Here is a 113,456-nt window from a genome sequence, read left to right on the forward strand (position 1 = left end):
TCTTTCGGATGGCGCCGTTGCAGCACCACTTCGAGCTGAAGGGCTGGGCCGAGATCACGATCGTCGTCCGGTTCTGGATCATCAGCGGCATCTGCGTGATCTCCGGCATTGGCCTCTTCTACTGGGAGTGGGTCGTCGGTGCCTTCTGAGCGTGACGTCACGTCGCTGCACCGCGACTCCTCGTGGGAGGGCGTCCGCGCGGTCGTCGCGGGCTTCGGCGTCAGCGGGTTCGCCGCGGCTGACACCCTGAACCACCTCGGCGCCAGCGTCGTCGTGCTCGACGAGTCCGAGGGCGATGACCACCGTCGCGAGCAGGCCCACCTGCTCGAGGTCCTCGGTGCCGACGTGCGGCTCGGTCCCGGCACGACGGCCTCCCTGCCGGGCGACGTCGACCTCGTGGTCACCTCGCCTGGCTGGCGCCCCAGCGCGCCGTTGCTGACCGAGGCCGCAGGTCGCGGCATCCCCGTCTGGGGCGAGGTCGAGCTGGCCTGGCGCCTGCGCGGCAGCGACCCGGCACCGTGGCTGGCGATCACGGGAACGAACGGCAAGACCACCACCGTCCAGATGCTCGAGGCGATCCTGCAGGCGGCCGATCTGCGCGCGCAGGCCGTGGGCAACGTCGGCACCCCGATCCTCGAGGCCGTCATGGATCCGGAGGGCCGCGACGTGCTCGCGGTCGAGCTCTCCAGCTTCCAGCTGCACTGGACGCAGTCGATGTCGGCCGAGGCGGCCGCCGTGCTGAACCTCGCGCCCGACCACTACGACTGGCACGGCGGGGTGCAGGCCTACGCCGCCGCGAAGGGCAAGGTCTACGAGCAGGTCCAGCGCGCGTGCGTCTACAACGTCGCCGACGAGGCCACGATGCACCTGGTCGAGGAGGCCGACGTCGTCGAGGGCGCCCGCGCCATCGGCTTCACGCTCGGCATCCCCGATCGCGGCATGGTCGGGATCGTCGACGACCTGCTCGTCGACCGCGCGTTCGTCGAGGAGCGCGCCACCAGCGCGGCCGAGCTGGCGTCCCTCTCCGACCTCGACGACGCGTCGCCCCACAACGTGCAGAACGCCCTGGCCGCCGCGGCACTGGCGCGGGCCCACGGCGTGCCCGCCGTCGCGGTCCGCAACGGGCTGCGCGCCTTCCGGCTGGGCCCTCACCGCATCAGCACCGTGGCCGAGGCCGACGGCGTGCGGTGGGTCGACGACTCCAAGGCCACCAACCCGCACGCGGCGCGCGCCTCGCTGCAGGCGTTCGACCAGGTCGTGTGGGTCGCCGGAGGACTGGCGAAGGGCGCTGCCTACGGCGACCTCGTCCGCGACGCCCGCGACCGGATCCGCGGGGCTGTCCTGATCGGCGCCGATCGCGAGCTGATTGCGGCCGCGCTCGCCGAGCACGCGCCCGACGTCCCCGTCGAGCTGGCCGACGGTGCCGACGCCGACGCCCTCATGGACTCCGTCGTCGCCGCCTCGCGCCGGCTCGCGCACCCGGGCGACACGGTGCTGCTCGCGCCCGCCGCCGCCTCGATGGACCAGTTCCGCGACTACGCCCACCGCGGCGACGCGTTCGCCGAGGCCGTGCGCCGGCTCGGCCACAGCTGACGCCAGCTGCTCAGGCTCCCGCCCCGGGCCTCTCGGCGGGCGGCGGGAACGGGGGACGCGGGGGCCGCTCGCGCAGGAACCGTCGTGCCGCGATCGCCGCGAGGACGGTGCCCGCGATCGACGTCGCGACCACGACGTCGCGCCACCAGGGCGGTCCGGGGGAGTCGCTGTTGCCCACGCAGTCGTGCATCGGGTTCGGGGCGTCCACGTTCTGCAGGAAGGTGCGCGCGGCCGAGACGTAGGCCGAGGTCGCCGCCGGGTCCCAGCCACCGGGGTTCCACAGCTTGTACCAAGCACCGTTGCGGCGACTGATGCGGCACGTGACGTTCGTCGCCGACGAGTGGAAGCCGTCCGCGGGGCCGAGGTGGCCGATCACCCGCCGCCCGAAGTAGATCGGGACGCGGTCGTCCGGATCGCTGATGCGTGCCACGGGGAAGTTCCCATCGAGCCCCATCGATCCACCGTACGCCCGCACCGGGTCACCGGCCAGGGTGCGCACGCCACCGGATGGGCCCGGATCGGGTCCCCGGGCGACACGCGCCCCCAGGTCCCGGAGGCACGCCGTCCCACGGGCCACACTGGTGAGCAGTTTCTCTTCTCTTCCCCGAAGGAACGCCATGAGTACCACCGCATCTCGGCGGTCGTCGAGCACGCTCGACACCGTGCGGACCCTGCTCGAGCGTCCGCTCGCCTCCTACCAGCTCGTGCTGGGCACCACCGGCCTGCTGCTCGGTCTCGGCCTGATCATGGTGCTGAGCGCGAGCTCGGTGTTCGCCCTGCGGGTGTACGGCAACTCCTTCGAGATCTTCGGTCGCCAGGCCATCTTCGCCGTCGTCGGCCTCGTCGCCATGGTCATCGCGATGCGCATCCCCCTGGAGCGGGTGCGGCAGCTGGCGCGACCGGCGCTCCTCGCTGTCGTGCTCCTCATCGGCCTGACCTTCACGCCGCTGGGCATGGACATCAACGGCAACCGGAACTGGATCCCGCTGTTCGCCGGCTTCAACCTGCAGCCCTCGGAGTTCGCGAAGCTCGCGATCGTGCTGTGGATCGCCGACCTCTACACCCGCCGGCACCGTCACCTCGGCACGCCGCGCTACGTCATCACCCCGGTCGTCCCCATCGCCGGGGCCGTGGCGGCCCTGGTCGTGTTCCAGAAGGACCTCGGCACCGCCGTGATCCTGTTCGCGATCATCGCGGGCATGCTCTGGGTGGCGGGGCTGCCGCTGAAGCCGATGCTCGGCTTCGGCGCCGGGTTGGTCGTGCTGCTGCTGTTCTTCGTCGCCACGGCCCAGCACCGGGTCGACCGGTTCATGTCGTTCCTCAACCCGATGGCCGATCCCGAGCAGTCCGGCTACCAGGCGATCAAGGCCATGATGGGCTTCGCCCGCGGCGGCTTCTGGGGACTCGGCCTGGGCAGCAGCCGCCAGAAGTGGGGCGCCCTGCCCGAGGCCCACACCGACTTCATCCTGGCCGTGATCGGCGAGGAGCTCGGCCTCGCCGGCAGCCTCGTGATCCTCGTGCTGTTCTGCCTGCTGGCGTACACCGGCTTCCGGATCGCGCACCGCAGCCGTGACCGCTTCGCCGGCTACCTCGCCGCCGGCATCACCATCTGGCTCACCACGCAGGCGATCATCAACATCGGCATGGTGCTGGGCATGCTGCCGGTCATCGGCGTCCCGCTCCCGCTCATCTCGTACGGTGGTTCCAGCATGATCGCCACTCTCGCCGCGCTGGGCCTCCTGGCCAACTGCGCCACCACCGAACCGGGCGCCGCACGGGCGCTGTCCACCTCGCGCCGCGCGAAGGCGCGCAAGAAGCAGCGCACGGTGGGTCGCTGACCGTGCGCGTCCTGCTCGCCGGCGGTGGTACCGCCGGTCACACGTCTCCGCTGCTCGCGACCGCCGCCGTGCTGGCCGACGCCGGGGACGACATCGTCTGCCTCGGCACGCCCCGTGGTCTCGAGGTCACGCTCATCCCGCAGGCGGGTCACGCGCTCGAGCTGGTGCCGCCGGTGCCGCTGCCGCGCCGCCCCAACGCCGACCTGGTGAGGCTGCCGGCCAACCTGCGTCGCTCGGTCTCGGCCACCCTCGAGGTGATCGACCGGTTCCGTCCCGACGTCGTCGTGGGCTTCGGCGGCTACGTCTCGGTGCCGGCCTACCTCGCCGCGCGCCGCCGGAAGCTGCCCCTCGTCGTGCACGAGGGCAATGCACTGCCCGGCATCGCGAACAAGCTGGGCGCGCGCCTGACCCGTCACGTCGCCACCAGCTTCCCCGACACGGAGCTGCGCCACGGCACCTACATCGGCCTGCCGATCCGGCGCCAGATCGCCGACCTCGACCGTCACGCCACGCGCGCCGAGGCGCGCGCGCACTTCGGCCTCGACGCCGACCGGCCGACCATCCTGGTCACCGGCGGCTCCCAGGGCGCCCGCCGCATCAACACCACGATGTCGGCCGCGGCCCGCGACCTCGCCGAGGCGGGTGTGCAGGTGCTGCACGCTGCCGGCCGGCCCGAGGAGGTCGACCTCGACCGGCGTGAGGGCGACCCGCCCTACGTGGTCGAGCAGTACATCGACCGCATCGACCTGGCCTACGCGGCCGCCGACCTCGTCGTGTGCCGCTCCGGGGCCAACACCGTCACCGAGGTCGCCGCCGTCGGTCTGCCCGCCGTGTTCGTGCCGCTGCCCATCGGCAACGGCGAGCAGGCCCTGAACGCCCATCCGGTCGTGGGCGCGGGCGGTGCGCTGCTCATCGAGGACGGCGCCTTCACCCCGGCCTGGGTCGACAGCGCCGTCGTGTCGCTGGTCACCTCGCCCGAGCGCCTCGAGCGCATGTCGCAGTCCGCCTCGGGCATCGTGCGGCGCGACGCCGCCGAGCGCCTCGCCGACCTGGTGCACCGCGCGGGGGAGGAGCGCCGGTGAGGATCGACCTGCCGAGTGAGGTCCTTCCCGCCGACCAGCTCGGTCGCGTGCACCTCATCGGGATCGGCGGCGCCGGCCTCTCGGCGATCGCCCTGCTCCTGCACGAGGCCGGGGTCGACGTGAGCGGCAGCGACGGCAGGGACTCCGCGGTGCTCCAGCGCCTGCGGGCGGCCGGCATCACGTGCCACGTGGGCCACGACCCGGCGTACCTCGCCGACCGCGACACCGTCATCGCGTCCACGGCCGTCCCCGAGGACAACCCCGAGATCGTCGAGGCGCAGCGGCGCGGGCTGCGGCTGTGGCCGCGCTCGGCCGGGCTCATGTCCACGATGCTGGGCGACCGCCGGATCGCGATCGCCGGCACCCACGGCAAGACCACCACCACCGCGATGCTCACCTTCGCGCTGCGCGGCGCCGGGGCCGACCCGTCCTTCGCGATCGGCGCTGAGGTCGCGGGGCTGGGAACCAACGCCCGCCGCGGCGCGGGTCCGGAGTTCGTCGTCGAGTCCGACGAGAGCGACGGCGCCTTCCTGCACTACCGCCCGCACGCCGCCGTGATCACCAACATCGACGCCGACCACCTCGACACGTGGGGCACGGTCGAGGCGTACGAGCAGGCGTTCGCCGAGTTCGCCGGCACGGTCGAGGAGGTCGTGGCGCTCTCCGCCGACGATCCCGGTTGCCGCCGGCTGCGCGAGACCGTCGACAGCCCGCGTCTCGTCACGGCGGGGTTCGCCGACGACGCCGACGTGCGAGGTCAGGACGTGGAGGTCGTGGGCTCCACGACGCGCTTCACGGTCACGGCCGACGACCTGCCGCCCACCGAGGTCGTGCTCGCCGTCCCGGGACGCCACTACGCCGCGGACGCCCTGCTGGCGCTGGCGATCGGCCGCGAGCTCGGTCACGACGTCGCCGGCATGGTCGAAGGCCTGGCCGGCTACACCGGTGCCGCTCGTCGGATGGAGCCGAAGGGCGAGGCCGCGGGGGTGCGCGTCGTCGACTCGTACGCCCACCACCCCACCGAGATCGCCGCCGACATCGCCGCGGCCCGGGCCCTGGCCGGCGACGACCGCCTCGTCGTCGTGTTCCAGCCCCACCTGGTCAGCCGCACGCGGCTGTTCGGCACACGGATGGGCCAGGAGCTGGCCGCGGCCGACCTCGTCGTCGTGGCCGACCTCTACCTCGCCCGCGAGGCCGCCGACCCGGACGTGACGTCGGCGCTCGTGGTCGGCGCTGCCGGTCCGCATGCCCTCGCCGGGGGACCGGTCCAGGACGTGCCGGGGTTCCTGCTGCCGCTGGTCCGGGCGGGCGACCTCGTGCTGACCCTCGGCGCCGGGGACGTCACCACGGTCGGGCCGGCGCTGCTCGAGCTGCTGCGGGAATCCCGCGATGAGTGACCGCTTCGCCGAGAAGCTCCGCCTGAAGCGTCGTCGCTCACGCTGGCGCATCGCCGGCGTGGTCCTGCTCGTGCTCGTCGTCGCGGCAGCCGTGTGGGCCATCTGGTTCTCGAGCCTCTTCGAGTCCCGCGAGGTCACCGTGAGCGGCACCGAGCACGTACCGGTCGACCGGGTCGTGCGCACCGCCGAGGTTCCGCTGGGGACGCCCGTCCTGCGCGTCGACACCGAGGCGATCGCCGAGCGTGTGGCGACCCTCAAGCCCGTCGAGTCCGTGAAGGTCGAGCGCGACCTGCCGCACACGATCCGCATCGTCGTGACCGAGCGCGACGCGGTCGCCTGGGTCGACCGCTCGGGCACGCCCTGGGCCGTCGACCCGTCCGGGGTGGTCTACCGCCCGCTGAACTCGCGTCCGCGGCACCTGCCCGAGCTGGACGTCGACGTCGAGGACCGCCGTGTGGTGGCCGCCACGGCACGGGTGGCGGCCGACATCGCCGCGGGCGACCGCGACCTGCTCGGCGACACCGACACGATCACGGCCGAGACCCGCGACTCGATCGAGCTGGCCCTGTCGAAGGGCCGCACCGTGGTGTGGGGGAGCGCGGAGGAGGCGCAGGCCAAGCTGTCGGTGCTGCGCCCGCTGCTGCAGATCGACGCGCGCAGCTACGACGTCAGCGCTCCCGAGCGCCCGACGACGCTCGAGTGACGCGCGTCCCCAGCCGCCCCACCCGCATCGAGTTCAACAACACACGCCCGACACGGCGTGTCATCGACGATCGTCCGGACGGCCCACCTAGTGTCAAACCATCGACGAGGTTGACATAACTATAAGCCTCCACTTGAAGTTTAAGGTTTGAAGGGGAACGACATGGCGGTCCAGAACTACCTTGCGGTGATCAAGGTCGTCGGCATCGGCGGCGGTGGTGTCAACGCCGTCAACCGCATGATCGAGGCCGGGCTCAAGGGTGTGGAGTTCATCGCGATCAACACCGATGCCCAGGCATTGCTCATGACCGATGCCGACGTGAAGCTCGACGTGGGTCGTGACTCCACGCGCGGTCTCGGCGCCGGCGCCGATCCGGAGATCGGCAAGAAGGCGGCCGAGGACCACGCCGAGGAGATCGAGGCGGCCCTCAAGGGCGCCGACATGGTCTTCGTCACGGCGGGCGAGGGCGGCGGCACGGGCACCGGCGGCGCGCCGGTCGTGGCGCGCATCGCGCGGTCGCTCGGTGCGCTGACCATCGGGGTCGTCACACGGCCCTTCAAGTTCGAGGGACGCAACCGCGCGGCGCAGGCCGACGTCGGCGTCCAGCGTCTGCGCGAGGAGGTCGACACCCTCATCGTGATCCCGAACGACCGACTCCTGTCGATCAGCGACCAGAGCATCAGCCTGCTGGACGCGTTCCGCCAGGCCGACCAGGTGCTCTACCAGGGCGTCTCGGGCATCTCCGAGCTCATCACCACGCCCGGTCTGATCAACGTCGACTTCGCCGACGTGAAGTCGATCATGAGCGATGCCGGCTCGGCCCTCATGGGCATCGGCTCGGCGCGCGGTGAGCACCGCGCCGCCACGGCCGCCGAGCTGGCCGTCTCCAGCCCGCTGCTCGAGGCCTCGATCGAGGGCGCCCGCGGCGTCCTGCTGTCGATCGCCGGCGGCTCCGACCTCGGCCTGTTCGAGATCAACGAGGCCGCCGAGCTGGTGCAGGAGGCCGTCCACGACGACGCCAAGATCATCTTCGGCACGGTCATCGACGACTCGCTCGGCGACGAGGTGCGCATCACCGTGATCGCCGCCGGCTTCGACGGTGGCGAGCCCAAGCAGCGCGACGCCGCCCAGCCGGCGCTGCGCAGCCGTGAGCAGCAGGCCGCCGCCAAGGAGTCGGCGCCCGCGACGCAGAAGCCCGCCGAGCGCCCCGAGGGCTCCGAGCAGCGAGTCGTCACCGAGCCCGTCCCGGTCGGCCAGCCCGCCGGCCAGGAGTTCGGCGACGGTCTCGACATCCCGGACTTCCTGCGCTGACCGTGCCCGACCACGCTCCCGACCACTCCGCGCCGTTCTGGTTCCGGTCCGACCTGGGGGTCGCGTCGTTCGGTTTCACCGACGCGCGCACCGACCTGGGCCGGGGCCCGGCCGACGGATCACCCGCGGAGGGTCCGGGCGTGGTGGCTGCGGCGCTCGGTGGCCGCCCGGCGCTCATGCGCCAGGTGCACGGAGCGACCGTCGCCGTCGCCGACCCCGAGGCCCAGCCCGAGGCCGACGCCCTCGTGCTCGACCGCCCCGGCGTCGTGGCGATCGTCCGCGTCGCCGACTGCGTGCCGGTCGTGCTCGTCGATCCCGACCGGCCCCTCGCCGCCGTGGTCCACGCCGGCCGGGTCGGCATGGCCTCCGGTGTCGCCGGCGTGGCGGTCGAGGCGCTGTGGTCCCGCGGCGCCCAGCGCCTCGAGGCGTGGGTGGGCCCCCGGGCGTGCGGCTCCTGTTACGAGGTGCCGGTCGCCATGGCCGACGAGGTCACGGCGGTCGAGCCGGCCGCCCGCGCCATCACCCGTCTGGGCACCCCGGCACTCGACATCGGCGCCGGCGTCGTCGCCCAGCTGCAGCGCGCCGACGTGGTCGTCCACGACCTCGGCGGCTGCACGATCGAGGACGAGCGGTTCTGGTCCCACCGGCGGCAGGGCGACGCGGCCGGTCGCTTCGGCGCGGCCGTGGTGCTGCGCCGCGAGGGGAGTGGCGATGGAACGCCGTGACGAGCTCGCGCAGAACCTCTTCGCCGTCCGCGAGCGCATCGCCCGTGCCTGCGACGCAGCCGGCCGGTCCGCCGACGAGGTGACCCTCGTCGTCATCACCAAGACCCATCCGGCGTCCGACGTCGCGCTGCTGGCCGAGCTCGGGGTCACCGACGTCGGCGAGAACCGTCACCCGGAGGCGGCCGAGAAGCAGCTCGCCGCCGTCGACGCGGGTGTGGCCCTGCGCTGGCACTTCGTCGGCGGCCTCCAGACCAACAAGGCCGGTGCCGTCGCGCGCTACGCCGACGTCGTCCACAGCGTCGACCGGGCCAAGCTGGCCCGCTCCCTCGACCGTGGCGCTCAGGCCGCCGGGCGCACCCTGCGCTGCCTCGTCCAGGTGGACTTCGACACGACCGACCCCGGGCGTGCGGGAGTGCCACCTGCCGACGTGCCGGCCCTGGCCGACGTCATCGCGGGGGAGTGCCCCCACCTCGAGCTCGGCGGCGTGATGACCGTCGCGCCGCTGGGCCAGGACCCCGCCCCGAGCTTCGCCCACCTGAGCGAGATCAGCGCCGAACTGCGGCGCACCATGCCGTCGGCGACCATGGTCTCAGCGGGGATGAGCGAGGACTTCGAGGTCGCGATCGCGCACGGCGCGACACACGTGCGCGTGGGTCGTTCGGTGCTCGGGCAGCGCCCTGTACTGCAGTAGTCTCAACAACGTCAAGACCGAAGATCGGGAGTGAGCATGGCTGGCGCAATGCGGAGGATGGGCGAGTACCTCGGACTCGTCGAGCAGGCCGAGTACGACGACGCGCTCGAGTACGAGACGGAGGCCCCGGCTCGTACTGCGGCACCCGTGCGCCAGGCCGCCCCCCAGCCGGTCGCGCCGCGCTCCGTCACGGCCCTCGACGACCGTCGTCAGCCCGGCATGTCCGTGGCCGACCTCGCGCGCATCGAGACCGTCACGCCCCGGACGTACAACGACGCCCGCACGATCGGCGAGTCGTTCCGCTCGGGCGTCCCGGTCATCATGAACCTCTCGGACATCGGCGACGACGACGCCAAGCGCCTCGTCGACTTCGCGGCCGGCCTGGTCTTCGCGGTCCACGGCACGATCAACCGCATCACCGCCAAGGTGTTCCTGCTGTCGCCCGAGGGCGTGCAGGTCTCCGACGAGGACCGCGCGCAGCTCGCGGCCGGCGGCTTCTACAACCAGAGCTGAGGCGACGTGTCGACGATCGGCGTCGTCCTCTACAACCTGATCTACCTGGCGATCATCTTCGTGATCGCCCGGTTCGTCGTGGACTGGGTGCAGCTGCTGGCCCGCCAGTGGCAGCCGCGCGGCTTCATCGCGGTGCTGTGCGAGTTCATCTTCACGGTCACCGATCCGCCGCTGCGCGCGCTGCGCAGAGTGATCCCGTCCATCCGTCTCGGCGGGATCATGCTCGACGTCTCGGCGATGGTCCTGTTGCTGCTGTTGTTCATCGCCCAGTCCCTGGTGGTCGTGATCTTTTAGGTGATCGTTGAGACTTGAGCACGAGCCCGTTGTCCGGTGCCTAGGATGAAGCGGTACCGTTGATGAGGCCCCGAATCTTTCCCAAGACAGACCCGACTCACACGCAGAGGTGACCAGATGGCGCTCACGCCCCAGGACATTCGCGACAAGCAGTTCACCGCCGTGCGCTTGCGCGACGGCTACGACATGGGCGAGGTCGAGCAGTTCCTCGACGAGGTCGAGGTCGAATTCGAGCGTCTCGTCAGCGAGAACTCCGAGCTCAAGGCCAAGGTCGCCGAGCTCGAGTCCGCGCTCGAGCAGGCCTCGAAGGCCCAGCCCGCCCCGGTCGCCGCGAAGCCCGAGCCCGTCAAGGAGCCCGAGCCGGTCAAGGAGCCCGAGCCGGCCCCCGCCCCCGTGGCCCCCGCCGCCCCGCAGGAGCTGCGCGTCACCTCGACCTCCGAGGCCTCCACGGCCGCCGCGCGTCTGCTCGAGATCGCGTCGGCCAACGCCGACCAGCTCATGGACGCCGCGAAGGAGGAGGCCGACACGATCATCGGTGAGGCCCGCGTCGAGGCCGAGCAGCTCTCCGCCGAGGCCCGTCGCAACGCCGACACGCTGCAGTACGAGTCGCGCAAGCGCGCCGAGCAGCTCGACGTCGAGACCGAGCAGCGTCGCAAGGAGGTCATCTCCAACCTCGAGCGCGAGCGTCAGGAGCTCCAGGGCGAGATCGACCACCTGCGTGCCTACGAGCGCGAGTACCGCGCCCGCCTGAAGGCCTACTTCCAGGACCAGCTGGCCCAGCTGGAGGGCAGCCAGCCCGTCGCGCCGCAGCAGGGGACTGCGCTCGACGGCAAGGAGTGACGCTGCGACACCGCGCGTACTGAGTCAACGACGGCGCCCTATCCCTCAGGGGATCGGGCGCCGTCGTTCGTCTGTCCGGGTGCTGATCTGGACACGCGACTCGCAGCGAGGCGGTGTGTCGAGACCACGCGCGACGCCGGAGCGTCAGGCGCGGCTGAGGCTGACCGAGAGGCCGAGGTCGTCGTCGCGCACGTCGGCGGCGTCGCCGGGCTCGAACGAGACCGCGAGGACCTCCTCGGCGATGCTCGCGCCGTGCTCGCGCAGCGCCTCGGCCGTCTCGCCGTCGGCGGTCCACGTCAGGGTGATCCGGTCGGTGATCTCCAGTCCGGCGGCCTTGCGGGCCTCCTGGATCACGCGAACGGCCTCACGGGCCAGGCCGGCGCGACGCAGCTCGTCGTCGATCGCCAGGTCGAGCGCGACGGTCTCGCCCTGCTCGTTGACGACCGACCAGCCCTCGCGCGGACGCTCGGTGACGATCACGTCGTCGGCCTCGACCTGCCACGCCTGGCCGTCCTCGCCGGTGACCGTGGCCTCGCCCTTCTCGAGCCGGGCGGCGAGCTCGCCGGCGTCGGCCGCGGCGATCGCCTGCGCGACCACCGGGGTCTGCTTGCCGTAGCGCTTGCCGAGCTGGCGGAAGTTGGCCTTGGCGGAGAACTCCACGAGGTCGGCGCCGGCGTCGGCCAGCGACCCGAGCTGCTCGATGTTGAGCTCCTCGCACACCTGGGCGCGCAGGTCGTCGCCGAGCTGCTCGAAGTGGGCCGAGCCAACCAGGGCGCGGCGCAGCGGCTGGCGCGTGCGGACCTTCGCCTCGGCGCGCGCGGCGCGTCCCAGCTCGGTGACACGGCGGGCCAGCGAGACCCGCTCGGCGAGACCCTCGACGCGCAGCGACTCATCGGCCACCGGCCAGTCCGCGAGGTGCACGGAGGGGGCGGCGTCGGGGTCGACCGGCACGATGAGGTCCTGCCAGACCCGCTCGGTGACGAACGGCACGAGCGGGGCCATCAGTCGGGTGAGGACGTCGAGGACCTCGTGCAGGGTGGCCAGCGCGGCGGCGTCGCCACGCCAGAAGCGCTTGCGCGAGCGGCGGACGTACCAGTTGGACATGTCGTCGACGAAGGTCGAGATCATCAGGCCGGCGCGCTGGGTGTCGAAGTCCTCCAGTGCGGAGGTCACCTCGCGCACGAGGTCCTGGGTCTGCGAGAGCAGCCACCGGTCGAGCACGCCTCGCTCGGTGGGCGGCGGCGCGTCGGCACCGGCCGGGCTCCAGCCCTCGGCGCGGGCGTACAGGACGTGGAAGGCCACGGTGTTCCAGTAGGTCAGCAGGACCTTGCGCACGATGTCGGTGAGGGCGTTGTGGCCGATGCGGCGCGCCGACCACGGCGAGCCGGAGCAGGCCATGAACCAGCGCAGGGCATCGGCGCCGTGCTCGTCCATGAGCGGCATGGGCAGCAGGATGTTGCCCAGGTGCTTGCTCATCTTGCGGCCGTCCTCGGCCAGGATGTGACCCAGGCAGACGACGTTCTCGTAGCTGGACCGGTCGAACACGAGCGTGCCGACCGCCATCAGCGAGTAGAACCAGCCGCGCGTCTGGTCGATCGCCTCGGCGATGTACTGCGCGGGGTAGGCGCGCTCGAACTTCTCCTTCGAGCCCTCGGCATGGGGGTAGCCCCACTGCGCGAACGGCATCGAGCCGGAGTCGAACCAGGCGTCGATGACCTCGGGGACGCGGCGGTAGGTGCCGGGCTCGCCGTCGATCGTGAAGGTCACGTCGTCGATGTAGGGCCGGTGCGGGTCGAGGTCGGACTGGTCGGTGCCGGTCAGCTCCGACAGGTGGGCCAGCGACTCGACGCACACGACCTTGCTCGGGTCGGCGTCGTTGCGCCAGATCGGCAGGGGAGTGCCCCAGAACCGGTTGCGCGACAGCGACCAGTCGATGTTGTTCTCGAGCCAGTCGCCGTAGCGGCCGTGCTTGATGGTGCCGGGGTACCAGTTGGTCTGCTCGTTCTGCGCGAGCAGCTCGTCCTTGCGGGCGGTGGTGCGGATGTACCAGGCGGGAAGGGCGAAGTACATCAGCGGCGTGTGGCAGCGCCAGCAGTGCGGGTAGCTGTGCTCGTAGTCGAGCTTCGTGAACAGCAGGCCGCGGGCGTCGAGGTCGGCGACGAGGGTCGGGTCGGCCTCCTTGAAGAACGCGCCGCCCACGAGGGGGACGTCGGCCTCGAAGTGACCGTCGGGCGCGATCGGGTTGACCACGGGCAGGCCGTACGCCTTGCAGACCGCCATGTCGTCGGCGCCGAACGCGGGGGACTGGTGCACCAGTCCGGTGCCGTCCTCGGTGGTCACGTAGTCGCCGAGCACGACGAAGTGCGCGTCGGGGATCTCGACGAGGTCGAACGGGCGGCGGTAGGTCCAGCGCTCCATGTCGCGGCCCGTGACGGTCTCGACGGCCTCCCAGCCCTCGCCGAGGGCGGCGCCGACGAGCGGCTCCGCCACGACGACCCGGTCGGTGCCGTCCGTCGCGACGACGTAGGTGACGTCGGGGTGCACGGCGACCGCGGTGTTCGACACGAGCGTCCACGGCGTGGTGGTCCAGACCAGCAGGTCGGTGCCATCCCATGGTCCCGACGTCAGCGGGAAGCGCACGTAGACCGACGGGTCGACGACCGTCTCGTAGCCCTGCGCCAGCTCGTGGTCGGACAGCGTGGTGCCGCAGCGGGGGCAGTAGGGGGCGACGCGGTAGTCCTCGACGAGCAGGCCCTTGCCGTGGATCTGCGACAGCGCCCACCAGACGCTCTCGACGTAGGGGGCGTCCATCGTGCGGTAGGGGTCGGACATGTCGGTCCAGTACGCCATCCGCTCGGTCATGGCCTCGAACTGGTCGACGTTGCGCAGGACGGACTCGCGGCACTTCGCGTTGAACTCGGCGATGCCGAAGGCCTCGATGTCGGGCTTGCCGTTGAAGCCCAGCTCCTTCTCGACCGCGATCTCCACCGGCAGGCCGTGGCAGTCCCAGCCGGCCTTGCGCTCGACGTGGTAGCCCTGCATCGTCTTGAAGCGCGGGAAGACGTCCTTGAAGACGCGGGCCTCCACGTGGTGGGTGCCGGGCACGCCGTTGGCGGTGGGCGGACCCTCGTAGAAGGTCCAGCGCTCGGCGTCGGCGCGGGTGCTCAGGCTGGCCGCGAAGGTGCCCTGCTCGGCCCACAGGTCGAGGATCTCTCGCTCCAACGCCGGCAGGTCGACGTGGGCGGGCACGGGGCGGTAGCGCAGCGCATCACCGGCGGCCCCGGAGGGAGCGGAGGTGGGCGGCACTGCGGGGGCGTTCGGGGCGTCCTGACTCACTCGGCCAATCCTACGGTGGGCCGACTTGCACCGGCCCCGTGGTCGGTCTACTGTCCCGGGCATGCCCAAGACCACATTGGCCGTGCGCGCGGACGAAGAGCCGTGGACCCCCGCCGAGGCCAAGGCCGTGCGCGAGGAACTCACCGAGGACCTCGCCAGGCTCAAGACCGAACTCGACCATTCGGCGAAGGATCTGCAGGACATGCTGTCCGGAGGGGTCGACGGTGCGGGCAACGACCAGGCCGATGTCGGATCGAACAGCCTCGAGCGTGACGCCGAGCTCTCGCTCGCCGCGAACCAGCGGGAGCTGCTGCTCCAGACCGAGAAGGCACTGGCCCGTCTCGAGGACGGCACCTACGGCGTCTGCGAGCAGTGCGGCGAGCCCATCGGCAAGCTGCGCCTGATGGCGTTCCCCCGCGCGACGCTGTGCATGGACTGCAAGCGCCGCGAGGAGCGTCGCTGACTCCCGTGACCCCGTCCACGGACCCGGCGGCCGAGCCCCTGGGCCGGCGCCGGGTCGGCCTCTTCGCCGGCGTGGCCCTGGCGGTCGTGCTGGTCGACCAGCTCACGAAGTGGTGGGCGGTCGCGCGCCTCGAGGGGCGCGACGCCATCCCCCTGCTCGGCGATCTGCTGAGCCTGCGCTTCGTGCTCAACCCCGGCGCCGCGCTCGGCACCGGAGCCGGCTACACGATCGTGCTGAGCCTGATCGCGATCGCGGTCACCGTCACGCTCGTCGTCATCGCCCCTCGGCTGCGTGATCCCTGGTGGGCGGTGGGGCTCGGGCTGTTCCTGGGCGGCGCCGTGGGAAACTTGATCGACCGGCTCTTCCGTGAGCCGTCGTTCCTGCGGGGCCACGTCGTCGACTTCATCGACTACGCCGGGTTCTTCGTCGGGAACGTGGCCGACATCGCCCTGACGGTGGCGGCCGTGATCATCATCTGGCGGTCGTGGCGGGGTCACCGCTTCGACGGCACCCTGGAGGACTCGTGACATCGGACGACACCACCGAGGTGCGTAGCGTCTACATCCCGGAAGGCCTGGCCGGCGAGCGCGTCGACGTCGCCCTCGCGCGGCTGTTCGGCGTCTCCCGCACGCGGGCCGGCGACCTGGTCGCCGAGGGACTGGTCCTGCTCGACGGGACCGCGCCCATCAAGTCCGAGCGCGTCGAGCACGGTGCGCTCATGGAGGCCACCATCCCGGCTCCGCGGCGTGCCGTGGTTGTCGCCACCGAGGTCGAGGGCATGTCGATCGTGCACGAGGACGACGACATCGTGGTCGTGGACAAGCCCGTCGGCGTGGCCGCGCACCCCGGCGTGGGCTGGGACGGCCCCACGGTCTCGGGTCACCTGGCCGGCGTGGGCGTGCGGATCTCCACCAGCGGCGCCCCCGAGCGGCAGGGCATCGTGCAGCGGCTCGACGTGGGCACCAGCGGGCTCATGGTGGTGGCGAAGTCCGAGCGCGCCTACACGATCCTCAAGCAGGCTTTCCGCGACCGCACGGTCGACAAGACCTACCACTCGCTCGTGCAGGGTCACCCCGACCCGCACACGGGCACGATCGACGCACCGATCGCCCGCCACCCCAAGCACGACTTCAAGTTCACGGTGCGCGCCGACGGCCGCGCCAGCGTGACGCACTACGACACGCTCGAGGCGCACCGCTACGCGTCGCTGCTCGAGATCAAGCTCGAGACCGGCCGCACCCACCAGATCCGCGTGCACATGGCCGCGATCAAGCACCCGTGCGTCGGCGACCCGCTCTACGGCGCCGATCCGGTGCTCGCCAAGCGCGTGGGCCTCGAGCGGCAGTGGCTCCACGCCGTGCGGCTCGGGTTCACCCACCCCGGCACCGGCGAGTGGGCCGAGTACGAGAGCCCGTACCCCGACGACCTCCAGCGCGCGCTGGACGTCGTCCGCGACCTCGACTGAGTCCGACACCGGGCGCAGGAAGCGCTGGCAGTGACGTTTGCGGGGCCGACACGCCGGTGAGCACCCCCGAAACGTCACGCCCACGGAATCGGGTGTGGACAACACGGGCAGCGGCGGCTGGAGGGCCCCACGCTTGCGGGTCATGGAGCCCATCTTCGCGACCGCGAGAACTCGTGTCGTGCCGGCAACGCCCGACGAGTTGCGAGGCCGGATGTGGGAACAGCGTGCACACGGTCTGTGGCGACCGGCCGGCATGGCGGTGGGAGAGGCTGACGGACGCGTCGCTGACGCGATAGGCCTGATGAGTCACGGATGCGTTCTCGGCGGATGGGCCTCACTGCGCTTCCAAGGCAATGACGCATTCGATGGCGGCGGCGAGGAGCTGCGCCCGGCTCTGGTGCACTGTGGCGCCGGGACGCAGATGCGCCGCCGCGCGGTCGTGGAGCCGTGCCGGACCGCCGTGTGGGACCACGAGGTGACGTCCTTGGAGGGCGTTCCCGTGACGACCATGGCGCGAGCCGTGTACGACGAGATGCGTCTCGCTCCTTCCCTCCGGGCAGCGGTCGTCGCCCTGGACTCGGCCGTCTCGGGAGTGAGGGAAACCGCGCACACCTCGCTGCGTGCGGTCCAGCAGGTGGTGAGCTCCCACCGCAAGACACGGGGCATCGTTCGGGCGAAGCGGGCACTGCTGCTGGGATCGGAGCGCAGCGCGAGTCCGTTGGAGACCCGGACGAGACTGGTCGCGCAGCTGGATGCCGGTCTTGATGCGCTCCTGGTCAATCCACCGGTCTTCGGTCCATCGGGAGCCCTGCTCGGGGTCGCCGATCTCCTCGACGAGGACACCGGGCTGGTCATCGAGACCGATGGCGCTCACCACCGGGACGCGCAGAACCACTCCGACGACAACGTCCGTGAGGAGCGGTTCGAGCGCGCGGGCCTGGTCGTGGTCCGTGCGACGTCGCTCGACCACAGGGACGTTCAGGGCCTCGTGAGTCGCATCCGGCTCGGACACCGCGACGCCCGGCTCTCCCACCGTCGCGACTGGACCCTCGAGCAGCCCTCATGGTTCCGCTCGTGGGGCCCGGGTCAGCGCTGGCGGTGACGTTCACGGCATCGTGACCGGCGTGTCGCGCCCGCAATCGTCACTGCCAGCGCTTCCCGTGGAGGCCGTCCGGCACAATGGGCGCATGAGCCCTGTCGTGCGCCAGTCGGAGAAGTTGAGGGATGTCCTGTACGACATCCGCGGCCCCGTCAGCGCGCGAGCCGCCCAGCTGGAGGCCGAGGGCCACCGGATCCTCAAGCTCAACATCGGCAACCCGCAGCCGTTCGGCTTCGACGCGCCGTCGGAGATCCTCCAGGACGTCATCGCCGGCCTGCCGACGGCGCAGGGGTACTCCGACTCCCGCGGCATCCAGTCGGCCCGCCGCGCGGTGGTGCACCACTACCAGCTGCAGGACGGCTTCCCGGCGATCGACATCGACGACGTCTGGCTCGGCAACGGCGTCAGCGAGCTGATCCAGATCGCCCTCCAGGCGCTGCTCGACAACGGCGACGAGGTGCTGATCCCCACGCCGGACTACCCGCTGTGGACCGCCGTCACCAACCTCGCGGGCGGACGGCCGGTGCACTACCGGTGCGACGAGGACAACGACTGGAACCCCGACCTCGAGGACCTCGAGTCCAAGATCACCGACCGCACCAAGGTCATCGTCGTGATCAACCCGAACAACCCGACGGGTGCGGTCTATAGTCGCGAGACGCTCACGGCGATCGCCGACCTGGCGCGCAAGCACGACCTGATCCTCATGGCTGACGAGATCTACGACAAGATCCTCTACGACGACGCCGTGCACATCCCCATGGCCAGCGTCGCGCCCGACGTGCTGACCCTGACCTTCAACGGCCTCTCCAAGGCGTACCGGGTGTGCGGCTACCGCGCCGGCTGGCTCGTCGTGACCGGTCCGCTCGAGCGCGCCGAGGACTACCTCGAGGGGCTCACGCTGCTGGCCTCGATGCGCCTGTGCCCCAACGTGCCGGCGCAGAACGCGATCCAGGTGGCGCTCGGCGGCTACCAGTCGATTAAGGAGCTCATCCTGCCCGGCGGTCGCCTGCTCGAGCAGCGTGACACCGCCGTCAACGAGCTGCGCAAGATCCCCGGCGTCAGTGTGGTCACCCCGCGCGGGGCGCTCTACGCCTTCCCGCGGCTGGATCCCGAGGTGTACCCCATCAAGGACGACCAGCGCTTCGTGCTGGACCTGCTGATGAGCGAGAAGATCCTCCTCACGCAGGGGACGGGCTTCAACTGGCCCGACCCCGATCACCTGCGGATCGTGACGCTGCCGTGGTCGCGCGACCTCGCCGAGGCGATCCAGCGGATGGGAAACTTCCTCAGCACCTACCGCCAGGACTGAAGCACGCGGGCGAGCCAGCCGCGGCGCTCGGGCTCCGGCTCCGAAGGGGCGGGCGCCACGGTCTGGTCGGCGAAGTCCCGCTTGCGCCACGTGTGCTTGAACCCCGGGTCGGGCGTGCTCCAGCCGGGCCCGTAGATCGTCTCGAGGTACGCCACCGGGTCGGCCGGCAGCGGGCACCGGACGCCGAGCAGCTCGCCCTCGCCGGTGGGGAACATCGTCGAGCGGTCGAGGGCTCCCCGGGTGCCGGGGTACCACGCGATGCGGTCGCTCTCGAACAGCGCCGAGAACACGTCGACGCTCTTCTCTCCGGTGGCGGGGGCGACGTGCCGGTGGCCGAAGAAGTCACCCTTCACGGCGAAGCCGCGGGCGCCCAGGAACTCCTCCACGCGGGCGTGCGCCTCGGGCAACGTGGCCGCCTCGTGGGGCTCGAACGCCACGATGAGGTCGAGGTCGTCGTCATGGGGGATGAGGTCGCCGTCGCGGACGACCGCCAGCGCGGCGCCGTAGCCGAAGCACACGTGCGGGGTGAGCTCGCGCAGCGCCTCGGCGACCGAGACCGTGAAGCGGACGTAGTCGACCTTCTCCCGTTCGGACCAGAACCGGAACGACCGGGTCGGGCCGTGGGCGGTCCACTCCAGCGACCGCCCGAGGAGCACGTCGTCGGAGACCACGCGCGCGAAGGCGCGTCGCGCCTCGTCGGGGACCTTCTTCGCGACCTGCTTCATCGCGGCCCGGGCGTCGCGGTAGTCGCCGGCGATGGTCATCTCGAGCGGACCCACCAGCATCACGAACTCGGACCGGAGCTCTGGCGGCACCTGCGCGGCAGCCTCGGACAGGAGGGTGTGGAGCAGCTCCCGGCGCTCGCGCGCGTCGTGGACGGTCACGAGCTCCGCTCCGGGGGAGCCGACCTGCACCCGGATGTCGCGATCCTCGACCGCCGCACGGGCGTCGATCGCGCGCAGCTGCACGGCGGCGACCTCGACGGGCTCGTCGAACGTGACCTCCGCCCAGGGGCGGTCGTCGTGCTGCGTCTGGATCATCGGGCCGTCCCGGTGATCGGGGTCCAGGAGACGGGACGGCCGGAAGGCCTCCTGCCGGCCCGCGGACCAGCTGCTCACGACGACGGTGCTGCGACTCGCCAGAGCGTCGGGCGGAAGACCGTCCGTCGTGACGATGCCGAGGGACTGCAGGCGCAGGACCCCGGGGGAGAGCAGGTCCACCCGCACCCGGTCGACGAGGGTGGGGCCAAGGTCGACCCGCAGCTGACCGCCCGGGCCCACGAAGTCGAAGTCCGGTAGCCGGGCGCTCACCTCGCCGATGGTTCGGCGGAGCGCCGCTTCGAGGGAGGTCACGTCACCGCCTCAGGAACAGCGCCCGTGCCACGTAGGCGTCGTCCTGCCGGTACTTCGCGAAGCCGAAGCCCTCGACCGCGTACGTGACGTCGAATCCGTGCAGGACCGCCTCGGCGTTGAACGAGGTCGGGTCGACGAATCGGCGGAAGTGGCTGCCGGTGACCTTGGCGCCGCTGGAGTCGCGCAGAGTGCGGTACTCGACGGCCAGCCGGTCGCCGGGGGACGTCAGGGACGCCGCCAGGTCGAGGAACGCGGTCTGCTCCTCGTCGGTGATCGCGTGGACGAAGAAGCGGGCGTAGACCACGGTGGTGCCGGGACTCACGCGCAGCTGCGCCGCGAGGCCGTCCTGGTCGATCGTGGCCGCGAGGAACTCGACGTCGAGGCCCAGGTCGGCGGCCTCCGCGGTGCACGCCTCGACCGCGGCCTTGGAGGCGTCGACGCCCGTGACGTCGTGACCGTGCGCTGCGAAGAACAAGGTGTCGCGCCCGGACCCGCTGCCGAACTCGATGATCCGCGCCGGCTGGTCGAGCTCGCCCGCCACGAAGGCGGCGAACTGCGACGGCAGGGGACGCGCCACGCCTCTGTCGGCGTAGTAGGCGTTCCAGTAGTCGTCGCGCTCCTGCGGGGCGTCGAGCCGGTCGGCGGCGCGGGCCATGCTTCCCCCTGGGTCCGGTGTCACGCACGCGAACCGTACGTGAACGTCCGGTTAACGTACACGGTTCGCAGGTCCGGGGAGAGGACCTTCGCGAAGCCGGCTGTGCGCCCGGCTCAGTCGGCCTGACGGAAGGCGCGGCGGACCTCGCGGGCCCCGCGCTCGTCGAGCTCGCGCAGCTCGCGTGCAATCTCGTCACCGGCCTTGCGGGCGTGGTTGAGGTCCTCGCGCACCTGGTCGAGGTGCTCCTTCCACGTGCGCTGGAACCCGTTCATGCTGCCGATCTGCTCGTCCTCGGGCGTCATGCGACCCTCGCGGATGGCGATCCGGATGTCGGGGATCTGCTCGTCGGCCCGGTTGAGGGCCTGCGCGCACTCCTGCAGCTGCTCGCCGACGGTGGTGAGGTCCTCGGGACGGGACACGCGGGTCAGGTCGGGTGCCGTCTGCTGGTCGGGCGTCTGCGCCACCGCGACGAGGGCCTTCTCGCGGCGGGGGAGCTGCTCCACGAGCTGCTCGTCGACCCGGTGGACCTGGCGGAGCGCCTCGACGATGTCGTCGAAGATCGCCTGCACGCTCTGGCGGTAGCGCTCGGCGATCTGGTCGGCCTTGCCGTCCATCGCCATCGCCACGGCGCCGTGGCGGTCGGTGAACTCCAGACCGGCGAGCCGGCGCAGGGGACCGTCCACCTGGTTGAGCACCTGCTGGTCCATGGCGCGGATCAGCTGGGCCGCCTCGGTGGGCGGCTCGGGATCGCGACGCTCGCGGTCGCCGCCCCCGCCACCTCCGCCGCCATGACCGTCACCCTTGCCGTCCTTGCGGGCCCTCTCCTCACGCTCCTCGCGCTCGATGCGCTCGTTCCGCTCGCGCTCGGCCTGCGCGACCCGCTCGTTGAGGTCGTCGACCTGGTCGCGCAGCTCCTGGCGCGCCTGACGCCAGCGGCGCCGGGCCTCCTCCACCGTGCCCTGGGCGTCGGTCAGGCGGTCGGCCTGGCGGCGGACGGTCTCGGCCAGGTCGGAGAGCTGCTCGGCATCAGCTTCGAGCACCTGTCCGATGGTGCCCGCCACGCGGGACATGGCGCGGACCGTGGGCCCTCTCGACTCCTTCGGCGCGTCGGCCTCGCGGAGCCGCTTGCCCACGTCGGTGAGCCCGGTGATGAAGTCCTCCAGCTTCTGCGCGCCCCCGCGCAGGCGCTCGGGATCTCCCGGGATCTCGAGCGCGTCCGGATCGAATCGCAGGACCTGCTGCAGGTCGGCCACCATGATGAACCCCCGAGTTCGTCGAAATGCTGGCCCATTCCTACCACCGATCGCAGGTCTCGTCCCGTCAGGGCTTATTTCTGTCGGACCCTTCGTCCATGATCGGAGGATGAGTGACATGATCCGCGCGACGGGACTGGTCAAGCGCTATGGCGACGTCGAGGCCTTGGCCGGTCTCGACCTGGCGGTGCCCGAGGGCACCGTCCTGGGACTGCTCGGGCCCAACGGTGCGGGAAAGACCACGGCGGTCCGCATCCTCACCACCTTGCTCACCCCCGACGAGGGCCAGGCCACGGTCGCGGGGGTCGACGTCCTGACCGACCCCGACGGGGTGCGCCGGCGAATCGGCCTCTCGGGCCAGTACGCGGCGGTGGACGAGTACCTCACCGGCTACGAGAACCTCGAGATGGTCGGGCGGCTGTACGGGATGAAGGCCAAGGCGGCCGGGGCCCGGGCGCGCGACCTTCTCGCGCGGTTCGGTCTGTCCGACGCGGCCGACCGGCCGTCGAAGACCTACTCCGGCGGCATGCGGCGCCGGCTCGACCTCGCGGGCGCGCTGGTGGCCGAGCCGCCGGTGATCGTGCTCGACGAGCCCACCACGGGCCTCGACCCGCGCAGCCGTCAGCAGATGTGGGAGGTGATCGCCGACCTCGTCGCGAACGGCGGCACGGTGCTGCTCACCACGCAGTACCTCGAGGAGGCCGACCTGCTGGCCGACAACATCATCGTCATCGACCGCGGCCGCTCCATCGCCGAGGGCACCGCCGACCAGCTCAAGTCCAAGGTGGGCGGCGAGCGGATCGAGGTCGTCGTCGACGACGTGGAGCAGGCGCCCCGTGTCCACGACTTCCTGGCCGAGGTCGCCAAGGGCGACGTGGCGCAGAACGACCGGGCGCTCTCGGCGGCGGTCAGCGGCTCGGGTGCCGACGACCTGATGCAGGTGCTGGGCAACATCCGCGCGGCCGGCATCGACGTCCTTGACATCGGGCTGCGACGGCCCACCCTCGACGACGTGTTCCTGTCCCTGACCGGTCACCAGGCCGAGGACGAGACGACCGAGCAGGAGGCTGGACGATGACCATCATCACCGAGCGCAGCGCGCCCATGCGCGTCCTCAGCGACGGCTGGGTGTGCGCCAAGCGCAACCTCATCAAGATCAAGCGCGTTCCCGAGATCATGGTGTTCGTCCTGATCTCGCCCATCATGTTCGTGCTGCTGTTCGCCTACGTCTTCGGCGGCGCCATCGATGCCGGACCGGGTCTGGACTACAAGGAGTTCCTGATCGGCGGCATCTTCGCCCAGACGGTGGTGTTCGGTGCCACGTTCTCCGGCGCGGCGATGGCCGAGGACATGCAGAAGGGCTTCATCGACCGGTTCCGATCGCTGCCGATGTCGCGCTCGGCGGTGCTGGTCGGGCGCACCGGCGCCGACGTGGTCTACAACGTGCTGTCGCTGATCATCATGGCGCTCACGGGCCTGCTGGTGGGCTGGCGTGCGCACGAGGGCATCCCCAAGATGCTGGCCGCGTTCGTGCTGCTGCTGGTGTTCGCCTACGCGATCAGCTGGATCATGGCCTGGGTCGGGCTGATCGTGCCCAGCGTCGACGTGATCAACAACGCGTCGTTCATCGTGATCATGCCGCTGACGTTCGTCTCGAACGCGTTCGTGCCCACCGAGTCGTTCCCGCCGTTCCTGCAGCCGTTCGTCGAGTGGAACCCCGTCTCGGCGCTCACCCAGGCCGTGCGCGAGCTCTTCGGCAACGTTCCCGTGGGGGTTCCGGTGCCCGACGCGTGGAGCCTGCAGAACCCGGTGCTGTACACGCTGCTGTGGGTCGTGCTGATCGTCGCGGTGTTCGTGCCGCTGTCGGTGCGGGCCTACCAGCGCGCGTCCACCAAGTAGCGCATCGGGGGAGGACTCCCACGCGGGCGTGCCTACCGACTTCGGTCGGGCGCTCACGTAGTCTGGAGTCCTTCCCCGACCCCTCGGCCGCCGGCTCCTCTGGCGGCCCGACACCTGTCCCCGGGCGGGGAACGAACGACGTAGCGGAGGCCGACGGCGACCATGGCGAGTGATTCGAGCTTCGTGCACCTGCACGTCCACACGGAGTACTCGATGCTCGACGGACACTCGTTGCTCGGTGGGCTGTTCGAACGCACCGCCGAGCAGGAGATGCCGGCGATCGCGATGACCGACCACGGCAACGTGCACGGCGCCTACGACTTCTGGAACACCGCGCGCAAGCACGGCGTCAAGCCGATCATCGGCCTCGAGGCCTACCTCACCCCCGGCACGCATCGCAGCGAGAAGAAGCGGGTGCGCTGGGGCCGCGGCAACGCGGCCGAGGAGGGCGGCGACGACGTCGCCGGCGGCGGCGCCTACACCCACATGACGATGTGGGCCTCCACCACCGAGGGCATGCACAACCTGTTCCGGCTGTCGTCGCTGTCCAGCCTCGAGGGCTACTACTACAAGCCGCGCGCCGACCGCGAGCTGCTGGAGACCTACTCGAACGGGCTCATCGCCACCACCGGCTGCCCGTCGGGCGCGGTCCAGACCCGGCTGCGTCTCGGGCAGTACGAGGAGGCGCGGCGCGAGGCCGCCGAGCTGCAGGAGATCTTCGGCAAGGAGAACTTCTTCCTCGAGCTGATGGACCACGACATCTCCGTCGAGCGCCGGGTCCGCGACGACCTGCTGCGCCTGGGCCGCGAGCTCGGGATCCCGCCGGTCGCCACGAACGACTCCCACTACACGCACCCGCAGGACGCCGCGGCCCACGACGCGCTGATCTGCGTCGCCTCCGGCAAGCGCATCAGCGACGAGAAGCGCCTGCGGTTCGACGGCGGCGGCTACTACATCAAGTCCGCCGCCGAGATGCGCTCGCTGTGGGAGGACAAGCACGGCATGAAGGAGGCGTGCGACAACACGCTCCTGATCGCCGAGCGCTGCGACGTCGAGTTCACCGAGTCGACGGGCGGCTACATGGCCCGTGCCGACGTGCCCGCCGGGGAGACCGAGGAGTCCTGGTTCCGCCAGGAGGTCTGGCGCGGGATCGAGTCGCGCTACGGCACCGACTTCTCCGACGACGTGCGCGCCCGCACCGAGATGGAGCTCGACATCATCGCGCAGAAGGGCTACTGCGGGTACTACCTCGTCGTCGCCGACTTCATCAACTGGTCCAAGGACAACGGCATCCGCGTGGGTCCGGGTCGTGGATCGGGCGCCGGCTCGATCGCGGCCTACGCACTGCGGATCACCGACCTGTGCCCGTTGCAGAACGGCCTGATCTTCGAGCGCTTCCTCAACCCCGAGCGCCCGTCGATGCCCGACTTCGACATCGACTTCGACGAGCGTCGTCGCGGCGAGGTCATCCAGTACGTCACCCAGAAGTACGGCACCGACAAGGTGGCCCAGATCGCCACGTTCGGCCGGCTCAAGTCCAAGGCCGCGGTCAAGGACGCCAGCCGCATCCTGGACTACCCCTTCGCCATGGGCGACAAGATCACCAAGGCGATGCCCGCCGACGTGATGGGCAAGGGCGTGAAGCTCGCCGACATCTTCGACGAGTCGCACCCGCGCTACAACGACGGCAAGGACTTCCGTGACCTGCACGCGCAGGACCACGACGTGCGCAAGGTCTACGACATCGCGCTGGGCCTCGAGGGCCAGATCCGCAACTGGGGCGTGCACGCCGCCGGCGTGATCATGAGCAGCGACCCGCTGCTGGACATCGTGCCGATCATGAAGCGCGAGGCCGACGGCTCGGTCATCACGCAGTTCGACTACCCGATGTGCGAGTCGCTCGGCCTGGTCAAGATGGACTTCCTGGGCCTGCGCAACCTCACGGTCCTCAACGACGCCATCGAGAACATCAAGGCGAACCGCGACATCGACCTCGTGCTCGAGGACCTCGCGTTCGACGACCCCGAGGCCTACGCGCTGCTGTGCCGCGGCGACACGCTCGGCGTGTTCCAGCTCGACTCCCCGCCCATCCGTCAGCTGCTCAAGCAGATGCAGCCCGACAACTTCGAGGACATCAGCGCCGTCATCGCGCTCTACCGTCCCGGTCCGATGGGCGCGGACAGCCACACGAACTACGCCAAGCGCAAGAACGGCCGCCAGGAGATCGACTACATCCATCCTGAGCTCACCGAGGCGCTCAAGCCGATCCTGGGCACGACCTACGGGCTGATCGTGTACCAGGAGCAGGTCATGGAGATCGCCCAGGTGCTGGCCGGGTACTCGCTCGGACAGGCCGACAACCTGCGTCGCGCCATGGGCAAGAAGAAGCGCGAGGTCCTCCAGCAGGAGTTCGTCGGCTTCGAGGCCGGCATGGTCGAGCGCGGCTTCTCCACGAACGCCGTCAAGACGCTGTGGGAGATCCTCGTCCCGTTCGCCGACTACGCGTTCAACAAGGCGCACTCGGCCTCGTACGGCGTCATCAGCTACTGGACCGCCTACCTCAAGGCGCGCTACCCGGCCGAGTACATGGCGGCCCTGCTGACCAGCGTCAAGGACGACAAGGACAAATCGGCTCTCTACCTGGCCGAGTGCCGGCGCCTGGGCATCAAGGTGCTGCCGCCCGACGTCAACGACTCGGTGGCGAACTTCGCCTCGGTCGGTCCCGACATCCGCTTCGGCCTCACCGCGGTGCGCAATGTCGGCGCCAACGTCGTGGCCGGGATCATCGAGGCGCGCGAGACCAAGGGCGCCTTCACCGACTTCGCCGACTTCCTCGACAAGGTCCCCACGCAGGTGTGCAACAAGCGCGTCCTCGACTCGCTGATCAAGGCCGGCGCGTTCGACTCCCTCGGGCACGGCCGGCGCGCGCTGGCCTCGATCGCCGAGGAGGCGGTCGACCAGTACATCGACATCAAGCGCAACGCGGCCATCGGCCAGGACTCGCTGTTCGGCGCGTTCGAGGAGGAGTTCGACGGGCTCGGCATCACCGTGCCGGACATCGCCGACTGGGAGAAGACGCAGAAGCTCGCGTTCGAGCGCGACATGCTGGGCCTCTACGTGTCCGACCACCCGCTCGGCGGGCTCGAGCACGTGCTGGCGGCCAACTCGGACTCCTCGATCGGCACGCTGCTCGACGGCGACCGCCCCGACGGCGACGTCCTGAAGCTGTGCGGACTGGTCACCAGCGTCCAGCGCCGGATGAGCAAGAAGGGCGACACGTGGGCGACGATCACCCTCGAGGACCTCGAGGGCTCGGTCGACATCGCGGTGTTCCCCGCGGCCTACAACCTCGCCGCCTCGGTGCTCACCCAGGACTCGCTCGTCGTGGCGAAGGTCCGGGTGCGGCGCAACGACGACGGCATGGACCTGTCAGCGAACGAGGTCACCCGCCCGGCGATCGGGGAGGGGCGCACCGACCAGCCGCTCGTCGTCAGCCTGGCCGCCTCGCGCTGCACGCTGGACACGATCAACGCCTTCAAGCAGGTGCTCGGGGCGCACCCGGGCGTCACCGAGGTGCACCTGAGACTCTCCGGCCAGGGCAAGACCACGACGATGCGCCTCGACCAGGGCCTGCGGGTGTCCACCACGTCGTCGCTGTTCGCCGACCTGAAGGAACTCCTCGGACCGGGGTGCCTCACGTGACCCGCACGTCGCGCGTCCTGCTGGCGGTCGTCGCCGCTGGAATCCCGGCGGCGGTCGCGTGGTGGGCCTTCGGACGGCCCTCCCAGTGGCTGGCCACCGAGCGCGGACTCGTGCTCACCGAGGTCAACGCCACCGGCAGCTTCCAGGTTGTCGCGATGTTCGTCGTCGTCGGGATCGTCTTCGGCGTCCTCGCGGGCGTCGCCACCCACCGGCTCACGCGCCCCGGACGGTGGGAGACCGTCCTCGGGCTCGCCGCGGCGTCCGGCGCCGCCTCGCTCGTGTGCTGGCGGCTCGGGATCTGGCTCGGACCTCCGCCGCCCGAGAGCGTCAAGGGCCTGGAGGTGGGCGACGAGGTGTCGGCCCAGTTCGCGGTCGACGGGATCGTCCCGTTCCTCGTGTGGCCGCTCGTCGCGGTGCTGAGCTACACGCTCGCGCTCTACCTCAGCTCCGACGGGGAAGACGACGACGAGGAGCTCGCGGACGAGGTCAGCGAGCGATCCGAGCCGTGACGGCCCGGGTCTGAGCCACCAGGTCGTCGGGCGAGATCTCCAGGTCGAGCCCTCGCCGGCCGCCCGAGACGAACACCGTCGGGTGGGTCATCGCGCTGGCGTCGACCACCGTGCGGTGCAGGCGGCGCTGCCCGAACGGGCTGATCCCACCGAGGACGTACCCCGTGGCGCGCTGGGCGGCGGCCGCATCGGCCAGCTGCGCGCGCTTGCCGTTCAGCGCCGCCGCGGCGCGCTTGAGGTCGAGACTGCCCGAGACGGGGACGACCGCCACGGCCAGCGTGCCGTCGACGTCGATCATCAGCGTCTTGAAGACCCGCGCCGGCTCCAGCCCGAGGGCGTCGGCGGCCTCGAGCCCGTAGGAGCGGGCTCGCGGGTCGTGCTCGTAGGCGTGGGCGGTGACCGTCACGCCTGCGCGGTGCAGTGCCGCGAGCGCCGGGGTCGCGTCGCCGACTTTCTTGTTGACCACCTGCGTGAGGCTACCGCCGTCCGGGGTGCAGTTTCCCCGGTTAAGCGGGAAAACTGTCAGTCGCGCTCCAGCGTGGCGCGGACCGCGAGCCCCAGCAGCAGGGCCCAGAAGGCGGCGCCGACCGACAGGAGCGAGACGCCGGAGGCGGCGAAGAGGAAGGTCAGCCCGGCGCTCGTGCGGTGACGCTCGTGCGCGAAGGCACCCTGCAGCGAGGCGACGAGCGCCCCGATGAGGGCCAGTCCGGCCACCGCCTCGATGATGCCCGGGGGCGCGACGTCGGCGAGGGCGACGACGAGACCCGCGGCGCCGGCGATCACGAGGTAGCCGACGCCGGCCGAGGTGGCGGCGATCCAGCGCCGTTCCCGGGGGCCGGCCTCCTCGCCCGCGGCGAGCGCGGCCGACAGCGCCGCGAGGTTCATCGCGTGACCACCGAACGGCGCCACGACCGCGGTGCCGAGCCCGGTGGACACGACCGACGACCGCCACGGCACGGAGAAGCCGAAGCTGCGCAGCACGGCTGCGCCCGGCAGGTTCTGCGAGGCCATCGTGACGATCGTGAGCGGCAGCGCGATGCCGACGATCGCGGGCCACGTCCACGTGGGCGTGGTCCACTCGAGGTGGGGGACGAGCGACGCGGTGTCGAGGGACTCACCGGAGCGGGACGCCGCCACGACGATCGCGCCGATCGCGACCAGCAGCGCCACCGGCACGGCCCAGCGCGGGGCGATCCGGCTGGCCACGACCCACGCGACGATGACGGGGGCGACGTAGCCGGGGGCGTCGGCCAGGGCCACGAACGGCGCGATGCACAGCTGCAGCAGGATCCCGGCGAGCATCGCCTGGGCGATCTCGGTGGGGATCCGAGCGACGAGGGCCCCCAGCGCCGGGACCGCGCCGATGAGCGCGATCAGCAGGCCGGTCACGACGAAGGCGCCCACCGCGGCGGGCCAACCGCCCTCGACCGACCCGGTGGACACGAGCAGTGCCGCGCCGGGCGTGGACCACGCGAGCGTCACGGGGACGCGGTGCACGAGGGCCAGCGCGATGATCAGCACGCCGAAGCCCAGGGTCAGCGCCAGCAGGCCACTGGCGGCCTGGGCCGGGGTCGCCCCCACGGCTCGCAGGCCGGCCAGCACCACCGCGAACGACGAGGTGAAGCCCACGAGCGCCGTGACCGCGCCCGCCGTCACCGGCTGCTGCCAGTGCGCGTCGGTGGGGGAGTGGGACACGCTGTGAGGCTAGGCCATCGCGCGACCTAGACTTCAGGGTGTGCTGAGACGACTCGACCTGCGTGACCAGACCGACGGATACCGCGACGCGGTGCCCCGTGCCGAGGTCGACGTCGAGCATGCGCTCGCGGCGGTCGTCCCGATCTGCGACGACGTGCGCGACCGCGGCGCCGCCGCCGTCCTCGACGCGGGCGAGCGCTTCGACGGCGTCCGGCCCGAGCGCCTCCGCGTGTCCGCGGAGGACATCGAGAAGGCGCGCGTCGGCCTGGATCCCGCCGTCCTGGAGGCCATCGACGAGTCGATCTCCCGGCTGCGGGCCACCTGCGAGGCCGAGCTGGAGCGCACCGTCTCCGTCGAGGTGGCGCCCGGAGCGCTCGTCGAGCGCCGGATCGTGCCGATGCAGCGCGTCGGTCTCTACGTGCCCGGCGGCCTCGCGCCGCTGGTCAGCACCGTCATCATGAACGCCGTCCCGGCCCAGGTCGCCGGCGTGCCCGGGATCGCCCTGGCGAGCCCGCCTCAGGTCGAGTTCGGCGGACTGCCGCACCCGACGATCCTCGCCGCGTGCGCGCGCCTGGGCATCGACGAGGTCTACGCCGCCGGTGGCGCGCAGGCGCTCGCCATGCTGGCGTACGGCACCGAGGAGAACGAGCCCGTCAACCTCGTCACGGGTCCGGGCAACATCTACGTCGCCGCCGCGAAGCGCCACCTCCAGGGCGTCGTGGCGATCGACTCCGAGGCCGGCCCCACGGAGATCGCGATCGTCGCGGACTCCACCGCCGACCCCGCGTTCGTCGCCTCCGACCTCATCAGCCAGGCCGAGCACGATCCGATGGCCGCCGCCGTCCTGATCACCGACTCGCTCGAGCTCGCCGACGCGGTGGACGCCGAGCTGGTCCGCCAGGTGCCCCTGGCCCGTCACGAGGAGCGGATCCGCACGGCCCTCGCGGGCTCCCAGTCGGCCACCGTGCTGGTGCGCGACACCGACCAGGGCGTTGACGTCGCCAACGCCTACGCGGCCGAGCACCTCGAGATCCAGACCGCCGACGCGTCCGCGCTCGCGGACCGCATCGTCAACGCCGGTGCCGTGTTCGTCGGCTCGTTCACCCCCGTCTCGCTCGGCGACTACGCCGCCGGGTCCAACCACGTGCTGCCCACCGCCGGGTGCGCCTGCCACTCCTCAGGCCTGTCCGTGCGTGCGTTCGTGAAGAACATGCACGTCGTGTCCTACTCCGAGGCCGCCCTGCGCGACGTCGGGCCGAAAGTCGTCACGCTCGCCGAGGCGGAGGACCTGCCGTCCCACGGCGCGGCCGTCACCGCGCGCCTGGAGCGGACGCGATGACGGTTCCCGCCTGGGTGCCGATCCGCGACGAGCTGAGGAACGAGGAGCCGTACGGCGCTCCCCAGATCGACGTCCCGGTCCGCCTGAACACGAACGAGAACCCCTACGGCCCGAGCGAGAAGGCGGCGGCCGACATCGCCGGTGCGGTCCAGCAGGCCGCGCTGGAGCTCAACCGGTACCCCGACCGCGAGGCGTGGGCGCTGCGCGAGGCCCTGGCGGCCTACCTGGGTCACGGGCTCACGGCCGACCGGGTGTGGGCGGCCAACGGCTCCAACGAGGTCATGCAGCAGATCCTGCAGGCGTTCGGCGGCCCGGGTCGCACCGCGGTGTCGTTCGCGCCGACCTACTCGATGTATCCGGAGTACGCCCGCAACACGCACACGCGCTGGGTCGCGGGCCGGCGTCGCGAGGACTTCGCGATCGACGTGCCCGCCGCGGTCGCGCTGGTCGAGGCCGAGCAGCCCGACGTGGTCTTCCTGACCTCGCCGAACAACCCCACGGGCACCGCGCTGGCGCCCGAGGAGCTGCGCGCCGTGCTCGACGTGGCGCCCGGCATCGTCGTGGTCGACGAGGCCTACGCGGAGTTCCGGCGCGAGGGGACGCCCACCGCGCTCGAGCTGCTCGCCGGCCACCCCCGACTGATCGTCACGCGCACGATGAGCAAGGCGTTCGCCCTCGCCGGGGGACGCCTGGGCTACCTCGCGGCCGACCCCGCGGTCGTCGACGCGCTGCGCATCGTGCGGCTGCCGTACCACCTCTCCTCGGTCACCCAGGCCACGGCGCTCGGCGCCCTGCGGCACACCGACGAGCTGCTCGCCCAGGTCGACGCCCTGCGCACGACCCGCGACGAGACGGCCGCCTGGCTGGCCGAGCGCGGGTACGACGTGGCCGCGTCCGACGCGAACTTCCTCCTGTTCGGGCATTTCCCCGATCGTCGCGCCGTGTGGGAGGGTTTGGTCGACCACGGGGTCCTGATCCGCGAGACGGGTCCCGACGGTTGGCTCCGGGCGTCGATCGGCACCCCGGAGGAGATGCAGGCGTTCCGCGCCGCACTGATGGAGGTGGATCCCCGATGAGCAGGAGCAGGACCGCACGGATCGAGCGGAAGACGTCCGAGTCGCACGTCGTCGTCGAGCTCGACCTCGACGGCACCGGCCGCACGGAGATCAGCACGGGCGTGGGCTTCTACGACCACATGCTCACGGCGCTGGGCCGTCACTCGCTCATCGACCTCACGGTCCGCTCCGAGGGCGACCTGCACATCGACGCCCACCACACCGTGGAGGACACGGCGATCTGCATCGGCGAGGCGCTCCGCGAGGCGCTCGGCGACAAGGCCGGGATCCGCCGCTACGGCAACGCCATGATCCCGCTGGACGAGGCCGTCGCCCAGTGCGTCGTCGACGTGTCGGGGCGCCCCTACTTCGTGCACACCGGCGAGCCCGAGCGCCAGATCACCGCGATCATCGGCGGCTCGTACATCGGCTCGCTGACCTCGCACGTCTTCGAGTCGATCGCGCACCACGCCGGGATCACCCTGCACATGAACCTCATCTCCGGGCGCGACCCGCACCACATCGCCGAGTGCCAGTTCAAGGCCCTCGCGCGGGCCCTGCGTGCCGCCGTCGAGCCCGACCCGCGCGAGACGGGGATCCCGTCGACCAAGGGCGCGCTGTGAGCGGAGCGGTCCGATGACGACGGTCGCGGTCCTCGACTACGGCTCGGGCAACCTGCGGTCGGCCGTGCGCGCCGTCGAGCGCGCGGGCCAGTCGCGCGGCGTCGACGTCGTGCTGACCGCCGACCGCGAGGTCGCCCAGCAGGCCGACGGCCTGCTGGTGCCCGGCGTCGGCGCGTTCGACGCCTGCATGAAGGGCCTGCGTGCGGTCGACGGTGAGCGGATCATCGAGCGACGCCTCATCGCCGGCCGTCCCGTGCTGGGCATCTGCGTGGGCATGCAGATCCTCTTCGCCGAGGGCATCGAGCACGGCGTGCGCAGCACCGGCTGCGGCGAGTGGCCCGGCACGGTGGAGAAGATCCAGGCGCCGATCGTGCCGCACATGGGCTGGGACACGGTCGAGCCGCCCGCCGACACGGTGATGTTCGCCGGGATCGAGTCCGAGCGCTTCTACTTCGTGCACTCCTACGGCGTGCGCGAGTGGCTGGTCGACGCGGAGGGCACGCCCTTCCGCGCGCCGGGCGTCACGTGGACGCAGTACGGCGGCGACCGCTTCGTCTCCGCCGTCGAGCACGGTCCGCTGTGGGCCACGCAGTTCCACCCGGAGAAGTCCGGCGACGCCGGCCGCCGCCTGCTCGAGAACTGGATCGCCACGCTCTAGGGGTCAGGCGCGGTAGCGCTCCGGACGGTGGTTGAACGCCAGCACCACGTTGAGGATCACCGCGCCGAGCGCGGACAGCAGCACGTTGTCCCACGGCACCACCAGCAGGGCGCCCAGGACCACGAGCAGGTCCAGGGCCATCTGCACGTACCCCGCGCGCAGGCCGGCCTGCTCCTGCGCGATGAGGGCCAGCACGCTGAAACCGCCGAGGCTCGAGCCGTGCCGGAACAGGATGAGGATGCCCACGCCCGCCAGCAGGTTGCCGGTGGCGATCCCGTAGACGGGCGCGAGGTCGGGGGAGGGGATCATCTCGGCGTGCACCGCGGTGAAGAGCGAGAGCAGCGCGACGGCGATCACGGACCGCACCGTGAACCGCCAGCCCTTCTTCCACAGCGCGAGCGCGAAGAACGGCAGGTTCGCCAGGAGCAGCACGGCGGGGAGCGGCAGCGCCACGGCGTAGGTGATCAGCAGCGACAGGCCCGCGGTGCCGCCGGTGACCGCGTGCGCCTCGTAGAGCAGGTGCAGGCCTAGCGAGGCCAGCCACGTGCCGGTGAGCACGCCCAGGACGTCCTCGGCGGGGGTGTGGGGGAGCGTGACCGCCGACGGCTCCATGAGGTCGTCGGTGTCGGCCGGGGCGTGGTCGGGGTGGCTGTCGTTCATGGCCCGCCCACTCTACGGAGGACGGTCGATACGATCGCGGGGTGACTCTCGAACTCCTCCCCGCCGTCGACGTCGCCGAGGGCCAGGCCGTGCGCCTGGTCCAGGGCGAGCTCGGCAGCGAGACGTCCTACGGCTCCCCGCTCGACGCCGCCCTGCAGTGGCAGGCCGACGGCGCCGAGTGGATCCACCTGGTCGACCTCGACGCCGCCTTCGGCAAGGGCAGCAATCGCGACCTGCTGGCCGAGGTCGTCGGCCGGCTGGACGTGAAGGTCGAGCTCTCGGGCGGCATCCGCGACGACGAGTCGCTCGACGCCGCCATGGCCACCGGCTGCCGCCGGGTCAACCTGGGCACCGCCGCGATCGAGGATCCCGACTGGTGCCGCTCGGCGATCGCCCGGTACGGCGACCGGGTCGCGGTCGGCCTCGACGTCCGCGGCCGCACGCTGGCCGCCCGGGGCTGGACCAAGGAGGGCGGCGACCTGTTCGAGGTGCTGGCCCGCCTCGACGCCGACGGGTGCGCGCGCTACGTGGTCACCGACGTCACCAAGGACGGCACGCTCACCGGTCCGAACCTCGACCTGCTGCGCCAGGTGTGCGAGCAGACCGACAAGCCGGTCGTCGCCTCGGGCGGCGTCTCGAGCCTCGACGACCTGCGCGCGATCGCCACGCTGACCGGCATCGGCGTCGAGGGCGCGATCGTCGGCAAGGCGCTCTACGCGGGCGCCTTCACGCTGCCCGACGCGCTGGCCGCGGTCGCGGAGTAGTCGTGGCCGGCCTCGTGCGGTGGGAGGGCTTCAGCGCCGATCCGCGACGTGCGGAGGTGGCGGGCATCCGCGCGGGGGACCGGGACCGCGAGACGGCGGTCGAGGCCCTGCGCGAGGCCTACGCCGACGGCCGGCTCGACCGGACCGAGTTCGACCGCAGGTCGCACGCCGCCCTCGCGGCCACGCTGCTCGGCGAGTTCGTGCCCCTGCTCCAGGACCTTGAGCCGCCCACGCCCGCGTCGCTGTCCGTGCACGACGAGGCGCTGCGGCGCTACCGGCGCGAGACGCGTGACGCCCGCAACGGGGTGGTGGCCATCGGGGTGATGACCAGCGGGATCTGGGGCGCCACCAGCATCGCCAGCGGCGAGCCGCTCTTCTTCTGGCCGATCTTCCCGATCCTCGGCGTCGGCGTCGGCTGGCTCATGCACGTGGTCAACCGGGGCCAGCGCATCGAGCACCACGAGCGGAAGATCGAGCGCCGCCTGAGCGGGCGCGAGGACGACGACGAGGGCTGAGGCTCAGCAGCCGTCGCGCATGAGGTCGGGACGCGTGCCCGTGGTGACCTCGAGCATCAGGACCTCGCTGGTGGGCTCGATCGACTCGGTGTCCTCCGTGAACAGGAAGCCCAGCCAGGCGTCGCCCTCGGTGACGAACACGCCCGTCTGCCCGTAGCCGGCCTCGACCATCTCGGCAGTCTCGTAGACGCCCGTCACGTCCTTCAGGGTGCTGCCGACGCCCAGGCCCTCGGCGGTGCGGGGCTGCTCGCCACGGACGCCGAAGGAGACGACGGTGCCGTCCTCCTTCGTCAGCACGTCGAGCGAGGACGCGTAGTCGGCCTTCCACCCGAGCGGCTCGCTGCGGCCGCACTCCTCGCCGGGGACCTCGACGTCGGCGTCGAACAGCCCGGTCGCGAGCGCCGCGTCGCGCGACATCCCGGTGCGCGCCGGACCGATGACTCCCGGAGCGACGGTCAGCTCCTCGATCGCCGGCAGGGCGGCCGGCGGCTCCGAGGTCGGCGGCTCCGTCGTGGGGCTGGAAGCGGCCGAGGTCGCGGAGGTGGCGGGGTCGGGCGTCTCGTCGGGGGACTCCGAGCAGGCCCCGAGAGCCAGCGCGGTGACCGCCGCCAGGAGCCAGAGGCGGCTCGTAGGAACGTCGGACCCACGCACTACGCTCATGGCCGTGAGCCTAGCCGTCCGTGTGATCCCCTGTTTGGACGTCGACGGCGGTCGCGTCGTCAAGGGAGTGAACTTCGTCGACCTGCGCGACGCGGGCGATCCGGTCGAGATGGCGCGCGTCTACGACGCCCAGGGCGCCGACGAGCTCACCTTCCTCGACATCACCGCCTCCAGCGGCGACCGCTCCACCACCTACGACATCGTCGGCCAGACCGCCGAGCAGGTGTTCATCCCGCTCACGGTCGGCGGGGGAGTGCGTGCGGTCGAGGACGTCGACCGGCTGCTGCGCGCCGGTGCAGACAAGGTCGGCATCAACACCGCGGCGATCGCCCGGCCCGAGGTCATCGGCGAGATCGCCCACCGCTTCGGGAATCAGGTGCTCGTCCTGAGCGTTGACGCTCGACGTGCAGACGATCAGCCCAGCGGGTTCGAGGTGACCACCCACGGCGGCCGCCGCTCGGCCGGCATCGACGCGATCGAGTGGGTGCGCCGCGGCAGTGAGCTCGGCGCGGGCGAGATCCTGCTCAACTCGATGGACGCCGACGGCACGCAGGCGGGCTTCGACCTCGAGATGATCCGCGCCGCCCGCGGCGCGACCGACGTCCCCCTCATCGCCAGCGGAGGCGCCGGGCGACTCGAGCACTTCGCCCCCGCGGTCGACGCGGGCGCCGACGCCGTCCTGGCCGCCAGTGTCTTCCACTTCGGAACGCTGACGATCCCCGCGGTGAAGGAGACGCTGCGAGCCGCCGGACACGTGGTCCGGTGAGCGCCCCGGCGCTCGACACCCTCAGCGGCGGTGGCACCGACCGGCTGACCCGGCGTGGCTTCGGGGTCATGGGTCGCGGCATCGCCCGCCAGAAGGTGATGTTCACGTGGGCAGCGCTCGCCTCCCTGCTCTTCGGCGTGATGACCGTGGCCGACGCCTGGGTGCTCGGCTGGGCCACCGATCACGTCATCGCCCCCTCGGTCGCCGCCGGCGCCGTCACGTGGTCCACCCTGTGGGCCGGTGTGGGTCTGTTCGTGCTGGCCGCGGTGCTGCGCACCGTGGGCGTCGTCGGCCGCCGCCTGCTGGGCGGCGTGGTGTTCTTCCGGCTCGTGCGCGACGACCGCCTGCGCGTCACGCGCCGCTACCTCCAGCTGCCGCTTCGCTGGCACCACCGCCACCCCGCGGGCCAGCTGCTCAGCAACGCCAACGCCGACGTCGAGGCCACGTGGTCGGTCTTCATGCCACTGCCGATGGCGCTCGGCACGATCGCCATGCTGGTGGCCGCGATCGCCACCATGGTGCTGGCCGACCCCGTGCTCACCGTCGTCGGGCTCGTGGTCATCCCGCTGCTCTTCGTCGCCAACGCCGTCTACCAGCGGTGGCAGGGGCCGCGGATCGCGCTCGCCCAGAGCCTGCGCGGCGACGTCTCCACCGTCGCCCACGAGTCGTTCGACGGCGCCCTCGTCGTGAAGTCGCTGGGCCGCGAGGCCGACGAGACGGCCCGCTTCCGGGCCGCCAGCGAGCGGCTGCGCGACGCCGCCATCGCGATCGGCCGGATCCGCGCGATCTTCGACCCCGTCATCGAGGCCCTGCCCAACCTCGCCGTCCTGGCCGTGCTGCTGCTGGGCGCGTGGCGCGTGCAGAGTGGCGGCGCCGACGCGGGCGACGTGGTCCAGGTGGCCTACCTGTTCACCGTGATCGGCATGCAGATCCGCTCGTTCGGCTGGGTGCTGGGCGAGTTGCCGCGCGCCGTCATCGGCTGGGACCGGGTCTCGCGCGTCATCGACGAGGACGACGCCATGGACTACGGCGACGCCCGGGTCCCGGGCGCCGGGCCCGTCGACCTCACGGTCACGGACCTCGACTACAGCCACCCCGACGAGCCCGACACGGCCGTGCTGAACGACATCGCGTTCACCGTGCCCGCCGGCACCGTCACGGCGGTCGTGGGTGCCACCGGCAGCGGCAAGAGCACCCTGACCTCGCTCGTCACCCGCCTCGTCGATCCCGACGACGGCGCGGTGCTGATCGGCGGCACCGACGCGCGCCGGCTGTCGCAGCAGGCGCTCACCCGCGCGGTGGCGCTCGTGCCCCAGTCCACGTTCCTGTTCGACGACACGGTCCGCGCCAACGTGGTGCTCGACCTCGACGTGCCCGACGAGCGGGTCTGGGAGGTGCTGCGCATCGTGCAGGCCGACCGGTTCGTCTCGGCGCTGCCGGACGGACTCGACACCGAGCTGGGGGAGCGCGGCACCTCGCTGTCGGGTGGCCAGCGCCAGCGTCTCGCGCTGGCCCGGGCGCTTGTGCGCGACCCGCGCGTGCTGGTGATGGACGACGCCACCAGCGCCCTCGACCCCGAGGTCGAGCAGCGCATCCTGCGAGCCCTCGCCGATCGCGACGGCTCGCCCACCACCGTCGTCGTCGCGTACCGCAAGGCCACGATCGCGCTGGCGGACGAAGTGGTCTTCCTCGCGGGCGGACGTGTCGCCGATCGCGGCACCGACGCGCAGCTGCGCGAGCGCTCGGCCGCCTACCGCAACCTCGTCGACGCGTACGACCAGGCCCGTGAGGAGGTCGACCATGAGTGAGGCCGCACCCCGCGAGGGCGGCATCTCCGTCCTCGTCCGCGGCATGCGCCGCAACCCCGAGATCACCGAGGGCATCTGGCTGACGCTGGTGCTCGCGCTGCTCAGCACTGCCGGGGGCTCGCTCGTGCCCATCGTGGTGCGCGCGGCGCTCGACGACGGCTTTGCCTCCGGTGACGTCGACACGGCCCTGATCGCCCGCTACGTGGGCATCGCCGCCCTGCTCATGATCGTGATCGCCATCTGCGGCTACTGGTCGAAGGTGCGGATCTTCACCGCGAGCGAGCGGGGGTTGGCGAACCTGCGCGTCGCGGCGTTCCGTCACGTCCACGACCTGTCGATGCTGACGCAGAACACGCAGCGCCGGGGGTCGCTCGTCTCCCGGGTCACCTCCGACGTCGACCAGATCAGCCAGTTCCTGCAGTTCACCGGGATCATGATGATCGTCAGCATCGGCCAGATGCTCGTCGCGACGGTGGTCATGGCGTTCCTGTCGTGGCAGCTCACGCTGGTCGTGCTGATCAGCTTCGTGCCGCTCGCGGTGAGCCTGCGCTGGCTGGCCGGCGCGATGTCGCGGGCCTACGACCGCGTGCGCGCCAGCGTCGGCGAGATGCTCGCCGTCATCGCCGAGCCCGTCGTGGGTGCGGCCGTCGTCCGGTCCTACGGCATCGAGGACCGCACCCAGCACCGCGTCGACGTCGCCGTGAGCGCGAACTACCGCAACAACATCCGCGCCCAGACGATCACCGCCGGCGCGTTCTCGGCCGCGATCCTGGTGGGCGGCATCGCCAACGCCGCGGTGCTGGCCGTGGGCGTCTGGCTGGGCGTGCTCGGAGAGCTCTCCGTCGGCACGATCGTCGCCTTCGTGTTCCTGGTCGGGCTCTTCACCGGCCCGGCGCAGATGGCCACCCAGGTGATCTCCGAGGCGCAGAACGCGATCTCGTCGTGGCGCCGCGTCCTCGACCTGCTCGACACCCCGGCCGACGTGGTCGACCCGGGCCCGGGCGGTCAGCGCCTTCCCGAGGGCGACCTCGAGGCGCAGTTCGAGCACGTGTCGTTCGCCTACCCCGAGGGCCCCACGGTTCTGGCCGACGTCGACGTCACGATCGAGGCTCGCCAGCGGGTCGCCGTCGTGGGCGAGACCGGCTCGGGCAAGACCACGTTCGCGAAGCTGCTCACGCGCCTGATGGACCCCGCCGCCGGCCGCGTCGTGCTCGGCGGCGTCGACATCGCACAGGTCCCGTTCGACGACCTGCGCCGCCACGTGCTGATGGTGCCGCAGGAGGGCTTCCTGTTCGACGCGACGCTGGGCGAGAACCTGCGCTACGGATCGCGCACCGCCACGGACGCCGACCTCGTCGACGCCGTCGAGCGGCTCGGCCTCGCCGACTGGTTCGCCGCCCTGCCGCGCGGACTCGACACCCGGGTGGGCCAGCGTGGCGAGTCGCTGTCGGCGGGGGAGCGGCAGCTGGTCGCGCTCGTCCGCTCGGCGCTGGCCGACCCGGCGTTCCTCGTCCTGGACGAGGCCACGAGTGCCGTCGACCCCCAGACCGAGCTGCGCGCGACCCGGGCGCTCGACCGGCTGCTGCAGGGCCGCACCAGCGTGACGATCGCCCACCGGCTGTCCACCGCGGAGAACGCCGACCGCGTGCTCGTCTTCGACCAGGGCCGTCTCGTCGAGGACGGTCACCACCGCGACCTCGTCAAGGCCGAGGGCGTCTACGCGCGCCTGCACGCGTCCTGGGTGGCGCAGGCGACCCTCGCCTGATGCGGAGCGCGGGGCCGCGCCTGAGACACTGGGGCACGTGAGCTCCCTGGATGCGGCGATCGCCGCCCGCTTGAAGCGCGACGACGCCGGCCTGGTCACGGCGGTGGTGCAGGACGCGACGTCGCGCGCCGTGCTGATGGTCGGCTGGATGGACGACGAGGCACTGCACCGCACCCTCACCACGGGCCGCTCCACGTTCTGGAGCCGCAGCCGCGGGGAGTACTGGGTCAAGGGCGAGACGTCGGGCCACACCCAGCACGTGCGCGAGGTCCGGCTCGACTGCGACGGCGACACGCTGCTCGTCGTCGTCGACCAGGTCGGCGCCGCGTGCCACACGGGCAGCACCACGTGCTTCGACCAGGACCTGCTGACGTGAACCGCAACCTCCTCGGACCCGCCGTCCTCGTGCTGCTGGCGCTCGGCGCGGGCACGCTGCTGGCGGTCCGCGCCACTTGGTCCGAGGCCACCGCTCGCGCGGCGGGGATCCCCGAGACCGATCTCACGGTGTCCGGAGCCGATGTCGTGCCGGGTGCGGCCGGGCTCGCCATCCTGGTGATGGCCGCCGCCCTCGGCGTGCTCGCCGGCGGGCCTCGGCTGCGTCGCGTGATCGGCGTCCTCGTCGCGGTGGCGGGCGTGGTCGGCGTCGCGATCTCGAGCCGCACGGGCGACGCGCTGCAGACGGCGCAGCAGCGCGCGATCGACGAGGCGGCCGTCGCCGGTGCCTCGCTGGACTGGAGCTCCACCGCCGCTCCGTCGTTCGCGATCGCCGGCTTCATCCTCATCGTCGTGGCGGGTGCCGCCGTCGCATGGCTCGGTCCGCGCTGGGCCACGATGGGTCGCAAGTACGCGGCGCCGGCCGCCCGCGAGCCCGACGCGAGCGACCTGTGGAAGGCGATGGACGACGGCGTCGATCCCACCGCCTGAGCACCGAGTAGGCTGTCGTCCGAACCACCCCGAGCACCACTAGGAGCACCACCCATGTCGCACGGATCGTCGCCGGCCGCCTGGACCGCCGTCCTCGTCAGCCTCGCCGGCTTCCTGATCGGCGGGATCGCCCTGATCCCCGAGCCGAACTGGGTGCTCTTCACGATCGGCGTCGTGCTGGCGGTGGGTGCTCTCCCGCTCGGCAAGGTCATGTCCGTCGCCGGGTACGGCACCAGCCGGGTGAAGGATCACTGACCGATCAGGTCATCCCGACGACCGCCTCGCGCGGTCGTCTGCTGCGCGCCCCGCTGATCGCCGGCGGCGCCGGCCTCGCGGTGTTCGCCCTGCTGCACTTCCGTGACCCGCACGTCGAGGGCGCCTACGGCTTCTGCCCGTTCCTCTTCCTGACCGGCGAGCCCTGTCCCGGCTGCGGGGGGCTGCGCGCCGTGAACCTGCTGACGCGCGGCGACGTCGCGGCCGCCGTCTCGAGCAACCTCCTGGCTGTCGCCCTGGTCTCCGTGGGCGTGGTGGCGTGGCTGGTGTGGCTCGGCCGACGGGCACGCGGGTTGCCCGCGCGCTACCTCACCTGGTCGGCCCGCACCGTGACGGCGATGGGCGTGCTGGCCGCCGTCTTCGGCATCGCGCGGCTGACGCCGTGGGGCACTTGGCTGGCCCCCTGAGGAGAAGAGACAGCGTGACGGACATGGGAACCCCGGCGGGCGCGGGTGCGTCCATGGCCGGCCCGCAGTCTCCGCGGCGCCCTTCGCGGCGGGTGCACCGTGCGTGGCTCGTCGCGGGCGTGACCTTCCTGGTGCTCCTCGCGTCGGCCGCGTTCCGGTCCAGCCTCGGCGTGATGCTGGTGCCGATCGAGGAGGACCTCGGCTGGAGCCGCACCGAGACGTCGATCGCCGTCTCCCTCAACCTCATCGTCTACGGGGTCGCGGCGCCGTTCGCCGCCGCCCTGCTCGAGCGGATCGGTGTGCGCCGCACCGCCGTCGCCGCCCTCCTGCTGATCGTCCTGGGCTGCCTGGCCTCCACGGCGATGACCGCGCCGTGGCAGCTGTCGGTGCTGTGGGGCCTGGTGATCGGCGTCGCCACCGGCTCGGTCGCGCTCGTGTTCGGCGCGATCGTCGTCAACCGCTGGTTCGTCGCCCGGCGCGGCCTCGTGCTGGGCATCCTGGGCGCGGCCTGGGCCACCGGGCAGCTCGTCTTCCTGCCGCTGCTGGCCGCGATCGTCGACGAGTTCGGCTGGCGCGCCGCCTCGCTGGCGATCGCGGCCTGCTGCGCGGCCTTGGTGCCGGTCGTCGCGGTGGTGCTGCGCGATCGCCCCTCGGACGTGGGTCTCGAGCCGTACGGCGGGATCGACGACGAGGCGGCCGCCGTCGTGCCGCAGACCGCGGCCGCCGCCGTCGTCCACGCGGTCACGGTGCTGCGCGAGGTGCTCCGGACGCGCTCGTTCCTGCTGCTCGCGGGCACGTTCTTCGTCTGCGGCTGGACCACCAACGGGATCATCAGCAGCCACTTCGTGCCCGCCGCCCACGACCACGGGATGGCGGCCACGACCGCTGCCGGGCTGCTGGCCGTGGTGGGCATCTTCGACATCGTCGGCACGATCGGCTCGGGGTGGCTGACCGACCGCTACGACCCGCGCCTGCTGCTGTCGGTCTACTACGCGCTGCGTGGCCTCGCGCTGCTGGCCGTGCCGGCGCTGCTCGGCCCGACGGTCGAGCCGCCGATGCTCCTGGTCGTGGCGCTGTTCGGTCTGGACTGGGTCGCCACGGTCCCGCCGACGGTGGTGCTGTGCCGCACCGCGTTCGGGGCCGAGCGGGGCGGCATCGTCTTCGGCTGGGTGTTCGCGGCCCACATGATCGGTGCCGGCGTCGCGGCGGCGGCCAGTGGCGCCCTGCGCGCCGCCTCGGGGGACTACACGTCGGCGTGGCTGCTGGCGGGGGCGCTCGCCGTGGCGGCGGCGGTGGGCAGCCTGCTGCTGCCGCGCCCGGTCACGCCAGCGCGAATTCCAGCGCCACGCTGACGACGGTCGCGATGAGCGACAGCACGCCGATCACGATCGCGGCCACCCCCAGCCAGTAGGCGGCGGTCGCCATCGAGGTGTCGGCGTACGGGCCGTTCCACTGCTCGGCGCGGGTGCGCTCGTTCCTGGCCAGGATCATGGCCGCGATGCCACCGGCGATCGAGAACACGCCACAGCAGCAGGCCAGGAAGATGCTGACGATGGCGATGACCAGCGACCACACGGCCTGGTTGCCGTCCGGAGCAGCGGGGTAGCCCTGGCCGTAGGGAGGCTGGCCGGGCGGCGCGGGGTAGCTCGTCACCCGCCGAGCATAGGACGGCGCGGCCGGGCTGCTCGCCCGGCCGCGCCGTGTCTCACAGCATCAGGCCGCCACCGGCTGGTTGCGGAACTTCTTGTAGGCGTACGCCGTGGCGATCGTCACCACGGGGTAGGCCACGAGCAGGCCGACGCCGCACAGGCACGCACCGATCAGCACGATCACGAAGCTCAGCAGCGCCAGCAGCAGGGCCTGGCCGAGGTTGGCCGACACCAGCTTCACGCTCGACGTGATGGCATCGACCGGGGACTGGTTCTCATCCACCACGAACAGCAGGGCGAAGTAGGACAGGAACGCGAAGATGACGCCCGGCAGGACGCACAGCACGAGGCCGATCGTGATGCCGATCGACACCAGCAGCGACGTCAGGATGACCGGTCCGATCGGCACCCGCGAGAACGTGTCGGCGAGGGAGAACGGCCGGCCCTCGGTCTCGTCGAGCGCGCCGCGGTAGATGAACGCGGAGATCACGTACGTCGCGAGCGTCGAGAGCAGGTTCACGACGATGCTGGCGAAGCTGAAACCGGCGAACGGGTTGGTCTCGGTCGCGTCGATGTCCGGCTGCACCAGGAAGCTGAAGACGCCGAAGATCACCGAGACGGCGAAGATCGCCAGTCCGGCGATGATCCACTGGCCCGCGTTCGAGGAGAACTTGCGCCAGCCGTAGCCGATCGCGTCGGTCGGGCTGAAGGGCTCGATGAAGCCCGAGCCGCCCGGGGGCGGAGGCGGGTAGCCACCGCCGTAGCCGGACCCCCCGGGCGGAGGCGGGTAGCCGCCGCCGGAGGCGTCACCGGGCGGGGGAGGCGGGTAGGCGGGGCCGCCGTAGGACGGCGGCGGGGGCGGGACAGGACCACCCGGGGTCTCCGGGTCGGGTCCGGTGGGCGGCTCGTTGGTCGACATGAGGCGAGCATAGGGAGGATGCGCCGCTCCGTACACCGTGCGGAACATCGATCCTGCCAGTGATGCTGTCTCGAAACGGAGGGTGCGTGCCGCTTGGTGACGGTGCGGGGATACGCTGGAGGTCAGTTCGGAGCCGAGTCCCGACAGGGGAAGGGAGAGTGCGATGACCGTGCTCGACGACATCCTCGCGGGGGTGGCCGAGGACCTGGCCGAGCGTCAGAGCCGGGTCTCCCTGGACGACCTCAAGCGTCAGGCCGACAAGCAGCCGCCGGCCCTGGATCCCATGCCGGCGTTCCGCGCCGAGGGCGTCTCGGTGATCGCCGAGGTGAAGCGGTCCAGTCCCAGCCTGGGTGCACTCGCCGACATCAAGAACCCGGCCCAGCTCGCCGCCGACTACGCGGCCGGCGGCGCCGCCGCGATCAGCGTGCTGACCGAGCAGCGTCGCTTCAACGGCACCCTCGACGACCTGCGCGCCGTGCGTGGCCAGGTCGACGTGCCGGTGCTCCGCAAGGACTTCATCACCACGTCGTACCAGCTCTGGGAGGCGCGCGCCGCCGGCGCCGACATGGCCCTGCTCATCGTGGCCGCTCTCGACCAGAACGCGCTGGAGTCGCTCATCGACCGTGCCCGGTCGATCGGCCTGACCCCGCTGATCGAGGTCCACGACGAGGCCGAGGTGCGCCGCGCCCTCGCGGCCGACGCCGACCTCATCGGCGTGAACGCCCGCAACCTCAAGACCCTCGAGGTCGACCGCGGCACCTTCGAGCGCCTCGCCCCCCGGATCCCCGACTCGGTGGTGAAGGTCGCCGAGTCCGGCGTCCGAGGACCGCACGACGTGATCGAGTACGCGCGCTTCGGCGCCAACGTCGTGCTCGTCGGTGAGACCCTCGTGCGGGGCGACGACCCTCGCGCCACCGTGGCGGACCTGGTCGCGGCCGGCTCCCACCCGGCCCTGCAGCACCGATGGCAGCCGAGCTGAGACCACCAGCTCCCCGCCGACCCCTCACCCAGGACGACCATGACTGACATCTCCGGCCGATCGCCGTCGCGATCGGCGCTTCCCGACGGTCCGGGCCACTTCGGCCGCTTCGGCGGCCGGTTCATGCCCGAGGCCCTGATCGCCCCGCTCGACGAGATCACCCGCGAGTGGGAGGCCGCCCAGGCCGATCCCGCGTTCCGCGCCGAGCTCGACCGCATGCTGCGCGAGTACGCCAACGTGCCCAGCCCGCTGTACGAGGCGCACCGGTTCTCCCGGGCCGTCGGTGCGCGCATCCTGCTCAAGCGCGAGGACCTCAACCACACCGGCGCCCACAAGATCCGCAACGTGATCGGGCAGGCGCTGCTGGCCAAGCGCATCGGCAAGCCGCGCTGCATCGCCGAGACGGGGGCCGGTCAGCACGGTGTCGCCTCCGCCACGGCGTGCGCCTACCTCGACCTGGACTGCACCGTCTACATGGGCCAGGTCGACACCGAGCGCCAGGCGCTCAACGTCGCCCGCATGCAGATGCTGGGCGCCGAGGTCATCCCGGTCACCACGGGCAGCGCCACCCTCAAGGACGCGATCAACGAGGCGCTGCGCGACTGGGTCACCACGGTCGACACGACGCACTACCTCTTCGGCACCGCCGCGGGCCCGCACCCGTTCCCGACGATGGTGCGTGAGCTGACGCGAGGCATCGGCGACGAGGCCCGCGCCCAGGTCCTCGAGCTCACCGGGAAGCTGCCCGACGCGGCCGTGGCCTGCGTGGGCGGCGGATCGAACGCGATCGGCCTCTTCACGGCGTTCGTGCCCGACGAGAGCGTGCGGCTCATCGGCATCGAGGCGGGCGGCGACGGCTTCGAGACCGGTCGCCACGCCGCCACGATCACCGCCGGCGAGGTCGGCGTGCTCCACGGCGCGCGCTCGTTCCTGCTGCAGGACGAGGACGGCCAGACGATCGAGTCACACTCGATCAGCGCCGGCCTCGACTACCCGGGCGTGGGCCCCGAGCACGCGCACCTGGCCGACATCGGACGGGCCCAGTACCGGCCTGCCACCGATGCTCAGGCGATGTCCGCGTTCGACCTGCTGTGCAAGACCGAGGGGATCATCCCGGCGATCGAGTCGGCGCACGCGCTGGCCGGCGCGGTCGAGCTCGCCAAGGAGATGGGTCCCGACGCCACGATCCTGGTCAACCTCTCGGGCCGCGGCGACAAGGACGTGCACACCGCCGCGAAGTACTTCGGCCTGCTGGACGAGAACGACCGGGCGGAGACGGACCGATGACGGTGATCGACGAACTGTTCGAGCGCACGCGCGCCGAGAACCGCGCGGCCCTCGTGGGCTACCTGCCCGCCGGGTTCCCCACGGTGGACGGCTCCATCGCCGCCATCGGCGCCATGATCGAGGCCGGGGTCGACCTGGTCGAGGTGGGCCTGCCCTACAGCGATCCCGTGATGGACGGGCCCACGATCCAGGCCGCCGCTGAGGCCGCCCTCGTCAACGGCACCCGGGTCGACGACGTCTTCCGCGTCGTGCAGGCCTCGGCCGCCGGCGCGCCCACCGTCGTGATGACCTACTGGAACCCGGTGGAGCGCCGCGGAGTCGACCGGTTCGCCGCCGACCTCGCCGCCGCCGGGGGAGCGGGGCTCATCACGCCCGACCTCATTCCCGACGAGGCCGTCGACTGGGAGCGCGCCTCCCGCGAGCAGGGTCTGGACCGCATCTACCTCGTGTCGCCGTCGTCGTCCGACGAGCGGCTGGCGATGACGGCCGAGGCCGCCAGCGGCTTCATCTACGCCACCGCGGTCATGGGCGTCACCGGACAGCGTGAGCAGACCAGCAGTCTCGCGCCCGAGCTCGTCGGCCGCCTGCGCAAGGTCACCGACAAGCCCGTCGGCGTGGGGCTCGGCGTCAGCAACGGTGCCCAGGCCCACGAGATCGCCGAGTTCTCCGACGCGGTGATCGTGGGATCGGCGCTCGTGCGCTGCCTGCTCGACCAGCCGGACGAGGCCTCCGGGCTCGCCGCCATCCGCGACCTCGTGACCGACCTGCGCACCGGCGTGGAACGGGACTGACATGACCATCGCCACCTTCATCCCCTCGCCGGAACAGGCCGTCTGGCACCTCGGGCCGCTGCCCCTGCGGGCCTACGCGCTGTGCATCATCGCCGGCGTCTTCGCCGCGATCTGGATCGCCGACCGCCGGTTCGTCGCGGCCGGCGGCCGCCCCGGCGCGATCGGCGACGTCGCGATCTGGGCCGTGCCGTTCGGCATCATCGGCGGACGGATCTACCACGTCCTCACCGACCCCCAGCTCTACTTCGGCGACGGTCGGGACCCGATCGACGCGCTGAAGATCTGGGAGGGCGGCCTCGGCATCTGGGGCGCCATCGCGTTCGGCGGCCTGGGCGCGTGGATCGCCTGCCGCCGGTACGACATCGACTTCCTGAAGATGGCCGACGCCCTGGCGCCGGGCCTCCTCGTCGCGCAGGCGATCGGGCGGCTCGGCAACTACTTCAACCAGGAGCTCTTCGGGCGTCCCACCACGCTGCCGTGGGGCTTGGAGATCTCCGAGCAGCACCGTCCCGACGGCTACGAGCAGTTCGCCACGTTCCACCCCACGTTCCTCTACGAGGCGCTGTGGAACCTCGCGGCCGCGGCGCTGCTGGTGTGGCTGGGCAAGCGCTTCGCGCTGACGCACGGACGGGTGTTCGCGCTCTACGTCATGCTCTACACGCTCGGGCGCGGCTGGATCGAGGCGCTGCGGATCGACACGGTGAACCACATCGGCCCGTTCCGGCTGAACATCTGGACCTCGATCGTGGTGTTCTGCCTGGCCCTGGCCTACTTCGTGTGGGCCGGCCGCCGGTATCGCGAGACCCCTGAGCGTGACGTTTCCGGGGCCGACACGCCGTAGAGGACCCCGGGAACGTCACTGCCAGCGCTTCCTCAGGCCTTCGGGTCCTCGTCAATCCTGTCCGCGGCCTCCTTGAGCCTGGCGGCGGCATCGTCGATCTTCTCGGTGAACTTGCCGTCGGTGGCCTTGTCGGCGAGGTCCGCGACCTTGTCGATCGCGGCGTCGATGTCCTCGTCGTGCCGCGCCGCCTCCTCCTTGGCCCGGTCGACCAGCTGCTCGGCGTCCTTGCCCTTGAACCTGTCCAGGAAGCCCATGGGTGCCCCTCTCGTCGATGGAGGACCGCTCGGCGGTCCCGCACGTCACGGTACTTCGGGTCGGCCGCGCGCGCCTGAAAGACTGGCCCCATGAGACCGAGCCGTCCCGTCGTCGCCGTCGTGGGTCCGACCGCCTCGGGCAAGACGCGGCTCTCGGTCGGCCTGGCTCGCGCCGTGGGCGGTGAGATCGTCAACGCCGACTCCGTGCAGCTGTACCGCGGCATGGACGTGGGCAGCGCGAAGGCCACCGAGGCGGAGCGCGCCGGGGTCCCGCACCACCTGCTCGACGTCCTCGACCCCTCCGAGGAGGCGAGCGTCGCGGCGTTCCAGCGGGCGGCGCGCGCCGCCATCGAGCAGATCCGTGATCGTGACGCGGTGCCGATCCTCGTCGGCGGCTCGTCGCTGTACGTGCGCGCCGCGATCGATCCGCTGGACTTCCCGGGCACCGACCCGCGGGTGCGCGCGCGGTGGGCCGAGCGCCTCGACGACGTCGGTCCCGAGGCGCTGCACGCCGAGCTCGCCCGGCGCGACCCGCGGGCCGCCGCGGCCATCCTGCCCACCAACGGGCGCCGGATCGTCCGTGCCCTCGAGGTGGGCGAGCTGACGGGCGAGCCGTTCGCGGCCACGATGCCCGAACCGGTGTCGATCTACCCGGAGGTCGTGATGATCGGGCTCGACGTGCCGCGGGACGTGCTCGACGCGCGCATCGACGCCCGCGTCGACGCGATGTGGGCCGACGGCATCGTCGAGGAGATCAGGGGACTGCCCGGCCTCGCGGCCTCGCCCACGGCCTCGCGGGCGCTCGGTTACCAGCAGGTGCTCGCGATGCTGGCCGGTGAGCTGACCGAGGACGAGGCGCGCGCCGAGACGAAGTCCGGCACCCGGCGGTTCGCGCGGCGTCAGGACCGGATGATGCGCAAGGACCCGCGCATCCACTGGCTGCCGTTCGACGATCCCGACCTGCTCGGGCGCGCGGTGGCACTCGTCGATCACCCGTAGGCTGGGGACATGGAATTCACGTGGTTCAAGGGGCATGGCACCGAGAACGACTTCGTGCTGCTGCCCGACCACGACGGCACCCTCCACGGTGACCTCGACCCGGCGTTCGTGGCCGCCCTGTGCGACCGGCGCCGCGGCATCGGCGCCGACGGTGTCATGCGCGTCGTGCGCTGCACCGCGCTGGGCCACAACTCGCCCGCCGAGTGGTTCATGGACTACCGCAACGCCGACGGCTCGCTGAGCCAGATGTGCGGCAACGGCATCCGCGTGTTCGCGCGCCACCTGCTCGAGCAGGGTCTCGTCGAGGGGCCGGAGTTCCCGATCGACACGCGCGACGGGCTGAAGTTCCTCTCCGTCGTCGGCGACGAGATCGCTGTCGACATGGGGGCCTTCACCACCGGCACGCACTCCAAGGTCTCGGCCGCCGGCCAGACCTGGGAGGCGCTCGAGGTGCACACCGGCAACCCGCACGCCGTCGCGTTCGTCGACCGCGTGCAGGACGCCGGCACCCTGCTGGAGCAGCCCGCGTTCTCCGAGTCGGTCTACCCCGAGGGCGTCAACATCGAGTTCGTCGAGCGACGCGGCACCCACCACGTGGGGATGCGCGTCCACGAGCGCGGGTCGGGCGAGACCCGCTCCTGCGGCACCGGGGCGTGCGCCGCGGCGATCGCCACCGCGCATGCCGACGGAGCACACGATCCCACCGAGTACCGGGTCGACGTGCCCGGCGGAACCCTGCACGTGACCGTCGAGCCGGAGCGCACCGTCCTGCGGGGACCGGCCCGGATCGTGGCCGGCGGAACGATGGAGTGGCGCGGATGAGCGACGAGACCCGTCCCGACCTCCAGCAGGGGGAGATGGACCTGCAGGACCGTTCGTCGCTGCGCCGTGTCGCCGGACTGTCCACCGAGCTCGAGGACATCAGCGAGGTCGAGTACCGCCAGCTGCGGCTCGAGCGCGTGGTGCTCGTCGGCGTGTGGACCGAAGGCACCGTCGAGGACGCCGAGAACTCCCTGACCGAGCTCAAGGCGCTGGCCGAGACGGCCGGCTCCGAGGTGCTCGACGCGCTCATCCAGCGCCGCCAGAAGCCCGACCCCGCCACCTACATCGGCAGCGGCAAGGTCGAGGAGCTGCGCGAGGCCGTGCGCGCGACGGGTGCCGACACCGTGATCTGCGACGGCGAGCTGGCGCCGAGCCAGCTGCGCAACCTGGAGGACCGCGTCAAGGTCAAGGTCGTCGACCGCGTGGCGCTGATCCTGGACATCTTCGCCCAGCACGCCAAGAGCGCCGAGGGCAAGGCCCAGGTCGAGCTGGCGCAGCTGCAGTACCAGACCCAGCGCCTGCGCGGCTGGGGCGGCAACCTGTCCCGGCAGGCCGGCGGCCAGGCCGCGGGCGGCGAGGGCATCGGCGGCCGTGGTCCCGGTGAGACGAAGCTCGAGACCGACCGCCGCCGCATCCAGGCCAAGATGGCGAAGCTGCGCCGCGAGCTCAAGGAGCTGCGCGGCACCCGCGAGACCAAGAAGGCCGAGCGCCGCCGCAACAAGATCCCGTCGGTCGCGATCGCCGGGTACACCAACGCCGGCAAGTCGAGCCTGCTCAACCGGCTGACCGGTGCGGGCGTGCTGGTCGAGGACGCGCTGTTCGCCACCCTCGATCCCACCACGCGTCGCGCCGAGACATCGGACGGACGCGTCTACACGCTCTCGGACACCGTCGGCTTCGTCCGGCACCTGCCGCACCAGCTAGTGGAGGCGTTCCGCTCCACCCTCGAGGAGGTGGCCGACGCCGACCTCGTCCTGCACGTCGTCGACGGGTCGCACCCCGACCCCGAGGGCCAGATCGCCGCGGTCCGTGAGGTGTTCGCGCAGATCGAGGCCGTCCGGGTCCCGGAGGTCATCGTCATCAACAAGGCCGACCAGGCGGACCCGTTGGTGCTCAAGGCGCTGCTGGCCCGCGAGCCGCACGCGGTCGTCGTGAGCGCCCGCACGGGTGAGGGCATCGACGAGCTGCTGAACGCGATCGAGGCCGACCTGCCGGTGCCCGAGGTGCTGGTCGACGCGGTGGTGCCGTACTCGCGCGGCGACCTCGTGAACCAGCTGCACCTGCACGCCGAGATCGAGCAGCTCGAGCACGTCGCCGACGGCACGCACGTCGTCGCGCGCGTCCACCCCGAGCTCGCCGCCGAGCTCGAGCAGTTCGCCCGGGCCCACTGAACCGGTCCCTGTGGATCGGTGAGTCCGCGGCTCCGGCGGACAGGTAGCGTTCTGCCATGCCCTCCCGACCCGGTGTGACCGACGTTCTCGGTGCCGCCGTCGCGGCGGTGGGCGGATCCGAGCGCCCCGGGCAGGTCGCGATGGCCGAGGCGGTCGCAAAGGCGTTGTCCGAGGAGCGTCACCTGCTGGTCCAGGCCGGCACCGGCACCGGCAAGTCGCTGGGCTACCTCGTGCCGGCGCTGCTGCACGACAAGCGCGTCGTGATCGCGACGGCCACGCTCAACCTGCAGCACCAGCTCGTCGAGCGCGACATCCCGGCTCTCAAGGAGGCAGCGCGCGGCACGATGTCCACGGTGCCGCACCACGCCGTGCTCAAGGGCCGCGCCAACTACGCGTGCCTGCACCGGGTCCGCCAGGGCGCACCCGACGACCAGGGCGTCCTGGTCGAGGTCCCCGAGGGCTCGCTGGGCGCCGAGGTCGTGCAGCTGCGCGAGTGGGCCGAGGACCAGGCCCAGGGCGGCCACGCGGGCGACCGCGACGGCGCGCCCACCCACGGTGAGCGCGCCTGGCGCCAGGTCAGCGTCTCCTCGCGCGAGTGCCTCGGCGCCGCGCGCTGCGAGTACGCCGCCGAGTGCTTCGCCGAGCGGGCCCGCGAGGACGCCGCCAACGCCCACGTCGTGGTCACGAACCACGCGATGCTCGCGATCGACGCGATCGAGGGCATCCCGATGCTCCCGGAGTTCGACGCCGTGGTGGTCGACGAGGCGCACGAGCTCGCCGCCCGGGTCACCCAGGCGTCCACCGACGAGCTCGACCCCGGCCTCATCGAGCGAGCCGCCCGCCGGGCCCGGTCGTACCTCGACGACGGGGGCACCGCCGACGACCTCAGTGACGCCGCCGACGCCCTCGCCGATGCACTCACGCACGTCCAGCCCGGCCGCATCGACGCGATCGAGCCCGCCCTGGCCGGCGCGCTCGCCCTCGTCCGCGACAGCGCCCGTGCCTGCTTTTCGAGCTTCACCAAGGAGAAGGGCGAGGAGGCCGATCCCGGCCGCCAGCAGGCGCGCACCTCGATCGACGACGTCCGCAGCGTGGCCGAGCGCATGGCCGCCGGTCGCGAGACCGAGGTGCTGTGGCTGGGGGAGGGCCGCACCGGCCTGCACCTGCGCATCGCGCCGATCGACGTCTCGGGCGCCCTGCGCGAGAAGCTGTTCGGCGAGAAGACCGTCGTGCTCACCAGCGCGACGCTCACCCTCGGTGGCTCGTTCGGTCCCGTCGCGGCGTCCCTCGGGCTCGACATGAAGGGCGAGAACTGGACCGGTCTCGACGTCGGCTCGCCCTTCGACTACCAGCGCCAGGGCATCCTCTACGTCGCGCGCCACCTGCCGGCGCCCGGCCGCGACGGGCTCGAGGCCGAGCAGCTGGGCGAGATCACCGCCCTCGTGAAGGCGGCCGGCGGCCGCACCCTCGGGCTGTTCTCCTCGCGGCGCGCCGCCGAGCGGGCGGCCGAGTACGTGCGCGAGTCCCTGCCCGACCTCGACATCCTCTGCCAGGGCGACGCCCAGCTGCCCGAGCTGGCCCGCCGCTTCGCCGAGGAGCCGAGCGCGTGCCTGTTCGGCACGCTGAGCCTGTGGCAGGGCGTCGACCTGCCGGGGGACACGTGCACCCTGGTGATCATCGACCGCATCCCGTTCCCGCGCCCCGACGACCCGCTCAGCAGCGCCCGCCAGCGCCTCGTCGAGCGTCGCGGCGGCAACGGCTTCATGCAGGTGGCCGCGCAGCACGCCGCGCTGCTGCTGGCCCAGGGCGTCGGTCGCCTCATCCGGCGCTCCACCGACCGCGGCGTGGTGGCGATCCTGGACCCGCGCCTGGTCACCGCGAGGTACGGCGGATTCCTGGCTTCCTCCCTGCCGCCGCTGTGGCGGACCACCGACCGATCGGTCGTCACCGCGGCGCTGCGCCGCCTCGACGAAACGGCGAAGGCGGGGAATCAGGCCTCGGTTTGATACCGTGGCCCGGACTCATCGCTCAACCAGCTCGGGGATCCCATGCCGTTCCGTCTTCCCTCGCTCGCCGCTGCATGCCTGGCGCTCGTCGGATCTCTCTTCGTCGCCGTCGCACCTGCGCAGGCCGCGGGCACACTGTCGACCAAGACCGCCCTCGTGGCCATGACCGACGCCGGGTACGGCGCCGTCTGGGCGCGCTGCACCAAGAAGAAGACGTGCAAGGGCCACATCTGGGTCGACGGCGTCTCCTCCCAGAAGCGCAGCTTCAAGGTCAAGGCCCGGTCGTCGCGTTACGTGACGTTCCGCAACACGACGTGGCGCGCGAAGCCGAAGGCGGTCGTGCGGATGAGCGGCGCGGCGGCGCGCCCCATCACGCAGCAGGCCAAGGTCACCTACGGCACCATCTCCGGCACCGTCGCCCGCACCGGCGGCGCGGCCGCCACCGGCGTCAAGGTCGAGCTGTGGCGCCTGGGCTCGCGCAACCGCAACGTGCTGATCTCCACCGCCAACGACGTCGAGCGCAACGGCGGCCGCTTCTCCTTCCGCGTCCGCATGGGGGCGAACAACTCCCCGTCCGCCAGCTACAAGCTGCACATCATCGGCACCTCCGGCGGCGAGCGCCGCTCGTGGTGGTTCCGTGGCAACGGCGCGGGCGCCTTCGCCGGCGGCGCTCGTGACATGAGTGCGGGCACCACGATCCGCGTCACCCGCGGCGGGAAGTACCGCTACGTCGCCAACGCGCGCTACGCGTCGATCCGCGGCCAGGTCGTCAACGGCTCGAAGCCGGTCGCCGGCTCCGAGGTCACCATCGTGGGCCGTCCTCCCTACTGGTCCCGCTCCTCGCGCGTGCTGCGCGACCTGGACTTCATGTCCTGCGCCAACGTCTACGGACGCACCCGCACCAACTCCAGCGGTCGCTACGAGGTCGGGTTCCTGCCCACCTCCGGCAACCGCATCTACGCCGTCAAGCCCGCCGGTGGCCTGTGGTTCGGCGCCAACGACCGCGGGTGGGGCTCGTGCCACACGATGGTCAACCAGCGTGCCGAGGCCAGCTCCACGGGCCGCATGCTCCAGCTGCCCAACGGTGGTCTCTCCGGCCGCGTGCAGAACATCGGCCGGCACCGCACCAAGGTCTCGGTCATCGCCGGTGGCTACCAGGGCCGCTCCAGCTCGGCCAAGGTCGACCGCTACCTGACGATCCGCGAGTACGCGACGGGCCGCGCGATCCTCGCGTCCGACGTCGTCCGTGCCGGCAACGGCCGCCAGGTCAGCCTCGGCGAGGGCTACTACTGGTTCGAGATGGGCCGCCGCACCGGCTGCCACGCCTGGTACAAGAGCCGCTACAAGAACAACGACGGCTACTTCAACGGACTCGATCGCGGGTTCGAGAAGTGGAAGGCCAAGAACTACAAGATGTACCGCCAGCACTGCCGGGCCTGGACGTCCGGCACGTACAAGCGCGTGTACGTCAAGGGCTCGTCGATGCGCGTCGGCCTGAAGAACTACAAGGGCGGCTCGGTCAGCGGTCGTGTCACGGCGAACAAGGTCAAGCCGCGCACCGAGCTGATGATCCGCCTGACCTCCACCGACGGCAAGAAGGTCTACCGCACCGCGATGACCGACGGCGGCGGCCGCTTCAAGGTCACCGGCTTGGCGTCGGGGCGCTACCGCATCGTCGTCAACGCCGACTCGTGGCGCGGCATCTCGCGCGGGTTCTCCGGTCCGAAGACCGTCAAGGTCACGCGGGGCAAGAACAAGTCCGTGGGCACCCTGAAGTTCCGGCAGTAGCCCGGCGTCCTAGGCTGCCAGCATGGCGATCCTGGTCACCGGCGGAGCCGGCTACATCGGTGCTCACGTCGTCCGGGCCCTCGAGCGCGCCGGCCTGGAGTCGGTCGTCGTCGACGACCTCTCCAGCGGCCACCGCGAGTTCGTGCGACCCGAGGTCCCGTTCATCGACCTCAACGTCCTGCACGCGAAGCAGCTGGTCGACCAGCTCGCCGAGCACCACATCGAGGCCGTCATCCACCTGGCCGCGTTCAAGTACGCCGGGGTCTCGGTCGAGCGGCCGGCCCACACGTGGCGCCAGAACGCCGGCGGCACGCTGAGCCTGCTGCGCGCCATGGAGCGGCTCGACATCGGCGCGATCGTGTTCTCCAGCACCGCGGCCGTCTACGGGACCCCCGACGTGGAGACGGTCACCGAGGACACCGCCACCCGACCGGAGTCGCCCTACGGCGAGTCCAAGCTGGTGGGGGAGTGGATGATCCGCGACCAGGCGCACGCCACAGGCCTGCGCCACACGTCGCTGCGCTACTTCAACGTGGTGGGATCGGGTGAGCCCGACCTCTATGACTCGAGCCCGCACAACCTCTTCCCGCTGGTGATCCGGGCCCTCGCCCAGGGTCACCGCCCGCGGATCTTCGGCGACGACTACCCGACGCCCGACGGCACCTGCGTGCGCGACTACGTGCACGTGGCCGACCTCGCGGAGGCGCACGTCACCGCGGTGCGCCGGCTGCTGGCCGGCAACGAGCTCGCGCGGGTCTACAACCTGGGCAACGGCGAGGGGGTCTCGGTGCGCCAGATCATGCAGTCGGTCTCCGACGCCACGGGCATCGCGTTCGAGCCCGAGGTGATGGGACGTCGTCCTGGCGACCCGGCCCGCATCGTGGCCTCGGGCGCCCTCGCGGCGCGCGACCTCGACTGGAAGCTGACCCACACGCTCGACGACATGGTCGCCAGCGCGTGGGCCTCGCGTCCGGTCGAGCCGGCCGACTGACGCCGACCGTCAGACCCGGCGCAGGACCGCGGTGACCTTGCCGATGATCTGGGCGTCGGTGCCGTCGATCGGGTCGTAGGAGGCGTTCTGCGGCAGCAGCCAGACCTCGCCGTTCTTGCGGCTGAGGGTCTTCACGGTGGCCTCGCCGTCGATCATGGCGGCCACGATCTCGCCGTTCTCGGCGACCTGCTGCTGGCGGATCACGACGTAGTCGCCGTCGCAGATCGCGGCCTCGACCATCGAGTCGCCCTTGACCTCGAGCAGGAAGAGGGTGCCGTCGCCGACGAGCGAGCGGGGCAGCGGCATGACCTCCTCGACGCGCTCCTCGGCCAGGATCGGGCCACCGGCCGCGATGCGTCCGACCATCGGCACGTAGGCCGGCTGGGGGACCGCGTCGCCGCTGCCGGTCTCGTCGACCTCGGCCGGACGCGAGCGCATCGCGGGCTTGGAGTCGGGGAGGTAGATCTCGAGCGCGCGCGGCCGGTTGGGATCGCGACGGATGAAGCCCTTGCGCTCGAGCATGCGGAGCTGGTGCGAGACGGAGGACGTGCTGGCGAGATCGCACGCGGCGCCGACCTCGCGCATGCTCGGCGGGTAGCCGTGGGACTCGATGTGGTCCTTCAGGAACACCAGGATGCGCCGTTGACGCTTGGTCAGCCCGGTCAGGTCGACCGGCTCGTCCAGGTTCTCGCTCATGCCCCGACCGTAGTCCCGGCGGAGCCGCGGATCAAACACGTGTTCGACTCGGCGTGTCCGCCCGTGGCCTAGGGTGTGGGACGTGAGCTATGTGGTGGTGGGAACGCGTGAGGGCGACCGGTGGACGGTCGACGTGTCCGGGGTGGGCACGTCCACCGTCGAGGATCTGGCGCAGGTCGAGGCCTGCGCCCGCGAGGTGCTGCGCGAGCACGGCGTGGCCGACCACGCCACCGTGGACCTCCAGCTGCTGCTGCCGGACTTCGAGGTCGACCTGCGCCAGCACGGGGTGCCCGACCACGGTCTGGGCCCCGTCGAGCTGGTCAGCGGTGCGATCGCCCTCGTGGTGGTGGTCGGCGCGATCGCCTTCCTGCTCGGCCGTCTCCTCGGCTGATCGGGGCCGCGGGGCTCACAGCGGCCCCAGGGCGCTGTGGGGGTCGGCGTCGAGCTCCAGCGTCTCCAGGACCGAGAGGAGCCGGCGCTCCTCGAACCGGAAGTGGCTCTCCATGACCGCGGCGATGCCCTCGAGGTGCCGGTCGAGCTCGGCAGCCGAGGCGGAGCGGTCCACCGCGTCTCGCAGACCGGTGACGAGGTACTCGATCATCGAATGGTCCTGGCGCAGCAGGCGCAGGGTGTCGGCCAGGTCGGGACGCGCGGCCGCGATCGCGGGGAACAGCTCGTGGTCCTCGCCCCGGTGGTGGCCCGAGAGGGCCGTGCAGAAGCCGTGGCAGAACAGCAGCAGGTCGCGCGTCGCGGGGCCGACGGGCTCGCCCGCGGCGACGGCGGCACGCGTCACTGTCAAGGCCTCGCGCAGCCGCGTGTGGACACGGCGCAGCTCCCGGCTCCAGGCGATCAGCCTGGTCTTCTCGCCCTCAGTCACGCGAGGGCGAAGGCAACGACGAGGTCATCGTCGACTCCTTCGGATCCCACGCCTCCATGCCTGGCACGGACTGCCACCGGCACGCGACGCTGTTCCCAAGGTACCAAGCCTCGGCCGTGCCCTCAGTGGCGCAGCTTGTCGTCCAGCTCCTCGGTGAACCGGTCGAGGCCTGCGGCGACCTCGGCGTCCTGCGACCGCTGGCGCGCCAGGTGCTCGTCCTCGCTGAGGGTCTCCCTGGTGACGATGTGCTCGCGGGCGGCCTCGACGCAGGCGCCGAGCAGGATGGCGTACATGCCGATCCAGAGCCACAGCAGCAGCACCACGACACCGGCCAGCGCTCCGTATGTCTTCGAGTAGTTGCCGAACAGGTCGACGTAGAGCGAGAAGCCCAGGGAGACCAGCAGCCACAGGGCGGCCGCGATCATCACGCCCCGGTTGACGATGCCGCTCGTCGACGCCCGGTCGGGGGCGAGGCGGTAGAGCACGCCGATCGCCACGGTGATGCCGCCCGCGAGCACGACCCACCGGAGGGCGTTGGCGAGCAGGCGGACCCCCGGCACGACGTCCACCACGTCGAGGACCGCGGGCACCACCGCGACGAGGGAGATGGCGACCAGCCCGAACACGACCCCGGCGGCGGTCAGCCCCAGGGCGAGGGCCTTGCGCGCGATGAAGGACCGGGTGTCCTGGAGTCCGTACAGCTGGTTGATCGCGGTGACGAGGTTGCCGATGCCGCCCGAAGCCGCGTACACGGCCAGCACGATCGCGATCACGGCACCCAGCCCCAGCGAGCTCGCCGGCGCCGAGGTGAGCTGCTCGATCTGCCCGTTGACCAGCGACGCGGCGTCCGCGGGCAGGGCGTCGGAGATCCGCGCGGTCTGGTCGGCGACGGTCGCTGGGTCCGCCACCAGGCCGTAGATCGAGACGGCGGCGATCAGCGCCGGGAACAGGGAGAGGAAGAGGTAGAAGGCCACGCCCGCGGCCAGCAGGGGAGCCTGGCGGGCCGAGGCCTGACGCCAGGCGGTGAGGAAGGTGCGGACGATCGACATGCCCCGACGCTAACGGCGCGGAGCACGCAGCGCACGACACGCCGTTCGAACAAGTTTTCGATGGTGCTCGATTTTGTCGGAGGGCGGTCGTACAGTCGTTCATGTGTTCGATAGAACACGTGATCGAATCGAACACCGCACGACACGACTGCCGAACTTCCCCGGAGGCCATCATGAGCATCACCCTCGACCACACGCCGTTCGCCCCGCTCGACCTGGCGCGCCGTCCCGTCGTCACCCGCACGACGTACGCCTCCGCTACGGCGGCGCCCTCGGCGCCCGTCCGTCTCACCGGCCGGGGCCGCGTCGCCATCGTCGCGGTGGCGCTCGCCATCATCACGACCCTGGTGATCGTCTTCGGGTCGGCCGTCGTGGCCACGGGATCGGCCTCCGACCCGGGCATCGTCACCACCGTCACGGTGCAGCCGGGCCAGACGCTGTGGAGCATCGCCGCCGAGGCGCGTCCGAACGCGGACATCCGCGCCACGGTCGACGAGATCGTCAAGCTCAACGCCCTCGAGGACGGCGCGCCGCTGCCCATCGGCTCCACCCTGGCGGTTCCGGTCCAGGACTGAGCTCTCGCTCCACCGCGCCCGCACACGGCGCCCATCGATGCCTCGGGGAAGGGGCCGGTGGGCGCCGTGTGCGTCTTCTCGCGGCGGTCTGGGTGTTCGACACGCGTTCATTGCCGAGTCGGCCCGTTCCGGTCCTCGGCGGCGTAGCGTGAGTCGTGACACCGACGTCGAGGAGGTTCGCCCATGGCCATCGTCGCCCATGGTCACCAGATCCACGTGATGACCAGGTTCCGTGGTCAGGTGCTCAGCCGAGCCGCCGTCCTGCTGGCGGCCAGTGCCGTCACCTGGCTGGTGCCGGTCCGCGACGGCGCCCACGGCGTCGACACGCCGTCGGTCTGGCTCGGCAGTGCCCTGACCGAGATCTCACCCTGGATCGCCGCGGCCCTGCTGCTGGCCCTCGCGCTCGCGGGATACGTCTGGCAGCGGGTGCGCCCTGCCGACATGGGCGCCCTGGCGTGGGTCGTGGCCGGGGGAGTCCTGGGCTTCGCGTCCCTGGCCCTCGTCCTGCTGAGCGGTCTGGGGGAGGGCCCGGTCTACTGGTGGCTCGCGGTGGCAGTCGTCGTCACGTCGATGGCGCTGCAGGTCCTCGCCGCGCTCGCGGGGCACGGGGTCGCGGTCCTTCAGGATCGTCGGGCGCAGGGCCGCCAGGCCCATCCCCACGCGCTGGTCTGAGCGGACAGCCGTATGCCCCGGTCGTGGACCGGGGCATACGTGTGTTCGGGTGGTGCGGTCAGCTCTTGAGTTCGCCGCCGGCGCTCTCGAGGTGCGCCCGCACGAACCAGTGGAACAGCTCGAGCGTGCTGATCTGCCCGATGACCATGTCCTCGGTGACCGGGTCGAGGTCCGCGACGGCAGCCTGCGCCTTGCGGTGGTCGTCGATCAGGCCGATGTACACCTGGTCGAGCGCCTTGAGGTGCTCGGTGGTGGTGGCCCGGCCGAGGGGGTAGTCGTCCCACGAGCGTCCCTCGACGATCGCGGCGGGCGTGCCCAAGGGCACCGCGCCGAGAGTGGCGATGCGCTCCGCGGTCTCGTCGACCATGTCGCGGACCTCCACGACGTGCGGGTCGATCATCTCGTGCACGGCGATGAAGTGGGGACCCACGACGTTCCAGTGCACATGCTTCAGGGTCAGCATCAGGTCGTTGAGTGCGTTCAACCGGTCCTGCAGCGTCTTCGCGATGCTCTCGCCATCGGCGATGCTGAGACCGGGAACCGTGTACTTGGGTTTGGTGGCCATGCCTCCACCGTAGGGCGCTCGCCGCCGCTCGCAACCGCAGCGGATGTGACCTGCCTAGCGCTCCAGCGCGCCGCGCAGCCGCTGGTGCTCGGTGGCGCTGCGCACCCGTGCGACGGCCGCGCTCCAGGCGCGGTCGGCCTCTTCGGTGCGGTCGAGCCGACGCAGCAGCTCGGCCCGCGTGGCGTGGTAGAGGTGGTTGTCCAGGCCCAGGCGCTCGACGCTCTCCAGGGCCGTCTCGGCGCCGTGCACCTCGGCCACCGCACAGGCCCGGCCGAGCGCCACGGTGTCGGACGGGGAGATCTGCATGAGCCGGTCGTGCAGGGCCAGCAGGCGGTTCCAGTCGGTGTCCCTCGCCTCGTGAGCCGTGACGTGGGCGGCCTGGATCGACGCACGGATCTGGTAGGGCCCGTTGCGGCCGTCGCGCTGACTGCCGCGGAGCAGGAAGAGCCCCTCCTGGATCTCGTCCTGGCGCCACAGGCTGCGGTCCTGGCGCGAGAGCGCCCGGAGGCTGCCGTCGTCGTCCAGGCGGGCGTCGCGGCGGGCGCGGGTGAGCAGCATGAGGGCCAGCAGCGCCTTCGGCTCCTGCTCGTCGGGGAACAGCTGGACCACCGCACGCGCGGTCTCGAGTGCCTCGCGAGGCAGGTCCACGGAGTAGTTCGGGTGGACGATGCCGTCGTCGAAGATCAGCAGCAGCACGTCGAGCACCCGGCCGAGGTGGCTCTCCGCCTCGCGCTCGGGGATGGCGGCACCGAGAGCCCCGCGGGCACGGTTCTCGGCCCAGGCGATCCGCTGCGCCATCGTGTCGTCAGGAACCGAGAACGCGCCGGCCGTGTCGGGGACGGGCAGTCCGGCGGCGGTCGTGAGCATGAGCGCGATCCGGGCGGCCTCGGGCAGTGCGGGGTGGCAGCAGGCGGCCAGGGTGGTCAGGACGTGGTTGCCGTCCTCAGGCTCGGCCTCGTGCCCGGGGGCGAGGCCCGCGATGCGTGCGGTGGAGGCGAGCAGGTCGTGGGTGGCGGCGTCAGGATGCGCGAGTGCCTGGTCGACCGCGACCCGCGCGGCGCCGACGTCGCCCAGGCGCACGGCGACCGAGGCGAGGGCGTTCAGGCGCGCCGATCGCAGTTCGGGCGAGAGGGGCAGGACCATCGTGATCTGAGAGGTCATCGAGGGGCCGGTCGGAGCAGGTGGTCGTGGGACATCGTGGCTCCCTTCGGTCCGGCGCTGCCCCGTGGGGGCCTGGCTGTTGGGGGTGACCCCTCGATGTTCGCCGACACGCCCGGAATCCGCGACTCGAAATCTCCAGGCCCCGCCCTGACCTGCGCAAACGTCCTCCGATCAGGGCCCGATCCCGTTTCTGTCGGACTTCTTTGCGAAGTTGTTGCTTGGCGTCGATGCGCCGCGTACAGTAACCACTACATCTAGTAGTTACACGGATGTGATTCTCCACATATAGGTCCACAGGCTTCCCCCTGTTGCCCACACCATGTGCGGAGATGTCCACAGCTCGTCCCCAGGTTCGTCCACGGGGACCCGGGTCTGCCCACGCGAGGAGGAAGACGATGCACTGCCCGTTCTGCCGCAACACCGACACCCGCGTGCTCGACTCGCGCGTGGCCGACGAGGGCGGCTCCATCCGCCGACGCCGCGCCTGCTCGCAGTGCGAGAAGCGCTTCACCACGATCGAGCAGATGCAGCTCATGGTCGTGAAGCGCTCCGGGGCCACCGAGCCGTTCGTCCGCGAGAAGGCGATCGCGGGCGTCGCCAAGGCCTGCAAGGGCCGTCCGGTGTCCACCGACGACCTGGCCTGCCTCGGCCAGCAGGTCGAGGACGCCCTCCGCGCCTCGGGCCAGGCCGAGATCAACACCCAGGACATCGGGATGGCGATCCTCGAGCCGCTGCGCGACCTCGACGAGGTGGCATACCTGCGCTTCGCCTCGGTCTACAAGTCCTTCGACTCCGCCGACGACTTCGTCGCCGAGATCGCCGGTCTGATCGCCGACCACGCCGACATCGAGCAGGTGCTCGACGCGTCGACCCGGCCGTCGTCCCCCCAGTCGTCCGACCACGGGTCCTGACCCGTTCCGGTCCGTTCGACGGCCCACTCTCTCCACACTCAGTCATCTTCACCACAGAGCCACACCAACCTCACGCAGCACACCAGGACAGGAGCACCACATGACCGAGACGGTCGGCGGGAACTCGGGACCCGCCCCTCGCACCAGCCGCAAGTCCTCCAAGGCAGGCCTCAAGATCGAGCGCGTCCACACGACCGAGGGCGTGCACCCGTACGACGCGGTCACGTGGGAGCGACGCGATGTCGTCCAGACCAACTGGAAGACCGGCGAGACCGTCTTCGAGCAGCGCGGCGTGGAGTTCCCCGACTTCTGGAGCCTCAACGCCTCCACGATCGTCACCACGAAGTACTTCCGCGGCGCCGTCGGCAGCCCCGAGCGTGAGCAGAGCCTGCGCCAGCTGCTCGACCGCGTCGTGCTGACGTACGTGAAGGCCGGCAAGGACTTCGGCTACTTCGCCAGCGACGTCGACGCCGAGATCTTCGAGCACGAGCTGACGTACATGCTCCTGCACCAGGTCTTCAGCTTCAACAGCCCGGTGTGGTTCAACGTGGGCACGTCCAGCCCGCAGCAGGTGAGCGCGTGCTTCATCCTGGCCGTCGACGACTCGATGGACTCGATCCTGAACTGGTACCGCGAGGAGGGCCTCATCTTCAAGGGCGGCTCCGGTGCCGGCCTGAACCTCTCGCGCATCCGCTCCAGCAAGGAGCTGCTCCGCTCCTCCGGTGGCACGGCCTCGGGCCCGGTGTCCTTCATGCGTGGCGCCGACGCCTCCGCCGGCACGATCAAGTCCGGTGGTGCCACCCGTCGCGCCGCGAAGATGGTCGTGCTCGACGTCGACCACCCCGACATCGTCGAGTTCGTCGAGACCAAGGAGCGCGAGGAGGAGAAGATCCGCGTGCTGCGTGACGCGGGCTTCGACATGGACCTGGGCGGCTCGGACATCACCAGCGTCCAGTACCAGAACGCCAACAACTCGGTGCGCGTGAACGACGAGTTCATGGAGGCCGTCGAGGAGGGCACCGGCTTCGGCCTGCGCGCCCGCACCAGCGGCGAGGTCATCGAGGAGATCGACGCCCGCGAGCTGTGGGGCAAGATGGCCCAGGCCGCGTGGGCCTGCGCCGACCCGGGCATCCAGTACGACTCGACCATCAACGACTGGCACACCACGCCGGAGTCGGGCCGCATCACCGCCTCGAACCCGTGCAGCGAGTACATGCACCTGGACAACTCCAGCTGCAACCTGGCCAGCCTGAACCTGCTGAAGTTCCTCACCACCGAGGGCACCTTCGACACGCAGAAGTTCGTCAAGAGCGTCGAGTTCATCATCACCGCGATGGACATCTCGATCTGCTTCGCCGACTTCCCGACCGAGGCGATCGGCGACACGACCCGCAAGTTCCGCCAGCTCGGCATCGGCTACGCCAACCTCGGCGCCCTGCTGATGGCCTCGGGCCTGGCGTACGACTCCGACGGCGGCCGTGCGCTCGCCGGCTCGATCACCTCGCTGATGACCGGCACGTCCTACCGCCGCAGCGCGGAGCTGGCCGGTGTGGTCGGCGCCTACGAGGGCTACGCGGCCAACGTCGACGGCCACCAGCGCGTCATGCGCAAGCACCAGGCGGCCAACGACGAGATCCGCACCAAGCACGCGATGGACATCGCCGTGCAGAAGGAGGCCACCAAGCAGTGGGCGGCCAACCTGAAGATCGGTGAGAAGAACGGCTGGCGCAACTCGCAGGCCTCGGTCCTGGCGCCCACCGGCACCATCGGCTTCATGATGGACTGCGACACCACCGGCATCGAGCCCGACTTCTCGCTGGTCAAGTTCAAGAAGCTCGTCGGCGGCGGCTCGATGCAGGTCGTCAACCAGACGGTCCCGGCCGCGCTGGAGAAGCTGGGCTACACCGGCGAGACGATCGAGGCGATCGTGGAGTTCATCGCCGAGCACGGTCACGTCATCGACGCGCCGGGCCTGCGCCCCGAGCACTACGAGGTCTTCGACTGCGCCGTCGGCGAGCGTGCCATCAAGCCGATGGGCCACGTGCGGATGATGGCGGCCTGCCAGCCGTTCCTGTCCGGCGCCATCAGCAAGACGGTCAACATGCCCGAGACCGCCACGGTCGAGGAGATCGCCGACGTCTACTTCCAGGGCTGGAAGCTCGGCCTGAAGGCGCTCGCGGTCTACCGCGACAACTGCAAGGTCGGCCAGCCGCTGTCCAGCCAGAAGTCGCAGGACGACAAGACGTCGGCCGAGGCGCCCCAGGCCGAGGTCAAGGTCGTCGAGAAGATCGTCGAGAAGCCGATCCGTCGCCGCCTGCCGAAGTCGCGTGCGTCGATCACCACGAGCTTCAGCGTCGGCGGGGCCGAGGGCTACATGACCTCCGGTGCCCACGACGACGGCACGCTGGGCGAGATCTTCCTCAAGCTGGGCAAGCAGGGCTCGACCCTGGCCGGCGTGATGGACGCGTTCAGCATCGCGGTGTCGATCGGCCTGCAGTACGGCGTGCCGCTGGAGACGTTCGTGAGCAAGTTCACGAACCTCAAGTTCGAGCCCGCCGGCCTGACCGACGACCCGGACGTCCGCATGGCGCAGTCGATCATGGACTACGTCTTCCGCCGCCTGGCGCTGGACTACATCGACTTCGACACCCGTTCGGCGATGTCGATCTTCTCGGTCGACGAGCGTCAGCGCTACCTGGACACCGGTTCGTACGAGCCGGCCAAGGGTGACGGCTCCACGGCCGCCGAGCTGGTCACCGACGAGCCCGCGGGCGCGTCGCCCCAGCAGGCCGCCGAGCTGAAGGCCGAGGCGCAGATCGCCGACGCCGACGCGGTGGCGGTCCAGATCGAGACGGCGCGTCCGGCCACCGGCCAGGCGCACACCTCGGCCGAGCTGCTGGAGGAGATCACGGGTGCGGCGGTCGACAGCCCGCTGTGCATGACCTGCGGCACGAAGATGCGGCCGGCCGGCTCCTGCCACGTCTGCGAGGGTTGCGGCAGCACCAGCGGCTGCAGCTGATCGTCCACGAACCGCGGCGCGGTCGTCCCTGGGGAAGGGGACGGCCGCGCCGCTTTCGTGCGTCCGGGGTTGCATCCGCGCCGGACCAGCGGCAAGCCGCTTCGTGCGTCCGGGGTTGCATCCGCGCCGGACCAGCGGCAAGCCGCTTCGTGCGTCCGGGGTTGCATCCGCGCAGGACCAGCGGACGATGGGGCCATGGAGCGACTCGTGATCGTCGGAGCAGGACTGGCAGCCGCCAAAGCGGTCGAGCGACTGCGGGAGGAGGGCTATGACGGATCGGTGACCGTCGTCGGGGCGGAGGACCGTGCGCCGTACGAGCGGCCGCCGTTGTCGAAGGACCTGCTGCTGGGCAAGGACACCGACCCGACCGTGCTCGGCGAGTCCTGGTGGACGGAGAACGACGTGCGCCTGCTGACCGGGACGCGAGCGGCCGAGCTCGACCGCGAGGCCGGGCGGATCCGCCTGGAGTCGGGGGAGTGGCTCGACTACGACCTGGTCGTGCTGGCCACCGGCGCGGAGCCGCGCGTCCCCGACCTGCCGGGCGCCGACCGGGCGCTGTACCTGCGCACCCTCGAGGACAAGGACCGGGTGCTGGAGGCGATCGGCTCCGGTGGCCACCTCGTGATCGTCGGTGCGGGCTGGATCGGCCTCGAGGTCGCCGCGGCCGCGCGGAGCCACGACGTCCGGGTCACCGTGCTGGAGCGCGACGACCTGCCGCTGCAGAAGGTGCTCGGCGACGAGCTGGCCACCCATGTGGCGGAGCTGCACCGCTCGCACGGCGTCGACCTGCGGACCGGCGTCTCGGTCGAGGAGGTGCTCGTCGGCGCCGACGGACCGGTCGGCGTGCGCACGTCGGACGAGACGATCGACGCCGATCACGTGCTCGTGGCGATCGGCGCGGTGCCGTCGGTGGTGCTGGCCGAGGAATCCGGACTCGAGGTGGACGACGGGATCGTCGTGGACGAGCGGTTCCAGACCCAGGACGAGCGGGTGCTGGCGATCGGCGACGCCGCCAACGCGTGGAACGTCACCATGGAGGACCGGCTCCGGGTCGAGCACTGGGACAACGCGATCCGTCAGGGGAGGGCCGTCGCCGACGTGCTGCTGGGTCGCGACACCGTGCACGACTGGCTCCCGTACTTCTACACCGACCAGTTCGAGTTCTCGATGGAGTACGTCGGGCGCCCGGGACCGAAGGACGCGGTGGAGATCCGCGGCGACCTCGCGGCCAACGAGTTCATCGCCTACTGGCTCGACGACGAGTCCCGCGTGACCGCGGGCATGAACGTGGGGATCTGGGACGTCAGCGACACGCTGCGCCAGATGGTGGGCACGACGGTGGACCGCTCGGAGCTCGGCGACCTGCGCTGAGCCGCCGTGGGCCCCGGGCTGCACAGGGCCCGGGGCCCGTCTCGGCGGCGGGGGCGTGCACGAGACCCCTCGACCGTAAGTGACCGAATGCACAGACGCAACCCTGAGTTACAGTGGGATTGCAGTGGTGCAACGTATGCACAAGTGCATAGAATGCAGTTGTGCAATCCTTAGTCGTCAGCCCGCTCGTGGCCGAACGCCAGCGTCAGACCTGGACGGCGATCCACCACGCTGCCGCGTCGGCCGCCCTCGCGTCGGGCCCCGACGCGGTCACCGTCGCGCAGATCGCCGCCGAGGCCGGGATCTCGCCGCGGACGTTCTTCAACTACTTCGAGTCCAAGGAGGACGCCATCATCGGCGTCCGTCCGCCGTCGGTCAGCGAGGAGACGCTCGCGGCCTTCCGTGAGAACGCGGGCATGACCCCGGTCCTGCGCGTGAGTCACCTCGTCGCCGACGTCGCCGCCAGCACGATCGGCCCCGGCGTCGACCTGGTGCAGCGCCGCCGGCTGGCCGCCGCGAACCCCCGCCTGCGCACCCGGCTCACCCAGGTGTTCACCGACAGCCGCAAGCACGTCGCGGCGCGCCTCGTCGAGGACGTGGACACGCCGTGGCTCGGCATCGAGAGGCTGCCGACCGACCTGCACGAGTCTCGCGCCCTGATCCTGCTGGCCGGAGCCGTCGTCACGCTCGCGTGGACGACCGACCCCGACCACTTCAACACGCACCGCGCCGCCGCCCTCGAGACGGCCATCGCCACCTTCCGAAAGGTCACCTCCACCACGCTATGAGCACCACCATCACCGATCCCCACCAGAAGCGGACCGTCCGGCTCGTCTTCGCCGCGCTCATGCTCGTGATGCTGTTGGCATCCCTGAGCCAGACGGTCCTGTCGACCGCCCTGCCGACCATCGTCGGCTCCCTCGACGGTGCCGACCACATCGCCTGGGTCATGACGGCCTACCTGCTGGGCATGACGGTCACGATGCCGATCTACGGCCGACTCGGCGACCGGCTCGGCCGCAAGCCGATGCTGCTGCTCGCGATCGTCCTGTTCACCATCGGCTCCCTCGTCGGTGCGCTGGCCCAGGACATGACCGTCCTGATCGCCGGCCGCGCGGTGCAGGGTCTGGGCGGCGGCGGCCTCATGGTGCTCTCGCAGGCCGCCATCGCCGACGTCGTGCCCGCGCGCGACCGCGGCAAGTACATGGGCATCCTCGGCGCCGTGTTCGGCCTGTCGTCGGTCGCGGGCCCGCTGCTCGGCGGCTGGTTCACCGAGGGCCCCGGCTGGCGCTGGACCTTCTGGATCAACGTGCCGCTGGGCGTGCTGGCGTTCGCCGCGGTCGTGATGCTGCTGCAGAAGCCCGCCGTCGAGCGTGCCCGCACCCGCGTCGACTACCTGGGCATGGCGCTGCTCGCCGTCGCCACCAGCGCCCTCATCCTCGGAGCGACCTGGGGCGGCCACCAGTACGACTGGAACAGCCCTCAGATCATCAGCCTGGCCGTGACGACGGTCGTCGCCGCCATCGCGTTCGTGCTCGTGGAGCGCCGCGCCGAGGAGCCGGTCATGCCGCTGGCGCTGTTCCGCGATCGCAACTTCAACCTCACCACCGTCGGCGTCATCATCCTGGGCGTCGCGATGTTCGGCTCGCTGTCCTACCTGCCGACCTACCTGCAGATGTCGGTCGGCGTCGATGCCACCCACGCCGGTCTCATGATGATCCCGATGATGGGCGGTATGCTCGTCACGTCGATCACGGTCGGGCAGGCCGTGAGCCGCACCGGTCGCTACCGCTGGTACCCGATCGCGGGCGCGCTCGTCACCGGCCTGGGCCTGTTCCTGCTCTCGACGATCGACATCGGCGACTCCCGCTGGGTGATCGAGGGCTCGCTGCTCGTGCTCGGCATCGGGATCGGCTTGGGCATGCAGGTCCTCACGCTGATCGTGCAGAACTCGTTCTCGCACCGCATCGTCGGCACGGCGACCGCCGCGAACAACTTCTTCCGCCAGGTCGGCGGCACCCTGGGTGCCGCGGCGGTCGGCTCGATCTTCACGTCGCGCCTGACGGAGTCGCTCAGCACGAAGCTGCCGGCGGCCGGCGGCGGGTCGTCGTCGCTGACGCCCGACTCGGTGGCCCAGCTCCCGCAGGAGATCCACGACATCGTGGTGGGCGCCTACAACGAGGCGCTCATGCCGATCTTCCTGTGGCTCGCGCCGCTGACCCTCGTGTCGGCCGCGGTGCTGTGGTTCGTGCACGAGAAGCCGCTGCGTCACACGATCGAGGCGGCCAGGAAGGACGAGTCGTTCGGCGAGCAGACGCTCGACGCCGCCGAGGCGATGACCGGCGCCGAGCGCTGACTCAGCGCACCGCCGAACGGGCGGCGAGTCGCTCCGCGATCCCACTGGATCGGGCGACTCGCCGCCCGATCGCCGTCCGGATGTCCTCGGGGGTGCCGATGACGGTCACACCGGCGACGGCCCGCGTGATGGCGGTGTAGAGCAGCTCGCGCGTCATGGCGCGCGACTCGGCTCCCGGCAGCAGGACCGTGACATGGTCGAACTCGCTGCCCTGGCTGCGGTGGATCGTCATCGCGTAGCCGGTCTGCACGTCGGGCAGGCGTGAGGTGGCCAGCTCGCGCACGGGATCGCCGTCGAGCGCCACCTGCACGTGCTCTTCGCGGGCCACGACCACGCCGGCGTCGCCGTTGAACACCGCGAGCGGGGCGTCGTTGCGGGTGACCAGCACCGGACGGCCCGGGTACCACTCGTCGTAGCCCACCTCGGGACGAAGCCAGGCGGTGACGTGGTCGTTCCAGGTGGTGGCCCCGTGCGGACCGTCGCGGTGCGCGCACAGCAGGCGGTCGCGGGCCAGCCGGGCGAGGGCCGTGCTCTCGTCGCCTGCCCGTCCGGCGGCGACGAGGTCGCGGGCCAGGGGCAGCAGGGTGGACTCGAGCTCGGCGTGGGCGCGGGCGGGGTCGACGAGGCGGATCGACGGCTCCCCGGCGGTCAGGAGATCGACGGCCGTGTCGGCGTCGCCGTCGCGGACCGCGGCGGCCAGGCGGCCGATGCCCGCACCGAAGCGGTGGCTGCGGGTGAGCCGGACGACGTGCTCGGAGGACCAGCCGGCGACCACGTCGTGCAGCACCGCGCCCGCCTCGACCGAGGCCAGCTGGTCGGCGTCGCCCACCAGGATCAGGCGGGTGTCCGGGCGCAGCGCCTCCAGCAGCCGGGCCACGTGCTCCAGGGACGCCATCGAGGTCTCGTCGACCACCACCACGTCGTGGGGCAGCCGCCGGGTGCGGTCGTGGCGGAACCGCGTGTGGTTGTCGTGGCGCCAGCCGAGCAGGCGGTGCATCGTGGACGACGGCAGGCCGGTGAGCCACGCACGCTCGTCGTCGGTGAGGGCGAGGCGCGCGGCGGTGGCCACGACCGCCTCGCGCATGCGGGCGGCCGCCTTGCCGGTGGGCGCCGTGAGCGCCACGCGCAGCGGTCGCCCGCGCGTGGCCAGCGACTGGGCCTGGAGGATCGCCAGCACGCCGGCGACCGTGGTCGTCTTGCCGGTGCCGGGCCCGCCGGTGAGCACGATCGTCCCCACGCGGGCCGCCCGCTCGGCCGCGGCCCGCTGGTCGAGGTGCTCGTCGCCCGGGAAGAGCCGGTCGAGATCGGCGGTGAGCCGCTGCTCGTCGAGTGCCGGGGGCGTCGTGGCCGCGCGGGCCGCGAGGTCGTCGCACAGGGCGACCTCGAGCTCGCGGTAGCGGTCGAGGTAGAGCAGGTCGTGCTCGACGACGAGCACGCGGCCGAGTCGGCTCGTGCCGACGGCCTCGAGCCACGCGTCGGCCTCGGGCCAGGCGAGGCCGGGGACCTCGGGGTCCTGGCGTGGGTCGAAGCACGTCGAGCCGTGGCGGACGGCCCGCAGCGCGAACGCGAGGGCGAGCAGCGGCAGGGGAGCGGACTCGCCGGTGATCCGCCCGAGGCGTGCGGTCATCAGCGCGTCGCCGGTGGTGAGGACCTCAGCGGCGACGAAGTCGTCGATCGTGGCGTGCGGGGTCATCGTGCGGCCTCCGGGCGGGTTCCGTCGAGCAGGTCGGACAGCGCGATCACCAGCGCGGTGGGCGGCTGCCACGAGAACACCCCGTACGGAACGCCCTCGTGCCGCGGGGTGTCGGGTCCCGCCATGCCGCGCACGTAGAGGTAGAGGACGCCGCCGAGGTGCTCCTCGGGTGCGTAGCCGCGCACGCGCCACCGCAGGAACCGGTGCAGCACGACGGCGTACAGCAGGGCCTGCAGCGGGTAGGTGCCCGAGTTCATCGCCTCGGCGAGGGCGTCGGGCCGGTACCCGCCGATCGTGAGCGGTGCGTCGGGGGCGCCGAGCCAGTTCGTCTTGTGGTCCACCACGAGGAAGCGGCCCGACGGCAGCCGCAGGGCCAGGTCGATGGAGCCGGTGAGGTAGCCGCGCAGCGACTGCTCGGCCAGCGCCGGGGAGCGCAGGCGGTCGGCGAACGGCCGGATCGGGTCACCGGCCGGCAGGTGCTGCTCGATCAGGTCGGCCAGGTCGGCGAGGCGACCCATCGTGGCGCCGGGGTGGTCGCCGCCACCCATCGGGATCTCGAAGTCGAGCTCCTTGAACTGCCGCTCGGCGAGCACAGTGGCCAGGTCGAGGTCGTCGGCCAGCGGGCCCAGCGGCGTGGTGAGGACGGCCTCGAACGCGGCCACGGCGGCGTCGACGTCGACCTCGACGGGCCACAGCGCGAGCTGCTCGCGGATCCGGAGCTCGAGCTCGACGCGCCGGTCGGGTGCCGCGACGTCGACCTCCTCCAGCACGGCGTGCACGAGGCTGCCGAACGTGGCGCCCTTCGGCAGGTCGGCCATCGGCGAGAGCCGCTCGTCGGGTCCGACCTCCGCGACGACGAGGGTCTCGGACTCGTCGGTGGTGCCCTCGGCCTCGGTCTCGCTGCCGACGTGGGGCGTGGACTCCTGCTCCGCGCGGATCAGCCCGGAGTAGGAGGTGCGTCGCCACGCCAGGTCGAGTTCGCGGTCGAACGTGCGCACGCCGAGGTCGGCGGTCTCGCCGGGCGCCGGGGGAACGGGACTCGTGCGCTCGGCGACGCGCTCCAGCACGGGGCCACCCCGCTCGCTCCAGCCACGCAGCACCGACCAGGCCGTGGGGTCGTCGGGGGTCGTGACCTCGTCGGGGACCTCCGGGCGGGCGGGGTCGGGTCGGAAGAGGAGGCGGTGCAGGCCGGAGTTGCGGGCGTCGCGGGTGGGCGCCCACCACGCCACGAGCTGGGACTTCGCGCGGGTCATCGCCACGTACGCGAGTCGCAGCACCTCGCCCGCGTCCTCGGCCTGGGCGGCACGCGAGTGGGCGGCGAAGTCGGCGTGACCCGGCCCCCCGACGTCGAGGAACCTGCTGCCGGAGGCGTCGTGGAAGCGCGGGCGCTCGTCGCGGTCGGGGCGCCACCGGTTGAACAGGAACGGCAGGTGGACGATCGGGAACTCCAGGCCCTTGCTGGCGTGGATCGTGAGCACCTGGACGGCCTTGGCATCGCTGTCGAGGCGGCGGGTGAGCTCGGGCGACTCGCCGGCCTCGGTGCGCCGGCGTCGCAGCCACTGGACGAGCCCCGACAGGCCGAGCCGCTCGCGCAGCGCCACCTCGTGGAGCAGGTGGGCCACGTGGCGCAGGTCGGTCATCCGGCGGTAGCCGTCGGGCCGGGCCAGCATGCGCGCGGCGAAGACCTCGTCGGTGAGGGACTCCACCACCGCCGCGACACCGCGCGTGCCCAGCAGGTCGGCCAGGTCGCGCACGCGCGTGGCGATGGCGTCGGTGAGCCGGTCGCCGCCGGCCACGAGGCTGGTGGCGTCGTGCCCGAGCAGGTCGGTGAGGGCGGCCGCGCGGACGAGGCCGGACCGCTGCGGGGACTCCATCGCCTCGAGGAGCGTGAGCCAGTCGTCGGCGGCCTGGCTGACCAGGACGTTGCTGCCACCGCCGAGGACCGCGGGGATGCCGTGCCGGGCGAACGTGCGCCGGACGAGGTCGGCTTCGACGCCGGTGGCGACCAGGACCGCGATGTCGCCGGCGGCCACCGGCCTGACCTCGGAGCCCGTGTCGTAGGTGGCGCCGGACGCCAGCGTCTCGGCGACGTCGACCGCGAGGTCCTCGACGATCCGCTGGCGCGCGAGGGCGACCGGGAGGTCCTGGGAGTCCTCGTAGTCCTCGCGGTCGAGGACGCGCAGGCGGAAGGCGGCCGGGTGGGGCAGTCCCGCCAGGCGGCTGCCGTCGTGCCGGGCCCGCACGGGACGGACGGCGATGTCGGGGTGCCCCAGCTGTGCCCCAGCGAAGGTGGCGCCGAGCGCGTCGACCAGCGGAGCGTCGCTGCGCCAGTTGACCGGCAGGGTGCGGCGCTCGGTGGCGGTGGCGGCCGCGCGCAGGTAGGTCTGGACGTCGCCGCCGCGGAAGGCGTAGATCGCCTGCTTCGGGTCACCGATCAGCACGAGCGTGGCCACGCCGCTGAAGGCCCGGTCGAGCACGTTCCACTGCACGGGGTCGGTGTCCTGGAACTCGTCGACCAGGACGACGCGCCAGCGGTTCCGCATGAGCGTGCGGGCGGGGGAGTCGGGGTCCTCCAGGACGCTCTCGAGCCGCCGCAGCAGGTCGTCGTAGTCGAGCAGGCCGAGCTCGCGCTTGCGCTGGTCGAGGCGGCGTCGCACGGCGTGGGCGAACCGCACCCGGACCCCGGCCGGCGCGTCGGGGTCGGCGTCGGCGGGCACGAGCGCGGCGTGGGGATCGGCGACGACCGCGTGGGCCAGGGTGCGGGCCTGGCCGTGCGAGAGCGCGGGGCCGTCCTCGTTCGCGTACTTCGCCACGTAGAGGTCGTCGACGATCTGGTCGACCAGCTCGGTGAGGTCGTCGGTCAGCTCGGCGGACCCGTCGGAGTCGCCGGCGGTGCCGAGGCTGCGCAGCACGGTCTGGCAGAACTGGTGGGTGGTGGCGATCGTGGCACCGTCGAAGTCGGCCAGCGCCGCGCGCAGCCGGGCCCGACGAGCGGCGAGCTCGGTCTCCGGCACGTCGACCAGGAGGCGCAGGAGCGGGTCGTCGCCCGCGCGATGGGCGGCCGGGTCGCCGAGCGCGGCCTCGGCCGAGACGAGCTGGTCGCGTACCCGCTCGCGCATCTCGCGACTGGCCGCACGACCGAAGGTGATCACGAGCAGCTCGGGCAGGGTGACGACGCCCTCGGCGACGCACCGGGCCACGAGCGCGCCGATCGTCCAGGTCTTCCCGGTGCCGGCGCTGGCCTCGAGCAGGGTGGTGCGCTGCGGCAGCGGGTCGGTGATGTCGAACGCGCTCAGCTCGGGCGCCGTCAGGGGCAGGTCGCTCACAGCTGGGCCTCCTGCTGGTGGTCGAGCGCGCCGTCCCACAGCCGGGCGGCCAGCGTGGTGAACCCGCCGGCGACGAGGGTCTCGAACGGTGCCTTGGGTCCCCAGACGCGCACGATCTCCTCGGCGTCGCGGTCGGCGGGCGGTCCGAACGCCTTGGCCTCGCGCTGCCACTCGCGGGCGGCGATGCGCGCCGCGGCCTGGGGTCCGCGCGCCCGCTGCTGGAACGCGAACAGGCGGGCGAGCTCGACGGGAAGCGGCAGCGGACGCTGCAGGCCGTCGTCGCGCAGGTCGACGAGATCGGCGAGCAGGCCGAGCGCCTCGTCGCGGCTGGCGGGCGAGCGTGTGACGACCTGGGCGGTGCCGCGCCCGACCTTGCCGGCGAGGTGGGCGACCCAGGGGACCTCGGGTCGCTGGAGGCCCAGGGCCAGCAGCCGCACCCAGTCGCGCAGGCGGTGCCGGCCGTGGACGGTGGAGTAGGAGACGGTCACGAGACGGTCCTCGTGCACGCCCTCGACCGTGCCGGTGAGGCGGCGGCCGTCGGGCAGGGCGACGTCGATGTCGACGGACTCGGCGTCGCCCGCGCGCAGCGCCGTGGTGCCTCCGACGAGCGTGGCGACGCGCGTGCCGACATCGTTGCCGACGGCCTCGCCGAGGCGACCGGGCGGCATCATCCCGGCGCGCCAGACCGCCGACCACGCGTCGGCCGGCGCCACGCCCCGGACCGCGTCGTCGAGGAGGCGCTGTCCGATCCGCCAGCGCTCGAGCCCGTCGAGCGTGATCGGCAGGTCCTCGTCGAGGAGCTGCTCCTCGCCGCGCAGGAGGACGTCGAGCCGCTGCCGCCAGAACCCCCGCACCGGGTTCTGCACGAAGGCGATGAGGTCGGCCAGCGCCAGGTCCTCGCGCGGCGGGGCCGGCAGCGGATCGGGCAGGAAGGGCGAGGGCTCCAGCCGCGGCCGCAGGCTGGCGCGGGCCCCGGCCAAGGCGGCGGGATCGAAGCTGAAGGGCCGTGGATCGCCGGTGACCGCACCCGGGCGCAGGTTCCGCGGGTCGAACGGCTGCAGCGGGTGATGCGTGACCACGTCGACGTCGCCGGCGGTGCGGCGGACCTGGTCGAGCAGCTCGCCCAGCGGGACGGCCGGCGGGCGTGCTTGGCCGCGGTGCTCGTCGGCGCCGGTGTAGGTGACGACGAGTGTCTCGGTGGCCGACATCACCGCGTCGAGCAGGAGCTGGCGGTCCTCGGCGCGCGCGTCGCGCTCGCCGGTGAGCGGCCGGCGGGCCAGTGCGTCGTCGCCGTCGACGTGGGTGGCACGGGGGAAGGTGCCGTCGTCGAGGCCGACGAGGCACACCACCCGGTGCGGCACCGAGCGCATCGGCACCATCGTGCAGACCGTGAGGCTGCCCGTGCGGAAGTTCGCTCGCGAGGGGCGCCCCGCCCAGCGCTCGCGCACCATCGTGAGGACCTCCCCGGGGCGCAGGACCGTGGTGTCGTCGTCGAGGCGCTCGAGCTCGCGGTCGACCTGCTGGCGCTGCCAGGCGTCGCGCAACGGTACGTCGGCGAGGTCGGTGAGCATGGCGTCGATCCGTGCGGACCACTGCGCCATCGTGGCGCTCCCGGCGAACGCGTCGACGGCGCGCTCGAGTCCGTCGAGGAACGTGACGAGGCGGCCGGCCAGGTCGACGTCGCCGCTGGGCACGTCGTCGAGCGGCAGCACCTCGGCGACGAGGCGGGCGGGGTCCTCGGTGGCGGCCACCCCGGCGACCAGGCGGTCGAGGCCCGTGCGCCACGTGTTCTGCTCGACCCGCAGGCCGAACCGCTGGCGGTGGGGTCCGTCGAAGCCCCAGCGGACCCCGCTGGACTCGACCCACCCGGCGATGCGCTCGATGGCGTCGTCGTCGAGGTCGAAGCGGTGCCGGACCGGCTCGGCACCGAGCAGGTCGAGCACCTCGGCGTTGGTGGCGCGCCCGCGCCGGGCCAGCTCGAGCACCGCGACCGTGAGGCCGAGGAGGGGATTGGTGCGCGACGCGGCGCGGTCGGCGAGCATGACCCGGAGCCGGTGCCCGGGGTGGTGGGGCGTGTCGCCGAGGATCTCGGCCTGGCCGAACGCCGCGTGGAACAACGGCGCGTACGACTCGATGTCGGGGACCATCACGAGCACGTCGCGCGGCTCGAGCGAGGGGTCGTCCTGCAGCAGCCCCACGACGACGTCGCGGAGCACGTCGACCTGGCGCGCGCGACCGTGGCAGGCGTGCACCTGGACGGTGCGGTCGCCGGGTGAGGGAGCGGGTCCGGCCGAGCCGGGTCGGTCCGCCGCCACGTCGGCCTGGAGGCGGCCCAGCAGCGTGCCAGGCCGCTCCACGGTCAGGGCGGGGTGCACGGTGGCCCCCGGCGCCACCGCCGCCAGGGACCTTTGGAGCTCGCGGACGTCGCGGCCGAGGGCGGCCAGCAGCGGGTTGTGCAGCAGCTGGGCCGTGTCGTCGGCCCCGCGCGGGACGATGCCGGCGGCGTCGGTGAGGCGGTCCCACGCGGCGGGGGAGGGATGCGGCAGCCACAGGTGCACGTCGCGGTGCTCGGCCAGCGCCGCCAGCACCTGCAGCTCGCCCAGCGGGAGCCGGTTGTGGCCGAAGAGGTTCACCCGGGAGGGCAGGTCGACCGCGCCCGCCGAGCCGGCCAGCGCGGCGATCGTGGCGCCGATGCGCTCGTCGGGCGAGGGCGCCTGGAGCCGGGCCCGCACGCGGCGCCACACCTCGGCCTGCCAGCGCACGTCGTCCGGCAGGGGCGCGCCGGTGCCGTCCTCGTCGCGCCCGGCCGACCAGGCCTCGGTCATCGCGGGGCGCTGGCGCGCGTAGGCGTGCAGGCGCGCGGCCAGCGAGCGGGCGACCCCCAACCGTCGATCGCGGCGCAGCTCGCGCTCGAGCCCGGTCCGACCCTGGCCGAGGTGCCGCGCGACCGCGGCGAGCCACGGCTCGTCGAGGCCCGACTCGATCACCTCGAGCACCCGCCACACCAGCGCGTCGGGCCGCCACGGGTCCTGCTCGTCCTCGCCCACGAGCTCGGCGACGATCGAGTGCGGCCGCGCGAACCGCACGCCCGCGGTGACCCCGTCGCCGCCACCGGGTGACGCGCCCAGCCGGTGGCTCAGGCGCTGGGACAGCCACCGCTCGGTGCCGAGCGCCGCGACCACGACGAGCTCGGTGGCGAACGGATCGTCCGTGGGCTCGGCCAGCAGGGTGGCCAGTCCGTCGGCCAGCACGTCGGTGCGCTCGGCGCGGTGCAGGTGGAAGGTCATGTCGGGCTCAGTCTGCCGTGTCGGTCCGACACCGTGGGCGACCGTGCGGGATTCCCCCATGAGCACGGGAAACTTCGACCGCTCGCACCAAAGATCGCGAAACCGCGTCATGGGGTGCCGCGAGGGGCGTCTCATGGGCATGAGCAGAAGGACGGTGCGCAGCGTCGACCCGCTGTCGCGCCCCAGGTTGACGGTGGTCCGCGGCGATGCCGCCGGCGTGCCGGAGCAGTCCCCGGAGCGGGCGGACGCCACCGACGTCCTCGCCTCGATCCTCATCGACGCGTTCGGGGACCGGGTGCTGTTCCTGTTCCACCGGCGCATCCCCGGCCAGACCGGCGACCTTCCGGTCATCGCCGTCACCTCGACCGGCGTGCACCTGATCGAGCCCCGGTGCTACCCGGGCAAGAAGGTCCGGGCGTGTCGCGACGGCAGCACCTTCGAGATCGACGGGGTGCGCCACACGCGCCTGGCCGAGCAGATGGCCGAGCATGCGGAGGCCCTCCAGGCCGCCGTCTCGACGGGGCCGCTGCCGGACACGCCCGTGCACACGAGCTACTGCTTCGTCGAGGGCGAGCTGCCGATGCGCCCGCTCGAGGTCGACGGCGTGCGGGTGCTGTCGATCCGCTCGACACTGCGCCGGCTCCGTGCCGGCGGGCCGCTGGACGAACGCCAGGTCGAGGCGCTGCACCGCGACCTGGCGCGCAGGCTCGTGCGCTCCTGACGCGCGAGAACGACGATGGGGCGGCCTCTCGGGTCCGCCCCATCGTCGTTTCTCGGTGCAGCTGTCTCAGGCGATCAGTGGTCGAGCGCCTTGCCCTCCGCGCCCGCACCGGTGAGGGCGCGGACCTCCATCTCGGCGGCCTTGTACTCCAGGTGCTCCTTGCTGGTGAGCGTGCCCAGGATGCCGAGCAGGAACGAGGCCGGGATCGAGACCAGGCCGGGGTTGGCCAGCGGGAACCACGACCAGTCCTGATCCGGGAACATCGCGGTCTCCGAGCCCGACACTGCAGGGCTGAAGATGATCAGCCCGACGGTGATGATCAGGCCGCCGTAGATGCTCCAGAGGCAGCCACGGGTGTTGAACCGCTTCCAGAACAGCGAGTAGAGGATCGTCGGCAGGTTGGCCGAGGCCGCCACCGCGAACGCCAGCGCCACCAGGAAGGCGATGTTCTGGCCGTTGGCCGCGATGCCACCGAAGATCGCCACGATGCCGATCACGATGGCCGCGATGCGGGCGACCTTCACCTCCTGGCCCTCCGGCGCGTTGCCGCGGTGGATCACGTTCGCATAGATGTCGTGCGCGAACGAGGCCGACGCCGTGATCGTCAGACCGGCGACCACCGCGAGGATCGTCGCGAACGCCACCGCCGACACGATGCCCAGCAGCAGGGTGCCGCCCAGCTCGTAGGCCAGCAACGGTGCCGCCGAGTTGGCCGCGCCCGGTGCCGCCGCGATCCGCTCGGGGCCGACCAGCGCCGCGGCGCCGTAGCCCAGGGTCAGGGTGAACAGGTAGAACAGGCCGATCAGCCAGATCGCCCAGACCACGGACTTGCGGGCCTCCTTGGCCGTCGGCACCGTGTAGAAGCGCATCAGGATGTGGGGCAGGCCCGCGGTGCCGAGCACCAGGGCGATCGACAGCGAGATGAAGTCGATCTTGCTGATGTCGTCGATGCCGTACTTCTTGCCCGGCTCCAGGGCGGCACCGGCGGCGGCGCCGTCACCGAGCAGGTCGGAGAAGTTGAAGCCGTACTGCGCCAGGACCCACACGGTCATCAGCAGCGCGGCGCCGATCAGCAGGATCGCCTTGATGATCTGCACGTAGGTGGTGCCCTTCATGCCGCCCACGAGGACGTAGACGATCATCAGCGCGCCGACGCCGGCGATGACGAGGGCCTGTCCGAAGGAGTCGTTGATGTTCAGCAGCAGGGCCACGAGGCCACCGGCGCCGGCCATCTGGGCGAGCAGGTAGAAGAAGGAGACGACCAGCGTCGACACCGCAGCGGCGGTGCGGACGGGCCGCTCCTGCATCCGGAAGCTCAGGACGTCGGCCATCGTGAAGCGGCCGGTGTTGCGCAGCAGCTCGGCCACCAGCAGCAGGGCGATGACCCACGCGACCAGGAAGCCGATGCTGTAGAGGAATCCGTCGTAGCCGGTCAGGGCGATGGCGCCGGCGATGCCCAGGAACGAGGCCGCCGACAGGTAGTCGCCCGAGATCGCGAAGCCGTTCTGGCGCCCCGTGAAGGACGAGCCGGCGGTGTACATCTGCGAAGCGCTCTTGTTGGTGCGGCTGGCCCGGATGACGAACACCAGCGTCAGCACGACGAACGCCGCGAAGATGGCGATGTTCAGGGCGGTGTTGCCGACCTGCTCCGTCTCGGTGGCCTGCGCGAGCGAGGCCAGGGAGGAGGTGATCATGCGAGGCCCTCGGCTTCCATCTCGGCACGGATCTTCGACGAGCGCGGGTCCAGCTCGCGGTCGGCGTAGCGGACGTACGCCATCGTCACGGCGAACGTGGCGACGAACTGCAGCAGCCCGAAGATGAGACCGACGTTGATGTTCCCGAACACCTTCTGGCTCATGAAGTCCACGGCGTACGTCGAGGCGAAGACGTAGATGAAGTAGAAGACGAGGGCGGCAGCGGTCGCGGGAATCACCCAGTTGCGGTGCTTGCGCTTCAGCTCTTGGAACTCAGGCGACGCGAGGACGGCGATGTACGCCGACTCCCGGTCGGTCGGCCCGGGGGCCGAGTCGGATTCGGTCGGATTGCTCACAGCAACACCTCCACGGTGAAGGGACATCGTGACCGACGTCACAGTGATCGCGGTCACACCCGACGCTAGAGGTGGCGCAGGAGAGCGGCGGTCAGGGCGCGGCGCGCGTGCGACGAGCGTCCGGATCCTGCGACGAACGGTCGTCGCTCGTGGGCCGAGCGGGGACCGGCGGCGATCAGTCGACGTCGACGGGGCCCGCGAGCTGCGCCTCGAGCCGGGGCAGGACCTCGGGGCCGAGACGCGCGACGTGGTGGCCGGAGTGCATCAGGAAGCGCGCCTGGCGCCTCAGGGTGGAGGGCATCGGCGGGAGGTCCTGCTCGGCCTCGCCCAGGGCGCCGGCGACGTCGGCCCCCATCCGCTCGGGCCCGAGCGATGCATCGCGGGCGTCCACGAGGCCCAGCCCGGCGCCGGCCTGGGCGGCACTGCGCAGCAGGTCGACGGTGTGCGGCAGGTCCTCGGGCGAGGCGTCCAGGGCCAGCAGCGGCAGGAGGCGGGCGGTCAGCAGGTCCGCGACCTCGTGGGCCTCGGGCGTGAAGGCCGCGTCGAGTCCCAGGCGGTGCGTCGTCGCGGCGCCGAACCCGGTCCGGGCCGCGGGGTCGGCAGCCGGCCACGTGCTCCCGTCGAGGGTGGGGACGGCGAGCGCCACGTAGCGCTCGCGGTGCCGACCGCGTGTGAACCAGCCCACACTCGCATCGTACGCAGGACACCCACGTGTGACGCATGGAAGAAATGTGACCAGAGTCGCGTCATGGGACAGGTGCGGTGCCGTCTCACGGTCACACGGCGAAAGCCGGGCCGGGAGCGGCGGACGAGGGGAGGGCGGGACGCATGAAGGTGGAGCGCATCTGGTGGCGCGAGATCGGCGCCGAGGACTACTACACGATGGAGAAGTCGTCGCGTGGTCTCCGCGGTCGGACGACCCTGGAGATCCGCCAGATCCCCGATCTCATGGAGTTCGTCGGCCTGGACCGCAACATCTCCCTGGAGGCCTGGCAGGACGTGCGCATCGTGCCGCGCGTCGTCGGCGACCCCGACGTGTCGGCCCCGCTCGTGTTCAAGGCCCACCGCCGGCACGGCGTGTACGAGCTCCACGCCCAGAACCGCAACGACGAGCGGCACGAGCGCCACCCCGCCTGGCTGCCCCTCCACGGCTGGCCGGACCTGCGCATCCCCACCTCGGTCGAGGACGCCAAGGCGGTCCTGGCCGAGCTCGGCGGGCTGCACGTGTACGTCGCGCGCACCCAGTCGGGCCAGTACTTCGCCGGGCACACGACCGGAGCCTCCCTGCCCGCCGGCTGGCCGTCCTCCTGCCAGCCCCTGTTCACCGGCTCGGAGTCGGGCGTCATCACCGTCGGCAGCGGATCGGTGCAGACACTGACCCCGCTCGCGCGCAAGATCCTCGACGCCTTCCGCGACCGCAAGAGCGTGCTCGTCTACGGTCCGCCCGCCACCGGCAAGACCCACGCCGTGGCCCAGGTCCGCCAGATCCTCGACGACGCGTGGACCGGCGGCGAGGCCGTCGAGATCGACCCGCACCGCATCGACCAGCCGTTCACGTCAGGGTTCGAGGCCTCGCCGATCGCGCCCCCGGTCATCACCGACTGGGTCACCTTCCACCAGGACTACGGCTACGAGGACTTCGTCGTGGGCCTGCGCCCCACCGGCGAGGGCATCCGCCTCGCTCCGTTCGCGGGCCGCCTGCTCGACCTCGCGATCCGCCTCGACCGCCAGGGCCGCGGCTCGGCGCTGCTCGTGATCGACGAGATCAACCGCGGCAACGTCCCGAAGATCCTTGGCGACTTCATGACCTTCATGGACACGTCCTACCGACGCGGCCGCGACGGCGACTCGCGCTCGGCGATCCCGGTGAACCTGCCGAAGGTGCAGCGCAGCCCCACCGGCGACCCGGTGACCGAGCCGATCTGGATGATCTCGGGTGACTCCTACATGCTGCCCCAGCCGTGGACGTTCCCGTACGACGTGAACGTCCTCGCCACGATGAACTCGGTGGACCGTGCGGTCGCCCCGCTGGACTCGGCGATCGGCCGACGCTTCGAGCGCATCGACGCCTACGCCGACCTGGACTTCCTGGCCCAGCACCTGGGGGTCAGCATCGAGATCGCCACCGCCCCGGACATCGACGCGGAGCACTGGACGCCCCAGGCGGCCGCCGTGGCGCTGCTGGGCTACCTCAACGACGAGATCACCGAGCGCCTCGGGCAGGACTACGAGCTCGGTCACCTCTACCTGTGGAACATCACGAGCTGGGATGACCTCCAGCGCGTGTGGGACCACGACATCTGGCCGCAGATCCGGGACCGCTTCGGCGCGCGCCCCGACCAGCTGGCCGACCTGTTGCGCGTGAACTCGCGCAATGCTCCGCCGAACTACCCCTTCCGTACGCGGACGCTGACGGGCCGTGCCCTGGCCGTCGACTCCTTGATGGGCCAGTCCCACGAGGACACCGCGATCGCTCTCGACTTCCTGGTGCGTGGATGATGATGATGACCGGACAGACCCTGCTCGAGGGCGGACCCGCCCAGCCGTTCGCGGGCACCGCGGCCGACCTCGACGAGCTGCGGCTGCGATCGACCGAGCTGGCCACGCGACTGGGCCTGGCCGAGGAGCCGTTCGTCATCGACGACGCGGCCGGCACGATCCAGGTCCGCGGTGTGGCGGGCTTCGTCTCCCTCGGCGACTCGACGATCGAGATCATGCCCCACGTCCTGCGCCACGACCCGGGCTGGCGCGTCTCCATGCTGACGATGCTGACCACGGTCCACCACCTCGAGTGGGTGCCCCGGGTCGATCGCGGCTCGCGCCATGCGGGCCTGTCGGACCTCCTCGGCATGATCGTGGCCGGCGCCATGGGCCGCGCGTCATCGGAGGGAGTGCCGCGCACCTACGTCGAGCGCACGGCCGTCACGCCCTCGATCCGCGGTCAGGTCGACGCCGGCCGGATGTGGCGCCGCGTCGTCGACCCCTACAGCGTCGACTGCCGCTTCTCCGAGTTCGTCGCCGACGGCCCGGTCACCTCCGCGCTCAAGTGGGCGTGCGCCGAGCTCGCCGGTGCCGTGCAGCAGCCGTGGCTCGAGTCCGAGCTGCGGGCGTACGCCGACCTCTTCCCCGAGGCGTCGCGCGACCTGCCGCCCCCGTCGGTCATGGACGGGCTCCAGCTCACGCCGCAGTTCGGCTTCCTCAGCGAGGCGCTCGACGTGGCGCGCATGCTCTCGATGGGCCCGCAGAACGGCACCAGCGGCCGGGCCGACGGTCCCACCCGCGCCTTCCTGTGGAGCACCGAGAGGCTGTTCGGCGACTTCGTCCAGGAGGTGGCGGAACGGGCCGCCAAGGAGGCTGGCTTCACCGCCTACCGCGGCTCGCGGGCGCGGCGCCTCAACGACGTGAACGCGACCGCCGGTGCGGTCGACACGGTGGTGCAGTCCGACTCCGAGCTCGTGGCCGTCACGGTCTGCGCACGGGAGTACACCGAGGACCTGGCCGACGAGCTGTCCATCGGCCTCATCGCGGCCGGCCGCGAGCTCGGCGCCTCCGACATTGCCATCGTCTTCCCGGCCAGCATGGGCCTGCGGCCCGGCACCCAGCTGCGCGTGCGCGAGTCCGGGGGACCGTCGATGCTGCACCTGCTCACCGTGGACCCCTCGGGGCTGGGGGAGCACGGCGGCATGGCGCGCGCCCTCAACGAGTTCGAGCTCGACCTGTCGATGGTGCTCACCATCGCGCAGCGCCGACCCGTCGGATCGCGCCGCCTCGGCGGCACCGCCTGATCGACTGATCTCGATACACCGTCTCGCTGCGCTCGCCGACCCGGTGATCGAGTAGCTGGCGAGCGCAGCGAGCCGCGTATCGAGATCACGCTCAGTGGCGCAGCTGCACCAGGACCTCGAGCTCGGCGTCCGTGAGCTCGGTCAGGGCGGCCTCGCCGGCGTTGACCACCGCATCGGCCAGCGCGCGCTTCGCGCTGATCAGCTCGGCGATCGACTCCTCGATCGTGCCCTCGGCCACGAGGCGGTGCACCTGCACGTTCTTCGTCTGCCCGATGCGGTGCGCCCGGTCGGTGGCCTGGTCCTCGACGGCCGGGTTCCACCAGCGGTCGTAGTGGACCACGTGGTCGGCACGGGTCAGGTTCAGGCCGGTGCCCGCGGCCTTCAGCGACAGGACGAACACGTCGGTCTCGCCGTCCTGGAACGCGGTCACCATCTGCTCGCGGCGTGACACGGGCGTGCCGCCGTGCAGGAAGTCGTGGCGCACCTTGCGCTCGCCCAGCCGGCGGGCGAGCAGGCGGCCCATCTGCGCGTACTGCGTGAACACCAGCGCGGCGCCGCCCTCGTCGACGATCTCCTCGACCAGCTCGTCGAACGTCTCGAGCTTGCCCGAGCGGCCGGTCAGGCGCGCCTCCGGTTCGTGCAGGAACTGCGCCGGGTGGTTGCAGATCTGCTTGAGCTGGGTCAGCAGCTTCACGACGAGGCCGCGACGGCGGATGCCGGTGGAGTCGGCGATCTCCGACATCGTCCGCTGGACGACCGCCTCGTAGAGGCCGACCTGCTCGCGGGTCAGCGGCACGCGGTGGTCGGTCTCGATCTTCGGCGGCAGCTCCGGCGCGATGCCCGGATCGGTCTTGCGGCGGCGCAGCACGAACGGACGGATGAGCTGCGAGAGCCCGGCGGCACGGTCGGTGTCGTGATCGCGCTCGATCTGGCGCGACCACTCGCGCCGGAACTGCTCGCGCGTGCCGAGCAGGCCGGGCGTGGTCCAGTCGAGCAGCGCCCACAGCTCGCCGAGGTGGTTCTCCACGGGGGTGCCCGTCAGCGCCATGCGGGCCTCGGAGTCGATCCGGCGCAGCGCCTGCGCGGCACCGCTGCCGGGGTTCTTCACGTGCTGGGCCTCGTCGGCGACCACGAGGTTCCACCGGTGGCGGCGCAGCTCCTCGACGCTGGAGCGCATCGTCGCGTAGGTCGTCACGACGAAGCCGGCCTTGGCGTCGGCGAGGTGGCGGCGCGGACCGTGGTAGCGGTAGACCGGGACGCCGGGGGCGAAGCGGGCGATCTCGCGCTCCCACGTGGCCAGGACCGAGGCGGGGCACACCACGAGGGTGGGCTCGGGGGAGTCCAGATGCAGGTGCAGCGCGATGAGCATGAGGGTCTTGCCCAGGCCCATGTCGTCGGCGAGGATCCCGCCGAGCCCGAGGTCGACCAGCTGGCTCATCCAGCGCAGGCCGCGCAGCTGGTACTCGCGCAGCTGCCCGTCGAGCGACTCGGGCTGGGAGGCCGGCGTGATGTCCGCGTCCTGCTCGGACAGACGGCGTCGGACGTCCTCGAGCCAGCCCACGGTGTCGACCTCGGTCTCGAGGCCGTCGATCTCGAGGCTTCCGGTGACGGCCGCACGCAGGGCCTCGCCGGGGTCGAGGGTGCGGCCGTGACCGGCCAGCACGCGCGCCACCTGCTGCTGGTCGACCATGACCCAGCGGTCGCGCAGGTGCAGCATGCCGGACTGCGACTCCGCGAGCTGCTCGACCTCGGCGCGGGTGAGGTGCTCGCCGCCCACCGACACGCTCCAGTCGAAGCGGAAGAGCTGGTCGGAGGTGAAGGCGCGGGGCCGGTCGTGGTCGCGCTCGAGGCGCGGCTCCTCGGCGTCGACCCGGCTGACCACGCCGGTGGCGCGCACGTCGTGGCGCAGGCCCTCGGGCCACTCGATGTCGATGCGGTTGGCCAGCGCGGCCACCTGGGGACGCCCCTGGCCGAGCTCGCCGAGCTCCTCGGGAGTGACACGGACGCGGCCCTCGCGGGCGAGCTGCGCGGCGGGCGGCCAGCTGGCCGCGAGGCGCTCGAGCATCGCGACGAGGGCTGGGCGCGCCGCGGGACCCAGGTGGTGGTCGTCACGGGTCAGCACCGTCGGCGCCGGCACCGAGGCACGGTTCATCGCCTGCGGGCGGACGTGGAGCTCGAGGTCGGCCATGGCGTCGGCCTCCTCGGTGAGCGTGATGTCGAGCCGGTAGGAGAAGCTGGTCGGCCGTTCGATCGTGGGCCGCGGCTGCTCGGTCTCGCGCCGCCGCTGGGGTGTGGTGGCCACTGCGGGCGCACCCGCGACCAGCGCCGCCAGGAATGCGCGGATCGATGCCTGTCCCTCGGCGGGCGTGGGGCCGACGGCGCGGCCCGCGTCGAGCATCTGCTGCATCTCCGAGGAGCCGGGGGAGGCGAGCGTGCCGGTGGCCATGAGGCGCAGGGCGATGATCGAGGGGGTGGCCCAGGCACGCACGCTGGGGTCGGCCGTGAGGGCCCGGATCCCACCGCTCAGCGGACCCACCGCCTCGTTCGCGGTGGCCTCCACGGGACCGCTCGGAGTGTCGAAGACGAACGTCGATCGCGCCGGGTCGTCCGGGTCCTGGACGAACCTGACCGGGTGCCGCAGTGCGATCTGCAACTCGGTCGGCGTGGCCATCCCTCCATTGTCGCGCACCCCTTCAAACGGCGGTTCATGTGGTATAGTTGAATCATCAACTAACAGGAGTCGACGATGAATCTGCGTCCCGAGACGGTGCCCACGCACGCGCTCTCCGACCTCACGAACCGCTTGGTGCCGAGTCCGCGCATGCCGGTGCTGTTCGTCGGTCACGGCAACCCGATGAACGCCCTCGCCGACAACTCCTTCACCCGAGAGTGGGAGCGCGTGGGCGCCGGCCTGCCCGCCGCGCAGGCCATCGTCGTGATCAGCGCCCACTGGCTCACCCCCGGCGGGACGCACATCACTGACGCGCCGCGCAATCCGATCATCTACGACTTCGGCGGCTTCCCCGACGAGCTCTACCGGGTGCAGTACGAGACCCACGGGGACGAGCGGGTCGCCCGCATCCTGGCCGAGCACCTGGTCGAGTACGAGGCGCGCCTCGACAGCCAGTGGGGCCTCGACCACGGCACCTGGAGCGTGCTGAAGTTCCTCGCGCCCGCGCCGCAGGTGCCGGTGCTGCAGATCAGCATCGACTACTCGATGCCCTTGCCGAAGCTCTACGAGCTGTTCGGGCGCCTGCGCGACCTGCGCCGCCGCGGCGTCGTCTTCATCGGCAGCGGCAACATCGTGCACGCGCTGAACCGCGTCCGCTGGGGTGGCGGCCCGGCGTGGGACTGGGCGGAGGAGTTCGACGCCCAGACCGCGGATGCGCTCGCGACGCGCGACGTCGCCAAGCTCGTGGACCCGTACAGCTCCTGGTCGGCCGCACGGATCGCCGTGCCGACGGACGACCACTACCGCCCGATGGTGGCGGCGCTGGGCCTGCTCGAGCCCGACGAGGAGATCGGCTTCTTCAACACCGAGATCGACATGGGCTCGGTCGGCATGCGGTCGTTCATCACGGCTGCCTGACGTCCCAGCCGGCCAGCACGGCGGCGGTGAAGCCGTCGAACGTGAGGTCGTCGGGTCCCGCGGGCTTCGGCCCGAGGCGGACGGCGACCACGTCCTGCGACGGCACCACGGCGAGCAACTGGTTGCCCCAGCCGAGCGCCCAGAAGGCGTCCGCGGGCACCGAGGGCGCCAGCCGGCCCCGGAACGGCTCGCGGTCGACGTCGAAGCCGGCGGCGCGGCGCACCTCGACGACACGGCCCTCGGCGTTGTTCCACCACAGCAGCCCGTAGGCGGCGTTGCCCTCGGACGAGGTCGTGACCAGCTCGGACACCGCCTCGGCCGACAGGATCCGGCGCCCGTCGAAGACCCCGCCTTCGCGCATCATCACGCCGAGCCGGGCGAGGTCGGCGCACGAGGAGACGATCCCGGCGTAGGTCGTGAGCCGGCCCGCCGCGTCGCGGTTCCAGCTGGTGTCGGCCAGGCCCAGTGGTTCGAAGAGGCGCTCGCGCGCGAACGCCTCGACGTCGCCCACGGCGGAGCCCAGCACGGCCGACAGCACCTGGCTGGCCAGGTTGTCGTAGCGCCACGCGGTGCCCGCCGGGTCCTGCTGTCCCACGGCGAGGGCGGCGGCGGTCTGGTCGTTCGCGCCGATCATCGCCCGGTCGAGCGCCTCGGACCACTCGCGTCCCGACGTCATCGACATGAGGTGCCGCACGGTGACGTCGCGCGACGCGTCGGGCCAGTCGTCGACGTGGCGGGCCACCGGGTCGTCGAGGTCGAGCGCCCCGTCGGCCGCGGCGACCGCCAGGAGCACCCCGACGACGGACTTCGTGATCGAGTAGACGCGCCGCGCGGCGTGCCGCGACGCGGCCGGGTGCTCGTGGACGACCTCGCCACCACGCAGCACCAGGGTGCAGGTGGAGGCGCTGGCGTCGACCAGCCGGTCGAGCTCGCTGAAGTCCGGCGGGGGAGCCGGGCTCGGGCTCGGTGAGGCGGAGACGGTGGGCAGGGAGGCGTCGGACAAGTCGGTCCTTCCGGGAGTGGGGGACGTGCACGCGCCGACCAGGAGCGCGCCCGCGAGCAGCGCGACGCCCAGCCCGGCCGACCGCCGGGTCACATGCGGCCCGTGTCCAGGTAGCGCTGGTGCCACGAGAGGGCCTCGCCGAGCAGGTGCGGGGTGTGCCGGGCGTCGGGCCGGGCCGCGAGGGCGCGCTCGAGGTAGTCCCGCAGCTGCGGGCGGAAGTCCGGGTGGGCGCAGTGGGCGATGATCTGCTCGGCCCGGGCCCGCGGGGACAGGCCGCGCAGGTCGGCGAGCCCGTGCTCGGTGACGATGACGTGGACGTCGTGCTCGGTGTGGTCGACGTGGCTGACCATGGGCACGATCGTCGAGATGGCACCGCCCTTGGCCGTCGACGGCGTCAGGAAGAAGTTCAGGTAGGCGTTGCGCGCGAAGTCGCCGCTGCCGCCGATGCCGTTCATCACCGCGCTGCCCATGACGTGGGTCGAGTTCACGTTGCCGTAGATGTCGGCCTCGATCATGCCGTTCATGGCGATCACCCCGAGCCGGCGGATGACCTCGGGGTGGTTGGAGATCTCCTCGCTGCGCATGAGGATCCGGCCCTTGTAGCCGTCGATCCCGGCGTGGAACCGCTCCATCCCCTCACGCGACAGGCCGAACGAGGCCGTCGACGCCGCCCGCAGGGTGCCCGAGTCGAGCAGCGTGAGCATGCCGTCCTGGAGCACCTCGGTGTACGCCACGAGGCTCGTGAACTCGCTGTCGTCGAGCCCCTGCAGCACCGCGTTCGCGACGTTGCCCACGCCCGACTGGAGCGGCAGCAGCTCGGGAGGCATCCGGCCCGCACCCACCTCGCCACGCAGGAACTCCAGGGCGTGGTCGGCGATTGCGCGCGAGACGTCGTCCGGTGCGGAGAACGCGGCACCGGCGTCGGGCTCGCGGGTCTCGACCACGGCCACGACCTTCGCCGGGTCGACCTTCAGGTACGGCTCGCCGATCCGCTGCATCGGCTCGGTGAGCGTGAGCGGGCGGCGGTGGGGCGGCAGCGCAGTGCCGCCGTAGATGTCGTGGAAGCCCTCGAGCTCGCGCGGCTGCCAGTGGTTGACCTCGAGGATCACCCGGTCGGCCTGGTCGAGCCAGGTCTTGTTGTTGCCCACGGAGCTGCCCGGGACGAGGAGCCCGTCGGGCAGGATCGCCGTCACCTCGATGACCGCGACGTCGAGCGGGCCGTAGAAGCCGAACCACATCTGCTGGGCCGAGTGGCTCAGGTGGGCGTCGACGTAGTCGACTTCGCCGGCGTTGATCTGGCGGCGCAGCAGCGGGTCGGAGTTGTAGGGGAGTCGTTTGGCGATCGCGTGGGCCTCGGCCAGGACGCCGTCGGCCTGCGGAGCGGTGGAGGCACCGGTCCACAGGCCGATCCGGAAGTCCTCGCCGGCGTCGTGCGCGGCCCGGGCGCGGGCGGCGAGCGCGGGGGGCACGGCCTTGGGATAGCCCGCGCCGGTGAATCCGCTCATCCCGACGTTGTCGCCGGGACGGATGAATCGGACCGCCTCCTCGGCGGTCATGATCCGCTCGGACACCACGGGGCACGTCACACGACTCATGGCCCCGAGTGTCTCAGTTCTGCGAGGCCTCCGGAACCTCGGGCGCCTGGGCCTGGGCCTCCTGCGCCTCGATCTCGCGGCGCACCTGCTCCATGTCGAGGTCGCGGACCTGACCGATGATCTGGTCGAGTGCCTCGGCCGGCAGCGCGCCGGGCTGGGCGTACAGCAGCACGCCGTCGCGGAACGCCATCAGCGTGGGGATCGAGGTGATCTGGACCGCGGCGGACAGCTCCTGCTCGGCCTCGGTGTCGATCTTGGCGAACGTGATGTCGGGGTGACGCTCGCTGGCGGCCTCGTAGACCGGGGCGAACTGCATGCACGGTCCGCACCAGCCGGCCCACCAGTCCACCAGGGTGATGCCCTCACCGGTGACGGTGTCCTGGAACGTGTCGGCAGTCAGGTTGATCGTGGTCATGATGGCCTTTCGTCGGTTACTGCTTCTTCAACGTCCATCTCCACTGTGACATTCCGTTGGTTGGGCACGTCCGCTGCTTGCGGCATGATCGGGTCATGGATCGCCGGAGCGTCATCGTCGGGGGAGCGGCCCTGGGCGCCGCGTGGCTGGCCGGCTGCAGCGGCGACGACCCGAAGCCACGCCCCAGCCCCTCCACCGCGCCCACCACGGCCTCCGAGCCCCCGCCCACCACCGCGAGCACGCCGCCCGCCCCCGCGCCGATCGACCCGCGGATCGACGGCACGATCGCCTCGGGCCTCAACGTGCCGTGGGCGATCGTGTTCCTCACCGACGGATCGGCCCTGGTCACCCAGCGCGACGACGCGTCGATCGTGCGGGTCACCGCCGACGGCGACGTGTCGAAGGTGGGCGACGTCCCCGGGGTCGCGCCCGGAGGCGAGGGTGGGCTGCAGGGGCTCGCCGTGGCGCCCGACGAGTCGGCGCTCTACGCCTACCTCACGGGGGCCGACGACAACCGCGTGGTGCGCCTGGAGTTCGACGGCGACCGCATCGGCGCCGCCGAGCCGATCCTCACCGGCCTGGCGAAGGCGTTCAACCACCAGGGCGGAGCGCTGACGTTCGACCGCCGGGGCCGCCTCTTCGTCGCGGTCGGCGACGCGGCGAACACCGCCACCCCGCAGGACCGCTCCTCCCTGAACGGCAAGATCCTGCGCATCGACACCCAGGGCCGCCCGGTCGAGGGCAATCCGTTCGGCAACGAGGTGTGGTCCTACGGGCACCGCAACGTCGAGGGCCTGGCCTGGGACGCATCGGGGCGCCTGTGGGCGAGCGAGTTCGGCGACCGCAGCCAGGACGAGCTCAACCGGATCGTCAAGGGCGGCAACTACGGCTGGCCGATGGTGGAGGGGGACAGCGACGACGACCGCTACGTCCGCCCGAAGGTCACCTGGCCCACCTCGGAGGCGTCGCCGGCAGGACTCGCGATCAGCGGCGACCGGGCCTTCGTGGCGGCGCTCCGCGGGGAGCGGCTGTGGCAGGTCCCGATCGAGGGCACCTCCGCCGGCGAGCCGCGCGCGTTCTTCACGCGCGAGCTCGGGCGACTGCGCGCCGTGGCCGCCGCGCCCGACGGCACGCTGTGGCTGGGCACCTCCAACACCGATGGGCGCGGCCAGCCCGGCCGGTCGGACGACCGGATCGTGCGTGTCGCGATATCCGGCTGAGATTTCACTGGCGTTTCGGGCCCGCTGTGGTTATCGTCGTCGGTGGGGGACGACTCGGCACGCCGACGTCAATGGGGAATGCAGCGCCTCTGGGTCTACGACCCGCGCGGCTGCCCGGATCGTCCTTCGTCACCTCTCGTGACCACTTCGGAGCCACGAGCAGGTGAGGCGGTTCGCCGCCCTGTGAGTCCGGCTCCCTCCCGGCACTGACAGCAAGAACCCCACCACCTCTCGGTGGTGGGGTTCTTGGCGTTCGGGTCCGGGTGGACTCAGAGCGGCCGGATGTTCGCGGCCTGGAGGCCCTTCTGGCCCTGCTCCACGTCGAACTCGACCTTCTGGTTCTCGTTCAGCGAGCGGTAGCCGCCCGACTGGATCGCCGAGTAGTGCGCGAACACGTCCTCGCCGCCGTCGTCGGGGGCGATGAATCCGAAGCCCTTGTCAGCGTTGAACCACTTGACGGTACCGGTGGCCATGGTCTTTCTCCTCTTGATCCTTCTGGCGATGGTCGGACGCGCTCTTCACGCCCGACGGTCGCGACGCACATCCAACCGCGAGAGGAACCACGCCCCGGAGGGAACCGCATCCTTTTGCTGTCCAACGTCGTGCAACTGCCACCACCCTACGACACGGCGTCGGGCGTCGGGAGGCTCCGAAGACGACTCGAAGCGGTGAATGTCCGATGAACGCGCCGTGGCGCTACACCCGCCGGAACGACTACGCCGGTATAGTCAGGAAGAACCACCTCACGGGGTGGTGCCCACGGCGACGCTGCGGGCCGAGCGGGGGGCGTGCATCCGGGGGGACGGCGCGTCCCCCGCACCTGTGTGCGGGGGCGATTCCGTCCGGTTCAGAGGTCGTAGTCGATCGTCAGCGGCGCGTGGTCGGACCACCGCTCGCCCCAGCTGGCGGCGCGATCCACGGTGGCCACGCGAGCAGACTGCGCCAGCTCGGGCGTCGCGATCTGGTAGTCGATGCGCCAGCCCGTGTCGTTGTCGAAGGCCTGCCCGCGCATCGACCACCAGGTGTACGGGCCGTCCACCGGCCCGGCCAGGTGGCGGTGCACGTCGTACCAGCCGAGGTCGCCGAAGAACTGGTCGAAGTAGGCGCGCTCCTCAGGCAGGAACCCGGCCTTCTTGACGTTGCCCTTCCAGTTGCGGATGTCGAGCTCGGTGTGGCCGACGTTGAGGTCGCCCGTGATCAGCGCGTGGCCGTCCATGCCGCCGAGCTCGGCCATGCGCTTGGTCATCTGGTCGAGGAAGCGGAACTTCTCCTCCTGGCGCGGCGTGCCGGCCTCGCCGGAGTGGACGTAGACGCTGACCACGGTGAGGACGGAGCCGTCGGGGAGCGTGAGGTCGGACTCGATCCAGCGGCCGGTGTCGTCGAAGAACGCGTCGCCGTTGCCGACGCGGTGGCTCGTGGGCTCGAGGCGGCTGATCACCGCGACGCCCGAGCGTCCCTTGGCGGCGGCCTCGGTGTGGACCACGTGGTAGCCGGTGCCCTCGAGGATCTCGTGCACGATCGCGTCGGGGGCGCGGACCTCCTGCAGCGTGATGATGTCGGCGTCGCGGCCCTCGAGCCACTCCTTCATCCCCTTGCGCCACGCGGCGCGGATGCCATTGACGTTGACGGTCGAGATCCTCAGCACCCTGCGAGGCTACCGGCCCCCCACCACCACTCTTGGAACGGGCGTGACGAAGGTCAGGCGGTGAACGGCGGGCGCTCGTCGAGGCGGATGGAGCGGCGGCCCGCCCAGCGCCAGACCCGGGCCGTGAGGTCGCGGTCCTCGTCGGTGACGAGGTTGCCCATCACGCGCAGCGCGATCGTCATCAGGGTGTGCGAGCGCATCCCGATCGGGCCGGCCGTGGGCAGCAGGTGCGGCACGGTGATCAGCCCGGCCAGGCGGCGCGCGATCGAGAACGAGGGTCCGTAGTGGGCCGTCAGCATCGCGGGCCAGGCGGCCTCGGGGGAGTCGCCCGTGGCCAGCAGCTCGGCGCCGATGCGGCCGGTCTCCAGGCCGTAGTCGATGCCCTCGCCGTTGAGCGGGTTCACGCAGCCCGCGGCGTCGCCGATGACGATCCAGTTGCGCCCGGACACACCCGACACGGCGCCACCCATCGGCAGCAGCGCCGACGTGGGCAGCTCGAGGTCGGCGCCGAGGTCCCAGTCCTCGCGGCGCAAGGTGGCGTAGTACTCCATCAGCGGCCGGATCTGGATCTTCGCGGGGCGCTTCGCGGTGGCCAGCGCGCCCACCCCGAGGTTCACCCGGCCGTCGCCGAGCGGGAAGATCCACCCGTAGCCGGGCAGCAGCTCGCCCGTCTCACCCCGCAGCTCGAGGTGCGAGGAGATCCACGGGTCGTCCCCGCGGCCCGACTTCACGTAGCTGCGGCCCGCGACGCCGTAGGCGGTCTCGCGGTGCCACTCGCGCCCGAGCACCCGGCCGAGCGGGGAGCGGACGCCGTCGGCGATCACGAGGCGCCGGCACGCGATGGTGTGGCGGCCCTGCGCCGTGTCGAAGACGACGCCGGCGACCGAGCCGTCGGCGGCCCACTCGACATCGACCGCGCGGGCGCCGTCGAGGCCGGTCACCCCGGCATCCAGCGCGCGCTCGCGGATCCGCGCGTCGAGCTCGGTGCGGGGGACGGCCGAGCCGTGGTCGGGCAGCGAGCCGCCGGGCCACGGCAGCAGCAGCTCCTGGCCGAAGCCGGCGGCGCGCAGGCCGCGGTTCACGGTGTGCCCGCGGACCCAGTCACCGAGGTCGAGCCGCTCGAGCTCGGCGATGGCGCGCGGGGTGAGGCCGTCGCCGCACGTCTTGTCGCGCGGGAAGGTGGCGGCGTCCGCCAGCACGGTGTCCATCCCGAGCCGCGAGGTCCACGCGGCGGCGGAGGAGCCGGCAGGCCCGGCGCCGACGACGAGGACGTCGGTGGTGGTCGGCAGGCTCATGTGACGATTCTCCCACCGGGCCCACGACGCGAGGGCACGGGGCGCGCCGTGGGAGGATGGCGGTCGTGTCCACCACGCCTGCTCCGAGCCCCGACGTCGTCCGGTTCGCGTCCCGCGGCTCGTCGCACTACGACATCCTGCTGGCCCTGTTCTGCGTCGTGATCGTCGTCTCGAACATCGTCGCCAGCAAGGCGGTCGAGATCGGCTCCGGCCAGGTCATGCTCGGCCCGGTGCAGCTGTGGCCGCTCGTCGTCGACGGGGGAGTCGTGCTCTTCCCGCTGGCCTACGTGCTCGGCGACGTGATCTCCGAGGTCTACGGACTGCGCGCCGCCCGCCGGGCGATCCTCACCGGCTTCGCAGCCGCCGCGCTCGCCACGGGCACCTTCTTCGTGGTCCAACTGATGCCGGGCGCGTCCTGGTACGAGAACCAGGCGGCGTACGAGGCGGTGCTCGGCCCGGTCGCGCAGATCGTCCTCGCGAGCCTGGCGGGGTACCTCGTCGGCCAACTCCTCAACTCGTGGGTCCTGGTGCGGATGAAGCAGCGCAACGCCGAGCGCCGTCTCGTCGCCCGCCTCATCGGCTCCACCGGAGTGGGCGAGGTGGCCGACACGCTGATCTTCTGCGCGATCGCCGCGTCGGCCATCGGGGTCTCCACTTTCGGAGCCTTCGTGAACTACTTCGTCATGGGCGTGGTGCTGAAGGTGGGCGTCGAGCTGCTGGTCATGCCGATCACCGTGCGGGTCATCGCGTGGCTCAAGCGACGCGAGCCCACCTACCTGGCCGCCTGAGCGGCGCGACCCCCGAGGTAGCGGCCGAGCCACTCGGACTTCAGGGCCGCGAAGTCACCGGCCTCGATCGCCGTGCGCATCGAGTCCACGAGCCGCACGAAGAAGCGCTCGTTGTGGATCGAGCACAGGGTCGCGGCGTTGTACTCGTTCGCCTTGAACAGGTGGTGCAGGTAGGCCTTCGTGTAATGGGCGCACGTGTAGCAGTCGCAGCCCTCCTCGATCGGGCCGAAGTCGCGCCGTGACGCCGCCACCATGAGGTTGTAGCGGCCGGTGGCGCTGTACACGCGCGACGACCGCGCGACCCGGGTGGGCGTGACGCAGTCGAACGTGTCGCAGCCCGCCTCGACCCCGGCGAAGAGGTCCTCGGGCTCGCCGATCCCCAGCAGGTGGCGCGGTCGGTCGTCGGGCAGCTCGTCCGTGACCCAGCGGACGATCGTGCCGAGGTTCTCCTTCTCGATCGCGCCGCCGACCCCGTAGCCGTCGAAAGCCAGGTCGGCCAGGCCACGGGCGGCCTGCCGCCGCAGGTCCTCGTGCTGCGCGCCCTGGACCACGCCGTAGAGGGCCTGGCGCGGCCGGTCGGGATGGGCCGCGCGCAGTCGCTCGATCTCCGCGAGGCAGCGCTCCGCCCACGCCTGGGTGCGGCGCAGCGAGTCCACCTGGTACTCGCGGCTGTTCATCAGCGTGGTCAGCTCGTCGAACGCGAAGACGATGTCGGCGCCGAGCTGGTGCTGGATGCCCATCGACACCTCGGGGGTGAACCGGTGCTTCGACCCGTCGAGGTGGCTCTTGAACGTGACGCCGTCCTCGTCCACGTGGGCGAGGCGATCCTTGCCGGGGGCGATCACGTCGTCGGCCTCGGTGCCCACGGCGTCCATCGCCAGGGTCTTCTTGAAGCCGGCGCCGAGGCTCAGCACCTGGAAGCCGCCGGAGTCGGTGAAGGTGGGGCCGTGCCAGTTCATGAAGGCGCCGAGGCCGCCGGCAGCCTCCACGATGTCGGCGCCGGGCTGCAGGTACAGGTGGTAGGCGTTGGCCAGCACGGCCTGCCCCCCGAGCTCGGAGATCGACTCGGGGAGCACGGCCTTGACGGTCGCCTTGGTGCCGACCGGGATGAACGCGGGCGTGCGGATCGAGCCGTGAGGGGTCTCGATGGTGCCCGATCTTCCGGGGGCGTCCGGCAGGGTGCTTCCGACGGTGAACACGGCCCCATCCAAACAGACGGGGCCGTGTCCGACGTCAGGCGCCGGGGCGGTCGACCAGCTCGACGCGCGTGGCGTCGCGCTCGCTGGCGCCCATGGCCGCGGCGAGCCGGTGGTGCACCGCGCCTTCGCGGTGGCGGCTCTGGCGATCGAGCGCCAGGCCGAGGGCCTTCTGCGCCCAGGCGCTGGTCGGCTCGAGCTCGGTGAGCGTCCGGAACGCCTGCTCGGCCGGGCCCAGGTGGGCGGCGGCGAAGTGGGCGCGGCCCATCAGCTCGCACACGGCGGCGTTGCGCGGCTCGAGCTCGGCCACGGGCCGCAGCACGCGGGCTGCCTCACGCGGGAAGCGGGACTCCAGGAGGTCCTCGGCGTAGCGGAACGCCTCCAACGGCTCCATCGCCTCGATCTTCTCGTCCGTCAGCGTGGGCTTCATCCAGATGGTCATGTTCCGCTCCTCTCGTCACCGCCTACAACGGCACAGGGGTGCGGAATGTTCCCGGGTCAGTCCTGGGCGCCGGGCGTGGCCTCGGGCGTCGGCTCGACGGTGGGCTGGGTCGTGGGATCGGGTGCCTGCGGCGCGGGCGCGGGGGTGGTCGGCGCGGTGGTGGGAGCGGTCGTCGGAGCCGTAGTCGGGTCGTCGGAGGGACCGTCCGTGGGCGCCGTGGACGCGGTGGGATCCGGCTCGTCCTGCGGGTCGGAGCCGGTGCCTCGGTCCTGCCAGGGCCGCCCGATCGTGGGGTTGTCGGTGTTGCCGAAGGACGCCCCCGTGGCCAGCTCGTAGGCGCCGATGGCCAGCAGTGCGGTGCCGAGCGCGAGTCCGGCCCAGACGAGGATGCGCTTCCACGACAGGGCGCGCTCGGACTCCTCGACGGCGACGGTGGACTCGTGCTCGGTGACGAGGATCTCACCGCCGTCGCCGTGCTCCTCGCCCGCTGGCGCCGAACGTGACACGACCGTGCCGCTCTCGGTGATGAACGTGGTGCCGCGGTCGAGCCCGCGCACGTAGAACGCGCTCGCGATCGACGCCACCAGGCTGCCGACCGCCGCGCCGATGATCGTGCCTGCAACGCCGAGGTAGGACGCGACCCAGGCCGACGTCATCGCCGCGAGTGCACCGGCCACCAGCTGGAGCCAGGACAGTCCGGAGAAGGAGCCGTTGCGAGACATGGCCTCCAGACTAACGAGGCCGACCCACCTCTCCGGGTGCCCGAGAAGGTCAGGCCAGGGCCTGCTGCAGGTCCTCCAGCAGGTCCTCGACGTCCTCGATCCCGACCGACAGCCGGACGAGGTCCTCAGGAACCTCGAGCTGCGATCCGGCCGTGGACGCGTGCGTCATGGCGCCCGGGTGCTCGATGAGCGACTCCACGCCGCCGAGGCTCTCGGCGAGGGTGAAGACGCGGGTACGCGAGCACAGGTCGAGCGCCGCCTGACGACCGCCGGCGAGGCGCAGCGAGATCATCCCGCCGAACCGGCGCATCTGGCGCGCCGCGACCTCGTGACCCGGGTGGTCGGGCAGACCGGGGTAGCTGACGTGGCTGACCGCGTCGTGGTCGACCAGCATCCGCGCGATCGCCTCGGCGTTGTCGCAGTGCCGGTCCATCCGGACCGCGAGGGTCTTGATGCCGCGCAGGGTCAGGTAGGCGTCGAACGGTCCGGGCACGCCGCCCGCGCCGTTCTGCAGGAACGCGAAGGCCTCGTCGAGTGCGGGGTCGGACGTGACGAGCGCGCCGCCGACGACGTCACTGTGGCCGCCGAGGTACTTGGTGGAGGAGTGCAGGACGATGTCGGCGCCCAGCGCCAGTGGCTGCTGGAGGTAGGGCGACGCGAACGTGCTGTCGACGAGCAGCCTCACCCCGGCGGCACGGGCGACCTCGGCGGCTCCGGCGATGTCGGCGACGTTGAGCAGGGGATTGGTGGGCGTCTCCAGCCACACCAGCTTGGTGCGGTCGGTGATCGCCGCCGCGATGGCGTCGAGATCGTTGACCGGCACGGGCGTGTGCTCGATGCCCCAGTGCGAGAACACCTTGTCGATGAGTCGGAACGTGCCGCCGTAGGCGTCGTCGGGGATCACCAGGTGGTCGCCCGGCCGCAGGATCGCGCGCAGCGCCGCGTCGGTGGCCGCCATGCCCGAGGAGAAGGCGCGTCCGTACGTGCCGCCCTCGAGCGCGGCGAGGTTCGCCTCGAGCGCCCGGCGGGTGGGGTTGCCGGTGCGCGCGTACTCGAAGCCCTCGCGCATGCCCCCGACGCCGTCCTGGGCGAACGTGGAGCTGGCATAGATCGGGATGTTCACCGCGCCGGTGCGCGGATCGGGATCCTGACCGGCGTGGATCGCGCGGGTGGAGAAGCCGCCGCCGTCGCTCATACGTGAACTCCCAACAGGTCGTGACGGGTCAGGACGCCGAGCGGCTTGCCCTCGTCGACCACCATCAGCGCGTCGCTGCCCTTGAAGGCGTCGAGCGCGGCGGACAGGTCCTCGCCGGAGCCGATGATCGGCAGGGGCGGCTCCATGTGCTGGGCGACGGCGTCGGTCAGCTGGGCGCGGCCCTCGAAGACCGCACTCACGAGCTCGCGCTCGCTGACGCTGCCGGCGACCTCGCCGATGACCACCGGCGGCTCGGGGCCAACGACGGGCATCTGCGAGACGTTGTACTCGCGCAGGATCTCGATCGCGTCGCGCACCGTCTCGGACGGGTGGGTGTGCACGAGCGCGGGCATGGCCCCGCTCTTGCGGCGCAGGATGTCGAGCACGTGCAGGTCGGCCGGATGGCCGTCGAGCGGCGTGCGCAGGAAGCCGTAGGAGGCCATCCAGTCGTCGTTGAAGATCTTCGAGAGGTAGCCGCGTCCGCCGTCGGGCAGCAGCACCACGACGAGGTCGTCGGGACCGAGGCGCTCGGCCACGCGCACGGCGGCGACCACGGCCATGCCGCACGAGCCACCGACCAGCAGGCCCTCCTCGCGGGCCAGGCGGCGCGTCATGTCGAAGGAGTCGGCGTCCGAGACGGCGATGATCTCGTCGGGGATCGCCGGGTCGTAGGCCGTGGGCCAGAAGTCCTCGCCGACGCCCTCCACGAGGTAGGGACGCCCCGTGCCGCCGGAGTAGACCGAGCCCTCGGGATCGGCGCCGATGACCTTCAGGTCGGACCGCTGCTCCTTGAGGAAGCGGCCGGCCCCCGAGATCGTGCCGCCGGTGCCGACGCCGGCGACGAAGTGGGTGATCGCCCCCTCGGTGTCGCGCCAGATCTCCGGACCGGTGGTCTCGTAGTGGCTGGCCGGGCCGGCCGGGTTGGAGTACTGGTCGGGCTTCCAGGCCCCCGCGGTCTCGCGCACGAGGCGGTCGGAGACGTTGTAGTACGAGTCGGGGTGGTCCGGCGGGACCGCCGTGGGGCACACCACGACCTGCGCGCCGTAGGCCTTCAGCGTGTTGCGCTTGTCCTCGCTGACCTTGTCGGGGCACACGAAGATGCACGAGTAGCCGCGCTGCTGGGCGACGAGGGCCAGGCCGACGCCGGTGTTGCCCGACGTGGGCTCGACGATCGTGCCGCCGGGCTTGAGGGCCCCGGAGGCCTCGGCCTCGTCGACCATCTTGACCGCGATGCGATCCTTCGCGCTGCCGCCGGGGTTCAGGTACTCGAGCTTGGCCACGACGGTGGCCGCGCCTTCGGGTACGACGGAGTTCAGCCGGACTAGGGGTGTGTCGCCGATGAGGTCGACCACGTGGTTCGCGATGGCCATGACCCCATCATCGCACCGCGGGTCTGACGCGCCCGATCAGGACCGGAGCGGGCGCCCGTTCCCGTCGCGAGAATCCGACACGAGCGTGATGATCCCGTCGACGAACGGCCAGATCGCGCCCACGCCACACGTGAAGACCGTGACCAGCAGCTGGGCCACGCCGATCCCCGTGTGCCCGGTGTAGAACCGCCCGATCCCCAGGGGGATCAGGATCTGCAGCAGGCCCGCGACGATCTTCGACTTGTCCGAGAACGGGATGCCGGTCTTGGGGTCGATGCCGTACGGCGCTCCCGGCCCCGCCCATCCTCCCGGCGGCGGCGGCGGCGGGGGAGGAGGCGGCGGAGGCGGAGGCGGCGGCGGCGGCGGGGGGTTCGACGGGCCCGAGGGCCCGCCGAACCGCAGCGTCGGATCGTGGTCGCCCGCTCCCTGATCGGGATCGGGGTACGGCTCGTCCGGCGGGGTGGTCATGAGCGCACGCTACCGCTGGATCAGACCACCGCGCCCTCGTCGGGCGTGCCGCGCCCGTCGAGGATGTGCGAGTACGGGTCGGCCTTGTGGCGCGGATCCTTGTCCGGGTTGTACGGCCAGCGCTCCTCCAGCAGGACACCCAGCGTGGCTGCGGTGAACACCGTGGAGAAGTGGCCGAACAGCAGGCCGAGCAGCACCGCGATCGAGAAGTCGCGCAGCGAGTCGCCACCCAGCACCATCAGCGCCGCCAGGATGAACGTGGCGCCCATCGCGGTGTTGATGGTTCGCGGCAGGGTCGACAGGATCGCTTCGTTGACCATCTCACGCAACGGGATGTCGCGCGTCCGGGTGCGTTCTCGGATGCGGTCGAGGACGACGATCGAGTCGTTCACGGCCAGGCCGATGATGGACAGGATGGCCGCCAGGAACACGCCGTCGATCGGCTTGCCCCACCAGGCGAAGACGCCCACGACCGCGAGCACGACCGAGGCCATCGAGACGATGGCGGCCGCGGCCCAGGTCCAGCGGAAGCGCCAGGCCAGGTAGGCCATCTGCGCGGCCACCGCGATGAGGAAGGCCAGCAGCGCCTTGTTGCGCAGCTCCTTGCCCAGCGTGGGGTCGATCGTGTCGGACCGGACCTGAACGGTCTCGCCGCCGATCTCGGCGATCGAGGAGCGCACCTGCTCGGCCTGGTCCTCGCTGATCTTGGGCAGGCGCACCGAGATGTTCTCGCCGCCGTCGGCGGACGAGGACTGCACGACCGCCTCGGGGAACCCGGCGTCGGCCACGGCCTCGCGGGCCTGGTCGGGGGTGACCGCCTCGGCGGTCGAGTACTCGATCTGGCGGCCGCCGGCGAACTCGACGCCGAGGTTCAGGTCGCGCACGAGGATGCCGCCGATCGCCACGGTGGCGACACCGAGGGAGATGGCGACCCACATGCCCGCGCGGCGGACGAGGTAGGGACCGTGCTCGTTCAGCCAGCGACGCACGCCGGAGATGCCGCCGATGCCGCTGACCTGCGGGTGCGAGCGGATCCAGCGGCGCTTGACCAGCCACTCGGTGAGCCAGCGGGCCACGACCAGGGCGGAGAACATCGAGGCGATGACGCCGATGGTCAGGGTGATGCCGAAGCCCTTGACCGGGCCGGCCGACAGGAAGAACAGCAGCAGCGCGGCCAGGATCGTCGTGACGTTGGAGTCGATGATCGCGGACCAGGCCTTGGAGAAGCCGGTGGTCAGGGCCGAGAGCAGGCCGGACTTCGGATTCTCGTGGTATTCCTCGCGCGCTCGTTCGTAGACCAGCACGTTGGCGTCGATCGCCAGGCCGATCGCGAGCACGAAGCCCGCCAGGCCGGGCAGGGTCAGCGTGGCCCCGAGCAGGACCAGCGCGGCGTAGGAGACGAGTGCGTAGACGCACAGCGCGACCGTGGCCATGACGCCGGTCGCGCGGTAGATGAAGATGATGAAGAGTCCGGTGAGGAACAGGCCGATGATCGAGGCCTGGATGGAGTCGTCGATGGCGGCCTGGCCGAGCGTCGGGCCGACGGTGCGCTGGTCGATGATCTCCACGGGGACCGGGAGGGCGCCGCCCTTGATCAGCGCGGCGAGCTCGTCGGCGCTGGCCTGGGTGAAGTCGCCGGTGATGCTGGTCGAGCTGCCGCCGCCGGACTGGCACAGCTCGGGGACGATGCCGGGCGACGAGATGACCTCGTTGTCCAGGATGATCGCGATCCGGTTGCCGGCCGCGGTGTTGGCGCAGGCCGAGGTCACCAGGTCGCGCCACGGCGCACGGCCCGTGCCGTTGAACTCGACGTTGACGACCCACTCGCCGAGGCCCTGCTGGGGCAGCGCGGCGTTGGCGTCGCTGATCCCGTTGCCGTCGAAGGCGACCGGGCCGAGGAGAATGTTCTGGCCCTGCTCGTCGGGCAGGACGACCTCGCCCTTCGCGGGCTTGGTGGCCTCGTCGGCGGGGGCCTTGACCTCGCGGAACTCCAGGGTGGCCGTCTGGCCGATGACCTCGGCGGCCTTCTTCGGGTCCTGCACGTCGGGCAGCTCGACGATGATCCGCGTGTCGCCCGAGCGCGCCAGCGTCGGCTCGGAGACGCCGAGGGCGTCGACGCGGCCGCGCAGGACCTCGAGGGCCCGGTCGGTGGACTCGGCGTTCGCCTCGATGCGGTCGGTGGACTTGGTCTCGAGCGTGATCTGCGTGCCGCCGCGCAGGTCGAGGCCCAGGTTGGGCTTCATGGTGAAGGCGATCGCGAGCGAGCCGACGATCACGACGAGGCAGACGAGGCCGCGCCAGAAGTTGGTCTTGGAGGACATGGGTGACTTTCGATGGGGGCCGAGGACGGCGAAGTACGAGGGGTGGCGAAGACGGACCGGGGCCGGTCAGGCCAGCGGCGGGGCGCGCCCGGCCGGCGCGGGAACCGCCCGGCCCACCTGTGCGGCGACCAGGGCGGCGGCGAGCGCCACCAGGGCTGCCGCGACCAGCGACAGCGTGGTGTCGAGCGTGCCCGCGGGCAGGTCGACGGACACGGAGTGGTCGTCCGAGGTCGCCTTGGCGACCGTGACCCGCGGCTGGGCGGGCTCGTCCCCGGCCGACATGGTCGTGCCCGTGGCACGCCGCTCGGCTCCGGAGAATCCGGCGAGGGCACCCAGCCCGAGCATGCCGGCCAGCAGCACGGCTGCCAGGGCCGCGACGAGACGTCGCACGGCGTGGGTGGTCCGGATCACCCGCCGAGTGTAACCGTCCTACGGTGGGTGCGTGAGCACACGACATGTCCTGGGAACGAGCGGTATCGACGTCGGCCCCGTGGGGATCGGCTGCAACGCCTTCGGGGCGCGCATCGACGGCGACCAGGTGACCGCCGTCGTCGACGCGGCCTTCGAGCACGGGGTGCGGTTCTTCGACACGGCCGACACCTACTCCCTCGGTGAGAGCGAGACCCTGCTCGGCGCCGCCCTGCAGGGGCGTCGCGACGAGGTGGTCGTCGCCACCAAGTTCGGCATGGACATGCAGGGGCGCAACGGCGACGACGGCGGGCGGCGGGGGAGCGCGGCGTACGTCCGCCGCGCGGCGGAGGCGAGCCTGCGCCGCCTCGGCACCGACGTCATCGACCTCTACCAGCTGCACACCCCGGATCCCGGTACGCCGGTCGAGGAGACCCTCGGCGCGATGACCGAGCTGGTCGACGAGGGCAAGGTCCGTGCGATCGGCTGCTCGAACTTCACCGCGTGGCAGCTCGTCGACGCCGACTGGATCTCGCGGACCACCGGGCTCGCGCACTTCGCCACCGCGCAGAACGAGTACTCGCTCTACAACCCCGCGGCCGAGGTCGAGCTCGTGCCGGCATGCCTGGAGCTGGGCGTGGGGCTGCTGCCGTACTTCCCGCTCGCGTACGGGTTGCTGACCGGCAAGTACTCGCGCGACGCCGAGCCCGAGGCGGGCACGCGCCTGGCCGGACAGCGCGCGCGGTGGGAGGGCGCGGACTGGGAGCGGATCGACGCGCTGCAGGCCTTCGCCGACGAGAGGGACATCACGCTGCTCGAGCTGGCGATGGGCGGACTCGCCTCGCGACCGGCCGTCTCCTCGGTGATCGCCGGCGTCTCGCGGCCGGAGCAGGTGGCCTCGAACGTGGCCGCCGCGAGCTGGGTCCCGACGGCGGAGGATTCCGCCGCCCTCGACGACCTGCTGGCGCCGGCGCACTCGTACACGACGTTCGCGCCGCGCTGATCGGAGGGCGTGAAGGGGGAGGGGCGCGCCGGGTCGGGAGCGCCTCACGGCGCGTGGCCGCTCGTAGCGGCTGATGTTGGGACCCGGGGCTACCTCGACCCGGCGCACTCACCATTTTAATGCATCGGATCCAAATTCAAAGGTGACCGGGGCAACTCGGGAACCGGCTCAGTGCAGCTCGCCGCGACGCTCCGCCTCGGCGGCCGCCCGCAGGTGGCGTGCCGTGTCGACGAGGCGGGCGGCGCTGGTGGCATCGCCGCCCTCCATCTGGCCGCGGCCCACGCCGACGATGTGCGCGAAGGCCGCCGCGCGGTCCAGCGAGACGTCGAAGTCGGCGGCGACGATGCCCCGCACGACCGTGTCCACGAGCTCGACGACCTCGTTCGGTCCGGGCGGGTCGACCACGCCGGCGAGGACCTCCTGCACGGGTGCGTAGGCACGGCCGGCGGCGAACTCGCGCGACGCCTGCACGGGGTTGTGGTGCACCCACGTGCGCAGGGCGTAGAGCCGCCACAGGGCGCCCGCGACGGTCTCGGGAGGGGCCTTGGCCCAGAGCTCGGCGATGACTCCCATGCCCTCGGAGTCGGCCAGGTGCAGCACCCGCTCGACGAGGTCGCGATCGGCGTGGTCGCGGGCCCCTCGCACCAGCAGTGAGGCGATGCGGTGGCCGGCGGCGGTGCGTTCAGCCGGGTCGTCCGGGTCGGGCAGCGAGTCGAACACGGCTGCCCCGGGCAACGACGGCTTGTGGAAGTCGGCCATGCATTCGAGCGTAAACCCGGGCCGGTGACTGCGGGAGCAGATGTCCGGTGTCGTGCGGGTGCGCCGGGGATCAGGGGTCGACGAGCGCGGCCGCGATCGGCGCGGCCACCAGCTCGATCTGCCAGTTCCGGCTGCCCCGCTCGCGCAGCTCCTCGGCGATCGAGGCCGCGTCGAGGTCGGCGGGCGGCTGCCAGGCGAGCGCGCGCACGATGGCGGGGCCGATGAGGTTCTCGGCCGGGACGTTGTGCTGCTCGGCGATCTGGGTGACCTGCGCGCGCACCCGGACGAGACGGGCGGCCGCGACCGGGTCCTTGTCCGCCCAGGCGCGCGGCGGCGGCGGGCCGTCGGAGCGCTGGCCCGAGGTGGGCAGCTCGTCCTCGGGCAGGCCGAGGGCCTCCTCGATCGCGTCGAACCAGTCGTCGAGGAACCGGCGCGGACCGCGACGGCGCATCGTGGGGTCGTTCTTGAGCGCGGTGAACGAGTCGGGGGCGTGCGTGGCCAGCGACACGATCGACGCGTCGGGCAGGATGCGGCCGGGAGTGATGTCGCGGTCCTCGGCGATCCCGTCGCGGGCGTGCCACAGGGCCCGAACGATGGCCAGGGCCCGGCGGCTGCGGATCTTGTGGATGCTCGAGGTGCGTCGCCACGGGTCCTTACGCTCGGGCGGCCCGGTGAACGACAGCAGCGCGTCGAACTCCTCGCGCGCCCAGCCGTCCTTGCCGGCGGCCTTCAGGTCGGCCAGCACGAGCTCGCGCAGCTCGAGCAGGACCTCCACGTCGAGTGCCGCGTACTCCAGCCACGGCTCGGGCAGCGGCCGGGTGGACCAGTCGGCCGCCGAGAACTCCTTGGCCAGACTCATGCCGAGGTAGTGCTCCACGAGGGCCGCCAGGCCGACGCGCGGCAGGTTCAGCAGCCGGCCGGCGAGCTCGGTGTCGAACAGCGAGGTGGGGCGCAGCCCGACCTCGGCCAGGCACGGCAGGTCCTGGGTGGCGGCGTGAAGGATCCACTCGGCGTCGCCGAAGGCCAGGCCCAGCTCGCTGAGGTCGGGGAAGGCGATCGGGTCGATCAGCCAGCTGCCCGAGCCCTCGCGGCGCACCTGCACGAGGTAGGCGCGCTGGGAGTAGCGGTAGCCCGAGGCGCGCTCGGCGTCCAGGGCGATGGGTCCCTCGCCGAGCGAGATCTCGGCGCAGGCGCGGGCCAGGGCGTCGTCGGTGTCGACCACCGGGGTGAGCGGCTCGCGGAGGCCGAGTCGGGGGAGGACGGGCTCAGGAGCCTCGTCGATGATCTCTTCGGGTTCGTTCGTCAACGGGAGGCGCGCCTACGGGTGAGGGGGACGACGCCGGGTGCCAGGGGCGGCAGGCCGGCGAGCTTGCCGAGCAGTTCCATCCACGCCGAGGCGTGGGGCTCGAGCCCGCCATGGGGCGTCCAGGACGCGCGCACCTCGATCTGGGCGTCGGTCTCGTCGTCGGTCATCGCGCCGAAGCCCTCCGAGCGGACGACGGTGATGCTGCCGGCGGGGTTGGTGTGCTCGGCGCCCGCGTCGTCGAGTGCGTCGGTCAGCCAGCTCCAGCCGACCTGGGTGATGAGCGGGTCGGTGGCCATCTCCTGCTCGATGTCGGCACGGGCGAACGTGACGCAGCGGAACGTGCCGTTCCACGCGTCGTTGCCGGCCGGGTCGTGCAGCAGGATGAAGCGCCCGGTGCCCAGCTCGACGTCCGCGACGACCACGTCGGCGGTCATCGCGTGGGCGAACGGGGCGATGCGCTGCGGAGCCGGCATCTCGCCGAGCTCGAGCTCTGGGCGCGCGACGGCGCGCTTCACTTCCTCGACAGCCCGCGTGAACGGTGCCGGGATGCCTTCAAGCTTGGTTCGGGCGCCCACACGGTGATCTTAGGCACGGAATGCGGGGGCGGGAGGCTCGACACGCAGGCGTGACAGACTCGTGACGTGACCAACGATGTTCGCGACGCCTCCGTCGACAGCGCCCTCACGAGCCCGTTCCTGCGTGCGTGCCGTGGACTCGAGCCCTCCCACACGCCGGTCTGGTTCATGCGGCAGGCCGGACGCTCCCTGCCGGAGTACCTCGCGATCCGCGAGGGCGTGCCCATGCTCGAGTCGTGCTTCCGCACCGAGATGGTCGTCGAGATCACGATGCAGCCGGTGCGCCGCCACGGCGTCGACGCGGCCATCTTCTTCTCCGACATCGTCGTGCCGTTGAAGGCGATCGGCGTCGACCTGGACATCGTCCCGGGCACCGGGCCCGTGGTGGCCGACCCGATCCGCTCGGCCGACCAGCTCGGCACCCTGCGTGACCTGGAGCCCGACGACGTCACCTCGATCACCGATGCCGTGCGCGGCCTCGTCGGCGAGCTGGGTGGGACGCCGCTGATCGGCTTCGCCGGAGCGCCGTTCACGCTCGCCTCCTACCTCGTCGAGGGCGGCCCGTCGCGCGACCACCGGCGCACCAAGGAGCTGATGTACGGCGATCCCGACCTGTGGCACGCGCTGCTCGGGCGGATCGCGGTCATCGCCGGCCAGTTCCTGCGGCTGCAGGTCGAGGCCGGTGCCTCCGCGGTCCAGCTGTTCGACTCGTGGGCCGGGGCGCTGTCGCCGTCCGACTACGACACCTACGTGCGTCCGCACTCCGAGGCCGTCCTCGCGTCCGTCGCCGACCTCGACGTGCCGCGGATCCACTTCGGCGTCGGCACGGGCGAGCTGCTGTCGCGCATGGGCGAGGTGGGCGCCGACGTCGTCGGTGTCGACTGGCGCGTTCCGCTGTCCGACGCGATCGGCCGGGTCGGCGATCGCGCCGTCCAGGGCAACCTCGACCCGACGCTGCTGTTCGCGCCCACCGAGATCGTCCACGCCCGCGCGGCCGAGGTGATCGAGGCCGGACGAGCCGCCAAGGGTCACGTCTTCAACCTCGGGCACGGCGTGCTTCCCGCGACCGACGCCGACGCGCTGACGCGGCTGGTCGACTTCGTGCACGCCTACGAGCCGGAGGCCTGACGTGCGCGTCGCCGTCGTGGGCGGCGGGATCGCAGGGCTTTCCGCAGCCTTCCACCTGGCTGCCGCGGGTGCGGAGCCGGTGGTGCTGGAGGGCTCGCCCGAGATCGGCGGCAAGGTCCGCCAGGCGCGACTCGGCGACCTGACCGTGGATGTGGGCGCCGAGGCGATGCTCGCCCGCCGTCCTGAGGCCCTCGACCTCGTCGACGCCGTCGGCCTCTCCGCCGACGTCGTGGCGCCCGAGCCGATCCCGTCGATGGTGTGGAGCCGTGGGGCCCTGCGTGCGCTCCCGCCCACGATCATGGGCGTGCCGTCCGACCTGGCTGCCCTCGACGCGTCGGGCGTGCTCGCGGGCCCCGTGACCTCGACGCCGCTGCCCGTGCCCGACGAGGACGTCTCCGTCGCGCAGTTCGTGGGCGACCGGCTGGGACGCGAGGTGGTCGATCGCCTCGTCGAGCCGCTGCTCGGCGGCGTCTACGCGGGCCACGCCGACCGGCTCTCGCTCCGCGCCGCGGCCCCGGTGATCTCCGAGCTCGGTCCGGACCTGCTGGCCGGCGCCGCCGCGCGGGCCGCCGCCCCGAAGCCCTCCGGACCGGCGCTCGTCGGGGTCCGCGGCGGAGTGGGGCGGGTTCCCGGCGCTGTCGTCGAGGCCGGCGGCTTCGAGGTGCGCACTGGGGCCACCGTGCGATCCGTTCGCCGCGACGGTTCCGGGTGGGAGCTCGTCGTGGGTCCCACGACGGCGCCCGTGCGCGAGCGCTTCGACGCCGTCGTGATGGCCGCTCCCGCGCCGGCGGCGTCCCGGCTGCTGGCCGAGGTCGCCCCGCGGGCCGCCTTCGCCCTCGCGGGTCTGGACTACGCCTCGATGGTGGTCGTGTCGCTGCTGCTCGAGGGCGCCGACCTGCCGTCGGGCACCGGCTTCCTCGTGCCCCCGGTCGAGCCGCTGGAGATCAAGGCCGCGACGTTCTCGTCGCGCAAGTGGGCCTGGCTCGCGGAGGCCGCCGGCGGTGCCACGGTGCTGCGCGCGTCGATCGGGCGCGCGGGCGACACCGCGGTGCTGCAACGCGACGACGCCTCCCTGATCGACCTGGCCGTGGCGGACCTGCGCTCGGTCGTCGAGCCCGGGGGAGCGATCGGTTCGGTCACGGCCTCGACGGTGCAGCGCTGGGGCGGGGGTCTGCCGCAGTACGAGGTCGGACACCGCTACCTGGTGCGCACGGTGCTCGACGACGTGGCGACGGTGCCCGGACTCGAGGTCTGCGGCGCGGCCTACGAGGGTGTGGGGATCGCGGCCGTCGTGGCCACCGGGAGGGCCGCGGCGGAGCGAACCGTGGCCGGGTGAGAATGGACGCATGAGTTCGCACGAGGTCGACCCTGAGCAGATCAACTCCACCATCCGCTACGCGATGTACTCGGTGTTCCGGATCGAGCGTCCGCTGGGCGACGGCGACCGTGCCGCGATGGCGGCCGAGGTCGACGCGCTCTTCGAGAAGCTCGACGACGTCGTGGTGCGCGGCACGTACGACGTGAGCGGGATGCGCGCCGAGGCCGACCTGATGATCTGGTGGCACGCCGCCACGGCCGACGCCCTGCAGGACGCCTACAACGCCTTCCGCCGCACCGAGTTGGGCTCGCACCTCGCGCCCGTGTGGTCGAACGCGGGTCTGCACCGCCCGGCGGAGTTCAACCGCTCGCACGTGCCCAACTTCCTGGCCGACGAGAACACGCTCAAGTACATCTGCGTGTACCCGTTCGTGCGCTCGTACGAGTGGTACCTGCTGCCCGACGACGAGCGTCGTCACCTGCTGCGCGAGCACGGCGAGGCCGCGCGCGACTACGCCGACGTCCGGGCGAACACGATCGCCTCGTTCGCCCTCGGTGACTACGAGTGGCTGCTGGCCTTCGAGGCCGACGAGCTGCACCGCATCGTCGACCTCATGCGTGAGCTCCGTGCCACCGGCGCCCGCCACCACGTGCGCGAGGAACTGCCGTTCTACACCGGCCGCGCCCTCTCGGTCTCCGAGCTGACCGCGCTCTGGCCTTGAGCCCTCCGCTGCACGCCCCACACTCGCGAAGTCAGCGCGTGAGGACGGGCCGCGCCTCGCGGACGCGCAGCGTCGTGGTCGGTCCGGTGGCGGTGATCGTGGCGTCGAGCTCCTGCCATCCGCCGTCGTCGATGCGGTACGTGACCTGGTAGGTGACGTCCACGCGTGCCCTGACGCCGCCGGGTCTGCGGTAGCGGTGGATGACGTCGAGCGCGGGATAGGGACGGCCGGGGCTGGTGGTGGTCTGGGTCGTCCCGTCGCCGTGGTGCCACGTGTAGCTCGCGGGCGTGGCCCGCAGGTCGACGGTGGAGTCGAGGATGTCCACGGTCTCCTCGAACGGTGCCGCGCTGGTGTGAAAGATCGTCTCGAGGTTCACCAGCGTCGACCCGGCCGGCTGGACGGCCACGCGCAGCCGGGGCAGCCCCACGCGCTCGACCGCCTCCACGACATCGCCGGGCGTCACCTCCCGCTCTGGGGCCTCGGTGGGGTCCGCCGGCTCGGGCCGCGTGATGCAGTCGTCCTGGGGAAATGGCGCCTCGGGACGGCAGTAGAAGGGCTCCGGCACATGCTCGGTCGGGGCTGGCTCAGGCGCACCCGGGTTTTGGACGCGGATCGGGCCCGAGTCTCCTGGAGGCTGCCACTCGCGGTCGCGGACAACAACACCCGGAGTGTCGTCGGCCGGGTCAACATCAACCTCGGATGGAAGCAACACGAAAAGCGCCAAGACCAGCACGGCTCTCATTTCGGATCGCCGGCGACGAGCTGAGTCATAGACCACGCCGATCCATCAAATGTCAGTCCGAAGGTGACTGGGTGTGATGACTTAGGCGCCGCCGAGGGTTCAGAATCGCCATCCTTCTTCAAGCTGCCTGCACTGAGGGTGACGTTGGTCGTCGCACGCGTTTCGCCGTCTACCGCGTCATCGAACCAGAGTTTCGTACCGCCATTGCTCCACGCGCGGTCCTGGATCCAGCCACCGTCGAGGTACGTCTGGCGGAAGTAGTCGATGTAGTCGCTGCATCCGCCGCACTCAGGGTCGGACAAGCTCTCGAGTTCTTCTACGTCGCCTGTCGCTGACGCGAAGCTCAGAACGCTCACGTAGTAGCGAACGAACGTGGCTGCGCCGTTCGGCGTGAATTCCTGCGCCGCCGCGGGCATGGGCGGCAGGGTGGCGTCAGGGTTCGCGGGCGTCGTGGCCGCGCTGGTCGGTTCAGTAGGCGGCGGGTCGTCCTCGCCGCAGGCGCTCATCGTGAGCGCGAGTGTCGCCACGAAGGCACACGTCAGTATCCGCATCGTTCCCCCGAACTACGTCACTTCGAGTTACGCACTCTAGCGACGGCCCGCGGGGACGTCAGCCCTCCGTCTCAGGCCTGTGGACGAGGGCTCGGACACGAGCAAGCGGTGCCCACCGCATCCCCGCGCCAGGCGCGAAGAAGGGTGGACACCGCTGCACATCTCGTGCGCCCGGGGGCGCGGGTTGTCAGTCGGCCTGCAGGTCCAGCGCGATGCCGTTGATGCAGTAGCGCAGGTCGGTCGGAGTGGCGAAGCCCTCGCCGGCGAACACGTGGCCCAGATGCGAGCCGCAGTTGGCGCAGCGAACCTCGGTGCGCTTCATGCCGAGGGTGGAGTCCTCGATGTACTCGACGCGGTCCTCCGCCAAGGGGGAGTAGAACGACGGCCAGCCGCACTGGGCGTCGAACTTGGTCTCGCTACGGAAGAGCTCGGCGTTGCAGCCGCGACACCGGTACACACCCTCGGTGGCGTCGTGCTCGTAGTCGCTGCTGAAGGGTCGCTCGGTCCCGGCCTGACGCAGCACGTGGTACTCCGCGGCGCTGAGGTCCTTGCGCCACTCGTCGTCGGGACGGTCGACCGCATAGGTCTTGTCAGTCTGGTTGCTCACATCTCCGCCTGTTCGTCGAAAGTCAGGTGTTCCAAGAGGTGCAACGTCGGGACGTCCAGTTTTCTTCTCGCTCGCGACGTCCAATCGAGGTGAAGGAACTCACGCACCACGTGCGGCTCGGTCAGGATGATGACCTCCTCGCACGACTTCTCCTTCACGACGTCCACGAGGGCGTCGATCGGGTCGTACTCGACGAGCTTCGTGGTGACCTTCTGGCCGCGCTCGGTGAGCAGTGCCGCGGAGGCCTCGAGCTCGGCCTGCCCGTCCTGGCGCAGCTCGTCCTCGATGCGGGTGTAGGC

108 protein-coding genes (2 of these 108 cut by a window edge) are annotated in these 113,456 nt (G+C 71.7%); 63 read left to right on the top strand and 45 right to left on the bottom strand.

The window, feature by feature from the left end; all coding sequences use genetic code 11:
• Positions 1-149, top strand: the 3' end of a protein-coding gene (mraY, locus tag B2363_RS02435) for a phospho-N-acetylmuramoyl-pentapeptide-transferase (protein WP_286928192.1). Its footprint begins 919 nt before the window's first position; 149 of the gene's 1,068 nt are visible here — the last part of the coding sequence; its start codon lies off the left edge, out of view; it ends in the stop codon at positions 147-149.
• Positions 139-1,593 (top strand): UDP-N-acetylmuramoyl-L-alanine--D-glutamate ligase, encoded by a 1,455-nt coding sequence (gene murD / locus B2363_RS02440; protein ID WP_286928194.1) that lies wholly within the window; start codon positions 139-141, stop codon positions 1,591-1,593. The genes mraY and murD overlap by 11 nt, the downstream gene beginning before the upstream one ends.
• Positions 1,594-1,603: 10 nt before the next feature.
• Here the strand turns inward: murD and B2363_RS02445 are convergent, their stop codons facing one another.
• Positions 1,604-2,047 (bottom strand): hypothetical protein, encoded by a 444-nt coding sequence (locus B2363_RS02445; RefSeq protein ID WP_181756781.1) that lies wholly within the window; start codon positions 2,045-2,047, stop codon positions 1,604-1,606.
• A gap of 163 nt (positions 2,048-2,210) precedes the next feature.
• On the opposite strand from B2363_RS02445, the gene ftsW reads away from it, so the two are divergent.
• The 10 genes from ftsW to B2363_RS02495 all read left to right on the top strand — a co-directional run bounded on the left by ftsW (position 2,211) and on the right by B2363_RS02495 (position 10,987).
• Positions 2,211-3,431: a putative lipid II flippase FtsW gene (ftsW, locus tag B2363_RS02450; protein ID WP_181756782.1), complete on the top strand. Its 1,221-nt coding sequence runs from the start codon at positions 2,211-2,213 to the stop codon at positions 3,429-3,431.
• A gap of 2 nt (positions 3,432-3,433) precedes the next feature.
• Positions 3,434-4,513: an undecaprenyldiphospho-muramoylpentapeptide beta-N-acetylglucosaminyltransferase gene (gene murG / locus B2363_RS02455; RefSeq protein ID WP_286928197.1), complete on the top strand. Its 1,080-nt coding sequence runs from the start codon at positions 3,434-3,436 to the stop codon at positions 4,511-4,513.
• On the top strand, positions 4,510-5,910 hold the full coding sequence (murC, locus tag B2363_RS02460; RefSeq protein WP_286928198.1) for a UDP-N-acetylmuramate--L-alanine ligase: 1,401 nt from the start codon (positions 4,510-4,512) through the stop codon (positions 5,908-5,910). The genes murG and murC overlap by 4 nt, the downstream gene beginning before the upstream one ends.
• The gene (locus B2363_RS02465; protein ID WP_286928199.1) at positions 5,903-6,613 is read left to right on the top strand and encodes a cell division protein FtsQ/DivIB; all 711 of its coding nucleotides are present in this window, start codon (positions 5,903-5,905) and stop codon (positions 6,611-6,613) included. Before murC ends, B2363_RS02465 begins: the two co-directional genes overlap by 8 nt.
• Positions 6,614-6,775: 162 nt before the next feature.
• Complete coding sequence (gene ftsZ, locus B2363_RS02470; RefSeq protein WP_181756786.1) at positions 6,776-7,924, top strand: cell division protein FtsZ; 1,149 nt, start codon at positions 6,776-6,778, stop codon at positions 7,922-7,924.
• A 2-nt stretch (positions 7,925-7,926) separates the two neighbouring features.
• Complete coding sequence (locus B2363_RS02475) at positions 7,927-8,649, top strand: polyphenol oxidase family protein (protein ID WP_286928202.1); 723 nt, start codon at positions 7,927-7,929, stop codon at positions 8,647-8,649.
• A complete protein-coding gene (locus tag B2363_RS02480) occupies positions 8,636-9,340 on the top strand; it encodes a YggS family pyridoxal phosphate-dependent enzyme (protein ID WP_286928204.1) in 705 nt (234 codons plus the stop codon). Before B2363_RS02475 ends, B2363_RS02480 begins: the two co-directional genes overlap by 14 nt.
• A gap of 36 nt (positions 9,341-9,376) precedes the next feature.
• Positions 9,377-9,853, top strand: a complete 477-nt coding sequence (locus B2363_RS02485; protein ID WP_181756789.1) for a cell division protein SepF — start codon at positions 9,377-9,379, stop codon at positions 9,851-9,853.
• 6 nt (positions 9,854-9,859) lie between these two features.
• Complete coding sequence (locus B2363_RS02490; protein WP_078700740.1) at positions 9,860-10,147, top strand: YggT family protein; 288 nt, start codon at positions 9,860-9,862, stop codon at positions 10,145-10,147.
• A gap of 117 nt (positions 10,148-10,264) precedes the next feature.
• Positions 10,265-10,987: a DivIVA domain-containing protein gene (locus B2363_RS02495; protein WP_286928206.1), complete on the top strand. Its 723-nt coding sequence runs from the start codon at positions 10,265-10,267 to the stop codon at positions 10,985-10,987.
• Positions 10,988-11,131: 144 nt separating this feature from the next.
• Here the strand turns inward: B2363_RS02495 and ileS are convergent, their stop codons facing one another.
• A complete protein-coding gene (gene ileS / locus B2363_RS02500; protein WP_286929009.1) occupies positions 11,132-14,293 on the bottom strand; it encodes an isoleucine--tRNA ligase in 3,162 nt (1,053 codons plus the stop codon).
• A gap of 91 nt (positions 14,294-14,384) precedes the next feature.
• On the opposite strand from ileS, the gene B2363_RS02505 reads away from it, so the two are divergent.
• The 5 genes from B2363_RS02505 to B2363_RS02525 all read left to right on the top strand — a co-directional run bounded on the left by B2363_RS02505 (position 14,385) and on the right by B2363_RS02525 (position 18,662).
• Positions 14,385-14,786, top strand: coding sequence for a TraR/DksA family transcriptional regulator (locus tag B2363_RS02505; protein WP_181756792.1), 402 nt, complete (start codon positions 14,385-14,387; stop codon positions 14,784-14,786).
• 5 nt (positions 14,787-14,791) lie between these two features.
• The gene (gene lspA / locus B2363_RS02510) at positions 14,792-15,313 is read left to right on the top strand and encodes a signal peptidase II (protein ID WP_286928207.1); all 522 of its coding nucleotides are present in this window, start codon (positions 14,792-14,794) and stop codon (positions 15,311-15,313) included.
• Complete coding sequence (locus B2363_RS02515; RefSeq protein WP_376785941.1) at positions 15,310-16,251, top strand: RluA family pseudouridine synthase; 942 nt, start codon at positions 15,310-15,312, stop codon at positions 16,249-16,251. Before lspA ends, B2363_RS02515 begins: the two co-directional genes overlap by 4 nt.
• A gap of 508 nt (positions 16,252-16,759) precedes the next feature.
• On the top strand, positions 16,760-17,353 hold the full coding sequence (locus B2363_RS02520; RefSeq protein ID WP_286928209.1) for a hypothetical protein: 594 nt from the start codon (positions 16,760-16,762) through the stop codon (positions 17,351-17,353).
• An 85-nt stretch (positions 17,354-17,438) separates the two neighbouring features.
• Positions 17,439-18,662, top strand: coding sequence for a pyridoxal phosphate-dependent aminotransferase (locus B2363_RS02525; protein ID WP_181756796.1), 1,224 nt, complete (start codon positions 17,439-17,441; stop codon positions 18,660-18,662).
• Here the strand turns inward: B2363_RS02525 and B2363_RS02530 are convergent.
• The 3 genes from B2363_RS02530 to B2363_RS02540 form a co-directional block, all read right to left on the bottom strand.
• Positions 18,647-20,014 (bottom strand): hypothetical protein, encoded by a 1,368-nt coding sequence (locus B2363_RS02530; RefSeq protein ID WP_286928212.1) that lies wholly within the window; start codon positions 20,012-20,014, stop codon positions 18,647-18,649. The two genes, B2363_RS02525 and B2363_RS02530, sit on opposite strands and share 16 nt — an antisense overlap.
• A gap of 1 nt (position 20,015) precedes the next feature.
• Positions 20,016-20,669: a class I SAM-dependent methyltransferase gene (locus B2363_RS02535; RefSeq protein WP_286928214.1), complete on the bottom strand. Its 654-nt coding sequence runs from the start codon at positions 20,667-20,669 to the stop codon at positions 20,016-20,018.
• A 113-nt stretch (positions 20,670-20,782) separates the two neighbouring features.
• Complete coding sequence (locus B2363_RS02540) at positions 20,783-21,925, bottom strand: putative T7SS-secreted protein (protein ID WP_286928215.1); 1,143 nt, start codon at positions 21,923-21,925, stop codon at positions 20,783-20,785.
• A 115-nt stretch (positions 21,926-22,040) separates the two neighbouring features.
• Here B2363_RS02540 and B2363_RS02545 point away from each other — a divergent pair, with 115 nt between their 5' ends.
• The 4 genes from B2363_RS02545 to B2363_RS02560 all read left to right on the top strand — a co-directional run bounded on the left by B2363_RS02545 (position 22,041) and on the right by B2363_RS02560 (position 28,032).
• A complete protein-coding gene (locus B2363_RS02545; RefSeq protein ID WP_349680430.1) occupies positions 22,041-23,000 on the top strand; it encodes an ATP-binding cassette domain-containing protein in 960 nt (319 codons plus the stop codon).
• Positions 22,997-23,821: an ABC transporter permease gene (locus B2363_RS02550; protein WP_181756801.1), complete on the top strand. Its 825-nt coding sequence runs from the start codon at positions 22,997-22,999 to the stop codon at positions 23,819-23,821. Before B2363_RS02545 ends, B2363_RS02550 begins: the two co-directional genes overlap by 4 nt.
• Positions 23,822-23,983: 162 nt before the next feature.
• A complete protein-coding gene (gene dnaE, locus B2363_RS02555; protein ID WP_286928216.1) occupies positions 23,984-27,523 on the top strand; it encodes a DNA polymerase III subunit alpha in 3,540 nt (1,179 codons plus the stop codon).
• Positions 27,520-28,032: a hypothetical protein gene (locus B2363_RS02560; protein ID WP_286928218.1), complete on the top strand. Its 513-nt coding sequence runs from the start codon at positions 27,520-27,522 to the stop codon at positions 28,030-28,032. The genes dnaE and B2363_RS02560 overlap by 4 nt, the downstream gene beginning before the upstream one ends.
• Here the strand turns inward: B2363_RS02560 and ybaK are convergent.
• Together ybaK and B2363_RS02570 are read right to left on the bottom strand one after the other, a co-directional pair.
• The gene (ybaK, locus tag B2363_RS02565) at positions 28,010-28,498 is read right to left on the bottom strand and encodes a Cys-tRNA(Pro) deacylase (RefSeq protein ID WP_181756804.1); all 489 of its coding nucleotides are present in this window, start codon (positions 28,496-28,498) and stop codon (positions 28,010-28,012) included. The two genes, B2363_RS02560 and ybaK, sit on opposite strands and share 23 nt — an antisense overlap.
• A 56-nt stretch (positions 28,499-28,554) precedes the next feature.
• Positions 28,555-29,727 (bottom strand): benzoate/H(+) symporter BenE family transporter, encoded by a 1,173-nt coding sequence (locus B2363_RS02570; protein WP_286928220.1) that lies wholly within the window; start codon positions 29,725-29,727, stop codon positions 28,555-28,557.
• Between the two features lie 40 nt (positions 29,728-29,767).
• Here B2363_RS02570 and hisD point away from each other — a divergent pair, with 40 nt between their 5' ends.
• The 4 genes from hisD to hisH are packed head-to-tail and all read left to right on the top strand — an operon-like array spanning position 29,768 to position 33,402.
• Positions 29,768-31,066 carry a histidinol dehydrogenase gene (gene hisD / locus B2363_RS02575; RefSeq protein WP_181756805.1) on the top strand — a complete coding sequence of 433 codons (1,299 nt, stop codon included), beginning with the start codon at positions 29,768-29,770 and terminating at the stop codon, positions 31,064-31,066.
• A complete protein-coding gene (locus tag B2363_RS02580) occupies positions 31,063-32,142 on the top strand; it encodes a histidinol-phosphate transaminase (RefSeq protein WP_286928221.1) in 1,080 nt (359 codons plus the stop codon). Before hisD ends, B2363_RS02580 begins: the two co-directional genes overlap by 4 nt.
• Positions 32,139-32,744 carry an imidazoleglycerol-phosphate dehydratase HisB gene (gene hisB / locus B2363_RS02585; RefSeq protein WP_286928223.1) on the top strand — a complete coding sequence of 202 codons (606 nt, stop codon included), beginning with the start codon at positions 32,139-32,141 and terminating at the stop codon, positions 32,742-32,744. Before B2363_RS02580 ends, hisB begins: the two co-directional genes overlap by 4 nt.
• Before the next feature lie 13 nt (positions 32,745-32,757).
• Positions 32,758-33,402, top strand: a complete 645-nt coding sequence (gene hisH / locus B2363_RS02590) for an imidazole glycerol phosphate synthase subunit HisH (RefSeq protein ID WP_286928225.1) — start codon at positions 32,758-32,760, stop codon at positions 33,400-33,402.
• A gap of 3 nt (positions 33,403-33,405) precedes the next feature.
• Here the strand turns inward: hisH and B2363_RS02595 are convergent, their stop codons facing one another.
• The gene (locus tag B2363_RS02595; RefSeq protein ID WP_286928227.1) at positions 33,406-34,062 is read right to left on the bottom strand and encodes a YitT family protein; all 657 of its coding nucleotides are present in this window, start codon (positions 34,060-34,062) and stop codon (positions 33,406-33,408) included.
• 41 nt (positions 34,063-34,103) lie between these two features.
• On the opposite strand from B2363_RS02595, the gene priA reads away from it, so the two are divergent.
• Both priA and B2363_RS02605 read left to right on the top strand, forming a co-directional pair.
• Positions 34,104-34,826: a bifunctional 1-(5-phosphoribosyl)-5-((5-phosphoribosylamino)methylideneamino)imidazole-4-carboxamide isomerase/phosphoribosylanthranilate isomerase PriA gene (priA, locus tag B2363_RS02600; protein WP_078700759.1), complete on the top strand. Its 723-nt coding sequence runs from the start codon at positions 34,104-34,106 to the stop codon at positions 34,824-34,826.
• 2 nt (positions 34,827-34,828) lie between these two features.
• Positions 34,829-35,341, top strand: a complete 513-nt coding sequence (locus tag B2363_RS02605; RefSeq protein ID WP_286928228.1) for a DUF1707 domain-containing protein — start codon at positions 34,829-34,831, stop codon at positions 35,339-35,341.
• Between the two features lie 3 nt (positions 35,342-35,344).
• Here the strand turns inward: B2363_RS02605 and B2363_RS02610 are convergent, their stop codons facing one another.
• Positions 35,345-36,001, bottom strand: coding sequence for a hypothetical protein (locus B2363_RS02610; RefSeq protein WP_286928230.1), 657 nt, complete (start codon positions 35,999-36,001; stop codon positions 35,345-35,347).
• A 4-nt stretch (positions 36,002-36,005) separates the two neighbouring features.
• On the opposite strand from B2363_RS02610, the gene hisF reads away from it, so the two are divergent.
• The 8 genes from hisF to B2363_RS02650 all read left to right on the top strand — a co-directional run bounded on the left by hisF (position 36,006) and on the right by B2363_RS02650 (position 43,296).
• The gene (hisF, locus tag B2363_RS02615; RefSeq protein ID WP_286928231.1) at positions 36,006-36,767 is read left to right on the top strand and encodes an imidazole glycerol phosphate synthase subunit HisF; all 762 of its coding nucleotides are present in this window, start codon (positions 36,006-36,008) and stop codon (positions 36,765-36,767) included.
• Complete coding sequence (locus tag B2363_RS02620) at positions 36,764-38,575, top strand: ABC transporter ATP-binding protein (protein ID WP_286928232.1); 1,812 nt, start codon at positions 36,764-36,766, stop codon at positions 38,573-38,575. Before hisF ends, B2363_RS02620 begins: the two co-directional genes overlap by 4 nt.
• The gene (locus B2363_RS02625; protein ID WP_286928234.1) at positions 38,568-40,340 is read left to right on the top strand and encodes an ABC transporter ATP-binding protein; all 1,773 of its coding nucleotides are present in this window, start codon (positions 38,568-38,570) and stop codon (positions 40,338-40,340) included. Before B2363_RS02620 ends, B2363_RS02625 begins: the two co-directional genes overlap by 8 nt.
• 37 nt (positions 40,341-40,377) lie before the next feature.
• On the top strand, positions 40,378-40,716 hold the full coding sequence (gene hisI, locus B2363_RS02630; protein WP_286928235.1) for a phosphoribosyl-AMP cyclohydrolase: 339 nt from the start codon (positions 40,378-40,380) through the stop codon (positions 40,714-40,716).
• The gene (locus B2363_RS02635) at positions 40,713-41,264 is read left to right on the top strand and encodes a Trp biosynthesis-associated membrane protein (protein WP_286928237.1); all 552 of its coding nucleotides are present in this window, start codon (positions 40,713-40,715) and stop codon (positions 41,262-41,264) included. The genes hisI and B2363_RS02635 overlap by 4 nt, the downstream gene beginning before the upstream one ends.
• A gap of 54 nt (positions 41,265-41,318) precedes the next feature.
• Positions 41,319-41,519 (top strand): HGxxPAAW family protein, encoded by a 201-nt coding sequence (locus B2363_RS02640; protein ID WP_078700763.1) that lies wholly within the window; start codon positions 41,319-41,321, stop codon positions 41,517-41,519.
• 80 nt (positions 41,520-41,599) lie between these two features.
• A complete protein-coding gene (locus B2363_RS02645; protein WP_286928239.1) occupies positions 41,600-41,944 on the top strand; it encodes a DUF2752 domain-containing protein in 345 nt (114 codons plus the stop codon).
• Between the two features lie 23 nt (positions 41,945-41,967).
• A complete protein-coding gene (locus tag B2363_RS02650) occupies positions 41,968-43,296 on the top strand; it encodes an MFS transporter (protein ID WP_286928241.1) in 1,329 nt (442 codons plus the stop codon).
• Here the strand turns inward: B2363_RS02650 and B2363_RS02655 are convergent.
• Both B2363_RS02655 and B2363_RS02660 read right to left on the bottom strand, forming a co-directional pair.
• Positions 43,265-43,597, bottom strand: a complete 333-nt coding sequence (locus B2363_RS02655) for a hypothetical protein (protein ID WP_286928242.1) — start codon at positions 43,595-43,597, stop codon at positions 43,265-43,267. The two genes, B2363_RS02650 and B2363_RS02655, sit on opposite strands and share 32 nt — an antisense overlap.
• 60 nt (positions 43,598-43,657) lie before the next feature.
• A complete protein-coding gene (locus tag B2363_RS02660) occupies positions 43,658-44,512 on the bottom strand; it encodes a hypothetical protein (protein WP_286928244.1) in 855 nt (284 codons plus the stop codon).
• 163 nt (positions 44,513-44,675) lie between these two features.
• Between B2363_RS02660 and trpC the strand changes: the two genes are divergently transcribed.
• The 4 genes from trpC to lgt are packed head-to-tail and all read left to right on the top strand — an operon-like array spanning position 44,676 to position 48,410.
• The gene (gene trpC / locus B2363_RS02665) at positions 44,676-45,491 is read left to right on the top strand and encodes an indole-3-glycerol phosphate synthase TrpC (RefSeq protein ID WP_286928245.1); all 816 of its coding nucleotides are present in this window, start codon (positions 44,676-44,678) and stop codon (positions 45,489-45,491) included.
• A gap of 39 nt (positions 45,492-45,530) precedes the next feature.
• Positions 45,531-46,778 (top strand): tryptophan synthase subunit beta, encoded by a 1,248-nt coding sequence (gene trpB, locus B2363_RS02670; RefSeq protein ID WP_286928247.1) that lies wholly within the window; start codon positions 45,531-45,533, stop codon positions 46,776-46,778.
• Positions 46,775-47,569: a tryptophan synthase subunit alpha gene (trpA, locus tag B2363_RS02675; protein ID WP_286928249.1), complete on the top strand. Its 795-nt coding sequence runs from the start codon at positions 46,775-46,777 to the stop codon at positions 47,567-47,569. The genes trpB and trpA overlap by 4 nt, the downstream gene beginning before the upstream one ends.
• Before the next feature lies 1 nt (position 47,570).
• Positions 47,571-48,410, top strand: a complete 840-nt coding sequence (lgt, locus tag B2363_RS02680; RefSeq protein ID WP_286928250.1) for a prolipoprotein diacylglyceryl transferase — start codon at positions 47,571-47,573, stop codon at positions 48,408-48,410.
• Positions 48,411-48,442: 32 nt separating this feature from the next.
• Here lgt and B2363_RS02685 read toward each other — a convergent pair whose 3' ends face one another.
• On the bottom strand, positions 48,443-48,664 hold the full coding sequence (locus B2363_RS02685; protein WP_286928252.1) for an antitoxin: 222 nt from the start codon (positions 48,662-48,664) through the stop codon (positions 48,443-48,445).
• A gap of 90 nt (positions 48,665-48,754) precedes the next feature.
• Here B2363_RS02685 and miaA point away from each other — a divergent pair, with 90 nt between their 5' ends.
• Genes miaA through galE form a run of 6 tightly spaced genes read left to right on the top strand, consistent with a single transcriptional unit; the run spans position 48,755 to position 56,661 of the window.
• On the top strand, positions 48,755-49,663 hold the full coding sequence (gene miaA, locus B2363_RS02690) for a tRNA (adenosine(37)-N6)-dimethylallyltransferase MiaA (RefSeq protein ID WP_286928253.1): 909 nt from the start codon (positions 48,755-48,757) through the stop codon (positions 49,661-49,663).
• Between the two features lie 9 nt (positions 49,664-49,672).
• Entirely contained in the window at positions 49,673-50,485 is an 813-nt protein-coding gene (gene dapF / locus B2363_RS02695) for a diaminopimelate epimerase (protein WP_286928255.1), read from the top strand.
• Positions 50,482-51,876 (top strand): GTPase HflX, encoded by a 1,395-nt coding sequence (gene hflX, locus B2363_RS02700; RefSeq protein ID WP_286928256.1) that lies wholly within the window; start codon positions 50,482-50,484, stop codon positions 51,874-51,876. The genes dapF and hflX overlap by 4 nt, the downstream gene beginning before the upstream one ends.
• Before the next feature lie 56 nt (positions 51,877-51,932).
• The gene (locus B2363_RS02705; RefSeq protein ID WP_286928257.1) at positions 51,933-53,882 is read left to right on the top strand and encodes an ATP-dependent DNA helicase; all 1,950 of its coding nucleotides are present in this window, start codon (positions 51,933-51,935) and stop codon (positions 53,880-53,882) included.
• Positions 53,883-53,924: 42 nt separating this feature from the next.
• Positions 53,925-55,670: a carboxypeptidase-like regulatory domain-containing protein gene (locus B2363_RS02710; protein ID WP_286928259.1), complete on the top strand. Its 1,746-nt coding sequence runs from the start codon at positions 53,925-53,927 to the stop codon at positions 55,668-55,670.
• Positions 55,671-55,692: 22 nt separating this feature from the next.
• On the top strand, positions 55,693-56,661 hold the full coding sequence (gene galE / locus B2363_RS02715) for a UDP-glucose 4-epimerase GalE (RefSeq protein ID WP_286928261.1): 969 nt from the start codon (positions 55,693-55,695) through the stop codon (positions 56,659-56,661).
• A gap of 9 nt (positions 56,662-56,670) precedes the next feature.
• Here the strand turns inward: galE and lexA are convergent, their stop codons facing one another.
• Positions 56,671-57,357 carry a transcriptional repressor LexA gene (lexA, locus tag B2363_RS02720; RefSeq protein WP_286928263.1) on the bottom strand — a complete coding sequence of 229 codons (687 nt, stop codon included), beginning with the start codon at positions 57,355-57,357 and terminating at the stop codon, positions 56,671-56,673.
• An 82-nt stretch (positions 57,358-57,439) separates the two neighbouring features.
• Here lexA and B2363_RS02725 point away from each other — a divergent pair, with 82 nt between their 5' ends.
• Positions 57,440-57,748: a hypothetical protein gene (locus B2363_RS02725; RefSeq protein ID WP_286928265.1), complete on the top strand. Its 309-nt coding sequence runs from the start codon at positions 57,440-57,442 to the stop codon at positions 57,746-57,748.
• A 15-nt stretch (positions 57,749-57,763) separates the two neighbouring features.
• Here B2363_RS02725 and B2363_RS02730 read toward each other — a convergent pair whose 3' ends face one another.
• Entirely contained in the window at positions 57,764-58,234 is a 471-nt protein-coding gene (locus tag B2363_RS02730) for a hemerythrin domain-containing protein (RefSeq protein WP_286928267.1), read from the bottom strand.
• 122 nt (positions 58,235-58,356) lie between these two features.
• Positions 58,357-59,283, bottom strand: coding sequence for a YihY/virulence factor BrkB family protein (locus B2363_RS02735; RefSeq protein WP_286928268.1), 927 nt, complete (start codon positions 59,281-59,283; stop codon positions 58,357-58,359).
• A gap of 173 nt (positions 59,284-59,456) precedes the next feature.
• Between B2363_RS02735 and B2363_RS02740 the strand changes: the two genes are divergently transcribed.
• Complete coding sequence (locus B2363_RS02740; protein ID WP_286928269.1) at positions 59,457-59,858, top strand: LysM peptidoglycan-binding domain-containing protein; 402 nt, start codon at positions 59,457-59,459, stop codon at positions 59,856-59,858.
• A 183-nt stretch (positions 59,859-60,041) separates the two neighbouring features.
• Positions 60,042-60,530 (top strand): hypothetical protein, encoded by a 489-nt coding sequence (locus tag B2363_RS02745; RefSeq protein ID WP_286928271.1) that lies wholly within the window; start codon positions 60,042-60,044, stop codon positions 60,528-60,530.
• A 58-nt stretch (positions 60,531-60,588) separates the two neighbouring features.
• Here the strand turns inward: B2363_RS02745 and B2363_RS02750 are convergent, their stop codons facing one another.
• Together B2363_RS02750 and B2363_RS02755 are read right to left on the bottom strand one after the other, a co-directional pair.
• Positions 60,589-61,095 carry a Dps family protein gene (locus B2363_RS02750; RefSeq protein ID WP_286928272.1) on the bottom strand — a complete coding sequence of 169 codons (507 nt, stop codon included), beginning with the start codon at positions 61,093-61,095 and terminating at the stop codon, positions 60,589-60,591.
• Between the two features lie 54 nt (positions 61,096-61,149).
• A complete protein-coding gene (locus tag B2363_RS02755) occupies positions 61,150-62,256 on the bottom strand; it encodes an RNA polymerase sigma factor (protein WP_286928273.1) in 1,107 nt (368 codons plus the stop codon).
• 395 nt (positions 62,257-62,651) lie between these two features.
• On the opposite strand from B2363_RS02755, the gene nrdR reads away from it, so the two are divergent.
• From nrdR to B2363_RS02780, 5 genes are all read left to right on the top strand, one after another.
• Positions 62,652-63,167 (top strand): transcriptional regulator NrdR, encoded by a 516-nt coding sequence (nrdR, locus tag B2363_RS02760; protein ID WP_286928274.1) that lies wholly within the window; start codon positions 62,652-62,654, stop codon positions 63,165-63,167.
• A 100-nt stretch (positions 63,168-63,267) separates the two neighbouring features.
• Positions 63,268-66,186 (top strand): vitamin B12-dependent ribonucleotide reductase, encoded by a 2,919-nt coding sequence (locus B2363_RS02765; RefSeq protein ID WP_286928275.1) that lies wholly within the window; start codon positions 63,268-63,270, stop codon positions 66,184-66,186.
• Positions 66,187-66,381: 195 nt separating this feature from the next.
• A complete protein-coding gene (locus B2363_RS02770; protein WP_286928276.1) occupies positions 66,382-67,557 on the top strand; it encodes an NAD(P)/FAD-dependent oxidoreductase in 1,176 nt (391 codons plus the stop codon).
• A 161-nt stretch (positions 67,558-67,718) separates the two neighbouring features.
• On the top strand, positions 67,719-68,345 hold the full coding sequence (locus B2363_RS02775; protein ID WP_286928278.1) for a TetR/AcrR family transcriptional regulator: 627 nt from the start codon (positions 67,719-67,721) through the stop codon (positions 68,343-68,345).
• Positions 68,342-69,913, top strand: a complete 1,572-nt coding sequence (locus B2363_RS02780; RefSeq protein WP_286928280.1) for an MDR family MFS transporter — start codon at positions 68,342-68,344, stop codon at positions 69,911-69,913. Before B2363_RS02775 ends, B2363_RS02780 begins: the two co-directional genes overlap by 4 nt.
• A 1-nt stretch (position 69,914) precedes the next feature.
• On the opposite strand, the gene recD is transcribed toward B2363_RS02780, so the two are convergent.
• Genes recD through recC form a run of 3 tightly spaced genes read right to left on the bottom strand, consistent with a single transcriptional unit; the run spans position 69,915 to position 78,219 of the window.
• Positions 69,915-71,606, bottom strand: coding sequence for an exodeoxyribonuclease V subunit alpha (gene recD, locus B2363_RS02785; RefSeq protein WP_286928282.1), 1,692 nt, complete (start codon positions 71,604-71,606; stop codon positions 69,915-69,917).
• On the bottom strand, positions 71,603-74,932 hold the full coding sequence (locus B2363_RS02790; RefSeq protein ID WP_286928283.1) for a UvrD-helicase domain-containing protein: 3,330 nt from the start codon (positions 74,930-74,932) through the stop codon (positions 71,603-71,605). Before B2363_RS02790 ends, recD begins: the two co-directional genes overlap by 4 nt.
• Positions 74,929-78,219: an exodeoxyribonuclease V subunit gamma gene (gene recC / locus B2363_RS02795; RefSeq protein ID WP_286928285.1), complete on the bottom strand. Its 3,291-nt coding sequence runs from the start codon at positions 78,217-78,219 to the stop codon at positions 74,929-74,931. The genes B2363_RS02790 and recC overlap by 4 nt, the downstream gene beginning before the upstream one ends.
• Positions 78,220-78,352: 133 nt before the next feature.
• Between recC and B2363_RS02800 the strand changes: the two genes are divergently transcribed.
• Positions 78,353-78,940, top strand: coding sequence for a hypothetical protein (locus B2363_RS02800; RefSeq protein ID WP_286928288.1), 588 nt, complete (start codon positions 78,353-78,355; stop codon positions 78,938-78,940).
• 74 nt (positions 78,941-79,014) lie between these two features.
• On the opposite strand, the gene B2363_RS02805 is transcribed toward B2363_RS02800, so the two are convergent.
• The 3 genes from B2363_RS02805 to B2363_RS02815 form a co-directional block, all read right to left on the bottom strand.
• Entirely contained in the window at positions 79,015-80,634 is a 1,620-nt protein-coding gene (locus B2363_RS02805) for a solute symporter family protein (protein WP_286928290.1), read from the bottom strand.
• A complete protein-coding gene (locus B2363_RS02810) occupies positions 80,631-80,990 on the bottom strand; it encodes a DUF485 domain-containing protein (protein ID WP_286928292.1) in 360 nt (119 codons plus the stop codon). Before B2363_RS02810 ends, B2363_RS02805 begins: the two co-directional genes overlap by 4 nt.
• A gap of 175 nt (positions 80,991-81,165) precedes the next feature.
• The gene (locus B2363_RS02815; protein ID WP_286928294.1) at positions 81,166-81,675 is read right to left on the bottom strand and encodes a hypothetical protein; all 510 of its coding nucleotides are present in this window, start codon (positions 81,673-81,675) and stop codon (positions 81,166-81,168) included.
• Between the two features lie 143 nt (positions 81,676-81,818).
• Between B2363_RS02815 and B2363_RS02820 the strand changes: the two genes are divergently transcribed.
• Both B2363_RS02820 and B2363_RS02825 read left to right on the top strand, forming a co-directional pair.
• Positions 81,819-83,489, top strand: a complete 1,671-nt coding sequence (locus B2363_RS02820) for an AAA family ATPase (RefSeq protein ID WP_286928296.1) — start codon at positions 81,819-81,821, stop codon at positions 83,487-83,489.
• 5 nt (positions 83,490-83,494) lie between these two features.
• A complete protein-coding gene (locus B2363_RS02825; protein WP_286928297.1) occupies positions 83,495-84,775 on the top strand; it encodes a 5-methylcytosine restriction system specificity protein McrC in 1,281 nt (426 codons plus the stop codon).
• A gap of 91 nt (positions 84,776-84,866) precedes the next feature.
• Here B2363_RS02825 and B2363_RS02830 read toward each other — a convergent pair whose 3' ends face one another.
• Positions 84,867-87,446: a DEAD/DEAH box helicase gene (locus B2363_RS02830; RefSeq protein ID WP_286928299.1), complete on the bottom strand. Its 2,580-nt coding sequence runs from the start codon at positions 87,444-87,446 to the stop codon at positions 84,867-84,869.
• 75 nt (positions 87,447-87,521) lie between these two features.
• On the opposite strand from B2363_RS02830, the gene B2363_RS02835 reads away from it, so the two are divergent.
• Complete coding sequence (locus B2363_RS02835) at positions 87,522-88,364, top strand: dioxygenase (RefSeq protein WP_286928300.1); 843 nt, start codon at positions 87,522-87,524, stop codon at positions 88,362-88,364.
• Here B2363_RS02835 and B2363_RS02840 read toward each other — a convergent pair.
• The 3 genes from B2363_RS02840 to B2363_RS02850 are packed head-to-tail and all read right to left on the bottom strand — an operon-like array spanning position 88,351 to position 91,380.
• A complete protein-coding gene (locus tag B2363_RS02840) occupies positions 88,351-89,460 on the bottom strand; it encodes a serine hydrolase domain-containing protein (protein ID WP_286928302.1) in 1,110 nt (369 codons plus the stop codon). The genes B2363_RS02835 and B2363_RS02840 overlap by 14 nt on opposite strands.
• Entirely contained in the window at positions 89,457-90,962 is a 1,506-nt protein-coding gene (locus B2363_RS02845; RefSeq protein ID WP_286928305.1) for an acetyl-CoA hydrolase/transferase family protein, read from the bottom strand. Before B2363_RS02845 ends, B2363_RS02840 begins: the two co-directional genes overlap by 4 nt.
• Positions 90,963-90,975: 13 nt before the next feature.
• Positions 90,976-91,380 carry a thioredoxin family protein gene (locus B2363_RS02850; protein ID WP_376785955.1) on the bottom strand — a complete coding sequence of 135 codons (405 nt, stop codon included), beginning with the start codon at positions 91,378-91,380 and terminating at the stop codon, positions 90,976-90,978.
• Positions 91,381-91,472: 92 nt separating this feature from the next.
• On the opposite strand from B2363_RS02850, the gene B2363_RS02855 reads away from it, so the two are divergent.
• The gene (locus B2363_RS02855) at positions 91,473-92,597 is read left to right on the top strand and encodes a PQQ-dependent sugar dehydrogenase (protein WP_286928310.1); all 1,125 of its coding nucleotides are present in this window, start codon (positions 91,473-91,475) and stop codon (positions 92,595-92,597) included.
• A 269-nt stretch (positions 92,598-92,866) separates the two neighbouring features.
• On the opposite strand, the gene cspE is transcribed toward B2363_RS02855, so the two are convergent.
• The 3 genes from cspE to B2363_RS02870 form a co-directional block, all read right to left on the bottom strand.
• A complete protein-coding gene (gene cspE / locus B2363_RS02860) occupies positions 92,867-93,070 on the bottom strand; it encodes a transcription antiterminator/RNA stability regulator CspE (protein ID WP_078700805.1) in 204 nt (67 codons plus the stop codon).
• Between the two features lie 374 nt (positions 93,071-93,444).
• A complete protein-coding gene (locus B2363_RS02865) occupies positions 93,445-94,242 on the bottom strand; it encodes an exodeoxyribonuclease III (protein ID WP_286928313.1) in 798 nt (265 codons plus the stop codon).
• Positions 94,243-94,295: 53 nt separating this feature from the next.
• Positions 94,296-95,537, bottom strand: a complete 1,242-nt coding sequence (locus tag B2363_RS02870) for a geranylgeranyl reductase family protein (protein WP_286928315.1) — start codon at positions 95,535-95,537, stop codon at positions 94,296-94,298.
• Positions 95,538-95,602: 65 nt separating this feature from the next.
• Here B2363_RS02870 and B2363_RS02875 point away from each other — a divergent pair, with 65 nt between their 5' ends.
• A complete protein-coding gene (locus B2363_RS02875; protein ID WP_376785942.1) occupies positions 95,603-96,325 on the top strand; it encodes a queuosine precursor transporter in 723 nt (240 codons plus the stop codon).
• Here the strand turns inward: B2363_RS02875 and tgt are convergent.
• The 8 genes from tgt to B2363_RS02915 all read right to left on the bottom strand — a co-directional run bounded on the left by tgt (position 96,310) and on the right by B2363_RS02915 (position 104,450).
• Positions 96,310-97,524: a tRNA guanosine(34) transglycosylase Tgt gene (gene tgt / locus B2363_RS02880; protein WP_286928319.1), complete on the bottom strand. Its 1,215-nt coding sequence runs from the start codon at positions 97,522-97,524 to the stop codon at positions 96,310-96,312. The two genes, B2363_RS02875 and tgt, sit on opposite strands and share 16 nt — an antisense overlap.
• 34 nt (positions 97,525-97,558) lie before the next feature.
• The gene (locus B2363_RS02885; protein WP_286928321.1) at positions 97,559-97,963 is read right to left on the bottom strand and encodes a tetratricopeptide repeat protein; all 405 of its coding nucleotides are present in this window, start codon (positions 97,961-97,963) and stop codon (positions 97,559-97,561) included.
• Positions 97,964-98,019: 56 nt separating this feature from the next.
• The gene (locus B2363_RS02890; RefSeq protein WP_286928324.1) at positions 98,020-98,685 is read right to left on the bottom strand and encodes a hypothetical protein; all 666 of its coding nucleotides are present in this window, start codon (positions 98,683-98,685) and stop codon (positions 98,020-98,022) included.
• 49 nt (positions 98,686-98,734) lie between these two features.
• The gene (locus tag B2363_RS02895) at positions 98,735-99,880 is read right to left on the bottom strand and encodes a cystathionine gamma-synthase (RefSeq protein ID WP_286928325.1); all 1,146 of its coding nucleotides are present in this window, start codon (positions 99,878-99,880) and stop codon (positions 98,735-98,737) included.
• Complete coding sequence (locus B2363_RS02900; protein WP_286928327.1) at positions 99,877-101,250, bottom strand: cystathionine beta-synthase; 1,374 nt, start codon at positions 101,248-101,250, stop codon at positions 99,877-99,879. The genes B2363_RS02895 and B2363_RS02900 overlap by 4 nt, the downstream gene beginning before the upstream one ends.
• A gap of 36 nt (positions 101,251-101,286) precedes the next feature.
• On the bottom strand, positions 101,287-101,718 hold the full coding sequence (locus B2363_RS02905; protein WP_286928330.1) for a TM2 domain-containing protein: 432 nt from the start codon (positions 101,716-101,718) through the stop codon (positions 101,287-101,289).
• A gap of 20 nt (positions 101,719-101,738) precedes the next feature.
• The gene (secD, locus tag B2363_RS02910) at positions 101,739-104,039 is read right to left on the bottom strand and encodes a protein translocase subunit SecD (RefSeq protein ID WP_286928332.1); all 2,301 of its coding nucleotides are present in this window, start codon (positions 104,037-104,039) and stop codon (positions 101,739-101,741) included.
• A 66-nt stretch (positions 104,040-104,105) separates the two neighbouring features.
• Positions 104,106-104,450 (bottom strand): hypothetical protein, encoded by a 345-nt coding sequence (locus B2363_RS02915; protein WP_286928334.1) that lies wholly within the window; start codon positions 104,448-104,450, stop codon positions 104,106-104,108.
• A gap of 31 nt (positions 104,451-104,481) precedes the next feature.
• Between B2363_RS02915 and B2363_RS02920 the strand changes: the two genes are divergently transcribed.
• On the top strand, positions 104,482-105,450 hold the full coding sequence (locus B2363_RS02920) for an aldo/keto reductase (protein WP_286928336.1): 969 nt from the start codon (positions 104,482-104,484) through the stop codon (positions 105,448-105,450).
• Between the two features lie 168 nt (positions 105,451-105,618).
• Here B2363_RS02920 and B2363_RS02925 read toward each other — a convergent pair whose 3' ends face one another.
• From B2363_RS02925 to B2363_RS02935, 3 genes are all read right to left on the bottom strand, one after another.
• On the bottom strand, positions 105,619-106,209 hold the full coding sequence (locus tag B2363_RS02925) for a hypothetical protein (protein ID WP_286928339.1): 591 nt from the start codon (positions 106,207-106,209) through the stop codon (positions 105,619-105,621).
• Positions 106,210-106,279: 70 nt separating this feature from the next.
• Positions 106,280-107,515: an HRDC domain-containing protein gene (locus tag B2363_RS02930; protein ID WP_286928341.1), complete on the bottom strand. Its 1,236-nt coding sequence runs from the start codon at positions 107,513-107,515 to the stop codon at positions 106,280-106,282.
• Entirely contained in the window at positions 107,512-108,090 is a 579-nt protein-coding gene (locus B2363_RS02935; RefSeq protein ID WP_181756054.1) for a DUF3000 domain-containing protein, read from the bottom strand. Before B2363_RS02935 ends, B2363_RS02930 begins: the two co-directional genes overlap by 4 nt.
• A 66-nt stretch (positions 108,091-108,156) precedes the next feature.
• Between B2363_RS02935 and hemE the strand changes: the two genes are divergently transcribed.
• From hemE to hemQ, 3 genes are read left to right on the top strand one after another with little or no spacing between them, the layout of a single operon-like run.
• Positions 108,157-109,218, top strand: a complete 1,062-nt coding sequence (hemE, locus tag B2363_RS02940; protein ID WP_286928342.1) for a uroporphyrinogen decarboxylase — start codon at positions 108,157-108,159, stop codon at positions 109,216-109,218.
• A gap of 1 nt (position 109,219) precedes the next feature.
• Positions 109,220-110,554 (top strand): protoporphyrinogen/coproporphyrinogen oxidase, encoded by a 1,335-nt coding sequence (locus B2363_RS02945; RefSeq protein ID WP_286928343.1) that lies wholly within the window; start codon positions 109,220-109,222, stop codon positions 110,552-110,554.
• A 10-nt stretch (positions 110,555-110,564) separates the two neighbouring features.
• Positions 110,565-111,257: a hydrogen peroxide-dependent heme synthase gene (gene hemQ, locus B2363_RS02950; protein WP_286928346.1), complete on the top strand. Its 693-nt coding sequence runs from the start codon at positions 110,565-110,567 to the stop codon at positions 111,255-111,257.
• Positions 111,258-111,288: 31 nt separating this feature from the next.
• On the opposite strand, the gene B2363_RS02955 is transcribed toward hemQ, so the two are convergent.
• The 4 genes from B2363_RS02955 to B2363_RS02970 form a co-directional block, all read right to left on the bottom strand.
• Complete coding sequence (locus B2363_RS02955; RefSeq protein ID WP_286928347.1) at positions 111,289-111,822, bottom strand: hypothetical protein; 534 nt, start codon at positions 111,820-111,822, stop codon at positions 111,289-111,291.
• Positions 111,823-111,995: 173 nt separating this feature from the next.
• On the bottom strand, positions 111,996-112,526 hold the full coding sequence (locus tag B2363_RS02960) for a DUF6318 family protein (protein ID WP_286928349.1): 531 nt from the start codon (positions 112,524-112,526) through the stop codon (positions 111,996-111,998).
• Between the two features lie 211 nt (positions 112,527-112,737).
• The gene (gene msrB, locus B2363_RS02965; protein WP_181756048.1) at positions 112,738-113,157 is read right to left on the bottom strand and encodes a peptide-methionine (R)-S-oxide reductase MsrB; all 420 of its coding nucleotides are present in this window, start codon (positions 113,155-113,157) and stop codon (positions 112,738-112,740) included.
• Positions 113,154-113,456 carry the 3' portion of a universal stress protein gene (locus tag B2363_RS02970; protein ID WP_286928355.1) on the bottom strand. Its footprint extends 195 nt past the window's final position, so only the last 303 of its 498 coding nucleotides appear in the window; its start codon lies beyond the right edge, outside the window; its stop codon occupies positions 113,154-113,156. The genes msrB and B2363_RS02970 overlap by 4 nt, the downstream gene beginning before the upstream one ends.

This window comes from Aeromicrobium sp. UBA7512 (assembly GCF_002476985.1).
Taxonomy (GTDB): Bacteria; Actinomycetota; Actinomycetes; order Propionibacteriales; family Nocardioidaceae; genus Aeromicrobium; species Aeromicrobium phoceense.

Coding starts and splice junctions, on each gene's coding strand:
- B2363_RS02445 (WP_181756781.1), bottom strand. CDS start 2,047: ATGGGGCTCGATGGGAACTTCCCCGTGGCACGCATCAGCGATCCGGAC.
- ftsW (WP_181756782.1), top strand. CDS start 2,211: ATGAGTACCACCGCATCTCGGCGGTCGTCGAGCACGCTCGACACCGTG.
- B2363_RS02465 (WP_286928199.1), top strand. CDS start 5,903: ATGAGTGACCGCTTCGCCGAGAAGCTCCGCCTGAAGCGTCGTCGCTCA.
- ftsZ (WP_181756786.1), top strand. CDS start 6,776: ATGGCGGTCCAGAACTACCTTGCGGTGATCAAGGTCGTCGGCATCGGC.
- B2363_RS02480 (WP_286928204.1), top strand. CDS start 8,636: ATGGAACGCCGTGACGAGCTCGCGCAGAACCTCTTCGCCGTCCGCGAG.
- B2363_RS02485 (WP_181756789.1), top strand. CDS start 9,377: ATGGCTGGCGCAATGCGGAGGATGGGCGAGTACCTCGGACTCGTCGAG.
- B2363_RS02495 (WP_286928206.1), top strand. CDS start 10,265: ATGGCGCTCACGCCCCAGGACATTCGCGACAAGCAGTTCACCGCCGTG.
- B2363_RS02505 (WP_181756792.1), top strand. CDS start 14,385: ATGCCCAAGACCACATTGGCCGTGCGCGCGGACGAAGAGCCGTGGACC.
- B2363_RS02520 (WP_286928209.1), top strand. CDS start 16,760: ATGGCGCGAGCCGTGTACGACGAGATGCGTCTCGCTCCTTCCCTCCGG.
- B2363_RS02525 (WP_181756796.1), top strand. CDS start 17,439: ATGAGCCCTGTCGTGCGCCAGTCGGAGAAGTTGAGGGATGTCCTGTAC.
- B2363_RS02535 (WP_286928214.1), bottom strand. CDS start 20,669: ATGGCCCGCGCCGCCGACCGGCTCGACGCCCCGCAGGAGCGCGACGAC.
- B2363_RS02540 (WP_286928215.1), bottom strand. CDS start 21,925: ATGGTGGCCGACCTGCAGCAGGTCCTGCGATTCGATCCGGACGCGCTC.
- B2363_RS02545 (WP_349680430.1), top strand. CDS start 22,041: ATGATCCGCGCGACGGGACTGGTCAAGCGCTATGGCGACGTCGAGGCC.
- B2363_RS02550 (WP_181756801.1), top strand. CDS start 22,997: ATGACCATCATCACCGAGCGCAGCGCGCCCATGCGCGTCCTCAGCGAC.
- dnaE (WP_286928216.1), top strand. CDS start 23,984: ATGGCGAGTGATTCGAGCTTCGTGCACCTGCACGTCCACACGGAGTAC.
- B2363_RS02580 (WP_286928221.1), top strand. CDS start 31,063: ATGACGGTTCCCGCCTGGGTGCCGATCCGCGACGAGCTGAGGAACGAG.
- hisB (WP_286928223.1), top strand. CDS start 32,139: ATGAGCAGGAGCAGGACCGCACGGATCGAGCGGAAGACGTCCGAGTCG.
- hisH (WP_286928225.1), top strand. CDS start 32,758: ATGACGACGGTCGCGGTCCTCGACTACGGCTCGGGCAACCTGCGGTCG.
- B2363_RS02595 (WP_286928227.1), bottom strand. CDS start 34,062: ATGAACGACAGCCACCCCGACCACGCCCCGGCCGACACCGACGACCTC.
- B2363_RS02610 (WP_286928230.1), bottom strand. CDS start 36,001: ATGAGCGTAGTGCGTGGGTCCGACGTTCCTACGAGCCGCCTCTGGCTC.
- B2363_RS02625 (WP_286928234.1), top strand. CDS start 38,568: ATGAGTGAGGCCGCACCCCGCGAGGGCGGCATCTCCGTCCTCGTCCGC.
- B2363_RS02640 (WP_078700763.1), top strand. CDS start 41,319: ATGTCGCACGGATCGTCGCCGGCCGCCTGGACCGCCGTCCTCGTCAGC.
- B2363_RS02650 (WP_286928241.1), top strand. CDS start 41,968: ATGGGAACCCCGGCGGGCGCGGGTGCGTCCATGGCCGGCCCGCAGTCT.
- B2363_RS02660 (WP_286928244.1), bottom strand. CDS start 44,512: ATGTCGACCAACGAGCCGCCCACCGGACCCGACCCGGAGACCCCGGGT.
- trpC (WP_286928245.1), top strand. CDS start 44,676: ATGACCGTGCTCGACGACATCCTCGCGGGGGTGGCCGAGGACCTGGCC.
- trpB (WP_286928247.1), top strand. CDS start 45,531: ATGACTGACATCTCCGGCCGATCGCCGTCGCGATCGGCGCTTCCCGAC.
- trpA (WP_286928249.1), top strand. CDS start 46,775: ATGACGGTGATCGACGAACTGTTCGAGCGCACGCGCGCCGAGAACCGC.
- lgt (WP_286928250.1), top strand. CDS start 47,571: ATGACCATCGCCACCTTCATCCCCTCGCCGGAACAGGCCGTCTGGCAC.
- B2363_RS02685 (WP_286928252.1), bottom strand. CDS start 48,664: ATGGGCTTCCTGGACAGGTTCAAGGGCAAGGACGCCGAGCAGCTGGTC.
- miaA (WP_286928253.1), top strand. CDS start 48,755: ATGAGACCGAGCCGTCCCGTCGTCGCCGTCGTGGGTCCGACCGCCTCG.
- dapF (WP_286928255.1), top strand. CDS start 49,673: ATGGAATTCACGTGGTTCAAGGGGCATGGCACCGAGAACGACTTCGTG.
- hflX (WP_286928256.1), top strand. CDS start 50,482: ATGAGCGACGAGACCCGTCCCGACCTCCAGCAGGGGGAGATGGACCTG.
- B2363_RS02705 (WP_286928257.1), top strand. CDS start 51,933: ATGCCCTCCCGACCCGGTGTGACCGACGTTCTCGGTGCCGCCGTCGCG.
- B2363_RS02710 (WP_286928259.1), top strand. CDS start 53,925: ATGCCGTTCCGTCTTCCCTCGCTCGCCGCTGCATGCCTGGCGCTCGTC.
- galE (WP_286928261.1), top strand. CDS start 55,693: ATGGCGATCCTGGTCACCGGCGGAGCCGGCTACATCGGTGCTCACGTC.
- lexA (WP_286928263.1), bottom strand. CDS start 57,357: ATGAGCGAGAACCTGGACGAGCCGGTCGACCTGACCGGGCTGACCAAG.
- B2363_RS02735 (WP_286928268.1), bottom strand. CDS start 59,283: ATGTCGATCGTCCGCACCTTCCTCACCGCCTGGCGTCAGGCCTCGGCC.
- B2363_RS02740 (WP_286928269.1), top strand. CDS start 59,457: ATGAGCATCACCCTCGACCACACGCCGTTCGCCCCGCTCGACCTGGCG.
- B2363_RS02745 (WP_286928271.1), top strand. CDS start 60,042: ATGGCCATCGTCGCCCATGGTCACCAGATCCACGTGATGACCAGGTTC.
- B2363_RS02750 (WP_286928272.1), bottom strand. CDS start 61,095: ATGGCCACCAAACCCAAGTACACGGTTCCCGGTCTCAGCATCGCCGAT.
- B2363_RS02755 (WP_286928273.1), bottom strand. CDS start 62,256: ATGACCTCTCAGATCACGATGGTCCTGCCCCTCTCGCCCGAACTGCGA.
- nrdR (WP_286928274.1), top strand. CDS start 62,652: ATGCACTGCCCGTTCTGCCGCAACACCGACACCCGCGTGCTCGACTCG.
- B2363_RS02765 (WP_286928275.1), top strand. CDS start 63,268: ATGACCGAGACGGTCGGCGGGAACTCGGGACCCGCCCCTCGCACCAGC.
- B2363_RS02770 (WP_286928276.1), top strand. CDS start 66,382: ATGGAGCGACTCGTGATCGTCGGAGCAGGACTGGCAGCCGCCAAAGCG.
- B2363_RS02780 (WP_286928280.1), top strand. CDS start 68,342: ATGAGCACCACCATCACCGATCCCCACCAGAAGCGGACCGTCCGGCTC.
- recD (WP_286928282.1), bottom strand. CDS start 71,606: ATGACCCCGCACGCCACGATCGACGACTTCGTCGCCGCTGAGGTCCTC.
- recC (WP_286928285.1), bottom strand. CDS start 78,219: ATGACCTTCCACCTGCACCGCGCCGAGCGCACCGACGTGCTGGCCGAC.
- B2363_RS02800 (WP_286928288.1), top strand. CDS start 78,353: ATGGGCATGAGCAGAAGGACGGTGCGCAGCGTCGACCCGCTGTCGCGC.
- B2363_RS02805 (WP_286928290.1), bottom strand. CDS start 80,634: ATGATCACCTCCTCCCTGGCCTCGCTCGCGCAGGCCACCGAGACGGAG.
- B2363_RS02820 (WP_286928296.1), top strand. CDS start 81,819: ATGAAGGTGGAGCGCATCTGGTGGCGCGAGATCGGCGCCGAGGACTAC.
- B2363_RS02825 (WP_286928297.1), top strand. CDS start 83,495: ATGACCGGACAGACCCTGCTCGAGGGCGGACCCGCCCAGCCGTTCGCG.
- B2363_RS02830 (WP_286928299.1), bottom strand. CDS start 87,446: ATGGCCACGCCGACCGAGTTGCAGATCGCACTGCGGCACCCGGTCAGG.
- B2363_RS02835 (WP_286928300.1), top strand. CDS start 87,522: ATGAATCTGCGTCCCGAGACGGTGCCCACGCACGCGCTCTCCGACCTC.
- B2363_RS02845 (WP_286928305.1), bottom strand. CDS start 90,962: ATGAGTCGTGTGACGTGCCCCGTGGTGTCCGAGCGGATCATGACCGCC.
- B2363_RS02855 (WP_286928310.1), top strand. CDS start 91,473: ATGGATCGCCGGAGCGTCATCGTCGGGGGAGCGGCCCTGGGCGCCGCG.
- cspE (WP_078700805.1), bottom strand. CDS start 93,070: ATGGCCACCGGTACCGTCAAGTGGTTCAACGCTGACAAGGGCTTCGGA.
- B2363_RS02870 (WP_286928315.1), bottom strand. CDS start 95,537: ATGAGCCTGCCGACCACCACCGACGTCCTCGTCGTCGGCGCCGGGCCT.
- B2363_RS02885 (WP_286928321.1), bottom strand. CDS start 97,963: ATGACCATCTGGATGAAGCCCACGCTGACGGACGAGAAGATCGAGGCG.
- B2363_RS02890 (WP_286928324.1), bottom strand. CDS start 98,685: ATGTCTCGCAACGGCTCCTTCTCCGGACTGTCCTGGCTCCAGCTGGTG.
- B2363_RS02895 (WP_286928325.1), bottom strand. CDS start 99,880: ATGAGCGACGGCGGCGGCTTCTCCACCCGCGCGATCCACGCCGGTCAG.
- B2363_RS02900 (WP_286928327.1), bottom strand. CDS start 101,250: ATGGCCATCGCGAACCACGTGGTCGACCTCATCGGCGACACACCCCTA.
- B2363_RS02905 (WP_286928330.1), bottom strand. CDS start 101,718: ATGACCACCCCGCCGGACGAGCCGTACCCCGATCCCGATCAGGGAGCG.
- secD (WP_286928332.1), bottom strand. CDS start 104,039: ATGTCCTCCAAGACCAACTTCTGGCGCGGCCTCGTCTGCCTCGTCGTG.
- B2363_RS02925 (WP_286928339.1), bottom strand. CDS start 106,209: ATGGCCGACTTCCACAAGCCGTCGTTGCCCGGGGCAGCCGTGTTCGAC.
- hemQ (WP_286928346.1), top strand. CDS start 110,565: ATGAGTTCGCACGAGGTCGACCCTGAGCAGATCAACTCCACCATCCGC.